Consider the following 115,343-nt stretch of genomic DNA (forward strand, 5'->3'; position numbering starts at 1 on the left):
GGATCTTGTTCGCCAGAATGAAGTAGAAATGTTATTTAACAAAGTAACGATGCGGCCAGGAAGTGTAACGACGGCAGCATATATTCAGAATAAACTGCTTTTTGCTTTATCGGGTAATCCGGGAGCTTGTTTTGTTGGATTTGAACTTTTTGTTCGTCCAGCACTGCAATTGATGCAAGCCGCAGAACACCCTTATCTCCAGCGGTGGACTGCGTTTTTAGGTTCAGATTATAGCAAAGTAAATAACTTTACGCGTTTTGTTCGGGGAAAATTGGAAGTGAAGAATGGACAAGTGTTTGCTTTCCCGGCCAGAGTAGATGAATCAAGTGTCATGGTAACAATTAAAGACAGTGATTGCCTAATTATCATTCCTCCTGACAAGAAAGGTTTACAAGCAGGAGAGGCAGTGGAAATCTTAAAGCTCGGCAGATGATGATCGAATAGAATCTGTGATGATATCCCTGTAATATAATACCGAATGTGTAATGTGAATAATAAAAGCTGCCCGAAGGGCAGCCTAAAATACGATATATGAAGATGTATCAAGTGAGGGTAGAAAAGTTTAATCAACTCTTCGCTCAATCGCTTCAGACATCGTTTTATCGGTGAGATGCGCGTAAACCTCCGTTGTTTCCGTAGAAGCATGTCCGAGTTGTTCCTTTGTTTTGTAAATATCATTTTGCAGATAATAATCGGTGGCAAAAGAATGCCGTAATTTATGGACTGTTAAATATGGCTTGCCAAAGCCTTTTGCATACTTGATAATCATCGCTTGGATCGCACGTTTTGTCATTCGTTTCCCTTCTTTTTGACCATTGGGGACGGTGACAAAAAGTGCTTTTTCTTTTTTGGGAGTGCGATACCGTAATGTGCGAAGTTCCATATAGTTAAGAAGATCATCTTTAGCCTGTTCCCTATAATAGACGGGATTCTTGAATGTTTCATCGTTATTCCCTTTTCGGTATACGTAGAGGACTTTATTATTCAAATCAAGATCGTCGATGTTCAGATTAACAATCTCTGAGACGCGAAGTCCTGAGTTTAGAATTAAACTGGCAATACAAGCATCACGCTCTTTGTTCATCTCATGGGAATATAGAGCTTGCTTATTTTTCTCCATATCTTTCGCATACCCTTCTAAAATATATCCTATGAACTCGAGAAGTTCATCTTCCTCTAGTATTTTGCCTTTCAACTTTGCTGCCGTATCTTTTGGTTTGTGAACTCGTTTGATTTCGACTTTAGCCATAATATTTCGTTTTAGAAGGGGGTAAAATTCTTCATCTTCAGCAATTTGGCTCAGATAGTGGAACAAAGACCGGAGCGAAGATAATTTACGGGACACGGTGATGCGGGAGTTTGCCCCTTCTCTTTTGGTCGTCAGATAAATACGATATCCCGTTATACTGTCCATGCGCAGCATCTCAAGTTCTTTTAATGTGACTCCGGCATTTGATTCGGCTTCAGACAGACCTTCAGCCCGGAGCCAAGTGAAGAACGTATCATAATCTCGGACATACTCCAGCAGCGTGGAAGGAGATAGGTCTGGTAGTTTGTAATCAATGAATTGCTGAACATACCAGGGCATGGTGACTACACGTTCATCCAGTTTACGACGATCGGTTTCCTTTTGAATATTCATATTTCGTACGCCCCTTATATTTCTATTGTCTTCTTTAGGAGTAAGAACAAGTGTCCTTATTTTACCACATTCGCTAGGGTTATGACTTGCTCGGTCTGAGTCAAAGCTTTATAGTTATTTTATATGAAGAAAATAGAGGTGATATGATATGGAACTAAGCCTCATTATGGTACCACGCGAACAAAAACAAGTCATTCGTCATCTTATGCAATTCTATCTATATGATTTTACGAAGTATCTTGATATTGATGTTGATCGTTATGGTGTTTTTCCTGACTATCCGAATCTTGATGATTACTGGAGTCAGACGGACAAGTATCCTTTTCTCATTAAAAATGGCTCTTCTCCCGCAGGTTTTGCACTTGTGGACAAGCTTTCTGGTAAAAAGGATGGCGACTTTTATATGACTGAGTTTTTTGTCATGCAAAAATATCGCCGCAGCGGAGTAGGAACTTGGGCAGCAAATGAACTATTCAGCCGCTTTCAAGGGGAATGGAAGGTTTCACAGGTTAGAACGAATATGGTAGCCCAAGCCTTCTGGCGTAAAGTGATTGGCGGTTATACCAATGGGCAGTTTCGGGAGAAATTTCATCCAGAATCGGGCAACCCAAGTCAACACTTTGTAACCTAAAGATGAGTATAAAATAAGGAGATTTTCTTTGACAGATAGGCTGTTAAAGGAAATCTCTTTTTTTGGTTCAAAACGGTAATATTTATTGACACCTGTTTAAATATCTGGAATGATATGTATTATTTTCAGGTATTGCATATAGCGAGTAACCGTACGTTTCAAAGACACAGGAGGCAGCATGAATAAACATTTGAAAGAGATTCACCCGCTTGCTTGGACAATCATCATCGGCACGATTTTTGGTAGAATGGCTACGTCGATGAGTATTCCTTTTTTATCGATTTATTTAATTAAGACAATGGGGGCTTCACCAGTTGAAACCGGTATGGTGGTCGCGGTAAGTTCACTGATCGGCGTGTTTGCGAGTTTCTATGGAGGCTACATATCTGACCGAATTGGACGAAGAAAAGTACTTATTTTTTCTATTTTCAGCTGGGCAATTGTGTTTATCGGATTTGCAGCAGCGAATCAAATTTGGATGTTTTTTGTAATGAATGCGTTAAACGGTTTATGCCGTGCTGTTTTTGAACCTACATCAAGAGCCATGTTATCTGATATTACAAAACCGGAAAATAAACTCCTCGTATTTAATCTGCGGTATGCTGCGATTAATCTCGGTGTTGTCATTGGACCGCTGATTGGATTACAGATGGGTTCAGCTGAATCGGGAGTTCCTTTTCTCATTGCTGGCGCAGTTTATATTTTGTATGGAATCGTACTTATCATTCAATTTGCATTACAATCTGAGCAAGTGAAGTTACCATCCGAGGACGGTGGATCCAAGGTATCTTTAAGAGAGGCGTTTACCGTTACAAGCAGGGATCGAACTTTCATCTATGTACTTATCGGTTCTATGTTCTGTGTACTTGGATTTGGGCATTTCAGTTCCACATTAGCACAGTACCTCGAACTCAGCCCACAATTTGAAGACGGAGCGAAGTTGTTTACTTACATGCTGTCATTGAATGCCGTAGTCGTTCTAATCGTTCAATATCCTCTCGTTCGAACGTTCCGTAAACTGCCTCCTGCTGTGTCACTTATGGTAGGTAATGTTTTCGTTGCAGGAAGTTTTATATTGTTCGGAATGTGGGATTCTTGGTGGGCAATGTTAGCTGGTGTCGTTATATTTACCATTGGTGAAGTGTTGATGTTCACTTTGATGGACTTATTGGTCGATCGCATTGCAAAACCGGAGCTCAAGGGCACATATTTCGGAATGATGGGGTTCAATAATTTAGGAAATGTACTAGCACCGCTGATTGGCGGAGCGTTACTTACTCATTTTACAGCGGAACAGCCGTTATACATATTTATCCCTATAGTACTTATGACAGTATGCGGCATTCCTTTTTTACTATTAGCTCATGTCAGGCTCGAACATCAGGACAAGCACAAGGTTAATCATACCGTAAAGGAGGCTACATAGATGACATCTCAAATCATTGCAATGGGCGGTGGAGGTTTCTCCATGGAACCAGATAATCCACTGCTAGATAAATATATTTTAGACCAATCTGTTTCTGATAAGCCAAAAATATGTTTTCTACCTACGGCCAGCGGAGATGCAGCGGGGTATGTGAAGAGATTCTATGAGGCTTTTGATCAACATTGCTGTATCCCATCCCTTTTATCCTTATCCTCTCCGCCATGCCGGAATCTAGAGGATTTTGTTCTGGACAAGGATATTATCTATGTAGGGGGAGGGAGTACTAATAATTTACTTACTTTATGGAAAGAGTGGGGGCTTGATCAGATTCTCACAACCGCTTGGAAACAAGGTATTGTCCTTGCAGGTCTTAGTGCTGGATCTCTCTGTTGGTATGAAGAAGGAATTACAGACTCCAATCAGGGAGGTTACTCTTCTATTCGTTGTCTTGGGTTACTTCCAGGAAGTCATAGCCCGCATTATGATGACATGGATAGCGGAGAGTATACTTATAAACCGGCTTATCGCAAGTTAGTGGAGGCAGGAGAACTGAAACAGGGCGTAGCTGCGGATAATGGGACAGCGCTTCATTACATAGGAACGGATCTGTATAAAGTAGTAAGCTCTAGACGGAATGCATTTGCCTATCAAGTATCGCGAACAGAGGATGGTTTATTAGAGAAAAAAATAGAACCTCATTTTCTTGGAAATGAAAAGAAAATCTGAAAATATGCGCAGCCTTCAGCATCGCGGATTTTGGATTTCATTAGTAACAAGAGCACCTTAAACGGGAAAGAATAACCTCTTAAGGTGCTCTTTGAATCTGTTCCTTTTGAAGACACGTTACCATGAGATACTTGTGATGTATTTTTCATCTTTCTGATCATATTCTTGCTGGTATCCAGAGTACTCTCTAGTTCATTTAGTAATTATCCGTTTTTTAAGAATAACCGACTTACTTGGGGATGTAACAGCTATAGCGTACCCTCCATTAAAGGAAGAAGATTCTGCTCTATACTCAAGTTTAGTTAATAAGTTGCCATAACGATCAATATAACCGAACTTACCATCTGAGTTTGTTCCGATTCCCACTAAAGCGATTCCTTCTTTGAAATTAGATGCGTTGTTGTATTCTTGGTAACCAATGACCAACTTCCCTTTTTTATTGATAAACCCGACTTTACCACTTGAGTTGTATACGACCGCTAGTCCCTCGCTAAAATCACTTGCATTGTCATATCGAAAAGGGATGATGACCTTACCCTTCTTATTAATAAATCCCCATTTACCTTTGTTGTTCTGCACGGATGCTAATCCTTCAGAGAAACTACCACCTGATTTATATTGAAAAGGAATAATAACTTTGCCAGAAGTATCAATATACCCGTACTGTCCTTTATTATTTTGAACAAGGGAGAAACCTTCGGAAAACCCTCGAGCATAAGTGTAATCAATTGGAATTGTCAATTCACCGAGTGTATTAATGAATCCATTTTTATTACTTTTCGGATCAGTTACCATAGCAAGACCATTGCTAAAATAAAAATCGGAATCATATTTTTTTGGGAAATGAGAAATGATTTTTCCTGTTCTGTCTATAAGTTCTTGTTGATTCGTATTTGCTAAGGTTACATGAGATACGCCCTCAGAAAAATAGCCAGCTTCGGTAAACTGACAAGGAATCGCTAATTTCCCCTTTGTATTAATATAGCCATAGAGTTTTGTTTCTTTATTTTGTACCAAAGCTCGTTGTTCGTAAAAATCACTCATCGGTTTTACATTATCTGGGAGATGGAAAGCTTTATTTCCTTTAGTATTGTTGTATATTAGAGTTCCATCTGATTGTTCGGATAGTAACAAACCATTATGAAAGCTTCCATCACTTTGAGGCCTAGCGATATTGTGATCCAAGAATGTCTTTGAAACTTCGATTTTTGTTTTTATGATCTTGGTAGCTGCTGAACTCGGTTCTGAAAATGTGACATTCGTGAAGCTTAAGAGCAGTAATGCTAAGCATAATTTTCTAATCATTTTGATAGCTCCTTCGTTTTATTTTAATAATATATAGATTTCAAAAATCACTTGCTGTAATACAAACACATCAAATGTAAAAAAGTTTATTTATTTGTAGGATTCATCACAGTTAAGTACAAGGGCGAAAAGGATAACCAAATTAGAATATATAACCTAGTTATATTCGACTCCTGAGTTTATTAAAAGAAAGTAAAAGAGCTGTAGAGATACAGTTCTTTTTTTATGTTTATTTTTACTTTTATTGACATTATATGGTTCGTATTTTATTATAGATACCAACGGTCGGTATTAAAAAGAGGGAGGCTAATATGGCTAGAAATAAATATCCAGAACAGACATTGGAGCAAATCCTTGCAGTCTCATCCAAACTGTTTACGGAAAAAGGATTCGAGAAAACAAGCATACAAGATATTATTGATGAACTTGGAATGTCCAAAGGGGCTATTTATCATCATTTCAAATCGAAAGAAGACATCCTTGATGCGGTAATGAACAAACAATTCAGTTATGCTGCAAAGATGCTGGATGATCTAATTCAAAATACACAAGCCTCAAATGCGCGCGAGAAATTAGTTGAGATTTTAGAACATATTGTAGCTGATCCAGACGCCCATTCCATGGACGGAGTACTAAGTACACAGATTAAGAATCCGCAATTTGTAGTGACAGGTATTCAGGAAGGTGTGAAAAAAGATGCCCCGATTATTGCAAGGATCATGATGGAGGGAAAAGAGGATGGATCCATCACCACGGATTTTCCAATAGAGTGTGCTGAGGTCTTTATGTTACTCGTGAATATCTGGATAAATCCGCTATTGTTTGGACGGGGGCATGAGGAAACAGTGGATCGACTACATTTTTTACAACACATGATGAGGGTTCTGGGCGCAGATATTGTCAGTGATCAATTGCTTCATAAAATTACGGAACGTCATTCGGATATTGCAGGGTACAGTTCGGATGAGTAGTAACTTTGCAGTAAAAACAGAGGGTTTATCGAAGTTTTTTTTAGATAAGGAAGTGATTCAATCCTGCAGAATGTCTGTTCCTGAAGGAGTTATCTATGGATTTTTAGGACCAAATGGTGCTGGAAAAACAACGGTAATGAAGATTTTACTTGGATTACTTACCCCAACGGCTGGAAAAGTAGAAGTGTTAGGCATGGACGTAACGGAAGAGAGAAATAAAATCTTAACGCAAGTTGGCAGCCTAATTGAAGTTCCCGTTTTTTTTGAACATCTCTCTGCTGAGGAGAACTTAAGCTTGCATCTTGCTTATATGAATGTGGAAGAGGCAGACATATCCAAGGCGTTGCAAATGGTAGGTCTCGTGGGGACCGGTTCTAAGCCTGTATCTAAATTTTCTTTAGGGATGCGCCAGCGACTTGCAATTGCAAGATCATTCATTCATCATCCTAAACTTCTCATTCTTGACGAACCTATTAATGGGCTTGATCCTGTCGCTGTTCGAGAGATGAGAAACCTGTTTCTTACTCTAGTGCACGACCATGGTATGACCATTCTTTTATCCAGTCATATCATTTCAGAGATCGAACATATTGCAGATATCGTAGGGATTATTACAGAAGGAAGAGTAGAGAGGGAAATGCCTCTAGCGGACATCAAGACTCAGTTTGAAAATGGCCTGGAAGACTACTTTTTTGATATCGTGAGCGGAGGTAACCAGTTTGCTTAGGATGATGAAATTGGAGATGAAAAGAAATCATCTTGGCTCTTATGTTACGGCTAGTATCATTTTTGGAATTGTACTTATTGGTTTTATGTATTTTGTTGCCTATGTTGCGCAGGTGGAGAATGAACCGGATTTTCAGACTTACCCCAATATTTTTTTATTCACTACCATCGTCAGTATGATTGTGTTTTCCGTTTTGTCTTCTGTAATGTATTCACGATTTGTAATTGAGGAATATAGCGGTACAAGATTAGTGCTTTTGTTCTCATATCCAGTCAATCGGAAAAAAGTACTTCTGGCTAAAGTGGGAATAGTGGTCTTATTTACTACGGTTGCCATGATCATCTGTAATATTCCAGCAGTTCTGATTTTTAGTCTAACGGAGTCATTTATACCTATCGTAAGTGACACACTTTCAATTGAACTATTGATGTCCATAATTAAAATGATCCTTGTACTGTCTATCAGCGTAAATGGTATTTGCATCATCGCCATGAGAATTGGTTTTGTAAAAAAGTCTATACCCACAACAATGGTTACCTCTTTCATTCTATCTGCAGTATATGCAAATGCCATGATAGGAAGTTTTGGAAATGATGCTATCCTGTTTTCCCTGTTAACCCTCGTCGTTGCAGTGAGTACCTTTATACTTTGGGAATTGATGAACAAGGTGAACAGCATGGAGATCGATTGATAAAACAAAAACGTTTTATTATAGGAGTGATCGTGTGTCTTTAATGAGTGAATTTGAGATACGAAAAGAACAAACGATCCATTATTCAGTTAGCCATTTGATGATAGATTGGCTCTCAGATGATATTCGAATTTTACCCACAGAGTTAAACGATATTCGGATTGTTCAAAAAGCTAGTAACAAATTTCCTGAAAGCAGACTTTTTTATACTGACATCAGGTCTGATGAACTGCGGATTGTTGATGGTAGAAAAGAAGCGATAAGGATTGGGTTTCAATTTCGTCGTACGATACTGGAAGTATATCTTCCTGAGAAGGTATGGAACTCGGTGAACCTCACAACAGTTGGTGGCCGGGTGTATTTTAAAGAAGTGAGTGCTATGAATTGTAAGTGCCGAATCACATCTGGGAGAGCGGAGTTATCAGGGAATATACAAGAATTGGATCTAGGCATTGTAGGTTCTAGTGTTATTGGAGAGAAGTTAATCGTTGATAAGCTGCATATCAATTCAACTTCATCTAAATTGGAACTTACAGGTGAATTCTCAGAGATCGATTCGTCTAACAAGGGAAGAGGGATGACAATTCGATCCCGGATTGTACCCGAAAGAATCCGCTGTGTAGGAACGGGAGCAAGGGTTATCATCTCTATTCCTGAAAATGACGGCTTTGTTTTTAAGTTCAAAAAGGTTTCAGGCAATTTCAAAAGTGATTTTCCTTTAATTTCGGAGGGGAAATTATTTACCTATTTACAAGCAAGGAGGAGCTATAGCGCTGAGGTTAGAGGGGGAGAGTTTTTATTAAGGAAACATTGAAGGGGGATAAGGAAGATGGCGGGCTTTATTGTAGGAACAAGTTTAGCGGTAATTATATTGATTACGGGAATCGTAGGTCTACTGATCAGTAAGCAAAAGGGAAAGAAGAACAAGTGGGCATTTTGGTTCATCTTGTTTGGATGCTGTGCAATCATAAGTGCATTTATTAACGCAGGTGGTTTAACTTAATTGTCCAAATTAGAAATAATTCCATTATTTTGAAAATATTTTTACTTGTATTATACTAATGTGTAAAGGTGAGTTTATTGGGAGGTTTAATCTTGAAAAGAATATTCAAAATAATGTTAGCTTTCACATTAGTTTCTCCTGTTTTTCAATTCAATCAACACTTTAGCAATGAAGCTAAAGCACAAATGGTAACAAATGATAACTCTTCATATTTCATAACGAAAGAAAAGCCTAGTAAAAAAGAAACAAAAAACAAGATTGTATTTGAGCAGGATAACGTAAGTGTAATAGCTACTAAGAAGAAGTCGGCTAATCCTCCATCTGACACCCTGATAGATTCTGTAGAGATTATAAACGGGACTCAAAACTATACTATAAATTTTACAGATGAGTTTGATTCGATTAATTCAATTTCCATATCCCCAACCCAAAAATTTCTTGCGCTACAAGCAGGGAGTCTCGGCTACAACAAATTATATGTCATTAATCTCAAAGATGGTTCTTACGAACTGATTAATAGTATGGTGAAAAGTTCGAAACCAGTTGAAACCGTGACTGCTTACAAGTGGTCTCCTAATGGTCAAAAGCTTGCCTTCTCGTATGGAGATCCCTCATTAAGTAGAATCGCAGTCTATAATGTGTTTTATAATACATTTACTTATGTACCAAGAGAAACAAGAACGATTTCTACTGCATTTATACTTTGGGACAAAAAAGGTTCATTCATTGATTATGCAAGTAGTGAGTATCCATCTGATCTCTATAAGTTATTTAGATATTCTTTTGACACGAAGAAAAATAAAGTTGTAAAAAAACTAAATGCTAAGGAACTGGCACAAATGAATTCCTTAAATGAATAACTTAATAACAAGCAAGCTTAGGAAATAGGCACTAGATCTGAGGATGGATTTATTAATAATTTCCAATTGATTTTAAATGATCAGTAATAGATATCGTTAAACATAGCTGTGAGGCGAAGTAAAGAGACTGGTATAGTACACCAATATCAACGCATACATAAACGTAAACGTAAACGTATGTGTAATTTAAATAGGCGTAGTGCAAGGGACATCCCTCTGCACTACGCCTATCTTTTTTATATATCGATGTAGTTACCTTTTCAAATTATTGAAATCAGTTTATCCCAACGAACGGCTTCAACTTGTTCGGGAAAGTCTGGCTCACGCCCACATACGGCAAGAGCATACCCGGGGGCAATCCTATATTGTTTAAAATACCAGCTGGTATCCGGTTTACCCGAACGATAGAACTTTATTTTATTATGCTCCCGATTATGCTCCTGAAATTCAAACGAAAAAGAGTCAAGCGGAATCGAGAGCCCCGCACCTTCTGCTTTAATATAACTTTCCTTTAGCGTCCACAGATCGTAAAAAAGAGATTGCTGTTGTTGTTCCCCGTTTTGTTTCCGAAGCAGGCTGACTTCAGTAGGTGAAAAGAAGCGCTCGGCAATAGAGATCTCTGTGGGATTAGCGGCCGTCTCAATATCGATCCCAACCGGCTTATAATCAAAAGCGGCTACGACCCAATCTTCAGAATGAGAGATATTATAGTGACATGAAGGATACCCTGCAAGTTCTGGTTTACCATAAGCATTATATTTCTTAACAAGCCCAGAGGGGGGGATTCTCCACCGCTCTAAAGCATATCTTTGCAGAAGAAGTTCACCGCAAAGGGTGCGCAGCTGATCTTCAGGCTGACGAAACTTCTGAATCTTAGCTTGCAGCTGAGAGTTCATTAAGGGTATGATTCGCATCCAGTCTTTACCCGAATCTAATATTGGACGGAGATGCACTGACCAGATATCCATTTGTCACGTCCTATTCATTTTTTAACATGGGATTGTCCATGAGATCTACCCAAAGCGATGAACTTTCGAGTAAGGAAGCTAAGGTGAATAACTCATTCTCATGCCCCTTTGCGGCCATCACTTGTACGCCGATGGGAAGTCCTGACTCTGTTAGATGAATAGGAAGACTCATCGCTGGATTGCCTGTAAGATTAGCTAACTGTGTAAACGGGGTATAGGTCAAGCTTGGAAGGAACATTTCATAGATAAGTTCCTGTTGTTTAGCCTTTGGTAAATCGCTCACGGAAAGCAAGTGCTCGATCTTTTCTGGTCCAGGCGTAAGTTCTCCCACAAGCGGTGCTGGATAGGCATTGGTTGGTGTAATGTAAAAATCATAACGATCATAAATCGTACCCATCTGAGCAGCAGCGACATCCCATTCCGCTAAACTGTGGACAAATTCGGCAGCAGATAACTTACGGCCTGCTTCAAGCAGAACCCATCCTTCGATTTCGATATCTTCTGCAGTAATGGATCTGCCAAGTCCGCGTTCCATGCCAAGAACCATAGCCGCCATTTCACCGCTGTTCATCATGTAATAGTTCTCCATCAGACGGACCCCATTCACAGGGCTCAGTTTTTCTTCAATAACATGTCCTTCAGATTCTAAAAAGCGAACCAGTTTGTGTACCGCTTCTATAGCATCTTCACTCACTGATGTACCAACAGGTGAAGTGGTAGTATATGCAATTCGGTATTTACGTTTAAGCGGCTCATACATATCTTCGAGATAACGTCCTGGATAAAGCGGAACTTGAAAAGCGGCTTCATTCTGAATGACTTGGAGTACATCGAGAAGAGCAGCACTGTCTCTGACCGTCTTGGATAATGCAAAATCAATGGAGGCTCCTTGCCATTGTCTACCCACACCAGGGCCAACCGGTGTACGTCCTCGGGTCGGTTTAAGTCCAAAGAGTCCGCTGAATGATGCAGGGATACGAATGGATCCTCCGCCATCACTAGCCCCAGCGATCGGAACCATTCCAGACGCCACGGCCGCTGCGGAACCTCCGCTGGAACCGCCAGGGGAGTGCATGGTGTTCCATGGATTCCGAGCGGGTCCATGCAGCTTTGGTTCGGTAATATTTTTGAGGCCAAATTCCGGTGTATTGGTATGCCCGATCGGAATAAAGCCGGCTTTTCTTAACTTGGCAACGAAATGAGAATCATATAAAGGTTTGTGCTGTTTAAACAGCTTAGAACCAGAGGTGAGCGGTTCACCGGCAATGGCTTGGGAAATATCTTTTAACAAAATAGGAACGCCTGCAAAAGGCTGCTCCATTATGCTCACCTGTTCAGCTTCTTTCAAAGCTTGTTCATATCGTGTATGTACTACGGCATTTACTTTTGTATTTTGGTTTTCTACTTTTTCTATTGCAGCTTGAATTAACTCGGCAGGTGAAGTTTCCCGGTCTCTGATGAGCTGAGCAAGTCCTACGGCATCATAGGAAGTGTACTGGTTTTTCATGTCAATCATCCCTTTCTGATTATGATTTTACCATACGCAAGAGCTTTGTCGTTATCTCGCACATGAAAAAAAGCCATGTCCAGAAGACATGGCAGGATCGGACCTTTATTAGTTTATAGAAAGTTGGTTCTGATTCGTCTGTTGCTGACGCGTTAGGATAAACAGAACGGACCATATAAAGATAAAGCCTACGAGCTGAGCTAGTGTAATCATTTCACCAAAAGCAAGCCAGTTTACAATAATACCTGTCATCGGAAAACTGAGTTCAGCGAGTGTAGCCATAGATGCTTTCGTTGAAGATAAACCTTTATAGTACAGAAGCAGACTAAGTAGTCCTGGCAGTAAAGCTTGCGCGAGTAAATTTATAATAATACTGGTAAGTGCAGGACCCGCTTGAGGAAGATTGGTTACTCCACCTTCGATCCATGTCATTCCAACAAGCAAAGGAATGGCGAATACATACCGGATGGAAGTAACGGTACTATACTGGATCTGTCCAAGGAGCAGACGGCCCATTACTGTGGATCCACCCCATAGAGCAGCTGCTAAAAGTGACAAGATGCTGCCAATTTTGAGCCATTGGGTTCCCTCACCAAAAGGTAAGTGAAATCCAAAGGTAAGTAGATACGTACCGATGATCGCTATGGTAAACAGAGCGCCAAACTTTTGTGGCAATGTTTCTTTAAGGATCAATTTTGCTAAAAGAATAGCAAAGATAGGCTGCATTTTTTGCAGCAAGATTACTGCATTTAAGTCACCGTTTGTCAGTGCCATCGTGAAGATAACAGACGCAAGTGCAGATCCACCCCATGAAATAAATAACATGGCAAGGTAGTGCTTTAGCTTCAAGTGTTTCAATTCATGACGATTCTTCCAAAGGATCGGACCTGCGACAAGACATACGAGTAAATGTTCTACGAGAACAACTTGCATCGAAGTCAGATGTTCTAACAAGTTGATACGAAACAGGGGACTTATTCCCCATAAAGCTGCCCCAAGGGCAACCAGCCAAAAACCAGTCGAACTTGAATTTCTTTTTGCGTGGGTAGTGTTTTCCATCATCAAACTCCTCCATCGAATTTGAAAATGGTATCTTCAGTTAACAAAACCCCTATCATCTCAGCATTTTGCATGCCAAAAACAATAGGGGTTGATCAAACAAACATGCGAAATAACACGGCACGTTGCGATATTTGATCTTCTCTCATCCGGACTGTACCGTCGGCTTTGGAATTTCACCAAATCAGTCAATCTTCTATAATAAGAAAATTGAGTCGCGGGCTTCGCTAAAAAGCGTCACCGCCGGTTGGGAATTTCACCCTACCCCGAAGATCCATTATTCAATTAGCTGATATATTTTAGTAAGTAAATGAGTTGTTGTAACTCTGTAGCTGTTATCATAATACAGGAAGCGCTATCACAGCAAGTACTTTTTTTATAGACACTTATACTTACTAATATCTTCTATTCATATAAGTTAAGCGCTCATCAAAATCGGTCGCATCATCAGATGACATCATCCTGAATTTCATTATACACAGGAATTGATAATTTTGTGATTGATATGTACCTTTTACGGACCTATACAGCGTCTTTTTTATGCTGGAAATAGCGTAATACTAGTGGAAATGGAAGATTGAGTAAGAGAAGTGTAATGATTTGCTTAATCCTTTAAATATTCATTGACAGGGTCATTCCATATTTAGATAATAAAACAGCATTGCTATGAAACTTGCGAATAGTAGGGCAACTTACATCTAGGAGTGACTTTATGGATTTATTACGTAAGAAACATTTTGACCCCAATCAAAAAACGGATAACAATCTAAAGAAATCGCTGGGCCCTTTTGATCTGACCGTCCTTGGAATAGGGGCGATTATCGGAACGGGTGTCTTTGTCGTTACGGGAACTGCTGCCGCAGATAATGCCGGTCCAGCACTCGTTATTTCATTTGTTGTTGCTGCCCTGGTATGTATTCTTGCAGCACTTTGTTATTCTGAACTAGCTTCAACGGTAACGATATCCGGCAGTGCCTATGCATACAGTTACGCCGCTTTTGGTGAAGTGTTTGGCTGGTTAATGGGTTGGGCTCTTGTACTCGAGTACGGCTTAGCTGCCGCTTCTGTTGCGAGTGGGTGGTCTGCCTATGTGCAAGGACTATTAGCTGGTTTTAATATCCATTTGCCTGCTGCATTGTCTGGAGCATTTAATGCAGCCTCAGGACAAATTGTGGATTTACCGGCCGTTATTATTATCTTGCTAATTTGTTTGCTATTAACAAGAGGCGCGAAAGAAACGGCTAGATTTAATGCGTTTATGGTGTTTGTTAAAATAGCTGTCATTCTCATATTTGTCATCGTTGGAGCTTTTTACGTGAAACCGGATAACTGGACACCGTTTATTCCATTCGGATATTCAGGGATTCTGAGCGGTGCTGCGCTAGTGTTTTTTGCCTATATTGGTTTCGATGCTGTAGCAACCGCGGCGGAAGAAGTTAAGAACCCACAGCGAGATCTGCCGATCGGTATTATTGCTTCACTATTAGTGTGTACGTTACTCTATGTAATTGTTGTTGTAGTCCTGACAGGCATGGTACCTTATACAGAGCTTAGTGTAGCTGATCCGGTAGCCTTTGCACTTCGGTTCGTTGAGCAAGATTTTGCAGCAGGACTCATATCGCTTGGGGCGATTGCTGGAATAACAACCGTTTTACTTGTACTGTTATTCAGTCAAACAAGACTATTATTCGCCATTTCTCGTGATGGACTGCTTCCTAGATTTTTATCCAAAGTAGATGAAAAGAGACAGACTCCTGTTCGAAGTACTTGGATGGTTGGACTTGTTATTGCCTTGTTATGCGGATTCCTTCCACTTGATAAACTGGCAAGTCTGACAAATATGGGCGCATTATTCGCTTTTGCTATCGTATCTTTAGGTGTAATTGGATTGCGTAAAGCAAGACCGGACCTTAAGCGAGGCTTTACGGTTCCGTGGGTACCATTTCTTCCTTTGTTAAGTGCTGGTTGTTGTTTCCTGCTCATGTTCCAATTAGACATTTGGACCTGGATGGGATTCATCCTTTGGATGATCGTAGGACTTCTTATTTATTTATTCTACGGATACTCGCATAGTGAACTTGGTAAAAACAATCCTAAATAAACCATTTTTTCTAGATAAACATACTGATTTTAAGAAGCTTTCGGCTATTGCCGGAAGTTTTTTTATTTATCACAGACGAAACCATTTCAGTTGTGAAATGGATTCAGACAAGTAACAGATTTGACTCTCATTCAAAACAAATTATGCTATAATGACTAACTTAGAGAAAACGCTATGGTAGAAAGGTGATAACATGCGTAGAGCAATCGTATGGTCATTAGCATGTATGCTGGTATTGCTGCTTGCAGCCTGCAGTTCGAAAGAGTCCGAACAAGTGCAGCCGATCATAAAAGAAGAACCTGTAGAGACAGGGCAAACCCTTACATTAGTAGAACCAGAATATTATGAAGTACCGGATAGTAATAAATATCAAATTCAAACAAGATTGACTGATTTTCAACTCATCCATGGTTATGGAGGTCTTGCTTGGGGCGTTACTCGTAATGAATTAAGACTGTATTATACGCGAGATAACGGAGCAACCTGGGTTAATATTTCTCCTTCAGCCAATGTGAAGTTTTCATCTAACCCTGTTTACGGAAAAGATATTTTCTTTTTAGATGGAGAACATGGATGGATCGTTCGTTCAGGAACAGATGGAACCAATAATGTCGTTCTGCGTACGGATGACAGCGGAGAGAGCTGGAAGATCGCTTCACTTGAAGAATCACAAACCGTAACAGCCCTTCATTTCAATTCCAGTACACACGGTTATCTCATGACGAGTGAGAGTGTGGGGACAGTAAAAGAACAAAAAACATTATATATTACGACCGATGGCGGAGTTAACTGGACCCAAACATCAACGAATAATCCAATTCAGGCTACAGATGAAGCGATTCCACTACAAGGTTATGCGATGGGCATGATGTTTACAGACAACGGGAAAGGTTTTGTACCTGTACTAGAGCTGGGAACACCAAAAATGTACGTAACTAGCGATGACGGTGAGACTTGGAGCATGGACAAGTCATTTTTTAATCGTACTTCATCACTTCATACGAAATGCTCTTCGTTTACAATGGGAGAAATGGAGTCATTAAGCGTTAATCATCATAAACTTTACATACCGCTAGGATGTTCTGAAGGAGACCAAGTTAAGTACAGCGGATTATTCACAGATGATAGCGGCGATACATGGAATCATGTCCAATTTGAGCTGCCGGCAGAAAGCGGGACAGATAAACGGCTGTATCCTACTTTTGTCTCTGATCATATAGGGTGGATGTTACAAGGAAAAACAATATACCAGACAACTGATCAAGGGAAAACTTGGTCTAAACTTGCAGGCAGCAAGAATCTGTCTGATTTATTGGATAAGTACCCTGAGGTTGTGAAAATGCAGTTCGTTACGACAAAAGTCGGCTGGATCTTACTTGAAAATGCAACGGAGAAGAAATCAATATTGATGCAAACGACGGATGGCGGGCTGAACTGGGAAGTGTTATAACAAAGAAAATTTGTATTATTCTGCTAAAGAGATGACAAGTTCCTTTCCATAGTGGCATATACTTGAACAGAATGACGGTTTGTCAGAAGCCAGAACTTGGACGGGAGGAGACGGCGTGGGATTTGAATCTTTCTGGATGTTTGATTTTTTCGGAACGGTATTCCCTGTAGTGTTTGTCGTGATTCTCGGTATTATTGCTCTTTCTATTGGAAAAGAAGCTCTTCAGTGGGGGAAAAACAAAAAACAGCCTGTCCTCACGGTGCATTCTCGGATTACGGGTAGACGTATTTCTGTACAGCAGCAGACAAATCAGAGCGAAGGCAACCATACGAGAACCATGTATTATGTCACGTTTGAAGTAGAGAGTGGCGATCGATTGGAGTTTAAAGTCGCCGGTAAAGAGTATGGTCTATGCTCTGAAGGAGATGAGGGAAGACTCACTTTTCAAGGAACGCGTTACATAGGCTTTGAACGTCTTGCTAGAGTATATGCCGAGCCGGTTCACGGGTCTTAGGGAAAGATACGGAGCTGATGCATGAGTGAAGTTGTTTTCTATTCATTTCTCTTGCCATAATAATGTATAGGTCGTCCCTGACAAGGGCGGCTTTTTTTGATGTTTATTCGAAATGAATAGAGTAACTTGGTAGAACTAGGGTAATGAGTAGGAAAGGAATTCAGAAGGGAAGGGTGATGAGAAAATGAGATTTGAAAATAGGGTAGTCATCGTAACGGGAGCCGGCAGCGGGATCGGTAAAGAAGTGGCAGGTGCTTATGCCATGCAAGGAGCAAAGGTCGTTCTTGCGGATCGCCATGAGGAGAAGGGAGCAGCGGCGGCTGCATCGCTGCGTCAAGATGGATACGAAGCGATGTTTGTCCACTGTGACGTTAGGTCAGAAGAAGCAATTCTAACACTCATGGAAGCTGCGGTAACTGAATATGGACAGATTGATGTTCTAATTAATAATGCAGGATACGGGATTTGGAAATCACCTTATGAACTCACTGTAGATGAATGGGATGATGTGATGAACACAAATGTCCGCAGCTGTTTTCTTGGGACAAGGATCGCAGCCAAATACATGAAAAACAACAAAAATGGCGGCTCTGTAGTCAATATTTCTTCTACCCGGGCTACCATGTCAGAGCCAAATTCAGAAGCTTATGCTGCTTCTAAAGGAGCTATTATTTCGCTTAGCCATGCGATGGCTTTATCCTTGTCATCTGAACACATCCGGGTCAATAGTATCAGTCCGGGATGGATTGAGACTGGTGAATATGAACAATTGCGCCCAGAGGACCATTCGCAGCATCCAAGCGGAAGAGTGGGGAAACCATCGGATATCGCGCGTGCCTGCTTATACTTGACCGACCCTGAGAACGATTTTATTACAGCAGAGAATCTAGTTGTTGATGGTGGAATGTCACGAAAAATGATATATCAGCCCTAGCCTAGGACTCCTATCAAAATTGTATAATATTTCTGGATGAGCCCAACATGAGCACGAGGGCTCATTTTTTTTGCTCTATTCCACTGTTATAATAGCGTTGGCTTAAAAAAAGAGAAAAGAAGTGGAGGTAAGATATGTACGGGAAACTTTCCCGCATGCTCTTGTGGGTTGTACTTCTTGCTAGTGTAACATGGTTGACAGCTTTTGATTCTTCAAAAGAAACTACTCGGGCAATGTGGCTTTGGCAAGCTGAATCGATTCAGGACGGCGGCCAAGATATACTAGATTACGCAGACAATCATCGGATTAATCATATTTATTTACGAATTGATATGGAGCAACCTGCCGCAGTATACCAACGTTTTATCCTTCGTGCACATGAGAATGGAATAAAAGTGGATGCGCTGGGAGGTCACCCAAAGTGGGCGGCGGAAGGCGGAGAAGTTCCGTTATTGCGTTTTGCTAACTGGGTTGTTGACTTTAATAGAGAATCAGAAGAAAATGAAAAATTTAGTGGAATTCATCTGGACATAGAGCCCTATGTTCTAGGGGAGTGGGAGATCGATAGCGATGAGGTCACTCGGACTTATCTTGCGAATATTGAAAAGTTCCTGTCTGTCATTGAGCAAGAACCTAGCCTGGATTCAGCTATAGATCTTCCCTTCTGGTATGATCACTATTATAACCCAGACTCACAAGAACCGCTGATTCAGTGGTTTATGGGCAGGTTTGATCAAATTGCTTTAATGGCTTATCGTGATAAAGCAAGTGGGGTGGGCGGGATTGTCCAAGTTATTCAAGAAGAGATGGAGTGGTCAAGCAATTACTCTGCAAAAATCATTGTTGGAGTTAATGCGAAACCAATGCCGGGAGAAGAATTCACCACATTTGCTGGAAAGTCGAAAGAGAAGATGGAACAAGCTCTTCAGGAAGTGACAGCATCCTATGCAGGTTATTCCAGTTTTGCAGGGGTTGCCATTCATGATTATGTATATTGGAGTCAGATGACACAAGATACAGTAAATCCAGAGCCGACACCAGAACCAGAGCCGACACCGGACCCAGAACCAGAACTGCCGACTGACTCTATTCGTGGAACTTATATATGGAAAGCAGAACAGATTATTAATGAAAGTGACCAAGTGCTCGAGTTCTTACAAGAGAAAAAGGTAAATTTTTTATATGTAAGACTTGATCTTGACCAGCCGTATTCACTGTATCGCAATTTTGTGGGTCAAGCTGCAGCGATGGGAATTGAAGTTCATGCGATGGGCGGTCATCCAAGTTGGGGACTTGAAGAAAACAGATCACGTCTAACGAGGCTCATTAATTATGTGAAACAATATAACCTACGTGCAGCAGAGGATGAAAAATTCCACGGCATTCATTTAGATATTGAGCCTTATACTAACTCAGAATGGGATAATAATCGAGAACGTGTGCTTAAAGAGTGGGCATCTAATATAGAGTATTTCGCTCGTGAGACCAAAAAAGATTCCGATCTCAAAACAAGTGCTGATTTAGCTGTATGGCTTGATCGTCATGAATTACCAGGAAAAGATATGAGTGTAACGGAATGGATGATTCGTACATTGGATCATATCTCACTTATGGCTTTCCGAGATACAGCAGAAGGATCTAACGGAATTGCGACCGTTGTAGCTCAAGAAATGGAAATTGCTGATCAATTAGGCAAGCCGCTGCTGATTTCGGTGGAAATGAAAGAAAGTCATGAGGGAAATCATATTACTTTTTATGAAGAAGGCGAAGCTTATATGGAATCAGAACTAGCGAAGTTGCCAGGTCTGCTTGCGGAATATAATGCTTATCAGGGGTATTTAATTCATTCTTACGATTATTGGATTAATGCGAAGCCATAAAGAATTATTTAATAATCTCATATAGAGATGAGAAGAGCGGACTAAAGAAACTTTTAGTTTGCTCTTTTTTCATATGTTCATTTCTCTATCCGTTATATATTTCCAATTAGAGATTTGTTAAACTGGAAAAAAAGATATAATCTCGGAGGAGTCTATGTATCTGATTAACTTTTTTGAAGGCAAGCATATGTTACATGCAGAGGTTGAGCCTAGAACGAGTTTTGGTCCTCTATCTTCAGGTGAAGACACGTACGATCCTATTCTTGTGATAACTAGTGTCGTTGTCTTGCTTGTTTTTCTCGTTGTAGGTTATTATGTGTCTCGCTATTTTCGTAATCATCGGAATAAAAAATGAGTAAGAAATAAGAAGAATGTTGGGCTCTTGTGAAAAGAAAACCCAAGATTCTTTTTTTATTCAAAAAAATAATTGAAATAAATTGTCACGATCTGGGCGAATGCACAATAAGATATAAAGTATAGCCATGAGAACAGATAATACGGGAAGGAGGAAGACTTCCATTGGCAGTGATTAAAGCGAATTCCGAAGATGTGAAATTACTGGCGAGACTTATGCGTGCGGAAGCGGAAGAAGACGGTGATACAGGGATGCTCCTTGTAGGGAATGTAGGGGTCAATCGAGTGCTCGGAGGATGTCTGGATTTCCGGAATATCCGCTCTGTGAGTGAGATGGTATTCCAGAATCCGGGAGGATTTGAAGCAACCCAAAAGGGATATTTCTACCAGGCAGCAAGGGAATCAGAGATCAGACTCGCTCAGCGGGTAATCAACGGGGAAAAGATATGGCCGGCAAGTAACGCACTTTGGTTCTTTAGACCATCTGGGGATTGTCCGCCGACTTGGTACAATCAAGCAAATACAGGGAGATACCGAGCACATTGTTTCTTTAGTCCTTCAGGAGAGGATTGTCCTGCTGTTTATTAGTTTTTTGAAAAAAGTATCCATCTAAAATCAGGGAGGTTTTTAATTATGTTTAACCAGCCTTACCAACCGGTCACATATAAGATTGGAAATGGGGGACCTGGATACGATCCAAGAAATATGGGAATGCCTTCGATGCCAATGATGCCTATGATGCCAAATACAACCGTTGTTCCTCCAGAAGTGAGCAGTGGAAGCGTGATGACTCCAGGGGGGGCAGTTATTCAGCAGACTCTCCCTTTTACCGAACAATCTTTTATCGAGAATATTCTTAGGTTAAATCTAGGAAAGATTGGGACTTTCTACGCTACTTATGAAGGAAACAGAGAGTGGAATGCTAAGATCTTCAAAGGAATTCTGGAAGCAGCTGGACGTGATCATATTATCATAAGTGACCCAAACACAGGCCAACGTACGATAATTTTAATGGTGAACTTTGATTACGCTACGTTTGATGAACCGCTGAATTATGAATATCCATATGCACCGCCTACTGCTCGGCGGTAAAACTTAGGATTATGGACGTTTTCTCATAATCCCTAATAAAACACATAATGCATTAGTAAGCCGCCGGGTACACAATTTATCTTTTTTTGTGTACCCGGCGGTTTTTTATAGCACTTATTTTGGGCTCTGCCTCATATATATTATCAAGATCACAGACATAGAGGGATAAAAGGAGGTGAACCTATTCACTGAATTTTCACGGTGGATAGGACAATCATTTGGCTGATCCTTTACCGGCTATAGAGCTATTCATGATGATGACAGGTCTTTCACTGATCAGTGCCATGTTTGGTTTTTTTCAGAATCAGTTAGTTCTTCTTGCTCCAGACTCGGAACCGCCCAGACTCATAAATAATAAGTTTCCATCTGCCTTTGATAAGGCCGGACTGCATCTGCGAGCACATGTGCGAATCTATATCTATTTATGCAGAGCAGGAATGATTTTACCGCTAATTGCAGCTGGAATGATGGCTGTAGGAAGTATATCGCGCATCGTTACTGCTATTTTTGTGGTTCTTTTTGTTATTGAATATATGGTTTGCGGCAGTATAATTTCCAAACTGTGGTTAAAAAGAAGTGAAAAAGGGTCCTCTTCTCCTGTAAGTATTTCTACACTAGATCATAAGGAAAGTGTTTTACTTAACCAAAATCTTCTGGAATTCTCTTCAAGGACAGCAAGGGAAATCATGATTCCACGTACAGAAATGATATGCCTCAACACAGAATGGAGTGTCCATGAAAATCTGAAGCTGGCAAGTATAGAGATGCGTACTCGCTATCCAGTATGCCAGGGAGATAAGGATCATATTATTGGATTCGTTCATATCAAAGATTTATTTATGTCGGGAATGGAGGATTATATAAGGGCAATCAGACCTGTTTTGAGTATCCCGGAATCCACTTCGATTGACTTTTTACTGAAACAAATGAAGGAATCGAAGACGCAAATTTCCATTGTGATTGACGAATATGGCGGAACATCTGGACTCGTAACCTTAGAAGATATCGTTGAAGAAATTGTTGGTGAAATTCAGGATGAGTTCGATAATGAACGGCCGCTTGTGGAATATTTGGGTGATGGCTTCTATTCTATTGATGGATTAATGTTAATTGAAGATGTAAACGAGCATTTTGAACTGTGTCTGGACGACAATCAATATGATACGATTGGGGGCTGGCTGTTTTCTGAATTAAGATCTTCCTCTCCTCAAAAAGGGGAATATATTATCAAAGCGGGCTTTAAGTATGTTATAGAAGAGATCGAACATCTGCGAATTTCCCGAATACTTTTGTTCCCTAAGCAGGATACAAATGAGCAAACGGGTACGTAACTCGCTGCCTTATATAAAGAAATCTTATAAATCGCTTACTATTCCATCCTTCCTTCGAACGTTATAATATAGGGTACGAAGGAGTGTGAAGCTATGAGTTATGATATTACCTTTCGGTTTAAACCCGTATATGAATTTATGAACAGTCTTCATACTTTTATTTGTCGCAAATCACATAAAAAGATTGAACTCACACCGAGGTGGGTCAAAGAGACTCAAAGTATGCTGACTACAGAGTACAGTTCTTTATTGCGCGAATGGCAAATGGATGAAGAATGGAAGTACGCCTATCTGTTGTTAGAACAAGAAGACATATATACTGCTGAAGATTACATAACCTTTTTAGAAAATACATCAGACAAAGATCTGCTTGACCATTTCGTTACTCTTTGCAAAGATTGGAATTTTAAAGTTCCCGATTTTGAAATGAAGAAATTTAAAGAGAGGTATAAGGAACTATTTTACGAATGGAATGAACAATATTTCAAACAGCTTAGTCCTGAGGTGTGTAAAGCCCTTCAAGCAGAATATGCAGTTCGACTTGCTGAAAAAGAATATAAATCGGTAGATTCATTAGTCGATGAAACGACTCGAGGGCTCGTGTTTGGCAGAACGGAGAGTCTAGTCCGAATTGTGCTCATTCCGCAGTACCATTTTCAGCCGCTGCATATATTTTGGCATTATGGAAATACGATTGTTTGCCACTATGCAGCGCCTGTTTACCTTGGGGATGATGCCGTTATTCCTCCGCATGATTTGCGAGTGATTCGTAGTCTGGGGGAGAAAAATCGTTTGAAAATACTTAAGTATCTGCACCAAGGACCGAGATCCTTTATAGAAATTGTCAGGCATTTAGAGCTCTCGAAGGGAATTACACATGATCATATTTCAAAACTGCGCAGCAGTGGACTCCTATATGCTCATTTTGATGGAGAGAATCTGATCGAATATAGCATCAGATCGCATGCGCTGCGTCAGGTGGAACAAAGTTTACTAAATTACATAGAAAGTTAAAAAATTAGAAAACCATCAAATTCCTTGTATGATAAGGGGTTTGATGGTTTTATTTCTCAGAAAAAGATAAAAATTTGAAAAAAATACATAAAATTAACTGGTTCTCTATTTACAGAACTGCAATTCGTTTCTATAATAATGACTAATCAATAAAAACACACCTAGTTTATCGGAATTATTACTCATGTGTTTTGTAAGGGCGTTACTAAAAAATATAAAGAGACGGAGAGATGTTTTATGAAAAAAAGGATCGTCTATGCTTCCTCGTTATTGCTTGCTGGCTCGCTTTTGTTATCTGCATGTTCAGGAGAAGGAGCTTCACCTGCCGATACGGGCACAGGTACACCAGTTGATGCTCCGTCAGGTGAAGCTCCTGCTGCCACAAACCTGTTAACGGAAAAGATACCTGCATCAGATATCAGCAAATTACCTCAAACGGCTGTACAAAGAACAGATACGGTTATTGTGGGACTCACCGATCCAAGCGGATCGTTCACTCCTTATTTCTCACAGAGCGGTTATGACGGTAACGTTGCTTCCCTTTTGTACACATCTCTTATTACTTCGGACGCTGAGGGACTCCCTGTAGCAGATTATGCAGAAAGTTATGATGTTTCTGAAGATGGATTAACATATACATTCCATTTACCTGAAAAAGGCTCGTTTAGTGATGGATCACCGCTCACTTCGGAAGATGTTGCATTTACTTGGACGCTTCTGCATGACAAAGCTTACGATGGCGATACCGATATTACACTGATGAAAGTGAAAGGCGGTCTTGCTTACAAAGAGGGGAAAGCAGACAGCATCGAAGGTATTAACATAGTTGATCCTTATACGATTTCAGTAACGCTTGAGGAACCCAATGCAACTGCTCTTCTAAATCTCGGCGGTAACGTGCTGTCTAAAGCTTATTACGGTAAGGATTATAAATTTGGGGAACTTACTTATTTGCAAAAACTACATGCTGCTCCGCTGGGTAATGGTCCCTACATATTAGAGAAATTCTTGCCAGGACAAGAGGTTCGTTTCACAGCAAATGAACATTATCTGAAAGGAAAACCAAGTGTAGAACGTTTTATCTATAAAACTTCTCAGGGCGATACATGGCAATTCCTTGAAACAGGCGAAGTGGATCTTGCTTCTTACACAGCAACACAGGAAAACATTGATAAATTAAAAGGTCTCGGCTATGTCGATATCCTGCCTTATACACCAAGCACTTATGGATACTTCCAATTGAATCTTGAGAATGAACAGATGAAAGAAAAAGAAGTGCGCCAAGCTATTACTCACGGATTAAATCGTCAAGCTATTTATGTAGATGCCAATCAAGGAGCCGGTGAAGTAGCTAATATTCCAGCAGCTCCCATCTCATGGTCTTATACCGAAGAAGGAATTAACCCATACGAGTATAATCCAGAAAAAGCGAAGGAACTTCTTGATGCTGCAGGCTGGACTGTAGGCGGAGATGGGATTCGTGAGAAAGACGGCAAAAAATTATCCATTCACTATCTTGGTTCCAAAAGCCCGGCAACTGATATTTTTATCGCGGTAGCCAAAGAGAATTTTGCCGAAATCGGTATTGATTTTCAGCCAGAAGTATTTGCAGACTTTAACGCTTTAGTGTCAAAAGTAGAAAGTAAAGATTACGATATGGCTGCATTCTCAACGCCAATGCTGACAGATCCTTCTGATGGGGTTATCCAATTTATCGATGGTTCATTGCCTGGTTACGACAATCCGAAAGTAAAAGAATTGTATGCAAAAGGTCTAGCTACGGTAGATACGGAAGAACGTAAAGCGGTGTATCAAGAATTGTATCAAATTCTGAACGATGAACTCCCGGTTATCTTTACTTCTTATCGGAAATCGGTATACGCAAACAATGGAAGACTTACGAACGTAAGTATCAGCCCTTACAAAGGCATTGCACAATCATTGCCTGAATGGAAAATAGAACAATAGCATTTGGTTAGAATTAAAAAGTTAGCTTATGTCCGTCCTAGATCCCTAGGCGGACATAAGCTTTAACAGATAAGGAGCATAACATGAGCACTTACCTTGTCAAAAGACTCACCTACATACTTGTTATTTTGCTGGCTGCGTCATTTCTTATTTTCAGTCTATATGCGCTTACGCCAGGAGATTATGTGTCGAGTAATATCAAGCTAAGCCCAGAACGTAAAGCGGAGCTGCGGGAGTTATATGGACTTGATAAACCGCTGCTTGATCGCTATGTGATTTGGATTAAAAACGCGCTTCAAGGCGACTTTGGTTATTCGCTAGCGCAACAAAAACCCGTGCTAACTCTTTTTAATGAATATATATGGAATTCATTCCTACTTGCCGCCGTGTCGACTTTTTTCACATGGCTCATTGCCGTTGTGATTGGAGTCATTTCCGCTTACAAACAGTATTCTTGGTTTGATACCGTAGTGATGCTGATTATTTTTGCAGCGATGTCCATTCCGTCCTTTTTTATTGGACTTTATTTAATCAAGATGTTTGCCGTAGACCTGAAATGGCTTCCGCCAGGCGGGATGACAACAACGGGTAGTAATGCAACCGGTCTTGCTTATGCCAAAGAAGTGATTCAGCATATGGCACTGCCTGTCGTTGTCATGACACTGCTTGGAATCGGCTCACTCACAAGATATATCCGCAGTAACATGATTGATGTAATCAAACAGGATTATATCCGAACAGCAAGAGCTAAAGGGCTTACTGAACGTAAAGTGCTCTTCACACATGCTCTCCGAAATGCTCTGCTTCCGGCGATCACTCTCATCGGTTTTGAGCTTCCCGGACTATTTGGCGGATCGTTAATTATTGAGAAGATTTTTAACTGGCCGGGTATAGGACAGCTTTATATGTCGTCTTTTTCTTTGCGTGATTATCCTCTGCTGATGAGTTTTACTGTATTTATTGCGATTTTAACTGTCCTTGGCACCTTGTTGTCGGACCTGCTGTATCGACTTGCAGATCCGCGTGTCAAGCTCGATTAAGGGGTGGATCGAATGTCATCAATTAGCGGAGCTACAAAAACAACTACAGGGCCTGGAGTGGACTATAGATCATCTTTATGGCGCCAATCCGTTCGAAAACTGCTGCGTAACAAACTAGCAATTTTTGGTCTTGTTGTGGTGATCCTGATGTTTCTTATCTGCTTCTTAGGTCCGCTATTCTCTCCTTACGCAGATAACAAAATCAATATGCTGGAGATGAAGAAAGCACCGAATGCAAAACACTGGCTCGGAACAGATAACTTAGGACGAGATGTACTTACTAGAGTGATGCAGGCAGGACGTATATCCCTGACAGTAGGGCTAGCCTCCATGATGTTATCTGTTCTCATTGGAGCGACGCTTGGGGCAGTAGCTGGATATTATAGAGGAGTTGTAGACCAACTCATTATGAGAATTGCAGATTTGCTGCTAACGATTCCGAGCCTTCCGCTGTTATTTATCGTTGGTGCGCTTTTATCAGAATGGAAAATACCCCCAGATTACCGAATGTACGTGGTTATGCTGATGCTTGGACTCGTCAATTGGCCGGGACTCGCCAGAATGGTGAGGGGACAGATGCTGAGCTTACGAGAAAGAGAATTTATGCATGCCGCAACTGTCCTCGGACTCAGGGATCGAAAAAAACTGTTCCATCATCTATTGCCGAATATTTATCCGCTTCTTATTGTTATGGCAACCTTAAGCATCGGCGGTGCGATTCTAAGTGAATCGGTGCTGAGCTTCTTTGGATTAGGTGTTATGCCGCCGACGCCAACATGGGGCAATATGATTGATGCTGCGAATAACTTAATTGATTTTCAACAGCATCCATGGCTTTGGATGCCGCCTGGTTTTTCTATTTTTATTACAGTCATTGCCATTAACATATTTGGGGACGGTTTACGTGATGTGCTTGATCCCAAACAGAAGAGGTAGGTGAACACCAAATGGAATCGTTACTGCAAATTAATCACCTGAAGACACATTTCTATACAGATGAAGGACCCGTAAGAGCAGTAGATGATGTGAGTATTACGGTACCTAAAGGACAAACCGTATGTATTGTTGGAGAATCGGGATGCGGTAAAAGTGTAACTGCCATGTCCATCATGGGTTTGATTGAGGAACCTGGGGGCAAAGTTGTAAATGGAGAAATTAATTTTATAGGCCAAGATCTGCTGAAAATGGACAAAAACGAATTTCGAACCATTCGTGGTAATGACATAACGATGATTTTTCAAGAGCCAATGTCGAGTTTAAACCCTGTAATGAAGATCGGTGAACAGATTATGGAGCCGCTTATCATTCATAAAAAAATGAAAAAAGACACCGCTAAAAAAAGAGCGATTGAACTCTTGAAAGAAGTTGGAATCTCTCGCTCCGAGCAAATCGCAGATTCTTATCCTCATGAACTGAGCGGAGGAATGCTGCAGCGTGTTATGATTGCAATCGCGATCTCATGTAATCCAAAACTCCTTATTGCTGATGAGCCAACAACAGCTCTTGATGTTACCATTCAAGCCCAAATTCTCGAAATGCTCCGTAAAATCAAAGAAGATTCTAACATGTCGATTCTGATGATTACACATGATTTGGGTGTGGTTGCCGAAATGGCCGACTACGTTGTTGTTATGTATTCCGGCAAAGTAGTGGAAGAGGGCGAAGTGGTTGAGCTTTTCCGTTCTCCCAAACACCCTTATACACAAGGACTTCTTAAGTCTAAGCCGGTTATTAATCAGCGGCAGGATGAACTTTACTCTATACCGGGACAAGTACCGAATCCGCTGACGCTCACGGAATCCTGTTACTTCAGTGATCGCTGTGAACACTGCATGCCGATCTGCAGAACGAATGAACCGGAATTGAAAGAAGTAGCTCCACTACAGAAAACGGCATGCTGGTTATACGAGGAGGTGGCTGCTCGTGTCTGAAGCACTACTTGAAGTGAAGTCACTAAAAAAGTATTTTCCCGTAAAAAAAGGGCTTATGGGCCGAACGGTAGGGTATGTAAAAGCAGTAGATGATATAAATATCACTTTGTATCCGGGCGAGACATTTGGTCTCGTAGGTGAGTCTGGGAGCGGAAAAAGTACGGTGGGACGTACCATTTTACGACTCCATGACAAGACGGCAGGAGAGATTCGGTTTCAAGGAAAAGACCTGTATGCTCTATCACCGCAAGAGTTAAGACAGCTTCGACCCAAAATGCAGCTTATCTTCCAAGATCCGTATAGCTCTCTGAATCCGAGGATCCGCGTGGGAGATGCCATTGGTGAAGCTCTCTTAGATCATCAGCTTGTACCTAAAGATAAGATCCGTGAAGTCGTTACAGAGGTGTTAACTTCATGCGGTTTATCTGCTTATCATTATGATCGATTTCCGCATGAATTTTCCGGGGGGCAGCGTCAACGGATCGGGATTGCGAGAGCCCTTGCCCTCAACCCAGAACTGATTATAGCGGACGAACCGGTATCTGCTCTTGATGTTTCTATTCAGGCACAGATCATTAATTTATTTAAAAAATTGCAAGTCTCAAGAGGCCTCACCTATCTATTCATCTCTCATGATCTAAGTGTTGTTGAACATTTGTGTGATCGCATCGGAGTGATGTATCTCGGCTCCATGGTGGAGATGGGTACAAGGGATGATCTATTTCTTCGCCCGCTGCATCCTTATACAAAGGCTTTGTTGTCTGCTGTACCTATTCCGATACCTAAACTGAAGAGGGAAAGAATTGTACTAAAAGGAGATATCCCATCTCCCATGAATCCACCTTCCGGTTGCAAGTTTCACACTCGTTGTCCTTTTGCAGTCGAACGTTGTTCTTCTGAAATACCGCTATTTAGAGAAATTGAACAGGGGCATCATGTGGCTTGCCATCTCGTGTAGCAGTGAGCTAATATGCTTAGATATCATAAAATAAGAAAACCACTAAGACCGTTTCCTAATGGAGACGGTCTTTTGTGTAAAATATTTACTTTATTTGAAACATAATCCATGTTAGCTGCGTTATATAATGAAACGTGATCCGATTCGCGTTAATATTATAAAGTGAGGCAGGGAGACTATGAAAAAGTATGTATGCGTTACCAAAATTCATGCTCTATGTTTACTTGTGTTGGTACTTTCTTTAGGATTTGCTGGTGCTGCTAGCGCCGATCCGGTAAAAGAAGAAGGTGCACTGACTACAAAACCGCCAACAGAAGATACGGCCCAGGTCAAAGCGACTTATAAGTATTTGAGTGCTTATACCAGTGATGTTTCGTATTCCAGTGGCGGGAAGGGTTCTGTTATTGGTAATACGGGGGCATCCGTTACTGCGGATTTTATCGGAATAGATGCTGCCATACAGCGCTGGACAGGGGAGGAATGGGTTGCAGTTACAAGTAAAACTTCTTCTAAGAACACATCAAAGACAGTGAGTCTCAATGAAAGTTTTGCAGCAAGTGCTGGTTATTACTATCGGGTGGTATCCACACATACCGTGAGAGTAGGTTCAGATATTGAAAAAGCGACATACACAAGTCCATCACGTCTGTTAAAATAACGTATTACTTGGCATTTGCAATTCTACATAAAAGAAAGAAGCTCAGTACATGTACTGGGCTTTTTTGAATAGTAACGTATGACTAAGGCTTCAGTTCAAAACGATTATTAGCTTGGATTGCATTCGCAGTGGCAATTAAATCTTCTTTTCCAAGGGTACCTGTAATAATGATAAATACAAGATTGTTCCGATAAGCCAGGTGATCGTATTCAGATAAAGTGGCAGCGTCATAGAATACAGCAGTAGTTCCATCCTCAAGCGTGATTTCTTCCGGTTCTCCATTAATGCCGATGTGGAAGGATGTATCATCGTTTTCTTTGAACCTTTGATACATTTCGATCGTCAGTGGATTTTCATTACCTTTGTAATATTCAAGCGTCAATTCTTCTGAATGATAGATATGATCAGGGTCAATCGGGTTATTCTGATCTATTAAAAGCTGGTACTCTTTCCGATCGGGAGTAAATGGAACCTCGAAATCACGGTAGACAAAAGTTGCTCCGTCTATAGCAGTTTCTCTTGAGACCGTAACTCGTTCTAGATCGTGTTTCTCGATCGTTGTGCCCATTGGCAGTCCCGTTCCTTCCACGATTGGGGGAGGATCAGAAATTTCGGGCGGAGGGGCTGTTAAGGCTCCTGTATTGGTCTCTTCTTTTTCCTTACCCGTGAAACTTAGTATAAAGTCGTCACCAATCTTCTCTAGCTTTTCAACAAACAGCGTGTTAGCTTGAAGTCCTGCAGGAACACTAAAAATCGTAGCACCAAGCATAATGGAAGCGGCAACGACTCCTCCAAGCTGCCATCGTTTTGACCTGCGTTTTCGTTTGCGGATCTTCTGAAGCTCACTTTGCATGTTATTCCAGGATGCCTCCATACTCTCTTTATCTACTGTGGTGGAGGCAGCAGCGGCGTTTTCGAAAGCAAGGTCAAAAACATCTTCAAATTCCCTGTCATAGATGTTAATTGAATCGTCAGCAGACTGATTACCGGACTTTTCGCTGCTCATTAGCCGCACCCCACTCTCTATACAGGAGTTTCTTAATTGCTTCTCTGGCTCTGAAAAGACGCTGCTTGATTACATCTTCCCGAAGATCAAGAAGTTCAGCCATCTCACGATAACTAAGGCCTTCTTTCCAGCGAAGCTCAATGAGAGATCTGTACTCTGGTTTCAGCGTCTCCATATAGCGCTCTATGGATTCCTGCATCAGTTTGGTCTCTACCATCGATTCGATGGATACAGAGGTTTGTTGTACGGTCTCTACATCTAAGAAAACACTGTCAGCATCCAAAAGGTTACGATATTTTTTGTTTTTTCTTAAATAATTTATTGCTGTATTTTTAGTTACTACTTTCAGCCAAGCTTTTAATTTGATTTCGTTCTCGAATTCGGGTTTATTTTTGATGATTTTGATGAATGCTTCCTGAATAATGTCTTCAGCTGCAGAGCGATCCTTTACAATGTATACGATAAATCCGTACATCATCTGATAGTATTCATAGTAGATTTCTCTCTGTAGGGATTCGCCAAGATCATTATAGTCCGCAGCCAACAACAGTTGGATCCGGGTAGACATGATTATCCCCTCTCTATTACATCTCTCTATTGTCAAACAAGTATTCCATTATTTTACTATAAATTGAAAATATTCTCCATAAATTTAAACTTCTTACTCATAACTTTTCAGACTCATCTTTCCATGTTTATGTGAAAACCTCTTAAATAAAGAACTGAAATGTCGCGAACTTCGATTTTTCGTTTCGTTTCAGCTGTGATGGTTACTATATAAGCACAAGGAATTATTGGAAAATTTAATTATGTATTAAGGAGCGTGAAGGAAGTGAAGGCACTAACTTATCAAGGAAAGAAAAAAGTGAAGGTAAAGGAAGTGGCAGATCCTACTTTGCAGGGCAACAAAGATATTCTAGTCCGAGTTACATCAACAGCGATCTGCGGATCTGATCTTCATATTTATAATGGACTTATTCCCGGTATGCACAAAGACTACGTTATTGGTCACGAACCAATGGGAATTGTAGAGGAAGTATCAAGCGATGTGACACATGTGAAAAAGGGAGATCGGGTAATTATTCCTTTTAATGTTTCGTGTGGAGAATGTTATTTTTGCAAACATGAGATGGAAAGTCAGTGTGATTATTCAAACGAGGCTAAAGATACCGGCGGCTTGTTAGGTTATTCGGATTCTTATGGGGGTTACCAAGGTGGACAGGCAGAACTGTTACGTGTCCCTTATGGAGACTTTATGCCTTTTGTAATTCCGGAAGATGCAGAGATGGAAGATGAGAAGCTGCTTTTTCTTTCGGATATTTTGCCGACCGCGTATTGGGGCGTGAAAAATGCAGGGGTTAAGCCGGGAGATACCGTGATCGTATTAGGTTGTGGTCCCGTTGGTTTGTTTACCCAAAAATTTGCTTGGCAGGCAGGCGCTAAGCGGGTTATCGCTGTAGATCATATTAACTATCGCTTAGAACATGCGAAACGGACAAATCATGTAGAAACTTTTAATTTCGAAGAGATCAAAGGCTTTGAAGGTTACATGAAGGAAATTACACATGGTGGTGCTGATGTAGTTATTGATTGTGTAGGAATGGATGCAAAACGAACGGCTGCCGAAAAAGTGGAAACAGCCCTTATGCTTCAGGGAGGTTCCTTAGGAGCGTTCCGAACAGCGACGGAAGTGGTTAGGAAGTTCGGTACCATTCAGTTGATCGGGGTGTACGGTGCTAATTATAATATGTTCCCGCTAGGGCATCTATTTGAACGTAATATCCAGCTGCGTACAGGACAGGCTCCTGTAATCCATTTTATTCCGGAAATTTATCAGCAAATTAAAGCAGGTAAGATCGATCCCACTGATATTATCACGCACCGGATGAACCTGGAAGATGCAGAGCGTGGATATGAAGTGTTTTCGGAAAAAGAAGAGAACTGTCTGAAAGTGATACTTAAACCATAACTTTGGTTTGAAAAATGAAAAGGTTGCCTTTGGTCTAATTATTAGACCCCGGGCAACCTTTTTAATAGAGTACATTTTGAATAAAGAATCTACACCCTGACTAATTAAAACGCCCAATTTCCTTTTAGGAAGATCGGTTCTTTTGTGCCGTCAGCGCTAATTCCGTAGATATCCATTTCTGCAGAACCAATCATAAAGTCAACATGTGTCAGACTTGTGTTGAGTCCCGCTGCTGCAAGCTGTTCTTGGTTCATGTTTTTGCCGCCTTCTAAGGTAAAGGCGTAGGCGCTTCCGATAGCCAAGTGGTTAGATGCATTTTCGTCAAACAGTGTATTATAGAACAAAATGTTGGTATCTGAGATTGGGGATTGATGAGGAACAAGGGCTACTTCACCCAGATAATGAGAGCCTTCATCAATCTCAACGAGATTTTGCAGGGCTTCTAAGCCTTCTTCAGCAGTCACCTTGATAATCCGTCCATTCTCGAAGGTAAGTGAAAATTTATCAATTAGATTTCCGCCATAGCTGAGAGGTTTCGTACTGCTTACTGTACCATTAACTCCCGTCTTCAGCGGTGCAGTAAACACTTCCTCTGTAGGCATGTTCGCTACAAAAGTATGCCCCTTTTCGTTGATACTGTCTCCTTGGGCCCACAAATGTCCTTCAGGAAGCTCAATTGTAAGGTCTGTACCAGGTGCGATGTAGTGTAATTTTTTATATTTCTTTTCATTGAGCACTTTTGATTTGTTCTCAAGTGTAGTAATATGCTTCTGCCATGCAGCAACAGGATCGGCTTCGCCAATACGTACCGTTTTAAAGATAGCTTCCCAAAGCAGAGATACTTGTTCATGTTCTGGGGCATCCGGGAATACTTTTGCAGCCCATTCTGGAGAAGGGACGGCAATCAGACACCAGCTGAATTTATCAGCTTGCTGATATGCACGATATTTGGCCATCGCTTTGCCGCGAGCTTTCTGGGCAGCAACAATTCGATTTTGATCCACACCTTTAAGTAAATCTGGATTTTCGGACAGGATATGTAGGACAGCAGCCCCTTCTTCCACCATTTCTGTCATCTCGCCGGCATACCATTTTGGCTCTTTTTCAAATATTTCATCGGAAGCTAGGTCATACTGCATACGAGTAATCTGTTCATCGTTCCACTGAACTTTTACGTAACTAGCGCCCGTATCGTATGCTTCTTTTACGATGAGACGTACAAATTCTCTTGCTTCAACAGGAGCATGAACAATAAGCGCTTGTCCAGGTTGGATATTTACCCCCACTTTAATGGTGAGTTCAGCATAAGCTTTTAGTTTTTGAGCAAAATCAGACATTGTAAAGTTCCTCCATTTCACACGCGATGATATATTTTATCTACCTTAGGTTAAAAAAGCGATGTGATTAGCATGCCCGGATGAGTGAATCCAGACTCTTTCGCAAAGCTATTTTATTATTGTACAATATAAGTGGTAAAAATGAACTATTGCAAATGGTTTTTAGGGAAAAAGAAATCAGGATTACAAGGAGAGAAAAAAGTGAGTCATAACATAATCAGCGCTTCCATGCACAGGGACGAAGAGAAACATTGGTTAGGGCATACCGTATTTACTATAGGAGAGAGCAAGACAGAATATGAGATCTCTTTCTTCAGCAAGAACGGTAAGGATTGGGATTATAGTCTGCATTTTGCGGGCGAACCGGGAGCAGAGGAAGAATTTTTACAGCTGGATGCAAGGCTTGAAGAAGATGATGATTTATATGATGATCTTCTAGACGCGGCGATTGATTCGATTCCTGAATAAAGCACAGGCAAAATCGCAGAGCTTGTCTAAACATGAATGGTTGTTCTATTTTTATGACATGCTGACTATAGATAGTAGGGTGAGATTTTTCTTGCGAAAGCACATATTTTCTGGGAACTTGGGAATTCTACAGATGATTGATTGCACATAGGGGGCATTCCAATAAGAATGGGAGGTATCCGTCGCATGGCATCTGATAATCTGATAACGGAAGGCAAGACGGCTCTAGAAGAGGTTGCACCCGATTTATTGTGTCTGCGAACATTGTTTGTTAATGTCCTTTTTGTCGGAACTCCAGGTTCTAGACAATGGATTCTAGTCGATACAGGGATGCCTGGCTTCGCGAAAGATATTATTCAAATTGCAGAAGAACGCTTTGATGGACCGCCTTTAGCGATTGTGTTAACCCATGGACATTTTGATCATGTGGGTAATGTGATTGAACTGGAGCAGCACTGGGGAACACCCGTATTTGCGCATACGTTAGAATTACCTTATCTAACCGGTCTAACGGATTACCCTCCAGCGGATCCTACGGTTGGCGGAGGATTACTAGCTCGTACATCCTTTATTTTTCCCAACGAAGCGATTCATCTGGATGATCGGGTTGATGCGCTTCCTTCCGATCATAGTGTACCGTACGCTCCAGATTGGCGATGGATTGCTACACCAGGTCATTCTCCAGGTCATATCTCTTTGTACCGGGAGAAAGATGGGGCACTCATTGCAGGTGATGCGTTCATCACCGTTCAGCAAGAATCGCTCTGGCATGTTATTTTCCAGGATAAAGAACTCCATGGACCTCCAATGTATTTCACTACCGACTGGGATGCTGCTAAAAATTCTGTTCAGACGCTTGCTGATCTTAAGCCAGAGCTTGCCATTACGGGACATGGTCATATGATGGCAAGTACAGAACTTAGAGGTCAATTGGATCGACTTGCTCGGGACTTTGACCGGCTTGCCCTACCGAGACAAGGGAAATACGTCTAATAGATCATGAAATGACGAATAAAGATATCCTATAAATTCGGGATATCTTTATTTTTGTTGTGATGAAATTAAAACTGTTCAATGGCAGCGAGCACAACATTGTTAAAGTGGTCTGTATACATATTTTTGAAAGGTTTCTCTAAATCTCGTTCGATCGTAAAATGAATCAATAGAATATCATATACCGGATCAACTGCGACAAATACACCGGCTGCTCCCCAGTGAGAGTAAGCCTCCTGCGAAAATAAATCTCCGCCATCTTTTTTGCTGCCATTAATACTCCAGCCATATCCCCAGCTCGCTTCTGGAAAAGTCTCATCTCTGTAGACGGAGGAAACTCCCGGGATATGATTTTTTGTCATTTCTTTTATGGAAATGGGAGAGAGGATTCGCTGATCACCATACGACCCTTTATTGAGAAACATCTGCGCAAAGATAGCAAGGTCCATGGCACTGCTGTAGATACCAGCTGAAGGGGAGACCGATTCTATCATCTCGTCTGTTTCGAGCCATTCTGCGCATGGATCTTCGGGCGATCTTTTCACAATGCGATGACGTTCTGCGTGGGGGACTTTGAAATAAGAGTCATTCATCCCAAGCGGTTCAAATACTTCTTGCTTCACGAAGTCTGGATAGGAAATTCCACTGACTCTCCGTATGATCTCTCCAAGTAAATCATATCCAAATCCAAGGTAAGACATGATTTCACCCGGCTTGCTGGATAAAGGAGCGCCGTATCTTCTATGGAGGTACTCATGAAAATAAGGTTCTTCTGATTCTTCGCAAGGAGGGATCTGAATCGTTGAACCATCCCCTCTTGCGTAAGTATATACATCTTCTGGATTGATTCCTGAAGTGTGAGTAAGCAGGTGATGAATTCGCACATTCTCTTTTCCGAGTCCTTGAAATTCAGGTATGTAGTCAGTCACGGAACGATTAAGACCGATGAGCCCTCGTTCGGCCAGGATCATAATACAAGCAGCAGTGAACACTTTAGTAATCGAGCACAAGGGAAATAAAGCATTCGTCGTTAACAGTGGGGAATCGGCAGCTGGTGTGAGAGTTCCGAAAGCTTGGTGTGAGACAATGATCCCATTTCTTGCGACAAATATGACCTCAGCAGGGGTAATGTTGTTGTCAACCATCTGCTTCGCATAGGTGTTAGCATAAGCTACTTTGGATGCGGATATCCCTGCTTCTTCTGGTGTTCCAATACGTAACATCGTATCTACCTTCCTTTTATAGAAATATAATCCAGATTATATAGTATATAGAACCATTAATTAATAGACAAGTAAAATAATTCATATATTTGTTAGCTTCTATTGGTAAATAGGGTTTCTTTGTTTTTATTTAATATATTGTATCATTGACGGATTTTGGTAAATGACGTTAGAATACAAATATTAACTAGTTAGGATATGTGTTAACAATACGATTAATGGGGCGTGGTTTATGGTCGGTATAGGTGGTGGATAAGGAAGAAGCCATTCAGTGGCTGGTTTATTGTATTCGTTTACAAAGTAAAGAGAAACATGCTTGCCATACTTTATAGGGAGGATTTTAATGTGAAAAGAACTTTATCGAAATATGTAGCTATGGTTCTCGCATTTGCTTTGCTTGTACCGGCTTTTGCCTATGCAGACAGTCAGGACACAAAGGGAAGCGGTAAACAAGAAAGTGCTTCACCGTCTGTAGATTTGAAAGGGCTTCCAGCAAGCAGTACTACGTCAAATAAAGAGGCATCTCCAACCTTTACGAATGTATCGGTCCACGATCCTTCCATCATTAAAGACGGGAAAGAATATTATGTATTCGGATCTCATATTGAGGCAGCTAAATCGACTGATCTGATGAACTGGACAACGTTTACGAATGGATATACAACCCCTAATAACGTTCTGTTTGGCAATCTTTCAGAAAATTTAAAGGGCTCATTCGCTTGGGCTGGTGAAAATGACTCGGATAGTAAAGGCGGTTTTTCCGTATGGGCACCGGACGTTTTCTGGAACGAAAATTACATCAATAAGGACAACACAAAGGGTGCCTATATGATGTATTACAGTGCATCATCCACCTATATTCGTTCCGCGATTGGTTATGCGGTATCTCAAAACATCGAAGGACCTTATGAATATGTAGACACGATTGTTTACTCTGGTTTCACCAAAAACGATGCGAAAGATACAGATAGTCAAGTCAATAAAAAATGGACAAATACCAATATCAAAACATTGGTTGACGAGAAGCTTTTGAGCGGTCCAAATGAACAATGGTTTAAAGCAGACGGATCATTCAATAACACCGTGTATCCTAACGCGATTGACTCCACCTTATTTTATGATACAGACGGTAAGCTGTGGATGACCTATGGTTCTTGGTCAGGCGGTATTTTCTTACTCGAACTGGACCCGCAAACAGGGAAAGCGATTTATCCAGGAGAAGATGGAAAAACGAAAGATGGACGAATCATTGATCGTTATTTTGGTACGAAAATTGCCGGCGGTTATACGAAATCCGGAGAAGGTCCGTTTATTGTCTATGATAAAGAGACAGGTTACTATTACTTAACGGTTACGTACGGCTGGCTTGGGGCTGACGGCGGATACAATATGAGACAGTTCAGATCGAAGAATCCAGACGGTCCGTATATGGATGCTGAAGGGAAAAATGCAGTATTGCCAAGTGGCGCGGAAAATGAAACTTATGGAATTAAGATGATCGGTAACTTCCTCTTCAAGAGAGAGATAGGTGATCCAGGAACAGGTACAGGTTATGGCTATGTATCTGCTGGTCACAACTCGGTGTATTACGATGAAGAGACAGGTAAACAATTCTTGTTCTTCCATGCTCGCTTCCCGCAAAAAGGTGAAGCCCACGAGCTTCGTGTTCACCAAATGTATAGGAATAAGGATGGTTGGCCGGTAGTAGCTGCTAATCGCTATGCGGGCGAGTCTCTTACGAAACTGAAGACAAAAGATATTCCAGGTGAATATAAATTTGTTAATCATGGCTTAGCCTATTCCGGAGAGATCACTAGTTCAGTTGATATTACGCTGAACAAAAATCACAAAATCACCGGAGGAGTAACCGGTACATGGAAACTAAAAAATAATTATTATGCAGAGCTAACAGTGGATGGTGTCAATTACGATGGAGTTTTCGTGAAACAATGGGACGAAACTTTACAGAAGGAAACGATGACATTTACGGCCATTTCAAGTGCGGGAGAAACGATCTGGGGGATCGGCCAGCCTGAGAAAACAGATCAAGAGGTTGTGAAGGATGTGGAGCAGGCGCTTACATTAGGGAATACATCCAATGTCTCTTCTAATCTTACCCTTCCTGTAAAGGGAGCACGCAACACTCAGATCTCTTGGAAAACATCGAATCCAAGCGTTGTATCTGCAACGGGAGAAGTGAATCCTCCAGAGGTCGGTGAACCTAACCTGACGGCAACATTGACGGCAACCATCTCGAAGGGCAACGCCGTAGTTACGAAAACATTTAATATTGTCGTGGCACCGGTTGATGTATCGTATGGTTTAAACGCACAGTATTCTTTTGAAAATGATCTAGCCGCTACAGTCGGTTCATTTGGTGAAGGATCGATAACGGGAGATCGCATCGATAATACAGGTGGTACAATTACTTTTGATAAAGGTGTCGTAGGAAACGGAGCTATATTTGACGGGAAATCGGGTATCAAACTTCCGAATGGTCTGATTGAGGGGAAAGAGTATTCTGTATCCATGTGGCTGAAGCCTACGCAGATCACACAGTATACGCCGACTTTCTTTGGTGGATCAAATAAAAGTTGGATCAGCTTTGTACCGCAAGCAGGAGATAATACAACAACACTATGGTCTGGTGAGAATTGGTATAACGCATCCATTGGATCAAGAATTCGTACAAATCAGTGGCAACATATTGCATTCTCTGTTGATAACGGATTTGTAAAAGTATTTGTGGGTGGAAAAGAAGCTTACTCAGGCTCAGGCTTCCCAGATGTGTTTACGACCAAAGATGGTGTGTTTAGTTTAGGTGTTAACTTCTGGGATACAGCATACAAAGGAATGTTGGATGAACTCCGCATCTACAATGTGGCTATTACTGCAGAAGTAGCTGCAAAATTAGCTGAGGAATTACCGAAGCAGGAACAAGGAGCAGCTGAACTTGCGGCCGAATTCTCTTTTGAGGATAAGCTAAACGATACCAAAGGCAGTTTTGGAACCGGAACAGTCATCGGAGATAAAATTGGGAACCCAGATGGGGGAACAATCACATATAAGGATGGGGTAAAAGGGAAAGCAGCCGCTTTTGACGGGAAGTCAGGGATACTTCTTCCAAACGGACTCATATCAAGTGACAGCTATTCGGTTGCGATGTGGGTATATGCAGATGAATTGAAGCCTTACACTCCCGTATTCTTCGGAGCACAGACAAACAAAAACTGGATTAGCATGCTGCCGATGGGACATGACGGAGCCAAAAATAACGCAATGTTGTGGTCAGGTGAAGCGTGGTACGATGCCATTACAGATGTGAAAACACCGCTTCAAAAGTGGACCCACTATGCATTTACGGTGAATGGTGACGCAGTTACTGTATATATTGATGGGGTAGCGAAATATACGGGTAAAGGCTTCCCTGATATTTTTACAGATAATAATGGAACCTTTAGTTTAGGTACAAACTGGTGGGATACTCCTTTCAAAGGCATGATTGACGAACTGCAGATCTATAAAGGAGTAATTACTCCAGAAAAAGCAGCAGAACTTGCTTCATAATATTCTTTGAGGTTAATAATCAATGAAGCACTTCTCAGGAGGAGTGCTTCATTGGATTTCTTTATGAGATGCCTTCTCTATTCATTGTTCCTATGAAGGCTCTATGATAGAATTTATTTGTAGAACATGATATATTCGTCAAGAGAACAACCTTGCTTCATACTAGATATGAAAGCGCTACATATAGGAGGCGTAAGAAACGATGGTACAAGAAACAAATAAGGCATATGAAGGAACTTACGGAAGTTATACTGCTATTATTTTGAAGTCAGGCCCTTATGAAGCTAAGATGATCCCGGAAATCGGGGGAAATCTAGTTTCTTTTCGTGATGTAGAGCGAGGTCATAGCTATCTGAGAGAACCGGGTGAAGATCACGCAGAGGAATTAAAAGAGAATCCAGGAGTATATGGAATTCCTGTACTATTTCCACCGAATCGATTCGAGGATGGTAAGTTTCCTTGGAATGGTAAGGTATATCAACTGCCAATTAATGAAGAAGCAACAGGCAATCATCTGCATGGATTTATGCACTACATACCATGGCAGGTCGTAAGTTTTGGTACAAATGAGCAGGAGAGCTATGTTGTTGTCGAACAGATTGTACGAGAAGGACATGAATTTTATAAATATCTCCCATTTGAATATACAATCCGTCTTCGTTATACACTCAGCGAGCTAGGACTTCAGCAGCAAGTTACCATTATAAATGAAGGTAAGGAGTCCATGCCTAATTTACTAGCTTTTCACACGGCAATTAAGGCGCCATTTGATGAGACAAGCGAAGCTGCTGACTACAAAGTCAAAGCGACGATTGGTCAGCGTTATGAGCTAAATGGTCGAAGTTTGCCAACAGGCAACATTCAGCCTTTATCTAATGAGGAAGAACTCTTAAAGACAGAAGGAGTGAATCCTTATTTTGAAGCGATGGATAATCACTATACATCTGAGCCTCAGAATGGACGTAACTACATGGAACTTACGAACACAAAAACAGGAGATACCCTTGTTTATGACGTAGGTACTTCATACAAGCACTGGATGATCTGGAACAACAATGCGAGTAATCAATTTTTCTGCCCAGAACCGCAGATGAATCTCGTCAATGCACCGAATGTAACAGGAAAATCAAACGAGGAAATCGGACTTATTGCACTAGAACCAGGCTTAGTCTTTGAACAATCCAGCCGGCTGTATGTGGTAAACAGATCACTATAGTTAGCCGGGCAGCAAAGATGATTGGCTAATCAAGCTTTTCTTCATAAAAATAACTTATGAACCCATAAGATTCGGTGAAGGAGGAATTGCAAATGGATTTCCGTATTGAGAAAGATACGCTAGGTGAGATGAAGGTTCCCGCTGATCGTTTATGGGGTGCGCAAACACAGCGCAGTAAAGAGAATTTTCCAATAGGTCAGGAAAAAATGCCGCTTGAAGTCATTCGTGCGTTTGCGATACTTAAAAAGAGCGCTGCTAAAAGCAATCTTCAGCTTGGCAAGCTCTCAGAGGATAAAGCAGCAGCCATTGTTTATGCAGCCGATGAAATTTTGTCTGGACGAGTAGATGATCATTTCCCGCTTGTTGTATGGCAGACCGGAAGCGGTACGCAGTCTAATATGAACACAAACGAAGTGATTGCGAATCTCGGTAATCAGTGGCTTGCTGAACAAGGCAAGGAAGAACGCCTTCATCCGAATGATCATGTGAATATGTCACAGAGTTCTAATGATACATTCCCTACAGCACTTCATGTAGCAGGTGTTATTGCGGTGGAAGATGAACTGCTGCCGGCTATCCAATTGCTAAAAGGAACACTCCATCAGAAATCAGAAGAATTTATGGATATCATTAAAATAGGTCGTACTCATCTGCAAGATGCAACTCCGATTACACTCGGCCAGGAGATCAGCGGCTGGGAAGCCATGCTTGCCAAAAGCGAGCGCATGATTGCAGCTAGTGTGGAGTCGATGAAAGAGCTTGCTATCGGAGGAACTGCAGTAGGAACGGGAATTAATGCTCATCCTAAGTTTGGCGAGATGACAGCAGAAGAGATTAGTAAAGCAACAGGCAAAAACTTTACTTCTGCTGTGAATAAGTTCCATGCCCTGACAAGTCATGATGAAGTGGTCTATACCCATGGTGCTGTCAAAGCACTCGCTGCCGATCTGATGAAGATTGCAAATGACGTACGCTGGCTGGCAAGTGGACCTCGCAGTGGTCTCGGAGAAATTTCAATTCCAGAGAACGAGCCGGGAAGCTCCATTATGCCAGGAAAGGTAAATCCTACACAGAGTGAAGCCCTCACGATGGTCGTTGCACAGGTGATGGGAAATGATGCTTCCATTGGTTTTGCGGCCAGCCAAGGTAACTTTGAACTGAATGTGTTTAAACCGGTTATTATCTATAATTTCTTACAATCGGTGCAGCTGCTTGCAGATTCCATTCGTGCCTTTAATGACAAATGTGCTGTTGGTATTGAGCCGAATAGAGAGGCAATTAAACAGAACTTGGATAATTCCCTCATGCTAGTTACGGCGCTCAATCCGCATATTGGTTATGAGAATGCAGCGAAGATTGCAAAACATGCACATAAGAATGGTTTAACACTTAAAGAAGCGGCACTTGCTTCTGGGCTTTTGACGGAAGAACAGTTCGCAGAGTATGTTGATCCATCGAAAATGATTGCTCCTAAAGCATAACCATGAATAAAAGCAATTAAAGTGTAGAGATCTAACTCTGTACATTAAAAATAGACCAGGAACCTTTTTAGGTTTCTGGTCCTTTTGTGGTGTGGTTGCCTTTTTTCCTAGGAAGCCTGTATGATTAGAAATGCTGCAAGATTTTTTGGACAGAAGGGAGAACGAAAATTGAAAGGGATTTTATTTGCCATTTTGGGTGGGGCATGTATTACACTGCAAGGGATAGCGAACACTCAAATTAGTGAAGATATGGGGACCTGGCAGGCTGCTGCGATTACACAAACTACCGGGTTTGTGATTGCATTAATCATTATGCTGCTTGTGCGTGAAAGAGATTTCGGTGCGATCAAAAAGGTGAAACCTTTATACATAACGGGTGGCCTGATGGGAGCAATCATTATTTTCAGTGAAGTGACTGCGATCCAAAAAATCGGGGTAACCCTCACCATATCTGCCTTATTAATTGCCCAGCTTAGTCTCACTTATCTAATAGATATCAATGGTTGGTTTGGAGTAATCAAGCGGAAAATTACCATTCCGCAGCTGTTTGGTATCGCGATGATGATTATTGGAGTTATTATTCTTAAGTTGTAATGTAATTAGACTTTGAAAGGACCCGTTATTATATGACACTAGGTATTATTATAGCTTTGATAGCAGGCTCGTTTGTAGCGATGCAGGTTGTTTTTAACAGTAGAATGGGTGAGTATACAGGCTCCTGGCTAACAACGACCATAGTGCTTGGACTTGGAGCAATCGCTTCTCTTGCGATAAGTCTACTGGTTGAAGGAACTGGTGGATATCATTTGGAGAATATGAAGGGATGGTACTGGATCAGCGGAGCGATCGGGGTAGGTGTGGTATTTAGTTTAATGCAGGGCATCAAGTTACTCGGACCTACGTTTTCGACATCTATTGTGCTCACCTCTCAGCTTAGTTTTGCGCTATTATGGGATTCGCTTGGTTTTTTTGGACTAGAGAAGATTGAATTTACGATGAATAAATTGATTGGAGTTCTCGTGATTATAGGAGGAATTCTTATCTTTAAATATGGAGAACGTCTAAGCCAAGTAAGGAATTCACCAAAACGGAGTAAATAAGGAAGCAGAATGTAGTGACTAAAAACGATCTGGTTCTCTAATACAATTACCAATTTCGGATAGGAGTTACGCTCAAAGCTGAAAACTCGTGTGCTAAGTTTGAAGTGACTCCTGGAGCATCGACGTGCATGTTTAATAGTTAAAACAAATAAGTGAATACTTGAACAAAACTGACCGGATTTTGGGTCAGTTTTTTTTGCGTTTGCTGACAGATATCATGAGGCTGCGAATGAAGCGAATTCAATAAACACCAGGCACAGCCAGACAGGGATTAAAAATATATTCTTTTTCTCATTTGCATTCTTATTTATGTTGCAAATGCAACAAAGTTAGGTTAAATTAATATATATTTATTTTTGTTGCAAATACAATAAAATATAAACTAAGGAGCTAAATATGAAGGAAATTCTTCGTGAAATAGGAATGATCGCGAGGGCTTTAGATTCCATAAGTAATATAGAATTTAAAGAGTATGACCTTACAAAAGGTCAATATTTGTACCTTGTACGAATATGTGAAAACCCAGGAATCATTCAAGAAAAACTAGCTGAGATGATAAAAGTAGATCGAACAACAGCTTCACGAGCTATTAAGAAACTAGAAATCAATGGCTTTATCGAAAAGAAAGAAGATGATCAGAACAAAAAAATCAAAAAGCTATTTCCCACGAAGAAAGGGAAAAATATATACCCTTTTATCATCAGAGAAAACGATTATTCCAATAAGGTTGCACTATCTGGATTTTCTGAAAATGAAATAGAGACGATTTATAATCTGCTGCAGAAGGTCAGAAAAAATGTAGAAAAAGACTGGGAGTTCGTTAAAAAAGGCAACAAGAGAGAGTATTAACAGATTGGCAGGAGGGAAATACAATGACAACGACAAACACAAGAAAATGTACGATTGAAGATCTAGATATACTTCGGGAAATAAGTGTGGAAACATTTAAAGATACATTTGAGGATCAAAATTCTCCAGAAAATATGAAAACCTATTTAGATAGAGCATTTAATTTGAAACAAATAGAAGAAGAATTAGTAAATGAATTTTCGGAATTCTATTTTCTTTATTTGAATGAGGATATCGTTGGATATTTAAAGTTAAACACGAATGACGCTCAATCTGAAACGATGGGACATGATTCACTTGAAGTTGAAAGAATTTATGTGAGAAGAAAATTCCATAAACAGGGGCTAGGTAAATTCCTCATAAATAAAGCGATCGAAATCGCAAGAGAACAGAACAAAGATAAAATCTGGTTAGGCGTTTGGGAAAAAAATGAGAACGCCATTTCCTTCTATAAAAAAATGGGGTTTGTTCAAACAGGAGCTCATTCTTTCTATATGGGGGATGAAGAACAAATAGATCTTATAATGACCAAAATACTTGATTAATCTAATCTAGTTATATGAGCAAGCCACAGTTGGTATTGCAGCTCCTCGTCCCTTACTGCGAGGGGCTTTTTGTATTCAATTAGATTTAATGTCTGAGACACAACTTTTCGCATAAAAGCGATAAATCGTGTTTTTTGTGTTTAAAAGCGTAGGAGTCATGTACAGCATCAAAAATGAGCAGTAGAACATAAATGCAAATAAACATCCGACTTCTCTATTCCATATGTCGCTGTAGACGTTATAATAATTAACAAATCAGGAGATAAATTTACATTAGATGTTAGGTATAGAAAGGGTGTCTTGAATGCAGCTTACTGTTAATGAAGCCTTGAGTATCTATCCTCTCTCTGGAGCTAAATTGGTCGCCGGAGCACAGGGGACCACGAGAATTATTAAATCAGTTAATGTGATGGACGCTCCCGATATTGCGGAATGGATTAAATCCGGCGAACTGTTATTTACGACCGCCTTTGTTATGAAAGACAGTGAAGATAATGCAGTCATGCTCCTTCGAAAGTTACATGAACGAGGATGCGCGGGCCTCGGTATAAAGCTCGGCAGATTCTGGGAGCACATACCAAATCAAATTGTGGAAGAAGCCAATCACCTCGGACTCCCCTTGATCGAATTACCTTTTCAATTTACGTTTTCTGACCAAATGAACGCCTTGTTTAAGGCTGAATATGAACGGAATACAAAAACACTGCAAACTGTGGTGGAGAGACAGAAAAAGCTAATGCAATTCGCCCTTAATCAGGATCATAAAAAAGATGTGTTTGCTAAATTGGTAAGTATTATAGGTCGCCCCATTGCTGTGATCGGTTCGAGGGGGCATTTATTATTTGCGAGTGAAGAGACGAAGGAGCTCAATGTACAGCAGGGCTGGCCATACAAACCGATGTTTCAGAGAGTGAAATGGGATCATGGTAGTTGCTATCGTGTACCTATCACGCAAAAAGATGAAGATTTCGGATTTTTACTTATATATACAGATGGGGCTTACGCTCTAAAAGAGGAAGAAGAGCTATTTCAGCAAGCAGCGGAAGTTCTTGCTTATGATATGGATATGACATACCGGGAACATATGAATCCAACCCAGCAAGATGAAATGTGCCTTGTGATGAAACAGTATCTGGAACGGAAGATAAACGGGGATGAACTCGTGAGACGTTCAGAAGGATATGGAATACAGCTGTTTCAAGGGAATTATCAATGTGTGCTGACAACGGTGGAACCCGGGATATTTGCTGATGGGAAACTTCTGAAGCAGATTCATCGAGAACTGCAATATAACCCGATGATGCAGCTGACAAACTCTTCACATATCAAAATAGACGGAGGCATTCTCTCAATATATACATGTCCTGCCGGAAAAGATTATGGCGAAGAATTGTCTCGTTTTCTTCTCAGTCGGTTTGAAGATATGATTGAGCCTGGTAAAACGGCAGGCGGTTCCATGCCAAGATTTTGGATCAGTAAAATGAAATATGAACCTAAGTCACTTCGTGAAGCTTATCAAGAATGCCTGGATACCCGCGCGCTTGCTGCTCGCTTTGAAATGAAAGAAGTTGCCCTTCAGTTTGAAACGCTTGAATTCGCTTATCTTTTTAGTCATGTCCCTGAATCTGTGATGGAAAATTACTGCAATAAAGTACTTGAGCCTTTACAGATGGAGGGCGGAGATCCAAGTCAAATTTTAATGAATACGCTTGAAGCATTTATCGAAAATGACGGACTTATTAATGAAGCAGCAAAACAATTGTTTGTACACCGTAACACAATCACTTACCGTATGGATAAAATCAGTACTCTCCTGCAAATGGACCTCAAAAAATCGAATGATCTTCTCAAACTCAAACTTGTATTTACCTTTCGGAACTACTTACAGGCTCATGAAACGAATGAATCCATCCCTAAACCACACTTCACAAAATAGGATACGTGCACAAAACACAAAACAAATCTTACATGTTAGTTTATATGACAAATGTGTAGACGATATATTGAAAACACAAATCCATATAACATAAAATGTAAATATAAAAGCGGATTTGGAGGTGGAATTCACTGAATCTAACATTAGAAGACATAAATTATTTCACTAAAGAAAGGTATATCGCTTCATTTGGTGATCTTTTTGAACATTCATCATGGATTGCTGAAGCAGCTTACCACAAACGGCCTTATGATTCTTTGGAACTAATGCATGCGTTCATGATCAAAGTGGTGGAACAATCAGATAACGAAAAGAAAATGACACTGCTTTGTCATCACCCGGATCTTGGATCGCGTCTAACGATGAGTGAACATTCTGTAAATGAACAAAAAGGAGCGGGACTAGGTACGCTGCCTGCTGCAGAGCAACAAGAACTTTCGAGAGACAACGACAGGTATAAAGGAAAGTTTGGATTTCCTTTTATCATTGCGGTGAAGGGTAAAACCCCCGAAGAAATCGGGAAAGCCTTGAAGGAACGATTAGAGCATACTCCGGAAGAGGAATTCCAAACCGCACTGGAAGAGGTTTATTTGATTAGTTGGTATCGTCTTACGTCTTGGATGGAACAAAACATGACAGAGGAGAGGGTATGAATGACTTACGAAGCGCCTAAAGAGAGAACGATGTACTACGGAAAAGGGGATGTATGGGTGTTTCGTTCCTATGCCAAACCGCTGACGGGTGTGAAGGTGATTCCTGAATCTTCTTTTAGCGGGAGAGGAAATGTTCTGTTCGGGATGAATATCAAGGTAGCTGTCAAAGGAGAGCGATTCATTACTTCTTTTACAGAAGGAGATAATTCTCTAGTTGTGGCAACAGACTCTATGAAAAATTTCATTTTACGTCATGCTGCTGATTATAAAGGAGCTACGGTGGAAGGTTTTCTAGAATATGCAAGCCGTGCTTTCCTTGAAACCTACCCGCAAATGACAGGGGTGCGAATGTCGGCAGAGCAGGTTCCTTTTGAAGAGATTGAGGTCGGAAATAAGAGTGGAATCGCTGCAAGTGATCTTGTATTTAAGTATTCACACAACGAAAGTGCGAGTGCTGCATATGTCCTTGAACGGGAAGGGGATAGCATAAATGTGGCAGAGCATCAAAGTGGTGTATCGAATCTTAGACTGATTAAAGTGAAAGGCAGCAGCTTTTCCGGTTTTGTAAGGGATGAATATACGACACTTCCGGAGACCTCTGACCGGCCATTGTTCATCTTTTTGAACATTCATTGGAAATACACAGAAATAGAAGACGCCCTTGATGACACCCGCGGTAATTATATCGATGCAGAACAAATACGTGATATTGCAGCTACCATATTCCACGAAAATAATTCTCCTTCCATTCAGTCTCTCATCTACCACATCGGACTACGAATGCTTCAAAACTTCAGCCAGCTGGCAGAGGTATCTTTTGAATCCAATAATCGTACCTGGGAAACGATTGTCGAAACAGTATCAGAAGGTCCGGGATCTGTTTTTACAGAACCGCGTCCACCCTATGGTTTTCAAGGTTTCTCCATGACAAGGAAAGATCTTACAGCAGCACAGCGAAATGAAGCACAGCAAGCAGGCAGGGTCTAGGATGGGCGGAAAACTCACGACGCATGTGCTGGATACGAGCCGAGGGATACCGGGAAGTGATATGAAGGTAGAACTTTACAAGGTTCTGGAAAAGCAGGGAGTAGAGCAGATTGTTCTGCTTGCTACCCGTTTCACAAATGCAGATGGACGCTTGGATCCTCCTTTTCTCGAAGATGAGCTGAGCGAAGGGGTGTATGAACTTCGTTTTCATGCCAGAGCGTACTTTGAGACTTTTCTATTGGAAAGTGGAATACATACCATCTGGGATGTAATTCCGCTCCGATGTAAGATCACGAGCATTAATGAGCATTACCATGTTCCCTTACTTGTTGCACCGGGGGGATATAGTACGTACCGGGGAACGTAATAGCAAGTATGCAGGTCATCTTATTGTAGAAGGAGGGCTCCTGATGCCGAAAAAATTTGATGTCATCATCCAAGGTGGCCGTGTTGTTTTACCCCATGGTGTGGAAAAAGTGGACATCGGCATCCAGGATGGAGTTATTACTGCGATCGCTCCTGAGTTAGATGCAGATGAAGCTGCTATCCTATACTCTGCTGAAGATCAGCTTGTATTTCCGGGTGTGGTCGATGCACATGTTCATTTTAATGAACCCGGATTAGCGGAGTGGGAAGGATTTGAGACCGGTTCTGCCGCACTTGCTGCAGGCGGAATAACTACATATATTGATATGCCGCTGAATGGTGTTCCACCGACGACCACGAGGCACGGCTGGGAATGTAAGCTGTCAGCTGCTAACGGAAAAAGTTATGTGGATTATGCTTTGTGGGGTGGGCTTGTGCCTACAAATGATTCAGAGCTAAGTTTTCTCGCCCGCGCAGGTGCAGCAGGATTTAAAGCATTTATGTCTGAACCTGGCGGAGAAGGAGATGAGATTTTCACTCGAACGGATGATAAGGCACTGATTCGCGGGATGTCTGTGATTGCGAGTCTTGGCGGGGTGCTTGCCCTTCATGCCGAGAGTAATGAAATGACAGATGCACTTGCCTTTGCGCGAATCTCCAAAGGAAGAGTAGGGGCAGAAGATTATTTGGCTTCCCGGCCACCGGAAGCGGAAGCAGAAGCGGTAACTCGCGCGCTCATGTACGCCAAAGAAACAGGATGCAGACTTCATTTTGTTCATATCAGCACGGCTAGGTCTGTAGAGCTTATTACAGAAGCAAAGCGCAGCGGTCTGGATGTTACGGTAGAGACTTGTCCTCATTACTTGGTGCTGACAGAGGAGGATGTGGTAAGCAAGGGTGCCGTTTATAAATGTGCGCCTCCTCTTCGTAGTAAGCAGGAACAGAATCTATTATGGGAGACACTCCTGTCTGGCAGTATTGATATGATCGCATCCGACCATTCCCCGTGCCCTCCCTCCATGAAAGATACGGATAATTTCTTTCAGGTGTGGGGCGGGATTGCAGGAGCGCAGAGTACGTTACTGCTGATGCTTGAAGAAGCTTACTTGAAGCGGAATACACCTCTTCCGCTGCTCGCTTCTTTACTCGCAGCAGGACCGGCTAGACGCTTTGGACTGGGTTCATGTAAAGGAGAGATCGCGCTAGGTAAAGATGCTGATTTTGCAATTGTAAGTTTGAACGAATCGTATACACTTACACAGAAAGAAATCAGGTACCGGCATCCGATATCACCCTATATAGATCGTACATTCTCATGCAAGATCAAGGCGACTTTTAGCAGGGGGATTCAAATTTATGACGACCTGCACGGATTGACCAATCAAAGACAGGGCCGATTTATTCCTTCCGTGCCGTCAAAAGTGGCCGCGGAGGAGGGGGATGTTTATGTCTGAACCTTCCCTCATTAAAAGTACCGAAGCAGACAGAGAAGCAGCATTTGCCGCTTCTTGTCAGCTCCTTCATGAATTACTGGAGGAACTTTCGAATATCGGAAAAGCCGAGGAAGGTGGAATGACTAGGCTCTTGTATTCCTCTTCCTGGCTGAAGGCGCAGCAGCATCTTCAACATGTTATGCAGGAAAAAGGCCTTATTACTTCCTTTGATCAATCCGGGAATTTATACGCACTGCTCGAAGGTACAGACGAGAACGGTCGCCATAAACCGCTGTTTACAGGGTCGCATATCGATACCGTGATTTCGGGAGGCAAGTTCGATGGTGCACTCGGTGTTGCAGCGGGAATGATTGCCCTTCTGTATCTGAATAAAGTATACGGGCCTCCGGTTCGATCACTTGCAGCGGTGTCCTTATGCGAGGAAGAAGGAAGTCGATTTCCGTTTGCTTTCTGGGGTTCGAGAAGTGTCACGGGAACAAATGATTGGGGTGCTGCAGGTAACCTGAAGGATGCGGAAGGAATCCGTATGCTCGAAGCGGCTGAAATCTGTGGATTCGGACCGAATTCATCTTACCCCGTGAGACCCTTCGAGCCGGATGGATATCTGGAACTTCATATTGAACAGGGGGCTGTGCTTGAGAGAACGGGGACATCCATCGGCATCGTCACCGATATTGTTGGACAGAAACGTTTTGATGTAATGATCGAAGGTGAAGCCAATCATGCCGGAACAACCCCTATGCATTACCGAAAAGATGCGCTTATCGGTGCAACCGAGATGATCGTTCGAATCCATGAGCTTGCGCTTTCTTATGGTGACCCGCTGGTAGCTACTGTCGGTACGATGGAGCTCCTGCCGGGGGCGGTTAATGTCGTTCCTGGAAAAGTGGTATTCACTTTGGATATCCGGCACACGGACAAAGGGATCATGGATCGTTTTATACAGGAGGCGCTTCTGATCATTTCCGAATCGGCGGTGCGAAATCAATTGCATGCGCAGTGGCAGGAGCATTTGTCGGTAGATCCTGTGGCTATGGATGAACGATGGATAGAACGGATTCAGAATGCTTGTGAAGCACTTGATTTCTCATACCGTAAAATGCCGAGCGGCGCAGGACATGATGCACAGATTTTTGCGGAGGTATGCAAGGCGGCAATGATATTTGTACCTAGTCAGAACGGTCTCAGTCATCATCCAGAGGAATTCACCTCAGTGGAAGAGATCAATCAAGGGTTCAGATTGCTTGTAGAAATGCTGTACCAATATGGCTACAGGGGGAAGACAGATGAATAAATATAAAGAGCTAAACCCATCACTTCGAACGATCATGACACCCGGGCCGGTGGAAGTTGATCCACGTGTGCTGCGGGCCATGTCATTTCCTATATTAGGACAGTTTGATCCTGAATTTACGATGCTGATGAACGAAACAATGGAGATGCTCAGAGATGTATTTCAAACCTCTAATGAGTGGAGCTTCCCTGTAGATGGAACTTCTAGATCCGGGATTGAAGCCGTTCTCGTCAGTATTATCCAGCCTGGTGATAAAGTGCTGGTACCTATTTTCGGAAGGTTCGGACATTTGCTTGTTGAAATCGCTCAGCGCTCCGGTGCGGAGGTTGTATTTATGGAAACGGAGTGGGGAAGTGTTTTTGATCCGCAGATCGTGATCGAAGCGATTCATACTCATAAGCCGGATATTGTTGCCTTGGTACACGGGGAAACGTCTACAGGTCAGATGCAGCCACTAGCTGAGATTGGCAAGATGTGCAGGCAACTGGATATTCTGTTTGTGGTTGATGCGGTCGCTACGATTGGCGGTGTACCTGTCAAGACGGATGATTGGAATATTGATGCGGTGATAGGCGGAACTCAAAAATGCATCTCCGTTCCATCTGGCATGGCGCCGATTACTTATAATGAGCGGATTGAAACAAAGCTTCAATCTCGAAAACGGATTGAACGTGGACTACGAGATCCGGCAAGTTTGGATAATGAGCCGTCTTTAGTACCCATCCGAAGTAATTATTTTGATCTAAGTCAGATTCAGGATTACTGGAGTTCAGCTAGACTGAACCATCATACAGAAGCAACCTCTATGCTATACGGTCTGCATGAAGGGCTGCGTATTTTACTTCAAGAAGGGCTTGAAGCCCGCTTCGCAAGACATGAGCTGAATGGAAAGGCGCTTGTACAGGGAATCAAAGGAATGGGTCTTTCGTTATATGGAAATGAAGACAGTAAACTTCCTTGTGTGACGTGTATAAATATCCCGGACGGGATTGATGGAGAGCTTGTACGAAATAAACTGCTTCATGATTTTGGGATTGAAATCGCCAGTTCCTTTGGACCGCTGAAAGGGAAGATCTGGAGAATTGGAACAATGGGATACAGCTGCAGTCGTAAAAATGTACTGCACGTGCTAGGTGCGCTAGAAGCGGTACTTATTCACGAAGGGTATAAACTTCCTGCCGGGGAAGCGGTGCAAGCAGCGCTTTTGGTATATGCGGAAAGCTGCAAGGAGGAAGTATCATGCTGAATCAAATGCCAATCGGAACGGAAGTGATGATCACTTCCCCCCACTATTTAGCTACAAGTGCGGGTGCAAGGATCTTAGCGCAAGGCGGAAATGCCTATGATGCTTCTATAGCGGTCAGTATTACACTAGGTGTTGTGTACCCTCATATGACAGGACCTGGAGGGGATGCTTTTTTTCTAATGTATGATGCCAAGTCAAGCGAGCTTTCCGGATATAACGGAACAGGGCGCTCACCTGCTTCGCTTACAAGAGAGTTGTTTGAGCAAATGAACATGACTTCGATCCCAAGGAGAGGTGTCCTAAGTGCAGTGACCGTGCCGGGTATGGTAGATGCCTGGTGGGAAATATCGCAGAAATATGGATGCCTGCCTTGGGAGAAGTTATTTGATTCAGCCATTCAGTATGCGGAAAAAGGGTGCCCGATCTCTCGTAATGTGCATACCTGGATGCTTCGGGATGAAGCGTATATTCGGGCGGATAAAGGATTATCCAGCGTCTATATCCGAGATGGAAAGCTGCTTGCTGAAGGGGAACTCTTTATTCAGCTTGATCTGGCAAATTCCCTGCGAATCTTGCAGAGCGGTGGAAAGGAAGCCTTTTACAAAGGAATCCTAGCAGATGCCATAACAAACGCCGTTATTCAAGATGGAGGATTTCTGCAAAAAGAAGATTTCGAAAATCATACAGGAGAATGGGTCACTCCGTTAAAGGTTGATTATCGTGAGTATGAAGTATACCAAATGCCCCCGAATTCTCAAGGATACTCTGTGCTCATGATGCTGAATATGCTGGAAAATACAAATGTAGCTTCTATAAATCGTCTATCTGCTCCGTATTATCACCTCATGACAGAAGTGATTAAAAAATCATTTCGGGACCGAGATCGTTACTTGACTGACCCTGAATTTCGTGAAATTCCAATCGGTGAATTGTTATCTAAACCCTATGCGAAACAGTTGTGGGAGGAGATTACTGACTCTCCTGAAAAAGCACAGCACTTCCTATCCCAAGCGATGGGTCAGGACACCGCTTATGCGGCTGTCGTAGATACAGAAGGGAATGCCGTTTCTTTTATTCAAAGCCTATATTATGATTTCGGTTCCGCTTATGTCCCTGAAAACACGGGGATTATCCTTCAAAATAGGGGCTCTTTTTTTTCACTTGATCCAGGTTCCCCAAACGTACTCGAACCGCGCAAACGAACCTTTCACACGTTGATGCCAGGCATGGTACTAAAAGATGGGAAACCTTATCTGCTCCTGGGTACGCAGGGCGGGGAAGGGCAGCCTCAGACGCAGTTGTCCATTCTGACCGCTGTGCTGGACTATGGCTATACGATTCAAGAAGCAATTTCACTTCCTCGCTGGGTATATGGGCGAACCTGGGATGTGGAAGGAGATGAACTGAAACTCGAGCAGCGATTCGGAATAGAGGTTATAGAAGGGCTACAGGCCATGGGTCATGAAGTAATTCCGCTTAGCGAATGGGATGACTTGATGGGGCAAGCGCAAGGGATTCTCATAGGTCCGAACGGATTACTTAGCGGAGCGGCGGATCCTCGTGGGGACGGCGCAGCTATTGGTTGGTGACTTCTATACGGGTAAGTTTGCAGTCTGGGGAGGTTCCTAAAAGATGAGTACACTATTAATTAAAGGTGCACAGATCGTGACGATGAATGGGAATGAAGATGTGTTTATAGGCGATTTACTCATTGAGGGGAACAAGATAAAAGAAATAGGGAAGAACATCGAGGTAGCTGCTGATCGGGTTATTGATGGCAAAGGCAAAGCGCTGCTTCCTGGATTCATTCAGACGCATATTCACTTATGCCAGACTCTTTTTCGGGGACGTGCAGATGATCTGGAACTCATGGATTGGCTGCGTAAGCGGATCTGGCCTCTTGAAGCAGCTCATGATGAGGAATCTGTATATTACTCTGCGCTTCTGGGGCTCGGAGAACTGATCGCGAGCGGTACAACGACCATTCTCGATATGGAGACGGTTCATTACACGGACGCTGCTTTTCAGGCAATGGCTCAAAGTGGTATGCGTGTGGTTTCTGGGAAGGTCATGATGGATCATGGAGATGAGGTGCCGCTTCCTTTACAGGAAACTACGTCAGATTCCATTCAGCAAAGTGTTGATTTACTTGAAAAATGGAATGGTTTTGGCGGTGGAAGAATTCAGTACGCTTTCTGTCCTAGGTTTGTTGTTTCCTGTACAGAACAGCTGCTTACAGAAGTGCGGGATTTGTCAGCACAATATCATGTGAAAGTACACACTCATGCTTCGGAGAATCGAGGAGAGATCGAGCTTGTCGAGAATGAGCGCGGTATGCGTAATGTGGTTTATCTGGATCACATTGGTCTGGCTACGCCGAGGCTGATTCTTGCCCACTGTGTATGGCTTAGTGAAGAAGAAAAAGAGATTATTCGTCTGCGCGGTGTAAAAGTGACACACTGCCCAGGTTCAAATATGAAGTTATCCTCGGGAATCGCGGAAATACCAGATTTGCTCAACCGGCAAATTCATGTCGGCATTGGTGCCGATGGCGCATCTTGTAACAACAATCTGGATATGTTTCAGGAAATGAGACTCACCGCTCTCATGCATAAAATACCGCACGGACCAACGGCTATGGATGCCAGGACGGTACTTCGAATGGCGACGATGGGCGGTGCGGAGGTACTCGGTATGGCGAAGGAGATCGGAAGTCTTGAAGCAGGCAAGAAAGCAGATGTGATTCTGCTGGATCTGGATGATTTTCATACCTATCCATCTTACGATGTGGATGTTTATTCTCGGGTTGTCTATTCGGCAACAAGAAGCAATGTGGATACTGTCATTATTGATGGGGAACTGGTGTTAGATCAGCGGGTAATGCGAACGATTGATCGTTCCATCGTACTGAGAGAGGCGGATCGCAGTATTGCAAGAATGGTGAACCGAATAAACGAAGTTTCCTAAAAGGTTGGAAAACCTTCTTTTATCTATCGTATGGGCATCGTTTACGTCTCGTATTTCTACATTGGTTATCTATGTCAGGTTGAAAGCTGAGAAGAGAAAGGAGGAAACTCGAATGGAGATGCATGATATTTGCGAAGCAGCTTTGATGGAAGGGAGCCAACTCGTTTTGGCTACGGCTGTATATGTAGAAGGTCATGCATATCGTAAGCAAGGAGTTTCCATGCTCTTCACGAAAGATGGCAGCATGATCGGAAGTCTTAGCCCGGGCTGTATTGAAACGGATCTGGCTTTGCGGGCGGAAGATGTGAGACGGTCTGGCAAACCTCAGCTCATCCTTTACGATATGAGACCTGAAGATGATTTATCTTGGGGTGAAAATATCGGCTGCGGCGGGTTGCTTCATATTTTGCTGGAGCCTATAGTAGGAGATTTGAAATGGAAGTTAACTCAGATGAAACTATATTTGGATCAAGGGCATTCCGTTACCATCCGCCGCAAGTGGAACGCGCAGAAACAGGAGGTTCACCACTGTATTGAGAAAAGCGGAAATTCGGTTAGTACCAAAGACGATCGAATCGAAGGATTATACATTCATACTTATCACCCTAAACCAAGACTTCTCATTATAGGGGCAGGTGATGATTCGATTACCCTCGTTAAACTTGCGGCGAGCACAGGATTTCGTGTCACAGTAGCGGATTGGCGGGAAGCCTTATGTACAAAGAAAAGATTTCCAAATGTAGCACTTCTTGTTGGTTTTCCTGAGGAAATCTTACGTGCTTTTCAGGTTAGGGAGCAGGATTATCTTCTCCTCATGAGTCATCAATTCCCCAAGGAACGAGCATTACTCGAACAATTACAACATTCCTCTTACCGATACCTAGGTATTTTAGGTTCCCGAACACGGACTTCGAGACTTCTTGAAGGACTTCCTCCATTCCCTCATTTGCATACACCTGTTGGACTTACCATAGGATCGGAAGGTCCCGAAGAAATAGCGGTTGCGATTGCCGCTGAACTCATTGCTGTTAAACGTAATAAAACAGCAGTTCATGATTATGCGAAGGGGGCGTACAGCGATGCGGACAGCAGGAATTGTGCTCGCGGCGGGCCAAAGTCGGCGCATGGGTAAGGATAAAATAAATCTTGCGCTGAGCGGTGCTCCCCTCGGCTCCTATGCGGTTAATGCGGCACTCCATTCTAATCTTGATTTGGTGATCTTGGTCGTCAGAGCAGACGATCCGCTTCGCTGGCTCGTAAACCCGCCGAATGACAGGCTAATCATTACTAGATGTACGGATTCAAAGCTTGGAATGAGCCATTCTCTTCGCTGCGGATGGAATGAAGCGGTAGATAGGGGTGCGGACTGTGTTCTGATTTTATTAGCGGATCAGCCGCTGGTTCAGACCGAACATATCAATGCTCTGCTATCTGTATTCTCATTATCACCTGAACTTCACTATGTCTCAGCGAAAGATGGGGATGTAGTTAAACCGCCGCTGCTTCTATCGAGCAAGGTCTATTCTGTAATTTCTAAGCTCGAAGGGGATACAGGAGCTAGATCGATCATTCGAAACCCAGCTTATGTAGGAGAACAAATCTCATTTGAAAAAGAAGTCTTCTATGATGCAGACACGCCTGATGCATTACTTTACCTTGGTGAGCTGATGGACTCGTGTAAGAAAGTTGATTTTTCTTGATTTTTCCAAGTTGAAAAATGAACGAATCGTGTTACAGCTTTTGTGTGAAGTAAGGGGTGTGAATATGGGAATTGGATCTGAACGAGTCGTGTATCCCGAGTTATGGCAACCGGAAAGTATGGAAGAAGCAAGAAAGATCGCGAATAATGTATCGCCTCATTACCAGTGGGCGGCAGGGACCACCTTATTACGAACCCAGTGGGAAATGGGAACGGCACCTGTACCAAAGCACCTGATTAGTCTTGCGAATATACGAGAGCTGAATGCGTGTACTGCAGAAGAGGACGGATTACGTATCGGTGCATTAATGAGGCTGAATGCCTGTGCTACCTTTGAGAGGATTCAATCTCATTTTCCTTTACTAAGTCAGGCTATTGACGTGATATCCGCACCATCGATCCGAAATCTGGCTACGCTTGGCGGTAATATCGTATCTGGAGTGGGAGATTCCATTCCTGTGCTGCTCGTATATGAAGCAAGTTTACGATGGATGACAGACAAGGGACTTATGGAGAAAAAACTAACGGAATGGTTGGAAGAATGGCGCAGGGGACAGCGAAGTGCGGACCATTTTCTCACTGAAATCTGGATTCCACTACCTGAGCCCAAATCCGAGGAGGAGAGCCACACCGTCTCGTTTTTCAAAAAAATCGGAAGAAGAGAAGCTTTTACACCTGCGCTTGTCACGATCGCCTTTCATGGAACTTTGAACTCTCAAGGAGAATGGTCTTCACTAGCTATGGCGGCAGGAGGAGGTTCAGGAACAGCGATGAGGCTCATTGAAACTGAAAAATGGATTCGAGAGTTTCCTGTGAGCGGGCTGCCTTTGTCTGAACTAATGAAGCAAGTACAAGATGAATTTGTCACGATTAGCGATGTGTTTGCTACCGATTCTTATCGTAAACAAGCGGTTGCCGGTTTATTTGCCTCTGAATTATGGAAGAGTATGAGAACCGTAAGGAACTCCGTATAACCGCGTCCATAGGAGAAGGGAATGGGGAATATGCTGCTAAACAAAGAGACCAGTGGGGGTAAGTGGCACAGACGTCCAGATGGAAGAGAAAAAGTAACGGGTACCCTGCAGTATCTGACAGATAAGTCACTGCCAGGTATGCTTTATGGCCGGGTAAAACGAAGCGATCATCCGTATGCCCGAATTAGAAGCGTGGATACCTCCGCTGCAGAGGTTTTACCAGGGGTCCATCAGGTGTTGACTCATAAGGATGTGCCTGGGCTAAATGGATTTGGCATTGCTACTCCGGATCAACCTGTATTTTGTGATGATTTCGTAAGGTATACGGGGGATGCGATTGCCGCGGTTGCTGCGGATACGCCTGAGATTGCAGAACAGGCACTTCATCTGATTCGTATCGACTATGAAGTGTTGTCTCCTATAAGTTCTCCTGAGGCTGCTCTTATAGAAGGGGCGCCTTCTTTGCATCCCGCCGGAAATATACTGCACCGAACAGAGGTAAAGCGGGGCGATGCAAAGACTCATCTTCAAAAAAGCGACTTCGTTATCAAAGAAGTGTATTATACGCCCCGGCAAATGCACACCTATATGGAGACAGAAGGTGGTTTATTTGTCCCGGAAGACAATGGTAGATTAACCGTTTATGCGCCGACACAGCACGGGTATAAAGACCGGATGCAGTTATCACGCATTCTGAATATGCCCGAAGAGTCTATTCGTGTGGTATCAAGCCCGATCGGCGGTTCTTTCGGCGGGAAGGATGAACTGAATGTTCAGCCATATGGTTCACTTTTGGCGTTAAAGACAGGACGCCCGGTTAAATTTCATAATTCCCGTAAGGAATCGGTACGTGCTGGACTCAAGCGCCATCCGATGAAAATAGAGATGGAGACGGGTTTTACTAGAGAAGGGATGATGACTTCCCATCTTGTCCGCATTTTATCGGATACAGGAGCTTATGCGACACTTGGAGCGCCTGTACTTAACTTTGCAACAGAGCATTCGATGGGACCGTACCAAATTCCGAGTGTGGATGTAGAAGGGTTGTCTGTCTATACGAATAATGGGGTTTCTGGAGAATTTCGTGGATTTGGAGGCAATCAGGCGATCTTTGCGATGGAGGGACAAATGGACCGGGCGGCGGCGTTACTTGGAATAAATCCCTGGGAGATTCGGCGGCGTAATTTGCGAAGCAGCACAGATCCAGGACCGCTTGGGCAGCAGATTCTTGCCACAAATGGACTATACGAAGTATGGGAAGCTGTAGATCATTCCGAACTGTGGAAGAAAAGGAATGGACAAATGGATACAGAAGGAACAGAGGTTGTCCCTTTCATCGATTTTTCGTCAGAATCACTGTCACACTCTTCAGCAGCGCCTTGGATAAAAAAAGGAATAGGCGCTTCTCTTGCGATGCATGGTGCCGGCCTTGGTTACGGGATTCCAGACCCGGCCGGGGGAAGACTAAAGCTGAATGCTTCAGGTAAAATCGAAGTTGCTTTTAGTTATGAAGAGTTCGGGCAAGGACTTGTAGCTACGCTAGAGATCATGTTATGCGATATTTTCCGTTGCACCCCGGCAGATCTAGAGATTGTAATTGGAGATACAGACCGGGTTCCGCACAGTGGTTCAAGCACCGCTTCACGGTCCACAACGATGGCTTGGATGGCTTTACAGCGCTTGAAGACCCCTTTTTCCGACACTTTAATAGAACTTTGTGCGAAGATAGCCGGGCTGCCTGCATCTGAGTTAGTTACAGGAGCGGGAGGGATTTGGCACAGAAGCCATAATTCGGATTTAAATGAACAAGAGAAGAAAGTGTTATCTTATTTGGAAATTGCGAACCTTGCTTCTGAAGAGGACCTCACCTTTGATACGAAATTTCAGTATCCAACAACACCCGATGAAGTGATGGGCGGACATTTTCTCTATACCTATGCTGCGGTAATTGCGGAAGTGGAAGTCAACACGCTGACAGGTGAGGTAAAAGTAGAAGAGATTAAACATATCGTTGCTGCGGGTCCTGTCATGAATCCAATGGGTTATATAGGCCAGATTGAGGGAGGAAGCGGGATGGCACTCGGCTTTACCTTAATGGAGGATGCGATAATGGATCATAGCATGTATGTAACGACCAATCTGGATACGTATTTGATTCCTACCTTTCAGGATATGCAGCAAAAAATCACGGTGGAAGCAATTGAAGATTTGCCTGAAAATGATCCTTTTGGACCTAGAGGCATCGGTGAGATCGGTTCCGTGGCGCTCGCTCCGGCCATTGTATCGGCGATTCACCAAGCAACGGGGATTTGGCTGAATAAATTGCCGATTAATAGAGAACAGCTTACTATTCCGCTGCATTCTGAATGGAAAGAAGGGGTTAATCCATGAGAGAGGGCACAACATACATGAACTGGAATGGCACAATTAACGGGAAGCAGTTGGAGATGGAGGTGCCTGCGACGGAGCGGATGGTGACGATTCTCAGAGACCGTCTACTGCTGACGGGCACCAAAATCTCCTGTGAAATCGGCAGATGTGGGGCTTGTATGATATTACTTGGTGGGGAACCGGTGAATTCCTGTCTGCTCATGGCTTATCAATGTGCCGGGCAGGAGATTCAGACCATTGAAGGGCTTGCTCCTTCTAACGAGACGGATCTGCATCCGGTTCAGCAAGCTTTTATTGATGAAGGCGGATTTCAGTGCGGTTATTGTACACCCGGAATGATTCTATGTACGACCAAGTTACTCGAACAGCATCCTAATCCATCTACGGAGCAGATTGAAAAGGCACTTTGCGGCAATCTTTGTCGCTGTACTGGGTATAGCGGGATCATCCGTGCGGTACAGCAAGCGGCAGCTACATCTAGAGCTGAACATGAATAAACGAGAACAGAAAAGAGAATAGATAAAAATGATCCCAAAAGAATAAAGGAGCCCCGAATCCATAAGGAGACGGGGCTTTATCGTTTATGTGAGATCCAAATGTAAATGATGATCGTGATATCTTATTTATCGATTTGTGTAGTGATCCAGAAGGTAATGAGTGTAACTGCACTCAGTGCAGAGATGAGAAACAACACGTAACCTATTTTCGTGCGGGTAGTAGCGTGCTGATCGTAAAAGTCCGTTTTTTTACGGAAACATCCTGTCCGCAGCTCGGCGACCATGCTCATGACTACCAAACTAAATGAAATGATGAATTTCACTACGAAACCACCTCACCATCTATATATGTAAATATAATCCAATATAACGCATTTAGAATGTCAAAATCAATTTTTAATAAGTTATTTATAAAACAATGTGTAATGTTCTCTTTTGTTGACATTATATGTTAAGTAACATGGGGTATTATCTTATACTCATAGAAAAAGGATAACTCTTATGTCTATTTTCACAAAAAGTGTAGTGGTTCTTATTCATCATACCGAATGTGTGTTAGATTAATTGACGCAGAAAATGGATATAGCTAAAATCGAACTATAGCAGAGAGACAAGGAGCGATGAACATGGGGAGTCAAGACAATCAGAAAGAACACCTTACTTTTTTACAAAGAGCGATTGAAATTTCACGGATGGCTCGCGAAAGCGGGAACACGCCGTTTGGCGCTTTGCTAGTTGACAAAGACGGCCGCATCTTAATGGAGCAAGGCAATGTGGAGATCACAGAACATCGCTGCACAGGTCATGCAGAGACGGCTTTAATGGAAAGGGCATCGCATACATATACTCCAGACTTTTTATGGAATTGTACCTTATATACGACGGCAGAACCTTGCGCGATGTGTGCGGGAGCCATGTACTGGGGCAATCTCGGCAGAGTGGTATATGGGATATCCGAGAAGGAGCTCCTTGCACTTACTGGGGATGATCCGCAGAATCCAACCTTTGATCTGCCCTGCCGAGAAATCTTCGCAAGAGGTCAGAAGAGAATTGAGGTCATTGGACCTTTTCCTGAACTTGCAGATGAGATTGCTGCCGTACATGAAGGCTTTTGGAACAGCAGTAAGGCGAAAGCCTGAATGAAAGCCCATCTCTTCTTAAGAAGAATTAGACTATTTTAAATAGAGAAGAAGGAAGAAAAATAGGGGAAGCGGAGAGTGATGGGGATGAAGAAATCAGGGGAACGCCACAAAAAGTCGGTTAAGATTGGAGCATTATTGATTGTTTTGAGTATGGCTTTAACTGCCTGCGGAGGAGGAACCAGCTCAGACAACCCTGATCAGGCCGCAGGTACCCCAGAGCAAACAACGAAAACAAATGTGAAAGTAGTACTCAACTGGTTTGCTAAATCGGAGCACGGTGGTTTTTACGCAGCGGAAGAAGAGGGTATCTATGATGCCAAAAATCTTGATGTGACGATTGAACCTGGTGGTCCGCAGGTATCTTCTATTCAGATTGTAGCTTCCGGAAAAGCGGAGTTTGGGGTAGCGCATGCGGACCAAATTTTGCTCGCACGTAAAGAAGGAATTCCCATTGTAGCCCTGGCTACTACGTTCCAAATCAGCCCGCAAGCACTGATGTACCATGAAGAATCAGGTATTACTGATTTTGGAGACTTGAATGGACGGACGGTATTTATCCAACAAGGTCAGCCTTATTGGGAATTTCTCAAACATAAATATAAACTGGATACCGTCAAAGAAGTAGCGTATACCGGACAACATGGTAATTTTATTGAAGATCCACAGTCTGCCAGTCAATCTTTCGTTAATGGAGAGCCTTATGTAGTTGAGAAACAAGGCGTGAAAGTGAAGACAAAATTAATTGCTGATTCTGACTATAAACCGTATGCGGCCGTTATTTATACGACGGAGAAATACCTGAAAGAAAATCCAGAAACCGTGAAAGCTTTTATCGGCGGGACGGTGGAAGGCTGGAATGATTACAAAGAGAACTACGAAAAAATCAACAAAAAAATAAATGAAGTGAACACAAACTTATCTGAAGATGAAATCGCATTTGGTGAAGAAGCTCAGCGTGAATATGTGTATGGTTATGATGCTGAAGAATATGGAGTTGGCTACATGACGGAGGAGCGCTGGACGGAACTCATGAAGCAGCTTATAGAAATCGGTCTTCTCGATAAAGAGATGGATGTAAAAACTGTGTTCACCACGGATTATTTACCTGAACATTAGAGAGATAGACGAGACGACAGCGCACATCATTTAAATAGGAACCTTGCTCATTCAAGTGGAGCAGGGTTTTTCTTATAATGAGAACTTTAATTTATGAAACAGGATATCTCTTCCGTCCGTTACCATCGCTTATTCTGCTATAATCACTAACATTGAGACAATACCAGGCTGGCAAAAGGAGAAAGTAAGAAATGATATCTATATTTATATTCATGATCGCGGGACTTGCGGAAATCGGAGGTGGATATTTAGTCTGGTTATGGCTTCGCGAGGGAAGACCGTATTGGTATGGTATTGTGGGTAGTCTGGTTCTTGTCTTATATGGGATTATTCCAACACTGCAGCAGTTCCCTTCATTTGGGAGAGTATACGCAGCCTATGGAGGAGTATTTGTCATTATGGCTGTACTTTGGGGCTGGGGGGTTGATAAAAAGACACCCGATGTATACGACTGGATCGGTGCATTGTTATGTCTGGCAGGGGTAGCAGTCATGTTATGGGCTCCGAGGAACGGGTGAGGTATAAGAAGTCTTTTTCATAGATCAGGACAATCACCATATACATAAATAGATAAATGAAATGTAGGGTTGAATCATTAGGATTAGTCATTAAGATGTTTGAAATTGTGGTGTTGTAAGACACGCTTTTCAAGCGTCTTATTTTACTTTTATTATTGACAGTAATGGAAAGACATGAGAAAATGTACGCGCGTACATTAAATGGAAATGAGTGGATATCTTATCGCTACACGAAAGGAAGTTGCCGAATTTGCCGGGGTATCGGAAGCTACCGTATCCAGAGTCTTAAATGGGGTTGGCCCCATGAAAGAAGAAACGCGCTCCAAGGTACTTCGTGCAGCAGAGAAACTGGGATATGTGCCGAGTGCGCTTGCACGCAGTTTTGCGAGAAATCGGAGTGGTAATCTTGGTGTCGTTCTGCCGTATATCCCCAAAGCACGATTATTCTCAAGCTATTATTTCTCAGAAATGCTAAGCGGTATCGGCAGTGCCGTTCGTGAGCAAGGTTATGATCTGCTTCTGTTATTTCGAAGTGAGCAGGAACCGCAGGAATATGAATCTTTTTTTCTGGCTCAGAAGGTAGATGCTATTATTATTCTGGGCTCTAGGGATGAGCCGGGTGAGCGGGAAGCCATACGCAAATTGAAAGATGCAAAACATCCTTTTCTTGTGGTGAACCAGCATTTTAAAGGAGAATCATTTCCTGAAGTTGATGTGGATCATGAGGAAGGCAGCAGGCAGGCTGTCTCACATTTGATTCAGCAAGGATGCAAACATATTGGATTTTTAAATGGACCTTTAACGTATTCCAACAGTGCAGATCGTCTGTCAGGTTATCAAAAGGCTCTGGCCGAAGGAGATCTTCATCTCGATTCAAGTTATTTGTTCGAAGGTAATTTTAGCCGCCGAAGCGGATATGAGGCAGCAGAGAAAATGAGGGAGCTGCTTCCAGAGATGGATGGCTTGTTTGTCTCAAACGATCGTATGGCAATCGGTGTGCTGCAAAAGTTCAGAGAATGGCAAATTCCTGAAGAGAAATACCCGAAAATAGTCGCATATGATGATTCGGATGCAGCTGAAATTACTGTGCCTCCGCTTAGCAGTGTAAGCGTTCCTTTTTATGAAATGGGAATGATCGCAGCTAATAAATTACTCCAAATAGGTAATGATGCAGAGCTCTTCCGTACATGGTTTGACGAACCTGTAAGAGAATTGCTGCAAGCTGAGCTTATTGTTCGGGCTTCTTCTAGAAGGAATACCCATGTAAATAACTAACGAGGAGGATGTAAGGATGAGTTCAATTCGTGTTGGAATGGTAGGATATAAATTTATGGGAAAGGCGCACAGTAATGCCTACCGAAGTGTCCCTATGTTCTTCCCAAAAGTAAAAAAACCAGAGATGGCCGTCATCTGCGGACGGGATGAAGCAGCCGTAAGAGAAGCGCAAGAGCAGTTTGGCTGGCAGGAAAGTGTGACCGATTGGAAAGAACTTGTACAGCGCGAAGATATAGATCTAATTGATATCAATGCACCAAGCAACGCACATAAAGAGATTGCACTTGCTGCTGCAAAAGCGGGCAAACATATTTTTTGCGAAAAACCGTTAGCGCTTTCACTTGCCGATTCTCGTGAGATGCAAGCTGCGGCGGAAGCAGCAGGGATTAAGCATATGATCGGTTTTAATTATCGTTTCTCACCTGCGGTACAGCTTGCTAAGGATCTGATTGAAAGCGGAAGACTCGGTAAAATCTATCATTTTCGCGCGACATTTTTACAGGACTGGATCTTGGACCCTGAATTCCCGCTCGTATGGCGTTTGCAAAAAGAGATCGCTGGTTCCGGTTCGCATGGTGATCTTGGCGCTCATCTTATTGATATGGCTCGTTTTCTGGTAGGAGAATTTAAGGAAGTCGTCGGTATGAGCGAGACCTTTATCAAAGAGCGTCCCATTGCATCAGCAATGACTGGGCTTACGGCTACAAAAGGAAATGCGGATACGGAAAAAGGGCCTGTCACTGTAGATGATGCGACGCTGTTTCTAGCTAGATTTGAAAACGGTACCATTGGAAGCTTTGAGGCAACGAGGTTTGCCGCTGGTCATCGCAGCACGAACTCTTTTGAGGTGAATGGCAGTAAAGGCAGTGTCAGATTTGATTTTGAACGGATGAATGAGCTGGAAGTTTATTTTACAAGTGATGAGGAAGATGTACAAGGTTTCCGCCGGGTACTCGCAACCGATGGGGCTCACAAATACGCAGAGGCGTGGTGGCCTGCAGGACATCCAATTGGATTCGATCAGACGTTTACTCACGAGATGGTAGAGTTTATGAACGCAATCGAAGAAGATCGCCAGCCGGTTCCTAATTTTTCAGATGGAGTAGCTTGTCAGGCCGTATTAGAAGCAGTGGAGAAGTCAGTACAGGAACGTCGCTGGGTTGAACTTACTGAAATGGAGGACATAAACCAATGAAAAAAGCACTGATTGTATGGGGTGGATGGAATGGTCATGAACCTGAGTTGGTATCGGCATTATTTGATGAGTGGCTTACCGAGGCTGGTTTTGAAGTAGAACGGGCAAATACACTGGATGCTTATGCTGATGCAGAAAAACTTCGCGAACTGGATCTGATTGTACCGATGTGGACAATGGGCACGATCGAACAGAAATATGTGGAGAATGTGTCAGCTGCAGTCATTGGCGGAGTAGGCCTTGCTGGGTGCCATGGAGGAATGTGTGATTCCTTCCGAACGAATGTGGATTGGCAGTTTATGACGGGCGGGCAATGGGTAGCTCATCCAGGCAATGACGGAGTCGAGTATACGGTGGAGATCAAGAATAGTTCAAGTCCGCTGCTTGCAGGGATAGACAATTTTCAGGTGAAAAGTGAGCAGTATTATCTTCATGTTGATCCAGCAGTAGAGGTTCTTGCTACGACCAGATTCCCGCAAGTAGAGGGGCCTCACAGTGCAAATGGTGCTGTCGATATGCCCGTAGTATGGACGAAAAAATGGGGGCAAGGCCGGGTGTTCTATAATTCGCTGGGCCATCATGCGGATATTATGGAGCAGCCTTCTGTCAGAGAAATCATGACTCGCGGTCTCTTATGGGCTGCAGAAGGAAAGAATTTAGTCGATTCAAGAAATACTGCCGCGAGTGCTTATACAGGCATGGCCGATAACCAGCTGTAAAAGAATATGAACTTGGTGAAGGGAGATTTTACGCTTGGAAAAAGTGAAGGTAGGTATTATTGGCTGCGGTAAAATCAGCGGAATTTATATGGAGAATTGCAGTAAGTTTGAAATCCTCGAACTTGTTGCCTGCGCCGATCTGGATTTGGATCGAGCCAAGGAACAAGCAGCAACGTATCAGATTCCTAGAGCGCTTACGGTTCCCGAATTGTTAGCCGATCCTGAGATTGAGCTTGTTATCAACCTGACGATTCCAGCGGTCCATGCGAGTGTATGTTTAGAGGCGCTTGAGGCAGGGAAACATGTCTACGTGGAAAAACCGCTGGCCGTGACTCGGGAAGAAGGAAAACAAGTACTAGACCGCGCGGCTGAGCTTGGTTTACTAGTGGGCTGCGCACCAGAGACTTTCTTTGGAACAGGAATTCAGACCGCTCTGAAAATGATTGAAGAGGGACGTATTGGGACTCCAGTTAGTGCAGCTGCTTTTATGATGAGCCGTGGACATGAACATTGGCATCCCGATCCCGAATTCTATTATGCTGCAGGCGGAGGCCCGATGTTTGATATGGGACCTTATTATTTAACAGCGCTGATACAGCTGCTTGGCCCGATTGCAAGCATTACCGGTATGACAAGTGCCGCGCTTGAAGAACGGGAGATTACTAGTGAAAAGAAACGTGGGCAGAAGGTTAAGGTCGATATTCCCACACATGTCACGGGTCTTATCAGATTTCAAGGTGGAGCAGTAGCAAGTATAATTACAAGCTTTGATATCTTTGGCGGAAGTACTCTTCCAAACATGGAGATCCACGGTACGAAAGGAACACTTCTCGTTCCAGATCCGAACACCTTTGGTGGTCCAGTAAAATGGAGAGGGGTGGGAGATTCAGAGTGGACCGAGGTTCCGCTTATCCCAGGATATGATAGAAATACACGGGGAATTGGACCTGCAGACATGGCTTACGCCATTCGTAGTGGGCGCAGCCATAGAGCAAGCGGTGAACTTGCGTACCATGTACTTGAAGCGATGTGGGCATTTCATGATGCATCAAGCGAAGGCAAACATTATACGATGCAAAGTACATGCGAAACTCCAAAACCGCTTCCTACGGATCTTCCTTTATATACGCTTGATCAGTAATGATCCTTACACTAGCCCCTTGCGTTTGCAAAGCGGGCTTTTTTTATCTCCCTTATCTTATCGAATTCTCTTAAAAGTTGTAGGGCAACCGTAGAAAAACATCAGAAAACATAAAAAAGTGTTGTAAATCTTATAATACCTAGTATAATACTCGGTAAAAGAGAGCGAAGGAGATGCAGGTTGACTATGAACATACAAAATCAAACAAAGTCTTTACAAATGGATGATTATTTAGACCTCTTGAATTATGCAACCCAACTGAAGGATGAAGCATGGAGACAGTCGATTATGGAGCAAATCCGTAGTTGTGCAGCGAAATCTGTTCAGCAAGAAGAGTTGCCTGCCCGGAGCGATCTATGGGTTCGATTCGATGCACTTAATGATGAATTACTTGAACTTTTTAAACAATTAAAAGAAGAGACAGATTTGAAAGTGAAGAAAAAAGTGACTGAACAAATCTGGCAATTAAAATATGAACGCGTCACCATTTCGAGACAGCTTGAATCGATTGTGAATGCTAAACCTAGTTCTACCTAATTAATATATCTTTAAAATAAATCAACTAACCATATAGTTTATTGTTGCAGAAAAGCCGACATCATCAAAAAGGAGACCCTCTATGGGTCTCCTTTTTGATGATGAAACGGTTTAATGATTAATTAACAGACCAAAGGGCTGGTGTTGTAACAGGTTCCCATCCGGTTAAAGCGGTATGAGGTTGAATGCATTTATAGACAACCCCGTTATAAGTAACAAGGTCATTCGCTTTGTAGGTGGTTCCAGAAGACCATTCCGGTGCTGACGTTGACGGAGCAGAAGTCGTGACGGTTAATGCATTGCTAGCAGCGGAAACATTCCCTGCAGCGTCCTTCGCTTTCACAGTAAAGGTATAATTCGTGCTGCCTGTAAGACCAGTGACTGTGTACTCAAGTGTTGATCCAGACACACTACCTACTCGTGTATTGCCATTATAGATATCATAACCGGTTACAGCTACGTTATCAGTGGAGGCAGACCACATAAGAGAAACGGAATTGGCATTTACGGTCATAGAATGAAGTCCGCTCGGAGCTGAAGGAGCTGTAGTATCAGGTGTAGCAACAGCAGCTGTTTGTACGGTCAGTACATTACTAGCAGCAGATACGTTTCCAGCAGCATCCTTTGCTTTCACTGTAAAAGTATAACTTGTGTTTGCTGTTAAACCAGTAGCTGTATAAGTCAGAGTCGATCCTGAAACGGTGCCAATGAGCGTAGTTCCACGGTAAACATCGTAGCCAGTTACACCTACATTATCCGTAGCTGCATTCCAAGCCAGGGATACCGCCGTAGGTGCTACGTTAGAAGAACGCAGGCTCGCTGGTGCTGTTGGTGCAGCTGTGTCCGCTGCTCCGCCGCCACTGCCTGCAATATTTGCATCAATTGTATTGTAGAAAGCGTTTCCAGTATCGGAGATTTCCCATACTGCGAGAATAATATGATACCCGCTGCGGTCCGAAGGAATGTCGCAAGTATGCGTTACAGTAAAGTCAGGTCTTTTTCCTCCGTCATCAATTTTACAAAAGAGTTCAATGTTGGAACGAGTAATCGGTTTACTTTGATCCCAGCCTGGTTTAGTAATGTAATATTTCCATTCTTTTGTTGCGTGGGCTGCTGTTAACGTCCAGTTAAAAGTATTGCTACCCGAATTCATATCAACTTTTTTCCATCTTGTTGGAGATTGTTCATTCATTTCTGGGAAGATGCCAGCTCCAGAAATTTGACCATCAGCAGGGCCTGCTGCAGGAAAGTTACCTTTTGCTTCAAGCGATTGAGGTTCATATTGTACATTACCACAGCCTGTATTCTGTCCTTGTTTACACAAGAAAGCACGGCTTTGCGGGGAGTTTAGGTACCCGTGTGCTGAAGCGATTCCTGCGGTTACTAAACCTAATACAAGAGCAAATGCTAAGCCAAGCAAAATACGAAAACGGAAATTTTTTCTTTCAAGCAAGCTTTGTTCTGTCAAAATTAGTTGCCTCCTTCAAAATGGGATGACTGGTATTTAATTACCAGTTGCACTCTTATTTTTATTGATTTCAAATGATTTGTTAAGGGTAAATAATTATAAAAGTGGGATAAAAATTTCGTATTATGTCACTTTTAATACCATTTGTGTAGTAAAAACGCTTGATAATTTTCTTGTGTGAATATTGTGTTACCTAATTTGAGAAGATTTGACCCGTTTTCTTTCTTGAATGAGACGTTTCATTACCTATTCAATTCAGAGAACATCATACTTATCGAAAGAGATGAATACAGATAGTTAATACAATAGGGTTAACGAAAGAACGGTTATTCCTGAACCCAATGAACGAAATTCGTTTAATTCAATGAGGAGGTAAAAGATGACACAAAATTCACAATTCACTGGCATTTCTATATTAGGCATGGGTACCGCACTGCCTTCACATCCCATCCCTCAAGCAGATATATCGGAACTGATCACCTCTTCCCTCCAGGACCGGCCCGACCTGGCCCGGTTTGCACGAAGGATATTTAGATCATGTGGAGTAGAGATGCGCTATACAGTTGAGCCGGAATTCACAAAAAAATCTTCAGCCGAGTGCAGATATTTGCCATCAAATGATTTATCCCGGGTGCCTACTACGGAAGAACGAATGAATACATACAAAAGGGAATCTGTTCCCCTTGGGCTTACGGCTGCGGAAGCAGCATTACTTGACAGCGGTGTAGATAAAAGTGAAATTACGCATCTGATTACAGTGAGCTGTACGGGTCAGTTTCTTCCTGGGCTTGATGTGATGTTAATGAGAGAGCTTGGTTTATCACCACGCGTGAACCGGCTTCCGTTGATTTTCCAAGGATGCGCGGCGGGTCTCAAAGCGATCCAAATGGCAAGAGATGTAGTTCAAGGTTCTCCGGAATCAAAAGTTCTCGTTGTTTGTGTAGAACTGAGTAGTTTACATTTTCAACCTGCTATGGATCGAGAGGCATTATTTGCAGCTTCCTTCTTTGGAGACGGGGCCGCTGGGTGCGTGATTGGAGAAGCTGACAAGAATCATAGTTCCTATTTCGAACTTGGAAAAGGGTACTCCGTTCTTCTACCCGATTCAACGGAAGATATGACGTGGGAAGTGGGCAATGCGGGATTTGATCTCTACCTTTCTCCTCGAATTCCAAAACTTTTAGGTGAATATCTTGCTCCAGAGTTAGAACTACTCTTAAGAGGGGACAAGCATCCTGAATTATGGGCAATCCATCCGGGCGGAAAAGGTATTGTCGATTCGGTGCAAAATGTGCTTGGACTTCGTGACGATCAGACGAAATACAGCAGGGATATTCTTAAGAACGCAGGGAACCTGTCATCTGTCACGATTATGTTTGTACTTGCTGCCATGCGTCAGGATATGAGAGATCAAAATCAGGACATAACGAAGGGGATTGCTATGGCCTTTGGTCCTGGACTTACCGCAGAACTGATGCAGTTTACTTATGTCCCTGCCTATCAAGCAGCTGAAACGGAGCCTTCCCATGTCTATCTTTAGAAATCTTTCAACAAGAGCAAAAGAAGATGAGCTTATGGATGATTTCTCCCTTGGTGGAGAAGAACTGAGCGAAGCACTCAAGCATTTGCGAAGATTGAACAAGATTTTTGGAGCAGCTGGTCCTACTTGTTATGGAGTGGAGAAGCTATGGACGGAGATGGGTAGACCCAGTGAGCTGACACTGCTTGATGTTGGTGCCGGATCAGGAGACGTGAATCGCAAACTTCTTACATGGGCAGACAGCAGAGGAATTGGGATGAAGATTACCCTTGTCGATCTGACGGAAGAAGCCTGTGAAGAAGCCCGGCTATATTTTCGGGATGAAAAGCGGGTAAATGTGATTAGGGCTGATGTAAAGTCTCTGCCGGAAGGATATGCAGATATTGTTACGGGTTCTCAGTTCGTACATCATTTCGAGGGACAGGAGCTCGTTGAAATCGTGAGTCACATGTTGAAGTCTTCCAAATATGGTGTGGTTATTAACGATATTCACAGGCATCCGGTACCTTACACGGCGGTATGGTTAACGACACGAATCATATCACGGAACAGGTATATTCGGCACGATGGTCCGCTTTCTGTCGCCAAAGGATTTACACACAAAGACTGGAGCGACCTAAAATCAAAACTGAATCATAAGACGATGACCTATTCATGGAAACCTTTATTCCGCTATGCGGTTGTCATACCTAGAGAGTGAAAATAGAAGAAGAAGGGAGGATGGAAAAATGGACAACGTGGATAACATGGATAACATGATCGATGTGGTTATTATGGGGGCCGGTATTGGAGGCAGCGCGGCTGCCATCCAGCTAGCTGAAAAAGGGCATCAGGTTCTGCTTATTGATCGGCAAGCATTCCCAAGACATAAAACATGCGGCGAATTTATGTCTCCAGAGACCAAGGAGATGCTGGCTTATCTTGGAGTGAATCCACTAGAGCATGGAGTTAAACCGACAACGATGAAACAAGCCAGGATTATTTTGCCGAGTGGCAAAGAAATGGAAGCGCGTCTGCCAGGTGAGGCATGGGGCATCAGCAGGTATGAACTTGACCTTATGCTTCATAAAAAAACGCTGGAACTCGGCGTCAAGATCAAGACTAAAGCGATGGTTACAAATGTTCAGCAACAAGAAGATCACACTTATCTCATAGAGACAAAGCAAGGGCAATTGAGGGAAACTTATCATGCCAAAGCAGTCATTGGAGCTTACGGTATTCGAAAGCCTCGAGGGGTTCCAACGGATCAGGAGGCAGAACGAAGGGACCTGGAAGTGTTCGTTGGCGTGAAGTCACACTATACAGGGATACAAGCAGCAGATGAGGTGGAACTGTATTTTTGCGATGGGGGATATGTGGGGATCTCACCTGTGAATGAGGGTGTAGTTAACATAGCCGCATTATTGTCCTTTGATATGGTGCAGCGCAGTGGTAAATCGATCGAGGAGATTCTAAGCGAAGCAGCCTCTTCGAATTCTCGGTTATCAGACCGGTTGTCGAAGGGAACGCCAGTACAAGGTACTCAGGTATCTATATCCCCTGTAAGATTATCCGAAGAACCGGAACCCTGGTCTTTTTTTCCACATATAGGTGATGCTATGCTCATGATTCCGCCGCTCTGCGGAGATGGAATGTCGATTGCGCTTCGTTCTTCGATGATCTGTTCGATTGCTACAGACCAGTATCTGAAAGGGAAGCTGACTTATTTGGAGTGGGAGAGTAATTACACCTTGGAAGCGAATCGGGAGTTTTCCGATTTACTGCGCAGAGCCAGAAGGATTCAAAAGATGGCTTTTTCGAAAGCAAATCAAATTTTCCCCATCATCGGCCAATTATTTCCGAGCCTTTCTTCCTATCTGGTGAAATCAACACGGTTATCTGAACTTGGTGTAACTAGGTCATAGGCATAGTGCTCGTGAGGTTACTTATAAAATAACGACGAACTGTACTCTTTTTAAGAGTACAGTCAGACTGTAGACAAACTGGTTTAAACTAGTTTGCCTGCAGTTTTTTTTATTTCTCGGGAAATCGCATCGTTTTACAAAAACTACGTGATGCTTCTAACAATGTAAAATTAACACTTCCTTGTTACTCTACATACTTCTAGTTAACAATAACCCCTTACAATGGAAACAGGTCATGTTTTGTGTGAGCGGGAAACTATCATATGAAGGGATGGAGTGAGATGGAAAAAGGGGATTATTCATTTTCGACATGTTGGAACATTAAACGTTATATGGATGATGGACGAGGTATGGTTGAGGAGATAAAGGAGCTTGGATTTCAGCAGGTTGAGCTTAACTATAATGTAACGGACGTTCATTTGAGTGCAATCGAGCCGATGATTGAACGTGGAGAGATCGGGATCTCAAGTGTACATAACGTATTTCCTCATACCCCTGATCCGGATTATGGTACGGATTCGGTGCTTCTAGGTTTTGAGGATGAGATGAAACGTAAACGGGCCGTGGAGACCTTAATTGGATCGATGGAATATGCACATCGGTATGGGGCAAAGGCGGTTGTTGTTCATCCTGGTGAAGTTCCATTTGAGAATGAAATTGATTCGAGGCTAAAAAAGATCTATAGGGAAGAAGGTCGTAATTCAGCTCTTTATGAGCGTGTTTTTCAAGAAATGTTGAACAAGCGGGACCAGGCGGCACCTAAGTACCTGAACACGATCGTGCAAAGTCTTACAGAAGCTTGTGAATATGCAGCGAAAAAGCAATGGAACATCGCGATTGGTATCGAAACACGTTCACGCTGCAATCAAATGCCTACACTAAAGGAAGCGAAGATGATATTGATATGTGATGAACTAGCAGGAGCTGGTGTTTACTTATGGTATGACATCGGGCATGCCACCATGATGGAACGTATGGGTCTCTATGATAATAAGGAGCAGCTGCAAGAAGTGCTTCCTTATATATATGGTGTTCATATTCATGAAACGGTCGGCTTGTCAGACCATTATTGTCCTTATATCCACAGTCAGGATCGAGATGATTTTGATCGTTTCCTTCCGGCCATAAATCAGGCAAAAGTAAAAGTTTATGAGCTGAAGTCAATCTGTACGCCAGAAGAAATTCATGCTAGTCACAATCTGTTGCTTGAGAAACTAAAAGTAGGAACGGAGGAATGGATGCGATGAACACCTCTCACTCGAAGGATGTATGGCTAAAATATGCACCGTATCTCATGTTTGATTTACATGAACCATTTTATCCAGAAGCAGTGGGGGTTTCTATACTGGAGATGCCAGCAGTATCTCCTTCGTTTCGCAGGTCGTTTCCAGGTTCAGAGTCACAGGTGAAGCAGGTCATTGAATATGCCATCTGGTGGGATTACGAGATTGGGCATTTGTACGAGATGGAGCATGTATGGGTCTACGTGGGTAACGATGGCCAAGTAGTGGATTGTGAGGCGAGTTTTCATGGCAGAGTGCTGAAAGGTCTGCTGAAAGATCGCAGTAATTTGATTGAAGATACGCATGTACGTTTGTATTCTCAGCCGGGCAAGCATGCTTTTTCGCCAATTCCTACCCTGTTTGAACTGCTTCCTAATTTATATCAGGCTGCAGGAAGCCAAGCGGGGATAGATGGTCTGCTTGTGACTGATCTGTTCTGTGAATACTTCTCTACGAATGATGAGATCGATGCGAAGGTAAGGGAGTATCTTCAGACCTTTGCCTTTGTTCCTACCATGGAGTTTACCGAATATAAGTTTACGGGGGAGCTTATGATGCCCTGGAATGATTTATTTCATATGGTTCCAAGAAGAATTGAGAACCAGGTAAGAGAACTCGGATTGCAATTACCTTAGTGAATCTAATCTATAAAAATCTCGGTACCGGAAGGACGGTGTGATGATTGGGACAACTCTATCAGAAAGAAGGGATCATTGCGAGAAAAGGATATAAGCGTATGCTGCTGTCCTATTTACCGCTTGTACTCATATCCATTTCTGCGGTTGTCTTTATTTCTTTTATCATCGTTACCGACTTGATGACCCAAGAAGCGAAGAGGGCCGACACGCTAACCGCTAAACGTGTTGTCGATACGATCGAAGGAGCGGCTCGTGATATGGAAAGCACTGTTCTTCGTGAACTGGCGGTGAATCGACCCTTATACAATTTTATGAATACCTCCCCTAATGACAACATGAGGCTCATTCAATATGAGCTGTCTACAGATTTAAATAAACTGGCGGAGAGTTATCCTGCAATTCAGTCACTTTATGTATATCGATCGGAAGATGCAATGGTTTTAACTTTACAGGAGATTATGCCGCTCTCTGAGTTCTCAGATAAGGAATTTATAGCGGCTCATTTTCCTTTGACAGAAACCGGGAATTGGCTGAGCGCAAGGTTATTTACAGATCAGCGTTCTACAAAGTCAACACAGGTTCTTTCATTAATTCAACGTTTCCCCCTGCCGCTTGGAACGGAGGGGATTGTTGTGGTCAATGTGAATGTAGAGAAACTGATTGCACTGTCAACCGATATGCGCAGTGATGATTTATCGGTGATGAAGATTAGTGATATGAAAACCGGTAATTTGCTCTATTCCACAAATGAGATGGAAACAGAAAGACGACACGATGACTTACAGGTGGATAATAGATATACCTTTCAGTATCGCTCGGATTATCTTGGCTGGACATTCTACAGCGGTATAAAAGAAGGTTCGTTGTTTGCATGGGTTTCCTTCCTATCTTATATTTGGATCGCTATTGGTATTTTAGTGCTGCTTTCTTGCGTATTTGCGAGTATCTATATTATTAAGCGTAACTATCGACCGGTAGAGCTACTGATAAGCAGGATTCAACAATTTCCTCTTCAAGATCTTCCCAAGCAGAAAGCAGCGGATGAGTTTGCTTATATTGAGAAGGCACTGGAGAATTTGGTCGAGACAAATAAACGATATGAACAAAGGCACCAGGAAGATTGGATGCTGGGGAAGCGGCAATTTATCCGAGATTGGTTGGAGGGAGAAGCAGCTATTTCAGAATGGGAAGAAAAAGCACGACAATTCGAAATTCCAGTCGATGTTCATTTATGTACCGTGGCTCTTATCGAATTAGAGCTTGATTTAGATTTTCAGAGACAGAATCAGGATCTGGACCAAAAGGTTTTGAAGTTTTCTCTAGCGAACGTTGTTCGAGAGCAGTGGCAGCAAGAAGGACATTTGGAATTGGAATGGGTGGCTTCGGATCGGCTTGTTGTTGTGTGGCTGCACGAAGTGGATTATGTCCCGGAGAATATTCAGGATCAGGTGAAGCAACTTGAAGAACTGGTGAGTTGGATAAAAAAACATCTAGGAATCATCGTTCGAATTGGAGCCGGACGCCTGGTTTCACACCACTTAGAAGCAGCTATCTCCTATCATCAGGCGCGTCATGCACTGAGGTATAAGCTAATTAGCGGGAACGTCATGATGTACGCTCACATGGAGAGGACATCTCCCTATTCAGCATATACTTATTACCGCCATGTGGCGGAATGTATAAGACATTTACATACGATGAACGATGTTTGGCGGGAAGAGACCGAAACTATTTTCGAGCAAATGGAGAGAGAGCGGCTGGCGGATGAAGAAATCTATGCAATCATTGACTACGCAGCGATGCTGCTGCTGGAAGAGGTAGAAGGGATAGCCGCTTTTGATGTGAAGAATAAACTTCGAGACCAAGTGGCAATGATGCAAGAAAAGGTGGGGAAGGAAGCTTTTTTTCCAGGATTATATAGTGTGTTTAGTGAACATCTGGAACGTTTCTACGTGCGGTATTGTACCTACAAAAAATCAAATAAATATCAGGAAACGATTAATCGGGTTAAACAGTACATTGAGCAAAATTACACAGATCCAGATCTATCCCTCACACAAATCAGCGATAAATTCGCCTTGAAACCCAAGTATGCAAGTCAACTTTTCAAAGAAGAATTCGGTATGAAATTCGTCGATTTTCTACTGAGACTGCGAATGGAAGAAGCGAAGAAAAAACTGAATGAAACAGAGGATTCGGTACAAGATATCGCTTTACAGATTGGATATGCGACCTCTATCTCATTTGGGCGAATGTTTAAGAAAATGGAGGGAATAACCCCTGGAGAGTATCGTAAAATGAAAAGTCCTCATCTCGAATCTTCGCGATTGGAACAAGCTGTGAAATGAGGGAATGGTATTTCAAGAAGAAAATATTTACATGTCTCTTGACGAGAGGAGTACAGCCAAACGGCTGTTTCCGATCATTTGCGTCAAGGGGCATTTTTTATTACGAAGGAAAAGGAATGAATGAACCATTATCCGGGGTACGTTGAGGAATTCTATTATTGTAAGCCCATACTTGTACGTAAACAGTACATTATTGCCCGATTCGCACAATATCTGCAGATATAAGTTGATCATCGGAATCTGGTTTATCAAGAAACGGAGAACCCTTGCTGGATAAGGGATTTAGACTAATGAACGGCATAGGGAAATGGTCTATTTCGTCTTAGGTCAAATTCAAGTTATAACAAAGATGCGAACCTTAGCCGATACGGATTTCGGTTAAGGAAACGCTTATCCATGGAGAAGATGGAAGGGGATTGAAAGGGAAATGGTAAACCGTGATGTAGCAGCTAAGTTTTGGATGAAGAAGCGATGGGGAAGAGGGATATCAGTTATATTAACTTCGGCATTTGTCGTCGGTTTATTGTCAGGCTGTGGCAGTACCGCGATGACAGCTGAAAGTGAGAAAGTGCAAGAGGGCGCGAAATCTTCTTCAAGTAACGTAACCTTAGAAATTGAAGTGTATGAGCGGGGAGAAGCGCCAACAGGTACTTCGGTAACAGACAATTATTTGACACAGTTCGCACAGACAAATTTCGGAGATCCTAATGGAATTACATTAGAATACGTACCGGTTCCACGCTCAGAGGATGTTCAGAAGCTGAATGTCATGATGGCCTCGGGTGAAGTACCTGACATTATTTTTACTTATGACGAGAATCTTGTATATAACTATGCAAAGCAAGGTGGATTAACAGAACTAGATTCTTTACTGGATGAGCATGGATCTAACTTAAAAAGTTTCCTAGGTGAAGAAACACTTGAATATGGAGTCTTTGAAGGAACTCAATATGCGGTTCCAGCAAAAAGGGTCAATATTGGTAAATACGCTTCTTATATTCGTCAAGATTGGCTGGATGAGTTAAGTCTACCTGCGCCACAAACGACGGATGAAGTGTATGAAACGTTAAAAGCTTTTAAAGAAAAGAAACCAGGAGGTGCGGATCAGGTGATTCCCCTCGGATTTTCTTTGACACCGGCTTCTTATGAACCTATCATATGGGGACTCACAGAAAAACTGACGGAAGAGCAAAGTATTACGCTGACACATCAGTTAGGTTCACGTGACTATCCAACGCTGCTGCCTGGTCATAAAGAAGCACTACGCTTTCTGAATAAGTTGTATTTAGAAGGGTTGATGAGTCCGGATTTTGCACTGGATAAGGATAAGAAGAAACTGAACCAAGATATTCAGACAGGTAAAGTGGGAATGTTCGGAGCTGACAGCATCGAACCGCTGCATGAGACATACAAGAACTTGAAGACCAATGTTTCTGGAGCAAAGCTTACCGCGATTGATCCTTATACCAACAGCACAGGTGATCATTTCAAACCACTGTACAAACCGGCAGGCTTGTACATCATTATTCCAAAAGCAAGCAAGCATGCTGCTGAGGCGATTCAATACCTCGATTGGATGGCACAGGAAGATACACTATTTTTGATGCAAAATGGAGAGGAAACGAAACATTATAGTCTAGAGGAAGGTATTCCTGTTCGTCTAGATACGGAAGATGCCAAGAAAGATCTATTTAACACAGGGGATATGGCGATTATCAGCAATGGACAGGACTTCGGTGATGCAGAGAAGAACAAAATGGCTGACTTAATGTCCTTATCTGAAGAAGATCGCGAATTAGGCAAACAAGTTAGAGACATTACACTTGTAGATGGTGTGAAACCGGTACGCTTTGACAAACCACTTGAATCACAGATTAAATATGGAACCTTACTTCAGGAAAAATATGATGAGCTGGTAGCTAGGTCGATACTGGCAAAAGCGAATGAATTCGATGCAACTTACGATATGCTGCTGGGCGACATGATGAAAAGTGGCGGAGAAGCGATATTAAAAGAACGTCATGAACTTTACCAGGCGATGAAAAAGCAATAATCATTTCATCCACACACCTAAGAAAGGAGAAGTGGGATGAAGACAGAGACCAACCTAGAGTCTGGAGCTGTTGCAAAACGTCTTCCGAGTTTACACGGAGGTACGGTGAGAAAACGGAAATGGAAAAATTTCATCCGCAACTGGCAGTTATATGTACTTATTTCTTTACCGCTGATCTTCTTTTTATTATTTAAGTATGGTCCCATCTATGGGATTACCATCGCATTCAAAGATTACAACTTGTTCACTGGGATTGCAGGCAGTGAATGGATCGGTTTAGATACGTTTCGTGAAATATTTGCAAATCGGGAGTTTTATGTTGCACTGCGCAATACGCTTATGCTGAATTTTCTCGATCTGCTCGTATCTTTTCCTGCACCGATCATTTTGGCGATCATGCTGAATGAATTGACGTCTGCAAAAATCAGAAAAGTATCTCAGACGGTATTGTATCTGCCGCATTTTATTTCCTGGGTTATCATCGGTGGTGTGTTCTATCAGGTATTTGCTACAAATTCAGGTATTGTCAATGAATTGCTCGGACGAATAGGAATAGGATCTATTCCATTTTTGTCCGACCCTGCCTATTGGGTAGTAACCTATCTATTAACGGGGGTATGGCAAAGTGCAGGCTGGGGAACGATCATATATCTTGCTGCGATCGTGGGCATCAACAAAGAATTATATGAAGCAGCCAAGATAGATGGAGCTGGCAGGTTCGCTGCTATTCGTCATATTACTTTGCCGGGCATACGAACAACTATGGTGACCTTACTCATATTAAATTTAGGGCAGATGGTACAGATCGGGTTCGAACGTCCTTATATCATGGGCAATGTGATGGTTAAAGATGTTTCGGAAGTACTCAGTACGTTCACCTATACCATAGGCCTGCAATCGGGACAATTCTCTTTCGCTACGGGAGTAGGTCTTTTTCAAGGCTTGGTAGGACTCTTATTTATTCTCGGAGCTAATAAGTTAGCGAAACGTTTGACAGGTAACGGCATTATCTAAGCTGGATAGCTCCTTTTAAGGAATTGAGGACATGAAAGGAAGATAGATCATGAGTTTGCTTTTCAAGGATCGGCTGTTCAGAGGCGTCAACACGGTATTGATTATCCTATTCTCGCTCATGTGTCTGGCGCCGTTCCTGCACGTGCTCGCCGTATCGCTGAGTTCTAATAATTCAATTTTGTCAGGAAAAGTGATGCTCTGGCCGGTGGAATGGAACTGGGAAGCACATAAAAGAGTAATCGGCGATATAAGTATGTTAAGATCCCTTATTTTTACTATCGGACTTACGGTGCTTTACACGATACTGTGCATGGCAATGACCATTGCTGCAGCATATCCGCTTACTAAATCCCAGTTGCAGGGTCGAAAGATGATGATGTACCTTATCGTATTTACGATGTTTTTTAGCGGGGGGATTATTCCAGAATACATCCTCATTAAGGAGCTGCATTTGGTTAATTCGATGTGGTCCCTCATTTTGCCTCATTTAATTAATCCTTTTAACTTGATCATAATGATCAGCTTCTTGCGAGCAATACCGAAAAGTTTGGAAGAAGCAGCGGAAATTGATGGATGCAGTCATTTTGGTGTCATGTTTCGTATTGTTTTACCTCTATCTATGCCGGTTATTGCTGCACTAAGTCTTTTTTATGCGGTTAGTCGTTGGAACGGGTTTATGGATAGCTTGTTTTACATCACAGATCCAAATATGTATCCTCTGCAGCTGAAGCTATATCAGCTCGTAATGAACAATATGGCCAATGATACGACGCAGATGGAGGGAATTCGCATGGTAGAGGTTTTGCCGGAAAGTCTGAAGGCTGCCAGTATCATATTTACGACGGTTCCAATCTTACTCGTGTATCCGTGGCTGCAGCGTTACTTTGTGACGGGTGTCATGCTGGGCGCCGTGAAGGAGTAGGGACGGGATTATTAATCTAAGAAATGGGGACTGAGGATGAATCAGAAATGGGGATTAGGTAAAAGGGTGTTGGCAAGCGCTATCGTAGTGGGAACTTTACTTACAGGACCAATAGTAGAAAAACCGGTTAGTAAGGCGGAAGCATCGGTAGCTCTCAGCTTAAATGCACAGGAACAAGCTGAACTTGCAAGTTTTTGGTCACCCATTTTGTATCAGGATGTAGGCTCTGCTCCTCAGGAGGATATTCCGGTCCCCGTAAATTTTGACGGTGACTGGTCGGCACTAAACAGCTGGAATAACATCGGGAAATATGCAAAAGGCAGCAGCCTTCCCCTGAATCCAGCCACATATTGGTCTGTAGTTGAGAGTGAGACACACTATTTTATCAGCTATAACTTATTCTACGCAGCACATAATCCGCAAGGGACAATAGGTGATCATGAGAATGATATGGAAGGAATGATGTTTACCATTCGGAAGCCTGGAACAGCTAAAGAAAATGGCAGTGTCGTAACGAACCCCAAGGGGGAGCTTGAACTAGCACTCATGCCGCGGCACGCTAAGCTTGGAATGTACTCTCCTGCAACAGGGGGAGGTTATACTCCGGGTCTCAGTACCGTTTATTATGATGGAACATTTACAACGGAAACGAATGCAACAGGTACACATGTACTTGTATACAGTGCTCAAAATGACGAGAAATACACAGAATCAGACGGCGATTTCGGGCATGCGCTCAAACCTTACAGTGGAAATGGAGCCAAAGGGAAGACGGGTTACGTATTCGAGTGGGGCGGGAATGGTGTTTCAAACACCAATATGAATGCGGCTGGTCAGGATATTTGGACACAAAAGTTAGGAAATTTCGATAACACAAAACGGTTGTATAGTTCTCTAATTCCTCTTGAAACATCCCTATGGCCATTACGTAATGATTTCACACTTGATCTGTGGAGCAGTTATGGCACCTTCAGAGGAGATGAAGGTCGTGCAAATGCAGCTAATACCCCTTGGGGATGGAGTTTTGAAGGTTACCGTGATCTAGGTGGAGGCCGTATGCTTTATGATCCAGCTGGATTTGTAGATGCATTATTCGATGGTTTGGGTTCGTTCTCACATACCTATATTACGAATGCATATGAATCATAAAAGTGGAATGTGAGAATTTCATAAAGGTAAATGTCTTACAGACTGGATAAATGTCTGTAAGGCATTTTTTTGTCTTTATAACCTGATACAATAGGGATATGAGAAATGAAATGAGGGATACCATGAATATTGAAATAAACAAGGATCTAATTGAAGATGAACGTGGTAATTTATACCGCGCCGTTCAGCTAGAAGGGAATACACTTATCGTAGTCAATGCGTTTGTAGAAGCCTCTTTCCGAGAGGTACTGAATTTTAACAAAAGCAAGAATGAACAGCTTGCGGCTTACGAAGGAGAGTATGTCGGAAAACAAGCAATGGATATCGTAAGACATGATTATGTTTATGCCCTCAAAGAGATGGATGGCAGACTGTATACATTGCAGGATGTAGAGAAGGTATATGACGTGAACTTTATTAAGATGATTGAATTCTTTAGACCCAAAGGTATGAATCCTCATAACGATTGAGATAAGGGGGAAGCGTATATGGAACTCTATTTCAGGATCGCTTTTTTAGTTCAGGGACATCTGAAATTATGGATGCTTCAGGCAGTGAACTGGGCCACATCGATTTGAAAAGTGCCTTCGGGTCTTCGCTGGATATCTATGATTCTTCGCGTAACCTGATCTATTCAGCTAAATTTAGAGTGTTCTCTAATAAATGGAATGTACTTGACCCGCAAGGAGAGACGATCGGTATCGTTCGATCTAGAATGAGTTTTCTAGAGAAGAAGTTTGAATATCAAGCAGGATCGAGAGGAATATTTACGATTACCTCACCCGCATTCTCTAGAGATTTTACCATCGTGGATGAGCAAGGAGAGGTGGTAGCAGGATTTGAGAAAGTCTCTGGTTTTTTCAGCTCAGGAGCCTATCGCCTGCATAATAACTCCTCCGAAATAGACAGCTATGAACTGATTGCCGTGATTATGGGGGTTCATTCCATTCGTAAAAGACAGAGTCAGGCGGCAAATTCAGCGCCCTAAAATGAACCTGATATAAAAAGAAAGGGACACAAATAGGTGTCTCTTTTTCTTGTTGAGCTTTCAGCTGGGACTAAATGATTCTAAATTAAACATTACTTCAGAAGTAGATGGTTTAGCTGATAATATAATAGGAAAGCGATAGAAGAGAGTAGGAGAAGAGAATCTATGGATTGTTTAACACAGGCAGTTCAGTTAAGAGAGAGTGGACAAAACGAAATGGCACTTGAGGAACTACTTACGCTTGAAGAACTTTTACGTGAAGGGAAACTTCTGATCGATTCTGCACAGTTACATTATCAGCTTGCCTGGACGTACGATACATTAGGGCTCGAAAAGGAAGCAGTGCCTTACTATGAAGCTGCTCTTTCAGGCGAACTATCCAAGGAAGACAGAGCGGGAGCATTGCTTGGACTAGGCAGTACATATCGAACACTTGGCCAGTATGAGACAGCGGAGAAGATTTTTGAGACCGCCTTATTTGAGTTTCCAGAGAGACGGGAATTCCAGGTTTTTATGGCGATGGTTCAGTATAATCTCAAAGAACATAAGCGAGCGATGAAATTGCTCTTGCAGGAAATTGCCGAACATTCGGCTAATGCCGGTATACAGAAATACAAACGAGCGATTACTTTTTATGCAGATAAATTGGATGAACGCTGGGACTAACAAATACAACGTAGGATTGTCGAATAAGCTCCTCAAAGGGAGATACATAGTGTAATAAAATGGTCTGAAACCTCGTGTCAGTATACTGTGGTTCAGGCCTTTTTATCTATTAAAGAGAGAGGTAGTTCTCTTGGTACGGATTGTTTACTCTGTAATGGAAAAAGAAGTGTAAACGATGTGCAAGACACTAGGTCTAGCTTAATCGGGATCAGTGATCAAGGGGGTAGCTCTAAATTCCTATCTTTTAAAATACGAGGAAAAATAATGACTTATGAAGACAAAATAACAACAGAATATACATATTTCAACCATTGGATGATTAATCGTGTGTAATGTTATCTGACCTATACTAGAACCAATTGATAGATTTCTACATCAATATGACTATATTTTTATAGAAAAAACATGAAAATGATAAGAAATCTATCATTAAAAAGGTAGAACAGGGAATTCTACAAAGTTTTTACCTCTGTTACATTAAAATAGTTTTGAAAGAATTGAACAAGGAGGAATACCATGCAGTCTAAGCCTATATTGCGTAAAGTGATGTCGCTCTCCGTCGTTTCTGCCCTTTTTATATCCGCTCTTTTTCCTGCTATCGTCTCTGGTGCTGAAGCTAGAAAATTTCATTCCGAGGCGTTTCAAGTCGATTCAAGCAAATTATCTTCGGTCACATCTAAAACACTGAATGTAGGTAAGAAAAAAGAAGCCATGAAAAACAGGAATGGTGGTACAAAAACAAACTCATCTATTCAGAAAGTGGACTCTCTAGATTCTGCTAACATCGATAAAAAGAGTAAAGAGGTAACGCCTCAAAACTACGTTCCTGCTTCTGATAGTACGGATCTTATCAGTGTAATTGTCGAACTAACCGAAAACCCGGTGGTTGTAGAAGAGGCGAATCGTGAACAAGGAGTAAGTAAATCAGGAGTAAACCAGCGAAGCATCATTAAGAGACAGCAGTCCACATTTGCTGCTGCAGCTGCGAAACTGAATGCAAAACTCAAAACAAATTACACAGATGTATTCAATGGTTACGCGCTTGAGATCACTGCAGATCAAGTGGATTCTTTACTGGGTCTTCCTGGTGTGAAGGCAATTTATCCCGATGCAGAAATGAAAGCAACACCAGTGAGCAGTGTAACGCCGAATATGGATGACAGTGCTCCTTTTATCGGTTCGGATACGTTCTGGGATACCGGTTATGATGGTTCTGGAATTAAAGTAGGTGTCTTGGATACGGGAATAGACTATGACCATCCGAGTTTGAAAGATGCCTACAAAGGTGGTTATGACTTTATCGATAATGATAACGATCCATATGAAACGCGGCCTGATCCAAACGATCCCGAAGCAGCAACGGAACATGGTACACATGTGGCGGGAACGATAGCCGGACGCGGAAACCCGCTTGAGCCAGATGGCAGTACAGGGTGGGTACGCGGCGTTGCCTATGGTGCTGATCTCTATGCATATCGTGTGCTTGGACCAGGCGGATCTGGTGCCACATCAGGAGTGATCGCTGCGATTGAGCGTTCCGTACAAGATGAACTCGATGTTATTAATCTCTCACTAGGCAGTGCGATTAACAATGAGTATGATCCTTCTTCCGTTGCTCTTAATAATGCAGCTCTTGCAGGAGTTGTAGCGGTCGTTGCGAATGGTAATGACGGTCCAGATGGTTATACGCTCGGTTCACCAGGATCAGCAGAGATTCCTATTTCTGTAGGAGCTTCTACACCGCCTCTTAACGTTCCAACAATTGAGGCAGACGGTCTGATTAAAACTTTCGGCAGTTTGATGACTTTCTCGCCTGATCTATCATCCCTTCAAGATAAGCCCATAGAAGTTGTTGCTGCGGGGCTTGGAAGAATGGAGGATTTTGCAGGTAAAGATTTGACAGGTAAAGTGGCTCTCATTCAGAGAGGAACCATCTCTTTCACCGAAAAATCACGAAATGCACAGGCGGCAGGAGCAGCAGTGGCTGTTATTTATAACAACGCACCTGGTAATTTTGGGGGTACTTTAGGTGAGCCAGGAGAATATATTCCTACTTTAAGTATCTCTTTAGAGGATGGTACGGCACTTAAAACCAAAATAGATGCAAATCCAGGTTACATAATCAATTTTGGTGTGGAAATGAAGCAGGATTTGATGGGCGACTTCAGTTCAAGAGGACCTGGCCTTCCTAAATACGGCATTAAGCCGGATATTTCGGCTCCAGGGGTAGGTATTCGTTCTTCCGTTCCAGCATATGGCGGAGATTATACGGATGCATATGCGGATCTGCAAGGTACAAGTATGGCTGCGCCGCATATTGCGGGAGCTGCAGCACTTTTACTTGATAAAGATTCATCCCTGAACCCTTATGAGATCAAGGGACTGATGACGAATAATGCGCTCAAGATTAGCGATCTAAAAGGAAATCGTTATACCCATAATGAACAAGGTGCAGGGCGTATTGATTTAACGAGTAGTCTGAAAGCCAAAGCAGTAGCTCTTGTGGAAGAAGCAACGACGGCGGTAGAATCGGGCACCGCTACACCGTATGAAACAGGTCTGCTTTCTTACGGAATTCTCTCAGGGGGACAAACTGCAACGAAGACCATTAAGGTCAGCGATATTGTGTCTGAGAGTTCGGCTTATACCATTACAACCGAGTGGTATGGAACTGCTCCAGGTACGCTTACGGCAAGCGAGTCTTCTGTAGAAGTTTCTGCAGGAGGAGATACGGAATTTACGGTAAGCCTTACGATGAATGCAGACATACCTAATGGAAATTATGATGGAGAAGTGATTTTGACCGAAACTTCGGGTCATCAGCTCAAGATTCCTGTATATGTATATGTCGGTGAACCGAAGAAGATTGATATCGTATCTGATCTTGAACTTATACCTCAGTTTTTCTCTCCGAATGGAGATGGCATCGCCGATACAGCGGATGTTTATTTCTCGGTAAATGTGGCGAATAACTATTTCTCACTTGATGTATTTGATGCTTATACAGGGGATTGGATTGGGGTTGTCGCTGAGGTTCTAACGGGTCTAAAACCAGGAGATTATAACTTAACAGGTTGGGATGGCATCGTATCAAATTATAAAACGGAGTTTGCGCTTGATTCAGATGTTTACGTTCTAGCTCCTTATGTAGGCATTGATGACAAGAGATTAGAAATTGTAAGGGATGCTTTGTATGATTTTGTTATCGATAAAGAAGCCCCTGTCAGTTCTCTTCATGATCCTGCGATTCAAGTGAAAGATAACACGGGGGTAATTACAGGGCAAATAGAAGATGACCTCGTAGTTGAACTGCTTGAAAATTATTCGGGTATTGCCGTGGATGCGGTATACGAAGTAGACGGCGAAATGGAATATGTTCCCGGTATGATCGACTCAGACGGAAAGTTTACCATCGAAGTACCCGTAACAAAAGGGGAAAACCAATATCAAATCTACGTATATGATTTTGTTGGTAATGGTTTCTTGGAGCCTGCTCATGTAGTGAAATATAATTCAGATGGCGAAGAAGAGCCGGAAGAGCCAGGAGAGCCAGTACCAGGCGCCATCTCACTTTCGGCAAACCTCTCTAAAAAGCAAGTATCTGTCAATGAAACGTTCCATGTAGACATTGATTTTACCGACACAAAAGATCTTTATACCGCTCAGTTCAGCTTAACATACGATAAAGATCTTGTGAAAGGGTCGGTAACACCAAGCGTGGCGCTTGCTACTTATCAAGAAGAAATGAACCCAGGAGTGTCACCGATTATTAAAGAGGAAACAGTAGATCTTGGTAACGGAAAAGCAAAAACGGACTACGTCATTTCTCTTGCCGGGATCCCGGATGGATATACGGGTAAAGGAGCACTTGCCTCCTTTCATTTTGCAAGTCCAGAAACAGGAGACTTTACGTTCTCTCTGTCCAATGTGCGAGTCTTAAATAGTGAGTCAGAAGATATCACCCTTGGGAAAGTTTCGAGTGGTACGGTTAAAGTGACGCAGGTTCCAACCCCTGATCCGGATCAATTCAAGATCACAGGCAGTATTGATGCAGAGGCTTTCCAAGATGTGAATTACAGTGATACTTGGTACCAAGGAGCGGACGGTGTTCACAAAGTAGTCGTGGAAGCACTGAATGCAAGTGGACAAGTAGCGGGTTCAGGTGTTGTAACTGCGGATGGTACGTATACCATCGAAGTTCCAAAAGGAGCCTACACCGTGCGTGTGGTTGTACCAGGTCATATCTCTGAATCGGGTTCAGTCACCGTAGATGGCAATGAATCCGTGAACTTTGGACCACTTACGGCAGGGGATCTGAATCAGGATGGTCATGTAAATCTCGTTGATCTGCAGCTTGCAGCTAAAGTATTTGGCGCTGTAAAGGGAGCAAGCTGGCCGAATGCAAAAACTTCAGCCGCTGATTTAAATCGTGATAATAGCGTTGATCTACTGGATATATCCTACATTATTAACAATTATGAAATCGAGTAATGAAGTAGACTTGCCAGGGTAGGTTTAACTGAAGAGAGGATGGGAATTGACGTCCTCTCTTCCTACATATTGAAGACGACAGGAGATGCGGGAGAATGAAACTATTGAAGACAAAGAACAAATGGATCGCTTTCACAGCTGCATTGGGGATAATGTTCTGCGTTATTCCAGCGGGTTCACTGTCAGCAGCTTCAGAGGTAAAGAATACGAATAAGGTCGCAGGTGATAATCTGCCAATTGTTCGTCTGGTACCTTCGGAATATCAGGCTAAGGTGGGGGATACGATAGAGGTTGCTATATGGCTGCAAGGATTTACAGGTGACTACAGCCATGTTCAAGGGTACGAAATTCATATGGATTATGACGCAGCACTTCTAGCACCAGATTCAGGTACTAAGAAACTATCTCCGCAGGTCTTCAAGAAAACAAGCAATCCGATGAGTCTTGTTAATAAAATTGATCCCGGCGGGAGCGTTCAGATCTCAGAAGCGATTACTTCGCAGGATGCTAAACTTTTTACCGGATATGGAAAAGTAGGAACGATTTCATTTCATGCATTAAAAGCAGGGACGGTCACATTAAAACAAGCGAAGTCTATTATTATTCAGCCGAACAACCCAGGTCTAAACATGAAACACCAAATAAGTGAGCCAACGATTACGATTCGTGAGAGCGGTACAGCACCGGATAAAGTGAGCGAAAAGACACAAACCGTAGGGGACTTACCTGTAAAAAAAATAAGTCAGCCTACCTCTGCCCAAACACTTGCAGGCTTTAAAGATCAAGGAGCAATAACGAAACTAAAGTGGGCACAGGATTCGATTATCAAGCTTGCGTCAAGCGAGGTTCTGCAAGGCACAAATGAAGGCAATTTTGAACCGCTTCGAGATATGACAAGAGCTGAATTTGCCAAATCAGCTGTAGTGGCACTCGGGCTGGATATGAAACAGCAGACAACTCCTACTTTTTCAGATGTCAAAACCTCAGACTGGTACTATGACTATGTGGAAACGGCAGGAGCATATGGGCTGATTCAAGGTAGAGAAGATAAACAAGGGGAGCTCCATTTTCATCCAAATGCACCGATTACAAGAGCAGAGCTTGCTGCTATTTTAGCCAGACAATTAAAGAATAGTGGTAAAGGAATGACGAGTGACAATAAGAATCCATTCACTGATATTCCGTCCCATTGGGCAAAAGAAGACATCATTTATCTACATGGAAACAAGCTGATTCAAGGCAAGACAGCAACCGCGTTTAAACCAGGGGAAAAGGCCAGCCGTGCCGAAGTAAGTGTACTGCTTGAACGTGTTATACAAACCGTAAAATAAGAGAAAAAACCGTTTCATTCCTGACAAGGAGCGAAACGGTTTTGTTTTGTAACCTAGCAATTTCCATGTTACCATAGTAAAGAATAGACATATGACTTGGAGGGTTTCGCTAGTGAATTATTCATCTTCTGGATTCGATCCTATCTATCATTTTATAGAGCAAAATGTAATCAATAAGAAATGGCCTTCCGCTGTATTTGGCATTACGAATCGCGATGAGATTCTGGATCTTCGCTCCTATGGCACTTATGAAGATGGAAGAGAAATTAACAGTAAGACGATATTTCCTGTATTCTCTATAACAAAGCCGATGATTGGACTTGCCATTATGCAACTCTGGGAGAAAGGCTTGCTTCATCCAGGACAATTAGTAAGCAAAATTCTACCGGATTTTGCGGAACACGGGAAAGATAAGCTTGCGTTATGGCATCTGCTTACTCATACAGGTGGACTTGATCAACGTTATTTGATGGAATGTGCTCAGGGCAAACATGCTCCTGATGGCTTACTCCATCCTCATCTATATAAAGCACTTGCGGAGAGTCACTTAGAATCTGCTCTCGGGCAGAAAGTCAGCTATAACAATGCGGCATTTACGGTACTCGCTGAGATTATAGAACGGATAAGCGGCATGACGTATGAAGAATATCTACACAGGCATATTTTTGAACCGCTTGGAATGAGAGATACCGATTTTGGCGGGGTTCATCAGGATCAATCGAGAATAGCACCTATAGCGGGAGCGGAAGCGATGGCAAGTCATATGGATTCATTTGTAGCGGCTAAAATTCCATTTGGTGGTCTATTCAGCACAGCAGACGACCTGCTGCTTTTCGCTAAATCCATGTTAAGACAAACGGAAACCCAAGAAGGCAGTTTCTTAATTAAGCCTGCGACTTTTAAACAAATGATCACACCTCAAACGCTGCATATCGAAGAGGTCGATTCCGATTATGGTTTCGTATGGAAGACTCCAGTCCGCCATAAAGGATTTATAGAGCGTGAAATTTATGGTCATAATGGAATGGGTGGATGTATGGTTTGGATGTATCCAAAACAAGATGTTGCTTTTGTACTGATGACAGCTGCATTAGGCAAGCCGGTTGACAATATACACGTCCATAATGTATTCACTTCCAGTTTACAAGGTTAATGCGGATGACCTTTACACGAATTGGACAAAAAGCGACATTTACCATTTCTTGAATTTGAATTAGAATAGATTTACGAAAACATGTGAGCAATAACTTAAAGTAGATTCGAAAAGGAAGTGGCGAATGTGAGAGTTCATGAATTCACAGTTCATTCGAATATTGATCGGTTTGAATTAATTCAAATCTCGAACTTGGCTTCCCGATTTATATCTCAGATTGTTCTCTCCTATGTAGATAAAGATGAGCACGAACATATCATAGATGTGAAAAGCTTGCTCGGAATGATTTTTCAACCGATTATACCTGGAACCCGTCTTCGCCTGTCCGCAAAAGGAAAAGATGAACTGGAAGCACTCGAAGCCATGCTAGAACAGTTCAGCAAAATACAATCATAAGTGAAAATAGGAACCTTGAGTTCACATTCTGTTGTATACAGAAGGATCTCAAGGTTTTTTTCTATCTTTTTATATAAAAAGCAATTAATTTCCATTACAATAAGGGATAACTTATAGAAAGAAGGAATGAATATGAACCATATATCACGTAACCGGGCATCGATGCCGACAGGGACTTCCGTTATTGTTAATCAGCGATCGCTTGAAGCATCAAACCGGAGACTTGCAGCACTCCTGCAGTCGGGCATGTCTGTACTTGATGTAGGCTGTGCCAGCGGTGCTATTACAAGGGGGATTGCGGAAAGGGTAGGAACAGATGGGAAGGTCACCGGAATCGATGTAAGCGAACGTTTGATACAAGAAGCAAAAGAACATTCAGATTACCTAACGAATCTTGAATTTGAAGTGGCTGATATTTACAATCTGCCTTATGAAAATACATATGATGTGATTACGGCCGCGCGTGTCCTGCAGTGGCTGTCGGAACCACAGAAAGCATTAGAGCAAATGGTCGATGCTGTGAAACCAGGCGGTACGCTGCTTGTTCTGGATTATAATCATGAAAAAATAGAATGGTCTCCCGCACCGCCGGATGCCTTTTTACACTTTTATTCCGCGTTTCTGAAGTGGAGACAGGACAGCGGTATGTCAAATGAAATCGCAGATCAGCTGGTTTCCCGTTTTGAAGAAGCAGGACTTGAGCATGTAATAGAGTATGAACAGCATGAAAAAACATCAAGAGGAGATCTTGATTTTGAGAACAGAATCGCAATTTGGGCCGAAGTAGCAGAAAGTCGCGGAAAACAACTGGTATCTGATGGTTATCTTACGGAAGAGGAACGGGTTGAGGCTGCCGTTTCTTATCGCACTTGGGCTGCGCAAAATGCGACGGGAATGAAGATGTATTTGCTTGCCATCCAAGGTAAGAAACCTGAGCAGAGGTAACAGAAGAGAAGGTATGAGAGGGATACAAGAACAAAAAATCCCCTCAGGTAGCAGAAGAGAGATGAGTCTTGATGGGATCTCTCTTTTTGCTGTTAATCTCCTAAGGGGATAGATTGATGTCCTTCTAAGCCGCGATTACCCGATTACTAAATGTTAGGAAGTGCTTTTCTTGCGGCAAGAAATAGCCAAGTGGATAGAACAAAAGGCATTGTCAGAGTTGGAAGGCCGTACGGCATCATCCAAGTGGTTACACTTGCGGTAACAGGTACGGATACAATAGCCGCAATAATACCGGTTATGGGTGCGAAGCGGCTTTTTGCATCAAAAACAACCCCAACTGCTAACATCGTTAATACAGCATTAAATCCATAAAGTCCTGAATTGAGCATAGAGACTTCTGCCCCTAAAAAGTAGGCGGTTAACATGGCAACAACGGAACCAAGGACAGCATAAAGTCCAAGTTTCCACCCAGCCCAAAATATCCCAATTAAAATCAAAATTCCTGACCAGAAGGTGTCTTGGAAGAAAACTTGTCCAACACCGGAGACCGTTCCCTCTATCCAATTCATCGTACCCTCGAAATGGAGATCCAGATGAGACAGATCCTGAGGAGTAAGGTTAGGATTCAACCGGAACACACCAAGGCGATAGGACGCAAGCAGTAGAAACCAAGTCATAATAATGTAAGGAAACGTAAGTGCAGGTACGTTCAGATGCTCCATTAATTGCATGATCGCGACAGTGAATAGAGCGGCCACGACAGCTCCAGCCATCGCAATAACAAAACGAATGCCGCCTTGTAGATTGAGAGAGATGGCTATGCCGGCTAACACGGAGTTATATCCAAGCAGTCCCTGGTTTATGAGCGTTCGATTCGCTCCTCCGAGTCTTCCAATCAACACAGCAATGAGAGAAGATAGTAAGGCAATGATACCAAGCGATACGGAAGAAAACATAATTGCAATGGTAATAAGGAGTCCTGTAAATGCATTTTCAATAAATATAACTTGGGATACTCCTTTGAAAACGGCAGAAATTAGCGGAGAAATCGTTTCCTTATAAACTGACTTCTGAATATCTAAATGCATTGTAGTCTCCTTTTTAACCTTTGTTATGTGAGTAGCTGGGAAAGGGTTGTGAAAAATTTGACATATCGTGTCGAATTTCGTGTATAATAAGTATATGCAATTTGTGGTATATATAAATTATGATATAGTAAGTATACTAGGTTAGCAATCTTAATCTCGAATAAGAGTGGTATATTCTCTTTGATAGGTCCTAACCCACAGGTTTTTCGACAATTTTTAAAAATAATGATGGATTTTGGAGGCTGAACTATGCACTTATTGCCGCGTGAGATTGACAAACTATTAATTGTGGTGGCTGCTGATCTTGCCAAACGTAGAAAAGAAAGAGGACTCAAATTAAATCATCCGGAAGCCATCGCTTATATCACTTATGAAGTGCTCGAAGGTGCACGTGATGGAAAAACAGTTGCTGAACTGATGGAATTCGGAGCAACGATTTTAACACGTGAAGATGTGATGGAAGGAATTCCAGAGATGATTCACGATATTCAAGTGGAAGCTACTTTCCCTGATGGAACAAAATTGGTAACAATACACAGTCCAATTCGCTAGTACGAATTGATAGGAGGAATACAGAAATGATACCGGGACAAATTTTCCTGAAAGAAGAAGAGATTATCTGTAACGCTGATAAAACACCTTCTAAAATCAAAGTGAAAAATACAGGAGACCGTCCTGTTCAAGTTGGATCTCATTTTCATTTTTACGAAGTAAATGGTGCACTTGAGTTTAATCGTGAAGAAGGTTTTGGCATGCATCTGAACATTCCAGCAGGTGCGGCGGTTCGTTTTGAACCAGGGGACGAAAAAATAGTTGAAGTGGTTCCTTATGGCGGAGAACGCCGTGTGTATGGGTTTAATAATAAAACGGATGGATCCGTGGAAGGTGGAGTTAAATAATGAGTTTTCGTATGCCAAGAACTCAGTATTCTCAAATGTATGGACCAACAACAGGGGATTCAATACGTTTGGCGGATACAGATTTAATTATTCAGATTGAAAAAGATTATACATCGTATGGTGATGAAGTCGTATTTGGCGGCGGTAAAGTCATCCGTGATGGAATGGGTCAGCATCCGCTCGTAACACGTGGAGAAGGAATACCTGACGTTGTTATTACCAATGCAATTATTTTGGATTACACTGGTATTTATAAAGCAGATATCGGAATCAGAGATGGAAAAATTTCCGGAATCGGGAATGCAGGGAATCCATTAGTTATGGATAATGTGGACATCGTGATCGGAGCTTCTACCGAGATTATTGCCGGAGAAGGAATGATTGTGACGGCTGGGGGAATCGATACGCATGTTCACTTTATTAACCCTGCACAGATCGAAACTGCTTTATCATCTGGTCTGACTACACTGATTGGCGGAGGTACGGGACCAGCTGCAGGTTCAAAAGCTACGACAGTTACTCCAGGGGAATGGAACATGCATCGTATGCTGGAAGCAGCGGAAGGCATGCCTATCAATGTAGGTTTCACGGGTAAAGGACAAGCTGCTGCGGAAGAGCCTCTAGCAGAACAAGTACGTGCCGGGGCGATTGGTCTGAAAGTACATGAAGACTGGGGTGCTACGGCATCGGCTCTTGATAATGCACTGACGGTAGCAGATAAATATGATGTCCAAGTGGCAGTTCATGCGGATACCTTAAATGAAGGTGGCTTCATGGAAAATACGATGGCTGCCATTAAAGACCGCGTTATTCATATGTATCATACGGAAGGTGCAGGCGGAGGACATGCTCCCGATTTGATTAAGTCGGCCAGTTACATGAATGTTCTTCCATCATCTACGAATCCAACCTTACCTTATACAGTCAATACAATTGACGAACATCTAGATATGCTTATGGTATGTCACCATTTGAATCCATCGATCCCTGAGGATCTTGCTTTTGCAGATTCCCGGATTCGCCGTGAAACCATTGCTGCTGAAGATATCCTGCAAGACATGGGCGTGTTCAGTATGGTCAGCTCCGATGCTCAAGCTATGGGCCGTATTGGCGAAGTTATCCTTCGTACATGGCAGACGGCTGACAAAATGAAAAAACAACGTGGTTCTTTGCAAGGCGACAGCGCAATGTCGGATAATAACCGTGCAAAACGATTTGTTGCTAAATATACCATTAACCCAGCGATTACTCATGGGATCTCAGAATATGTAGGTTCTATTGAAGTAGGGAAAATGGCCGACCTTGTTATTTGGTCTCCAGCCTTCTTCGGTGTAAAACCGGAAATGATCATCAAAAATGGTATGGTTGTTCAGAGCTTGATGGGTGACGCGAATGCTTCGATCCCTACACCGCAGCCGGTCATTTATCGTCCGATGTATGCACAGTATGGAAAAGCACTTTCCAGCACATCTGCAACCTTTATCTCACAATCCGCTTACGACCTGAAGGTTCACGAGAAATTAGGATTGGAAAAAATCATTCTTCCTGTACACGGCATTCGCAATCTAACAAAGAAAGATATGAAATTAAATTCCGAAACGCCAGAGATTACGGTTGACCCGCAAACGTACGAGGTAAGAGTTAATGGAGAATTAATTACATGTGAACCTGTTGATCGCGTGTCTATGGGTCAGCGCTATTTCTTATTCTGAGGTGAGAGAACATTGATTATTGAAAAAGTCGTAACAAATATAGAAAACCTATCTAAAGAAGAAATAGAGAAACACCATATTGAAAAGGTGTATCTTGAAAGTTCTGATCTAGTAAAACGAATCCAACGTGTCAAAACAGACCATGGTAAAGAAATTGGTATTCGCCTGAAAGAACAGCGTGATCTGATCGCCGGAGATATTCTGTATATGGATGATAAAGACATCATTATGATTGATGTCACTTCCGATGATCTCATCGTCATTCGTCCGCGCAGCCTTAATGAAATGGGGACCATTGCCCATCAATTAGGAAATCGCCATCTTCCAGCCCAATTTGAAGGTGATGAAATGCTTGTTCAGTATGATTATCTTGTTGAAGAATTATTGAATCAACTGGAAATCCCTTATGAGCGGGAAGAAAGAAAAGTGAAACAAGCATTCCGCCATATCGGCCACAGTCATGGATAAGAACACGCTTTCCTTATTTCAACTGTGTGATTCCAATTTTCCAACAGGGGCTTTCAGTCATTCCTATGGTCTGGAGAGCTATATTCAGGAAGATCTTGTGTATAATGAGCAAACTTTCTCTGAATGGTTACATGTGTACTTATATGAACAGCTTGTCCATACGGATGGACTTGCTTCTCGTATGGTGTATGAAGCTTTAGAGGAAGAGAACTTGGAAGCTGTGTGGAAAATGGATCGGCTGCTATCTGTACAAAACTTACCGCGTGAGACAAGAGAAGGCACGAAAAAGATGGGCGATCGTATGTTAAATCTTGTTGGATCCATGTATGAAGTACCGGTTCTTAAGCAGTATCGGGAGCAGATCAAGACGAAGAAATGCTTCGGACACCCTGCCATCGTCTTTACGATGATTGGGCATCATCTCGGTGTTTCCAAATCAACAACCATTTTATATTATTTGTATTCGATTCTATCAAGTCTTGTTCAAAATGCTGTGCGTGCGATTCCTTTGGGTCAGACGGCTGGCCAAAAAGTCATACAGCAATTTCAAGGAGATTTGATAAAAGCAACGGAGAAAATTATGGTAATGGATGAACATGATTTTGGAATTATTTCACCAGGACTTGAGTTATCACAAATGAAGCATGAACGTGTAAATATTCGTATTTTTATGTCATAAATCTAATCAAAGAAAGAAGTGTTTATATAATGGAACCAATTAAAATTGGAGTTGGCGGACCTGTTGGGGCAGGTAAAACGATGCTTGTTGAGAAATTGACTCGTCATCTGGAAGGCGAAATCAGTATGGCGGTCGTAACAAACGACATCTATACCAAGGAAGATGCTAAATTTTTGATGCAAAATGGAGTTCTTCCAGCAGATCGTATCATCGGTGTTGAAACAGGTGGATGTCCGCATACGGCGATCCGAGAAGATGCTTCTATGAACTTCGCTGCGATCGATGAACTGAAAGAAAAACATCCTGATGTTGAGCTTATTTTCGTAGAAAGCGGTGGCGATAATCTAGCTGCGACATTCAGCCCTGAGCTAGTTGATTTCTCCATCTACATCATCGACGTAGCACAAGGTGAAAAAATTCCGCGTAAAGGCGGACAAGGGATGATTAAATCTGATTTGTTTATTATTAACAAAACCGATTTGGCACCTTATGTGGGCGCAAGCCTTGAAGTTATGGAATCTGATACTAAGGTTTTCCGTGGCAACAAACCATTTGTATTTACGAACCTGAAGGATAACAAAGGACTTGATGATGTCATTGACTGGATTAAAAATAATGCATTCTTAAAGGGATTAGAATAGAATGGAAGACTGGACAGGGATTCTGCGATTAGATGCGGAAGAAAGACACGGAAAAACTGTCGCAAAAAATGTGTATTTCCAAGGTGCTTTCAAAGTAATGCGTCCGATTTACCATGATCATTCGGGACAGCCATGCTATTACATTCTGAACCCAGGCGGCGGATTCCTAGACGGTGACCGCTATCAGATGAAAGTATCGCTGGCGGAAAAAGCCCGGATGACTCTAACTACCCAATCGGCTACTAAAATATACAAAACTCCGAATAAACCTGCCTATCAGGAGACAGAATTCACGCTTAAAAAGGGCAGCTATCTTGAATATATTACGGATCCGCTTATTGGTTATCAGGATGCTAAATATGTTCAAAAAACAGTAGTGCGAATGGAGAAAGGTTCTACTTTTCTCTATTCAGATATCATTACTTCGGGGTGGTCTCCAGAAGGAACTAAGTTTAGTTATGATCTGCTTCAATTAATGACTGAGATCTATATTGACGATGAACTCGCTGTATATGATCATATTAAATTGAATCCTTCTTCACAGAATATTGCTTCTCTTGGTTACATGGAAGGATATACGCATCTTGGTTCCATGATGTTGATCGGAGAACAAGCGGACAATGAACTTTTGGACCGGCTATATCATGCAATACACGAAGATACAAAAGAATACAATATTGGATTGTCGTTATTGCCAGTCACAGGGATCTTGATTCGTATCTTAGCTAATTCAACACAGACGATAGAAAGAATTCAAACCGAGTGTCATCGTGTAATTAGCCAAGAGCTTTTTAACAGCTCACCTTCATTTTTAAGAAAATACTAATACTCACAAAACCCTGCAATCATAAATGGTTGCGGGGTTTTTTAATGAAAAACAGGTTAGAATAGAATGTAGTTCAGGATAAAGTTCAAGATAAAGTGAGGTCAAGGATTTTTAAAAAAAACTCAATTAATATAAGGAATGAGGCATATGAATACTCTTGGTTATGCAATTCTGAGCGTATTAAGTAAAAGACCTAGCTCAGGTTATGAATTGGCTTCTTGTCTGGATTTGTTATGGCCAGCGAAACACAGCCAGATTTATCCTCTTCTCACCAAAATGGAACAGAAGGGTTTCCTGTCCTATGAATATATCGAACAAATCGGGAAGCCAAACAAAAAAATATATTCGATAACTGAAAAAGGAAGAATAACCTTAGAATCTTGGATCAAGGAACCGGCCAGCAATCAAATTATTCGAGATGATTTTTTGATTAAAGTATATGCAATTTGGCTTAAGGATGAGGAAAGTGCTAAAAAATTGATCGAAGATCGATTGGTAAAATTAAACCAACAAGTATCTTTGCAAGTGAAAGAAATAGAAGAAATAAATCAAGAACAGATCAAGACCACATCGAAGAAATTCGGTAAATATATTCTTCTCCGCAGAAGTCATTTTTTAAATAAAGAAGAAGTTTCGTGGTGTCACTGGGTGCTCAGTTTATTTAAGGGATCTAATCTTAGTAAGCTACAATGAGGATTATTCAGTAGGGATGCGCTTTATAAAATAATGCATCAGAATCTCACACTTATTACTTAATTCCGTGAATTTCAATCATGGACTAAAAACAACAAAAATTTCTATTTAGAGAAGAAAAAAATCAGCTCAAGTATAAGTAACCTGTTGATAAGAGAAGACTGCGGTCAGATTCTTTTACGTCAGGAATGCTTTACTTGGGCTTTTAGTGTTTAAATTTAGTGTATCGTTTAAAAGTGTATTGACAACATGTATATACAGGTTTATTATGAAACCATAACAACCTGTATATACAAGTTTAAATGAAAAATAAGGAGGAGTTATTCAAGTGAACATACTAAATAAGAACGCTTCTTCTGAATGGTGGAAGACCGGGGCCATTTATCAGGTCTATCCGAAGAGCTTTTGTGATACTACCGGTAAGGGAACAGGAGATATTCAAGGTTTAATTAAGAAGCTAGATTATATCAAAGGTCTTGGAATTGATATGGTTTGGCTGCAACCTGTATATGTATCGCCGCAAAATGATAACGGTTACGATGTGGCAGATTATTATAGTATTGATCCTGCTTTCGGCACAATGGAAGATATGGACGAGTTAATTCACGAAATGAAAAAAAGAGATATGCATCTCATGATCGATATCGTTGTTAATCATTCCTCAACGGAACATCAGTGGTTTAAGGAAGCACGTTCCTCACGTGATAATCCTTACCGAGATTATTATATTTGGAAAGACCCAGCGCCAAATGGTGGACCACCTAACAACTGGCAATCAAAGTTTGGCGGACCTGCATGGCAATATGATGAAGGGACAAAGCAGTATTACTTGACTCTATTTGACAAGACGCAGGCGGACCTAAACTGGGAGAATGAAAGAGTAAGACAGGAAGTCATCGACATATTGACGTTCTGGGCTGAGAAGGGAGTAAGCGGTTTCAGAATGGATGTCATTAATCTGATATCCAAAGACCAACGCTTCCCTGATGACGATGGTTCTGTGGCTCCGGGAGATGGACGCAAATTTTATACAGATGGTCCACGAGTACACGAGTACATTAAGGAACTGAATGAGAAGGTATTTAGACCTTATAATATTGTAACGGTCGGAGAGATGTCTTCGACAACACTCGAACAGTGTATTCGATATTCGAATCCAGAAGAGAATGAGTTCTCGATGACATTTAATTTTCATCATTTGAAAGTTGATTATCCGAATGGTCAGAAATGGGAACTGAAGCCGTACGACTTTGAAGAATTAAAAAGTGTACTGTCGCATTGGCAGATCGGTATGCAGCAAGGCGGCGGATGGAATGCTTTATTCTGGAATAACCATGATCAGCCGCGGGCTCTTACCCGGTTTACGAATGATGGTGAATACCGGAACGAGAGCGCTAAAATGTTAGCGACAACTCTCCATGGTATGCAGGGTACACCGTACATTTATCAGGGAGAAGAGATTGGTATGCCAGATCCGGTATGGAATGACATGTCGGAATTCCGGGATATTGAATCACTTAATATGTATCAAATTCTAATGGATCGCGGTAAAACGCCGGAGGAAGCATCCCATATTGTTAAAGTTCGATCTCGTGATAACTCGCGGATTCCGATGTTATGGGATGACAGCGATCAGGCAGGATTCACGAGCGGAACGCCTTGGATTAAGATCGATGAGCGATATAAAGAAATCAATGCGAAACAGCAAGTGGAAGATCCCAATTCTATCTATCATCATTACCGCAAGCTAATTCAGCTTCGTAAAGAAGTTAAGGTGATTACAGACGGCACGTTTACTCGTCTTGACAATACTCATCCTGAAGTTTTTGCTTACGCAAGAATGAATGAAGAAGAGACACTGGTTGTGATTTCGAATTTTAGTGACAAGACGGTTCAATTTGAATTGCCGGAAACGTTTGTAGAGAAGCATCTGATGGAAAAGGATGCAACACTCCTCCTGTCAAATACAGCAGGCGATAAGAAGCTGACATCAAGTGTTGAATTATCACCTTATGCATCCCATATGTGGTTAATTTCAAATGCTGGAGATTCTACTAATAAATAAGGGAGAACAAACGCTATGTCTAAAATAGATCAAAAACAGGTTGAACGAATCGTTCAAGCTGTGGGTGGTAAAGAGAATATTGAAGCAGCTACCCACTGTGTGACTAGACTTCGCTTTGCGCTCGCAGATGAGAGCAAAGTAGATGCACAAGCTTTGGAAGAGAATGCCCTAGTCAAAGGGCACTTCTCTTCACAAGGTCAGTTCCAAGTGATCATCGGTCCTGGTCTCGTAGATCAGGTCTATGATGAAATGATGAAACTAACGGGCGGGTCCAGAGCATCAAAAGATGATGTGAAGACACTTGCTAGTAAGAAACAAAATCCGCTCCAGCGTGCAATTAAAATGCTCGCGGATATTTTTATCCCGATCCTTCCAGCGATCGTTATGGCAGGTTTGCTTCTCGGGTTAAACAATATATTGGCTGGTCCTGATATTTTTTATGAAGGACAATCTCTCATTGAAGTGTATCCTCAGTGGGCAGACGTAGCTTCGATCATTAACCTAATCGCAAGTACAGCTTTCTCATTCCTGCCTGTACTGATTGGTTGGTCAGCCGTTAAACAATTTGGCGGAAGTCCGCTACTAGGTATTGTTTTGGGCCTCATTTTGGTAAATCCAGAACTATTAAGTGCCTACAATTATGCAAATGCAACACTTGAAGGGACCGTTCCGGTATGGAACCTATTTGGATTTGAAGTAGAGAAAATTGGATACCAGGGTCAAGTTCTTCCTGTTCTTGTCTCTGCCTACATCTTGGCTAAAATTGAAGGATTCCTTAATAAAAGAGTACGCGATTCGATTAAGCTGCTCGTCGTAGCGCCTGTAGCTCTTCTAGTAACCGGATTCCTGGCATTTACAGTCGTTGGTCCTGTTACATTTTCTATCGGAAATCTGATTACTAATGGTCTGGTTGGTATTTTTGATTCTTTCTCTGCACTTGGCGGATTAATCTATGGCGGTTTGTATGCATTGCTAGTTATTACGGGGTTCCATCACACATTTTTGGCTGTAGATATTCAGCTGATTGGAAGTCAAGGAGGAACCTTCCTATGGCCGATGCTTGCTCTATCTAATATTGCTCAAGGGGCAGCTGCTCTGGCGATGATGTTTATTCTTAAAGATCAAAAAGCAAAAGGACTTGCTGCAACTTCATCGGTATCCGCTTTTCTTGGTGTAACGGAACCTGCAATCTTCGGCGTTAACATTCGCTATCGTTACCCATTTATTTTCGGTATGATCGGTTCTGGTATTGCCGGAGTACTGCTGGCCATGAATAATGTATTGGCTTCTTCGATCGGAGTAGGCGGTATTCCTGGATTCCTTTCGATCTTCCCTAATCAATGGGGTATCTTTTTCCTTGGTATGTTAATCGTTATTGTCGTTTCTTTTACGGGTACGTTGCTGTATGGAAAACTGCGTATGTCGAGGGTACAGACGAAGTCTGAAAACGAACCATCTGGTGTGGTTGTGAATAATGAGCAGGCCGCAGCAGATGAAGCTATGGATGTTCGCGCTGAAAATAATATGGATGTTGAACAGAATGCTGTAAACTCCAATACACAAAAAAGAAGCGAAATGACCATTGCTGCTCCACTCAGCGGTAAGGTAGTTCCGTTATCTGAAGTACCTGACCCTGCATTTGCACAGAAACAGATGGGCGATGGGGTTGCCATTATTCCGGCGGAAGGTAAGGTTTACGCTCCATTTAAAGGAACGGTAGAACATGTGACTAAGACGAAACACGCGATGATTCTAAGTGATACGGAAGGGTTCCAAGTGTTAATCCATGTGGGAATTGATACCGTCTCACTTAAAGGAAATGGATTTACTACACATGTCGAATCAGGTATGAGTGTGAGTGAGGGACAGTTATTACTTGAGTTTGATAAAGAAGCGATCGAAAAAGCTGGGTTGCCTGTTATTACACCGATTATTATTCCGGATGGACAGGAGCCGTCTCCAAAAATTGAAGAATTAGCAAGCGGTATTATTGAATTGTCCGCTCCGCTCCTCAAGGTAACTTTTGACTAAAGTAAGTAATGCGTCATCTGAGTTGTAATCATTTTCATAAAAACGTGATACAATACGATTGGTGATATGATGATGAATAATATTTTTGTAACTCTGTATAAAGATTTCGCGGAAAAGATCGACTCAGGAATTCTTGCACCAGGCAGTAAGCTGCCATCTGAACATGAACTGGCACAACATTATGAAATCACGCGAGAAACGGTGCGCAAAGGCTTAAACTTACTTGCTCAGAATGGTTACATCCATAAAGTTAAAGGAAAAGGCTCATTCGTTCTCGAAAGAGATCGTTATAATTTTCCTGTGAGCGGGCTGGTCAGTTATAAAGAAATGTCAGAACGAATGGGTAAGCTGAGTAATACCCTTGTGTATGTTACGGAATGTATCGAGGCTGGAGAGTTTATTTCGAAGCAACTTCAGGTATCTGCGGATACAAAAGTATGGAGGGTCGTTCGAGCCAGGGAAATAGACGGTGAACGAATTATACTGGATATTGATTTCTTACGGGCTTCGATTGTACCTCATCTGTCTAAGGATATTACAGGACAGTCCATATATGAGTATCTGGAAAAAGAACTGAATCTGAAAATCAGCTATGCTAAAAAAGTGATTTCGGTTGAACGTGCCACAAGCATGGACCACGAGTATATGGATATTGGTGAAGATACACATGTCGTAGTCGTTCGCGGCTATGTTCATCTTGAAGATACTACGTTGTTTCAATATTCAGAATCCAGGCATCGTTTGGATAAATTTCAATTTGTTGATTTTGCAAGAAGAGAAAACACGCTATCATTCTAAAAAAGCCAGCACGCATTTCTTAGATTGAACTGTACCCCCAGTTGTTAGATTGTTTCTAACAATCGGGGTGCAGTTCAGATCAGGTTTGCGTGCCGGCTTTTTTTAAAGTTTGAGAACCTACTTATGACTTTCTTTTCGAGTGTTTTTTCAGAATTAAATTCGTTAATAACCCTGAAATCAAAGGGATAAGGTCAAGGATAGATTTACAAACATGCTATAATGATGGATAAGAAAATCTCTTTAAGAGAACCAGGTGACCTAGAGGAGGTTAGTTGTTGCGTCTTTATTCAACCATTCATTCTTTCATCTCTGCTTGGCGTGACGATCCTCGTGAGAAAGGAGTCTGCTTAGGACAACGTTACGAAGTGCAAGAGGTTCTTGGTGAAGGAAGTTACGGGATTACATATAAGTGTCTAGATGGTACGACAGGTAAAGAAGTAGCCGTGAAACAAGCAAGACCTAGCAAAGGTGATTACGCAGTGAAACTTCTCAATCAGGAAGCAGAGATCATTAGTGCCCTTCAGCATCCGGATATTCCCGCTTTTATCGATTTGTTTCAAGAGAAGGGAAGAAGTTATCTTGTCATGTCCTACATGGAAGGGGATACGCTGGAAGATCTGATCTTTGGACAGGGAATAAAGTATGATGAAAAACAAACGATTCTCATCACACTTCAGCTGCTTCATCTCATCGAATACGTTCATAATCAAGGTTACGTCCATCTTGATCTGCGAATTCCTAATGTGCTTTTTCATGATGGAAGATTAACGCTGATTGATTTTGGTCTGGCACGTAAAATAGGAGCAGCTCCATTGCTGCCTAAATCTTCTTTTTTTATGAAGCTTTCCGCTCAGAGTAGAAGCAATACTGGAAAGGTAGCGAGCGAACAAGCAGATCTGTATGATATCGGTCACTTTATGTTATTTATGCTGTATTCTACGTATGAGGTGCCGGTGAGGGAAACGGAGATGAATCTTCATACTCCTCATAAGGAGCAGAGCTGGCAGGAGGAACTTCGTCTTAGTTCAGAGGTGAAACTTATTATTGAGCGGCTTCTTGGGATTAAGCAGCCGTTTCATTGTTCTGATGAACTGAAAACAGCGTTAACAGCAATAATTTCCACATAAAAAAATCCCTCTAATATAGAGGGAGTAAGATTTCTAGCTTGAACTGTATTTTCTACTCTTATAATAACCATGTCCTTGTTTTCCATGTTTGTATTGATGATCGGAGGACGATCCGCGGTATCTAGGTGCGCGGTGAGAGCTACTGTACCGTCTAGAATATTTCTTTGCTGAGCTGCTATAGTACCTTTTCCCTTTACTGCGGTCAGTAGATCGAAGAAATTTGTCAATAAGCTTCCTTAACATATGTGAGCACCCTTTCGTTACCACTTTTTAATCATTACCCAATCTATACGCTGAAAAAAACGATAGCGTTTCATATTTTATTATGACCCTTACTTTTCCCATTCTTAGGTTTTTCATCTGGAGGTTTATACAGTTATGAATTTGTTCTTTTCCATCCTGCTTAATAACGTTATCCCTCTATTTTTAGTCATGACGATTGGATTCATTGTCCAGCGAACCAGAGGACTCGATATCAAGACACTATCGAATATCAATTTTTATATTTTATCACCTGCCGTTGTTTTTAATCTCCTATACTCAACGGATATTTCGATGTCATTGTTTGGACAAGTGATGGGCTTTTTTATTCTGTTTATGCTCATGCAATATATCCTTTGTTCTCTTGTTATTAAACTCCTCAGACTCGAAGGCGGTATGCCGGCGGCGATGAGGAACAGCGTATTGTTTGCCAATAGTGCTAACTATGGACTCCCTATTAATGAGCTTGCTTTTTCGGGTAATCCTTTAACACTCGGAGTTCAGGTGATTATCCTGATGCTGCAGTCGTTTTTACCCAATACCTATGGAATCTACAGCGTAAACGCACACCAGGTGAATAGAAAGAGAATCTGGCGAACCATTGCCGGCCAACCTGTTATTTATGCGATCCCACTCGCATTTTTACTCCGTTTACTCGGTGTTGAGCTCCCAAGTACGATTCAAATCCCTCTTAATTATTTGTATGCTGCCTTTATCGGGATGGCTCTTCTAACACTTGGTGTGCAGCTGGGAGCTATGAAATGGACGTTTGCGAAAAAGGGGAGTCTGAGCGTAGCCATCTCGGTCGCCATGAGACTTATTGGGGGCCCGCTATTAGCAGCACTCACCGTGCTGCTTCTCGGTATCGATGGACTGGTTGCAAAAGCGCTTATCGTATCATCCTCTGTACCGACGTCGCTCAGCAGCATGATTCTGGCTGTTCAGTTCGACAATGAACCAGAATTTTCATCTCAGACGGTCTTTTTTTCGACGATTCTGAGTACGCTGACAGTAACAGGGACGATTGCGCTTTTAAACATCTAATGGAGTTTGAAAAATAAGGACTTGAGACATTTACCTTATTTATCCATACCATATATAATCGAAGGAAACCGCGAATACCCAGTACATCTGCTATGCTGTCAAGTCATTAGCCTTATCTTTATATTTTAAAGATGGGAAGGAGTGAAGCGAGATGCAAAAGATTGGGCTTATCGTTATTCATGGTCTCGGCCTCCAGAATAAGGAGTTTGCATTCAAGTTCATAAAAAAACTAGATCATGCCTTTGCCGGTATGATGAATGTATCTTCTTCCAAACCTTACATTGATATTGAACCTGTGTACTGGGGAGATGTTTTTGGTGATCATGAGGATCGGATTTATCGTGACTTGGTTGTAAATAAAAAACTGCGATACAAAAAACTTAGACGATATTTACTGTATTATCTAGCCGATGCGGTTGCTTATCAACCTGTAGATACGAACGGACATAATTATGATGCGGTCCATCAATCCATAAGTAATGCACTCCACCGTTTATCCCAGCGTATAGGTAATACTGCTCCCCTTTTTGTTGTTTCCCATAGTTTAGGCACCGTGATTGCTAGTAATTTTTTCTATGATCTGCAGTTTATTTCAAGACACTCTCCAGGAGTTATTGATACCTCTTCTCCGCTGGAGCGGGGGGAAACATTGACTCATTTTTATTCACTCGGGACTACACTGCCTCTGTGGAGCCTTCGTTATCGTGACTTTAGTAAACCGATTCGGATTCCTGCATTAGAAGGAAAAGATTTATATCCTGGCCTTGAAGGAGAATGGGTTAACTTTTATGACAAAGATGATATATTAGGTTATCCTCTCCGTGAGATTGATCCCGCTTATGAGAGGGCTGTTAAAGCCGATGTGAGTATTAATGTCGGAAACTTACTGACTTCTTGGAATCCATTCTGTCACACGAGTTATATGAGAGATAAAAAAGTCGTGAATCACATTGCTGATCGGCTGGCAGTCGCCTATCGTTACATGAATACTGAGTTTCCTCAGCGGTAAATGATAAAAGAAAAAGCAATGACAAGGCTTCTCGAAAGGTAGAAGTCCTAGCCATTGCTTTTTTATATGCTGGTGTTTTTGTTTATTTTACTCAGCCGCACCTTGGTTTAACGAAGCCTTATACGGCATCGATCTACGTTTATCACGTAACATAAGATAGAAGAAAGCAGAAGCGCTCACATAGAGGAGACCTGTAATCGTGAAAGTAATAGCATATCCTTGATAGCTGCCAAAGGTAGTCACAAGATAAGATTGAACAGGTCCCATCGTAGCCCATCCGATCATAAAAGCGGTCTGCATGAGAGAATTGGCAATCCCTCTCCTTTTTTCAGACACGTGATCAATTAATAGAGAAGAAAAAATAGGATTTGCTGCATTCATTAAAGCTTGTCTAAACAGGAAACTAACAGACGCCATAACAAGCGAATAGGTGTATCCGGTTAATAATAGAAACGGAAGAGAGAGAATTTGGAATATAACAACTGCTTTAACGGGTCCGACTTTGTTTGCGAGCGAAGGACCAATCATCATCGATACGATGGTCATGATTTGCCCAAGCGAGATCAGGATACTCATCAGACTAAGGCTGATACTGAATCTGTCGGTAAAGTAAAGGTTTAAATAAGGGACGACAAGACCTGAACCGGTTCCGATTAACAGTTGGGTAAAGAAAAACAGACGGATGAATTTCCAATCGGAAGCAGAAGATTTTTGATTATGTATTTCTATTTTTGGTGCGGTGTCAAGATCAAGCTGTTTAGGAAATAGGGCAGGCTGCTTATTATGTATAGCTGATTCTCTAACAAAAAATAAAGGTAACGTGCCAAGAACAGTAGCCATTCCGCCAATAAGAAGTACATACTGCAAGCTTAATACACTGCTCATTCCTGCTGATTTCAGTACATCGGCGAGAATGCCTCCGCCAAGACTTCCGATGACTTGTGCTGCAAGTACAAGCGAGGCATGAATACTGAACAATCTTAGTCTGTTGTCTTTCGTTACATTGGCTGCAAGGAAAGGAATAGCTAGAACTTGAAAGAAGGAAGCAAATATACCAGAAGAAGCAGCAAGAAAGAGGATACTGGTATCACCTTCTACAAAAGAGCGTCCCATAAACGTCATTCCACTAAACAACGCCCCTATAATGAGAATAGGTTTGCGGCTCATCTTGTCTCCCATCAGCCCGATGGGAATAAATAGGAGTGCAGTAGCAATAGACTGAATACTAATGACTCTGCCGTTCATCGAGACATCAAACCCGAGATCTTGAATGTACAGATTATACAGAACGGAAAACATCCCACCACCCATCTGATAAAGTATATTAGCAAGAAAAAAAAGCTGGATATTACGAGGCCAGCTTGTAATCTCTGCTTTGATATTGCGCCAAAGTGTCATGTAGAAGCCTCCTGTCTTTTCTATTAAGAACTGGAAAAGAAGGAAAGTCAAGGTTATGAGAGGGTGAGGAATATGGATATCGTCTATCCAGCGAAACTTAGTCCTGGAGATCTGATAGGAATTACCGCACTAGCCAGTTATGCAGATCCAGTAGAAATGCTAAGGAGCACAGAATATTTTACTCAAATGGGTCTAAGAGTGGAGATCGGTCAAAGCATATTTCGTGAGTATGGTTACTTAGCAGGAACGGATGAAGAAAGGGCCAAGGAATTAAACGATATGTTTCAGAATCCGGAGATTAAGGCCATTATTTGTGCGCGCGGGGGATACGGAACAGCTCGAATTGCGGATTTGCTTGATTATGATTGTATTAAGCACAACCCGAAAATTTTCTGGGGATTCAGTGACATTACTTTTTTACATCAGGCGATATATAAGAATACGGGGCTCATTACTTTTCATGGTCCGATGCTGTCATCCTTAAGCGATCGTTCGCTTCATCCTCTTACCCTAGCGGGATATCAACAGTTGTTCACACCCACGGCGATGGAGTATACCGAAGAGATCTCTACACTGACTTCGATTGTGGAGGGGACAGCAAGCGGAGTCGTTGTTGGCGGGAACTTGTCGCTCATCGTATCTAGTCTCAGTACACCTTATGAAATTGATACTCGAAATAAACTGCTTCTCATTGAAGAGATTTGTGAGGAACCTTACCGAATAGACCGAATGCTGAGGCAATTACTGCAAGCTGGAAAACTGACAGAGGCTTCAGGCATCATTGTGGGGAATTTTCATGATTGTGTCCCGGATACCAATAAATCATCCTTTACTTGTGAGGAAGTTATTATCGAGTACTTAAAAAAAGCAGATCGTCCTGCGATGGCAGGTTTTGATATAGGACATTGTTCGCCAAACATTGCAATCCCGCTGGGTCTCGAAGCAGAACTCTCTACAGCAAAGAAATCGCTTATATGGAAGAAACCAGCTGTTATTTGATCATATCTGGGCTTTTTTGCTCATGAAGAAGGAAAAAGAAGTGTCCATAGCGTAGCTATTATAGATAAATAGCTAATGTCAGTTAGAGATTCACTTAGATCTCTGCACGAAAAGGGGGAGAGTAGAGTTAAAGATCAATTTGCAAATGAAGTGAAGTTAATGAAGCCCTATGAACTGGAACAGTTTGTAGGGTTTGTATTGCAAGAGTGTAAAACAGAGCAAGAGGAAGACGGAACCCATCGTACGATGCTTGCTGAGAAAATAACAAGTGAGTGGAATGATGCGCTTGTGAAATCGCAGATTCATTCTTTTTCAGAAGAAGGGGCTCCAGAGTATATTCATATTGCTCCGAGCTCGTCAGCTGAAGGACTGCTCAAAGTTTCTTTATCAAAATCAGGGGTGCCACGGAACTTTGTGGTGTTTAGTATAGAGGATAATCTCTCAATTGGACCTCTCTCGGATCTCATGGGACGTCGAGAGGAAATGGAAAGAATGAGGTGGCTAACAAACGAGCTGGGTCACGAGTATTTCCTTTTCCACCGCCATAATTATATTTCTTCCATTCAGCCTGTTCTAGAGCAAATTACTGCTGATAAAGTGATCACCATTTGGATAGGAAACACGGCTCATGAACAGATTTTTCTAAGACTTATGCTCTATATCCTGCAAGACGTACAGGCAGAAATTAGAGTAATCAATGCGGTAGATTCGTTTCATATGTTAGAGAGTGAAGATGCGAAGGGAAAGAGTTCTGCAGAAGGAGAAGAACTGCCGCTCGTGGCATTCGGACAGTTGGACACCACTAACGTAGTGCCACTTATTCTTGATGAGCGTCCTTATTTGCTATCAGATAAAGAGAAAAAAGAATATGCTAGAGAATGGCTTCAGCTTTCAAGAAGAGAAGAGAAACTTCGGATTTGGCGGCAGGGCGAATTTCAGTTTCTGCCGATCGATGCTTATGATGAACGAATCATGAGCGTAATTAATGAGATTTATAACAGTATAGATACCATCGATGAAGACGACAAGAAAGGGGACTATATCAAAGCAGGATATTTCGCAGGAATGTTAATGAATCAATATCCTGAGTTAACGAGTGATATGTTCTTCGAATACCGAATAAGGGAACTCATTGGTAAGAGAAGACTTGATTTTATAGGAGCACCTACTGCTCTCTATCGCTTTTATATCAAACCGACAAAATGAAATGAAAAAGAGGTGGACAGCCCTTGACCAATCAGCATGTACATATCATGTTCGGGATGGAAGAACAAGGAATTTTGAAAGCGGCTCTTCACAAGGCAGAGATAAGACATAACCACAAAGTGATTTCATTTAATGACTGGTTTGCTTATGGACCGCTAAAGCAGCTTCATCTTGAAGAAGGAGAGAAGACACGGACTCGCTGGCTATCCGCTCGGTTATCTAATTATGAGCCATTGTATACTTATAATCCAGATCATCAGACGGGAAGAGTAGTAGAGACGATTCAATCACTGTCAGAGGAGACGAATGTAACCCTATGGCATGGGAATCATGCACACGATCAAATCGGTCTTAGGTTTGTACTATCGCTGCTTAGAGATCGGAAGATGAATATGAAGCTTGTGAATCCGATCCAGAAGGGATCAAACATTGTAAGTAATGTTCATACGAATCCCGTAAATTTGTCGCAACTGAAAGCTACTGATTATATTCCGTTTCTACATAAAATGGATGAGTTCAATTTACTTACACAAGAAGAAATAGATGCTTTTGTATTAGACTGGGAGCAGATTTCAAATGATCCTGCTCTTTTTCGGATATGGGAGAATGACCATGTAAGATTATGTTCAGAAGATGCACTGGATCAAGATCTGCGGAATGTAATCATAGAACAGTCTTCTTTGTATCCAGATCAGTATGTACCTGCTTCTAAAGTAGTAAGTGAAGTAGTAAGAAAAAAAGAAGGTTACTCTCTTCGCAAAGATTTTTTAGAGTATCGCCTGCGTTCACTTATTCAAGAGAAACAGCTTCTTTTTAAAGGAGCACCAGGGCAACTCCATCGGTATCGTGTGAAATGGCAAATGGAGGAAGTGATATAAAGATCACATTTGCATACACTTGTATTGGTAAGCTTCATTTAATGAGGTGGTGACGCATAATGGAATGTAGGACAGGCTGTGGTGCATGTTGTATTGTGATCTCCATTACCTCTCCAATTCCCGGAATGCCAGATGGTAAACCAGCAGGTGTGAGGTGTATCCAACTTACGGATGACCATCATTGCAAACTCTATGGACATCCAGACAGACCGAAGGTCTGCGGTAATCTGCAGCCTGAACGGGACATGTGCGGCACTCGTGATGAAGATGCATTTCGAACATTGGCAGAGTGGGAACGGATGACTTCTCCTCATTGACGTAAATGGGAGTCGAGTCTTACCTATATAAAATGAATGAAAAGCGCTGGATGCCGTTAGGCTGATTCAGTGTTTTTTTTGTAATGCAGAAAAGATAAAATAAACAATTCTCACATCATGAACCATCGTTTGTTTATTTACATATATATTATGTATCTGTTATACTACAAATATAACGGATACATAAAGAGAAATGGAGGTGCGAACCGTTCATGATCATTGAACTTGATATGCAATCAGATATACCCATCTACACACAGCTGACGAATCAAATTATTGAGGGAATTGCCAGCGGCAGTCTAAAGCCTGGAGA

The 115,343-nt window shown here is 42.2% G+C and carries 108 protein-coding genes and 1 riboswitch (2 of these 109 only partly in view); of the genes, 95 read left to right on the forward strand and 13 right to left on the reverse strand.

Translation table 11 applies throughout. The features are described from left to right. On the forward strand, positions 1 to 433 hold the 3' end of the coding sequence (locus tag PV403_RS06255) for a molybdopterin molybdotransferase MoeA (RefSeq protein ID WP_332083890.1). The gene continues 830 nt to the left of window position 1, outside the view; only the last 433 of its 1,263 coding nucleotides appear in the window; the start codon falls outside the window, past its left edge; it ends in the stop codon at positions 431 to 433. Positions 434 to 562: 129 nt separating this feature from the next. On the opposite strand, the gene xerS is transcribed toward PV403_RS06255, so the two are convergent. After that, positions 563 to 1,642: a tyrosine recombinase XerS gene (gene xerS, locus PV403_RS06260; protein WP_213531181.1), complete on the reverse strand. Its 1,080-nt coding sequence runs from the start codon at positions 1,640 to 1,642 to the stop codon at positions 563 to 565. Positions 1,643 to 1,790: 148 nt separating this feature from the next. Between xerS and PV403_RS06265 the strand changes: the two genes are divergently transcribed. The 3 genes from PV403_RS06265 to PV403_RS06275 all read left to right on the forward strand — a co-directional run bounded on the left by PV403_RS06265 (position 1,791) and on the right by PV403_RS06275 (position 4,425). Further along, positions 1,791 to 2,273: a GNAT family N-acetyltransferase gene (locus tag PV403_RS06265; RefSeq protein ID WP_332083891.1), complete on the forward strand. Its 483-nt coding sequence runs from the start codon at positions 1,791 to 1,793 to the stop codon at positions 2,271 to 2,273. Positions 2,274 to 2,451: 178 nt separating this feature from the next. Then, a complete protein-coding gene (locus tag PV403_RS06270; protein WP_332083892.1) occupies positions 2,452 to 3,699 on the forward strand; it encodes an MDR family MFS transporter in 1,248 nt (415 codons plus the stop codon). Then, positions 3,700 to 4,425: a peptidase E gene (locus tag PV403_RS06275; RefSeq protein ID WP_332083893.1), complete on the forward strand. Its 726-nt coding sequence runs from the start codon at positions 3,700 to 3,702 to the stop codon at positions 4,423 to 4,425. 192 nt (positions 4,426 to 4,617) lie between these two features. On the opposite strand, the gene PV403_RS06280 is transcribed toward PV403_RS06275, so the two are convergent. Further along, entirely contained in the window at positions 4,618 to 5,730 is a 1,113-nt protein-coding gene (locus tag PV403_RS06280) for a WG repeat-containing protein (protein ID WP_332083894.1), read from the reverse strand. A 311-nt stretch (positions 5,731 to 6,041) separates the two neighbouring features. Here PV403_RS06280 and PV403_RS06285 point away from each other — a divergent pair, with 311 nt between their 5' ends. The 6 genes from PV403_RS06285 to PV403_RS06310 all read left to right on the forward strand — a co-directional run bounded on the left by PV403_RS06285 (position 6,042) and on the right by PV403_RS06310 (position 9,982). Continuing rightward, positions 6,042 to 6,701: a TetR/AcrR family transcriptional regulator gene (locus PV403_RS06285; RefSeq protein ID WP_332083895.1), complete on the forward strand. Its 660-nt coding sequence runs from the start codon at positions 6,042 to 6,044 to the stop codon at positions 6,699 to 6,701. Next, positions 6,694 to 7,428, forward strand: a complete 735-nt coding sequence (locus PV403_RS06290; protein ID WP_332083896.1) for an ABC transporter ATP-binding protein — start codon at positions 6,694 to 6,696, stop codon at positions 7,426 to 7,428. Before PV403_RS06285 ends, PV403_RS06290 begins: the two co-directional genes overlap by 8 nt. A gap of 16 nt (positions 7,429 to 7,444) precedes the next feature. After that, complete coding sequence (locus PV403_RS06295) at positions 7,445 to 8,119, forward strand: ABC transporter permease (protein ID WP_332083897.1); 675 nt, start codon at positions 7,445 to 7,447, stop codon at positions 8,117 to 8,119. 43 nt (positions 8,120 to 8,162) lie between these two features. Further along, positions 8,163 to 8,933, forward strand: coding sequence for a DUF4097 family beta strand repeat-containing protein (locus PV403_RS06300; RefSeq protein ID WP_332084278.1), 771 nt, complete (start codon positions 8,163 to 8,165; stop codon positions 8,931 to 8,933). Positions 8,934 to 8,948: 15 nt separating this feature from the next. Continuing rightward, positions 8,949 to 9,122, forward strand: coding sequence for a hypothetical protein (locus tag PV403_RS06305; RefSeq protein ID WP_332083898.1), 174 nt, complete (start codon positions 8,949 to 8,951; stop codon positions 9,120 to 9,122). A 92-nt stretch (positions 9,123 to 9,214) separates the two neighbouring features. After that, on the forward strand, positions 9,215 to 9,982 hold the full coding sequence (locus tag PV403_RS06310) for a hypothetical protein (protein ID WP_332083899.1): 768 nt from the start codon (positions 9,215 to 9,217) through the stop codon (positions 9,980 to 9,982). A 260-nt stretch (positions 9,983 to 10,242) separates the two neighbouring features. On the opposite strand, the gene PV403_RS06315 is transcribed toward PV403_RS06310, so the two are convergent. The 3 genes from PV403_RS06315 to PV403_RS06325 form a co-directional block, all read right to left on the reverse strand. Beyond that, on the reverse strand, positions 10,243 to 10,950 hold the full coding sequence (locus PV403_RS06315) for a 4'-phosphopantetheinyl transferase family protein (protein ID WP_332083900.1): 708 nt from the start codon (positions 10,948 to 10,950) through the stop codon (positions 10,243 to 10,245). A gap of 10 nt (positions 10,951 to 10,960) precedes the next feature. Beyond that, a complete protein-coding gene (locus PV403_RS06320) occupies positions 10,961 to 12,457 on the reverse strand; it encodes an amidase (RefSeq protein ID WP_332083901.1) in 1,497 nt (498 codons plus the stop codon). A gap of 108 nt (positions 12,458 to 12,565) precedes the next feature. Next, positions 12,566 to 13,516, reverse strand: coding sequence for a DMT family transporter (locus PV403_RS06325; protein ID WP_332084279.1), 951 nt, complete (start codon positions 13,514 to 13,516; stop codon positions 12,566 to 12,568). 133 nt (positions 13,517 to 13,649) lie between these two features. Continuing rightward, positions 13,650 to 13,794, reverse strand: a riboswitch (FMN riboswitch). 434 nt (positions 13,795 to 14,228) lie between these two features. Here PV403_RS06325 and PV403_RS06330 point away from each other — a divergent pair. The 16 genes from PV403_RS06330 to PV403_RS06405 all read left to right on the forward strand — a co-directional run bounded on the left by PV403_RS06330 (position 14,229) and on the right by PV403_RS06405 (position 30,741). Then, positions 14,229 to 15,617, forward strand: a complete 1,389-nt coding sequence (locus PV403_RS06330) for an amino acid permease (RefSeq protein WP_332083902.1) — start codon at positions 14,229 to 14,231, stop codon at positions 15,615 to 15,617. 193 nt (positions 15,618 to 15,810) lie between these two features. Beyond that, positions 15,811 to 17,067 (forward strand): VPS10 domain-containing protein, encoded by a 1,257-nt coding sequence (locus PV403_RS06335; RefSeq protein ID WP_332083903.1) that lies wholly within the window; start codon positions 15,811 to 15,813, stop codon positions 17,065 to 17,067. Between the two features lie 115 nt (positions 17,068 to 17,182). Beyond that, positions 17,183 to 17,581, forward strand: a complete 399-nt coding sequence (locus PV403_RS06340) for a DUF2500 domain-containing protein (protein ID WP_332083905.1) — start codon at positions 17,183 to 17,185, stop codon at positions 17,579 to 17,581. Between the two features lie 184 nt (positions 17,582 to 17,765). Then, a complete protein-coding gene (locus tag PV403_RS06345) occupies positions 17,766 to 18,515 on the forward strand; it encodes an SDR family NAD(P)-dependent oxidoreductase (RefSeq protein WP_213531226.1) in 750 nt (249 codons plus the stop codon). Positions 18,516 to 18,649: 134 nt separating this feature from the next. Next, positions 18,650 to 20,395, forward strand: a complete 1,746-nt coding sequence (locus tag PV403_RS06350; RefSeq protein ID WP_332083906.1) for a hypothetical protein — start codon at positions 18,650 to 18,652, stop codon at positions 20,393 to 20,395. A 154-nt stretch (positions 20,396 to 20,549) separates the two neighbouring features. Further along, complete coding sequence (locus PV403_RS06355; protein ID WP_213531230.1) at positions 20,550 to 20,750, forward strand: hypothetical protein; 201 nt, start codon at positions 20,550 to 20,552, stop codon at positions 20,748 to 20,750. 164 nt (positions 20,751 to 20,914) lie between these two features. Beyond that, entirely contained in the window at positions 20,915 to 21,337 is a 423-nt protein-coding gene (locus PV403_RS06360) for a cell wall hydrolase (protein ID WP_332083907.1), read from the forward strand. 42 nt (positions 21,338 to 21,379) lie between these two features. Next, positions 21,380 to 21,841, forward strand: coding sequence for a spore coat protein GerQ (gene gerQ, locus PV403_RS06365; protein WP_332084280.1), 462 nt, complete (start codon positions 21,380 to 21,382; stop codon positions 21,839 to 21,841). A gap of 218 nt (positions 21,842 to 22,059) precedes the next feature. Then, positions 22,060 to 23,172 carry a hemolysin family protein gene (locus PV403_RS06370; RefSeq protein ID WP_332083908.1) on the forward strand — a complete coding sequence of 371 codons (1,113 nt, stop codon included), beginning with the start codon at positions 22,060 to 22,062 and terminating at the stop codon, positions 23,170 to 23,172. A gap of 93 nt (positions 23,173 to 23,265) precedes the next feature. Continuing rightward, a complete protein-coding gene (locus tag PV403_RS06375; RefSeq protein WP_332083909.1) occupies positions 23,266 to 24,186 on the forward strand; it encodes an ArsR/SmtB family transcription factor in 921 nt (306 codons plus the stop codon). 237 nt (positions 24,187 to 24,423) lie between these two features. After that, positions 24,424 to 26,154, forward strand: a complete 1,731-nt coding sequence (locus tag PV403_RS06380; protein WP_332083910.1) for an ABC transporter substrate-binding protein — start codon at positions 24,424 to 24,426, stop codon at positions 26,152 to 26,154. An 83-nt stretch (positions 26,155 to 26,237) separates the two neighbouring features. Further along, on the forward strand, positions 26,238 to 27,194 hold the full coding sequence (locus PV403_RS06385) for an ABC transporter permease (RefSeq protein WP_213531240.1): 957 nt from the start codon (positions 26,238 to 26,240) through the stop codon (positions 27,192 to 27,194). A gap of 12 nt (positions 27,195 to 27,206) precedes the next feature. Continuing rightward, the gene (gene opp4C / locus PV403_RS06390; RefSeq protein ID WP_332083912.1) at positions 27,207 to 28,130 is read left to right on the forward strand and encodes an oligopeptide ABC transporter permease; all 924 of its coding nucleotides are present in this window, start codon (positions 27,207 to 27,209) and stop codon (positions 28,128 to 28,130) included. Positions 28,131 to 28,141: 11 nt separating this feature from the next. Beyond that, complete coding sequence (locus PV403_RS06395; RefSeq protein WP_332083913.1) at positions 28,142 to 29,125, forward strand: ABC transporter ATP-binding protein; 984 nt, start codon at positions 28,142 to 28,144, stop codon at positions 29,123 to 29,125. Continuing rightward, the gene (locus PV403_RS06400; protein ID WP_213531246.1) at positions 29,118 to 30,083 is read left to right on the forward strand and encodes an ABC transporter ATP-binding protein; all 966 of its coding nucleotides are present in this window, start codon (positions 29,118 to 29,120) and stop codon (positions 30,081 to 30,083) included. The genes PV403_RS06395 and PV403_RS06400 overlap by 8 nt, the downstream gene beginning before the upstream one ends. 178 nt (positions 30,084 to 30,261) lie before the next feature. Then, on the forward strand, positions 30,262 to 30,741 hold the full coding sequence (locus tag PV403_RS06405) for a hypothetical protein (RefSeq protein ID WP_332083914.1): 480 nt from the start codon (positions 30,262 to 30,264) through the stop codon (positions 30,739 to 30,741). Positions 30,742 to 30,823: 82 nt separating this feature from the next. Here PV403_RS06405 and PV403_RS06410 read toward each other — a convergent pair whose 3' ends face one another. Continuing rightward, positions 30,824 to 31,747, reverse strand: coding sequence for a hypothetical protein (locus tag PV403_RS06410; RefSeq protein ID WP_332083915.1), 924 nt, complete (start codon positions 31,745 to 31,747; stop codon positions 30,824 to 30,826). After that, a complete protein-coding gene (locus PV403_RS06415; RefSeq protein WP_160031861.1) occupies positions 31,725 to 32,315 on the reverse strand; it encodes an RNA polymerase sigma factor in 591 nt (196 codons plus the stop codon). The genes PV403_RS06410 and PV403_RS06415 overlap by 23 nt, the downstream gene beginning before the upstream one ends. A gap of 264 nt (positions 32,316 to 32,579) precedes the next feature. Here PV403_RS06415 and PV403_RS06420 point away from each other — a divergent pair, with 264 nt between their 5' ends. Then, positions 32,580 to 33,716, forward strand: coding sequence for a zinc-dependent alcohol dehydrogenase (locus PV403_RS06420; RefSeq protein WP_213531768.1), 1,137 nt, complete (start codon positions 32,580 to 32,582; stop codon positions 33,714 to 33,716). A gap of 104 nt (positions 33,717 to 33,820) precedes the next feature. Here PV403_RS06420 and PV403_RS06425 read toward each other — a convergent pair whose 3' ends face one another. After that, entirely contained in the window at positions 33,821 to 35,053 is a 1,233-nt protein-coding gene (locus PV403_RS06425; protein ID WP_213531254.1) for an aminopeptidase, read from the reverse strand. A 201-nt stretch (positions 35,054 to 35,254) separates the two neighbouring features. Here PV403_RS06425 and PV403_RS06430 point away from each other — a divergent pair, with 201 nt between their 5' ends. Both PV403_RS06430 and PV403_RS06435 read left to right on the forward strand, forming a co-directional pair. Then, the gene (locus PV403_RS06430) at positions 35,255 to 35,521 is read left to right on the forward strand and encodes a hypothetical protein (RefSeq protein WP_249716938.1); all 267 of its coding nucleotides are present in this window, start codon (positions 35,255 to 35,257) and stop codon (positions 35,519 to 35,521) included. Positions 35,522 to 35,707: 186 nt separating this feature from the next. Beyond that, on the forward strand, positions 35,708 to 36,514 hold the full coding sequence (locus PV403_RS06435; protein ID WP_332083916.1) for an MBL fold metallo-hydrolase: 807 nt from the start codon (positions 35,708 to 35,710) through the stop codon (positions 36,512 to 36,514). Between the two features lie 68 nt (positions 36,515 to 36,582). Here the strand turns inward: PV403_RS06435 and PV403_RS06440 are convergent, their stop codons facing one another. Continuing rightward, complete coding sequence (locus PV403_RS06440) at positions 36,583 to 37,737, reverse strand: serine hydrolase domain-containing protein (RefSeq protein WP_332083917.1); 1,155 nt, start codon at positions 37,735 to 37,737, stop codon at positions 36,583 to 36,585. Between the two features lie 345 nt (positions 37,738 to 38,082). On the opposite strand from PV403_RS06440, the gene PV403_RS06445 reads away from it, so the two are divergent. The 21 genes from PV403_RS06445 (at position 38,083) to PV403_RS06550 (ending at position 62,959) form a co-directional block, all read left to right on the forward strand. Beyond that, on the forward strand, positions 38,083 to 41,304 hold the full coding sequence (locus PV403_RS06445) for a LamG-like jellyroll fold domain-containing protein (protein WP_442951738.1): 3,222 nt from the start codon (positions 38,083 to 38,085) through the stop codon (positions 41,302 to 41,304). A 202-nt stretch (positions 41,305 to 41,506) separates the two neighbouring features. After that, positions 41,507 to 42,520, forward strand: coding sequence for an aldose 1-epimerase (locus tag PV403_RS06455; RefSeq protein ID WP_332083918.1), 1,014 nt, complete (start codon positions 41,507 to 41,509; stop codon positions 42,518 to 42,520). Between the two features lie 92 nt (positions 42,521 to 42,612). Further along, positions 42,613 to 44,001, forward strand: coding sequence for a class II fumarate hydratase (fumC, locus tag PV403_RS06460; protein WP_213531264.1), 1,389 nt, complete (start codon positions 42,613 to 42,615; stop codon positions 43,999 to 44,001). Positions 44,002 to 44,169: 168 nt separating this feature from the next. Further along, positions 44,170 to 44,595 carry a DMT family transporter gene (locus PV403_RS06465; RefSeq protein WP_213531772.1) on the forward strand — a complete coding sequence of 142 codons (426 nt, stop codon included), beginning with the start codon at positions 44,170 to 44,172 and terminating at the stop codon, positions 44,593 to 44,595. A gap of 32 nt (positions 44,596 to 44,627) precedes the next feature. Beyond that, positions 44,628 to 45,101, forward strand: a complete 474-nt coding sequence (locus PV403_RS06470) for a DMT family transporter (RefSeq protein ID WP_213531266.1) — start codon at positions 44,628 to 44,630, stop codon at positions 45,099 to 45,101. Positions 45,102 to 45,497: 396 nt separating this feature from the next. Then, positions 45,498 to 45,950: a MarR family winged helix-turn-helix transcriptional regulator gene (locus tag PV403_RS06475; protein WP_332083919.1), complete on the forward strand. Its 453-nt coding sequence runs from the start codon at positions 45,498 to 45,500 to the stop codon at positions 45,948 to 45,950. Positions 45,951 to 45,973: 23 nt separating this feature from the next. After that, positions 45,974 to 46,495 (forward strand): GNAT family N-acetyltransferase, encoded by a 522-nt coding sequence (locus tag PV403_RS06480; protein ID WP_332083920.1) that lies wholly within the window; start codon positions 45,974 to 45,976, stop codon positions 46,493 to 46,495. A gap of 304 nt (positions 46,496 to 46,799) precedes the next feature. Continuing rightward, complete coding sequence (locus PV403_RS06485) at positions 46,800 to 48,431, forward strand: PucR family transcriptional regulator (protein WP_332083921.1); 1,632 nt, start codon at positions 46,800 to 46,802, stop codon at positions 48,429 to 48,431. Between the two features lie 152 nt (positions 48,432 to 48,583). Further along, complete coding sequence (gene uraD, locus PV403_RS06490) at positions 48,584 to 49,084, forward strand: 2-oxo-4-hydroxy-4-carboxy-5-ureidoimidazoline decarboxylase (protein ID WP_332084282.1); 501 nt, start codon at positions 48,584 to 48,586, stop codon at positions 49,082 to 49,084. Beyond that, positions 49,085 to 50,071: a factor-independent urate hydroxylase gene (gene pucL, locus PV403_RS06495; protein WP_332083922.1), complete on the forward strand. Its 987-nt coding sequence runs from the start codon at positions 49,085 to 49,087 to the stop codon at positions 50,069 to 50,071. 1 nt (position 50,072) lies between these two features. Further along, a complete protein-coding gene (uraH, locus tag PV403_RS06500) occupies positions 50,073 to 50,438 on the forward strand; it encodes a hydroxyisourate hydrolase (RefSeq protein WP_332083923.1) in 366 nt (121 codons plus the stop codon). 43 nt (positions 50,439 to 50,481) lie between these two features. Then, positions 50,482 to 51,891, forward strand: coding sequence for an allantoinase AllB (gene allB / locus PV403_RS06505; RefSeq protein ID WP_332083924.1), 1,410 nt, complete (start codon positions 50,482 to 50,484; stop codon positions 51,889 to 51,891). Next, positions 51,884 to 53,185 carry a M20 family metallo-hydrolase gene (locus PV403_RS06510; protein WP_332083925.1) on the forward strand — a complete coding sequence of 434 codons (1,302 nt, stop codon included), beginning with the start codon at positions 51,884 to 51,886 and terminating at the stop codon, positions 53,183 to 53,185. The genes allB and PV403_RS06510 overlap by 8 nt, the downstream gene beginning before the upstream one ends. Further along, complete coding sequence (locus PV403_RS06515; RefSeq protein WP_332083926.1) at positions 53,178 to 54,431, forward strand: pyridoxal-phosphate-dependent aminotransferase family protein; 1,254 nt, start codon at positions 53,178 to 53,180, stop codon at positions 54,429 to 54,431. Before PV403_RS06510 ends, PV403_RS06515 begins: the two co-directional genes overlap by 8 nt. Beyond that, positions 54,425 to 56,020 carry a gamma-glutamyltransferase gene (gene ggt, locus PV403_RS06520; protein WP_332083927.1) on the forward strand — a complete coding sequence of 532 codons (1,596 nt, stop codon included), beginning with the start codon at positions 54,425 to 54,427 and terminating at the stop codon, positions 56,018 to 56,020. Before PV403_RS06515 ends, ggt begins: the two co-directional genes overlap by 7 nt. A gap of 43 nt (positions 56,021 to 56,063) precedes the next feature. Next, positions 56,064 to 57,398 (forward strand): 5'-deoxyadenosine deaminase, encoded by a 1,335-nt coding sequence (locus PV403_RS06525; protein WP_332083928.1) that lies wholly within the window; start codon positions 56,064 to 56,066, stop codon positions 57,396 to 57,398. Between the two features lie 112 nt (positions 57,399 to 57,510). Further along, positions 57,511 to 58,530 (forward strand): XdhC family protein, encoded by a 1,020-nt coding sequence (locus PV403_RS06530; protein WP_332083929.1) that lies wholly within the window; start codon positions 57,511 to 57,513, stop codon positions 58,528 to 58,530. Next, the gene (locus PV403_RS06535) at positions 58,478 to 59,098 is read left to right on the forward strand and encodes a nucleotidyltransferase family protein (RefSeq protein ID WP_332083930.1); all 621 of its coding nucleotides are present in this window, start codon (positions 58,478 to 58,480) and stop codon (positions 59,096 to 59,098) included. Before PV403_RS06530 ends, PV403_RS06535 begins: the two co-directional genes overlap by 53 nt. Positions 59,099 to 59,162: 64 nt before the next feature. Beyond that, entirely contained in the window at positions 59,163 to 60,071 is a 909-nt protein-coding gene (locus PV403_RS06540; protein WP_332083931.1) for an FAD binding domain-containing protein, read from the forward strand. Between the two features lie 30 nt (positions 60,072 to 60,101). Beyond that, on the forward strand, positions 60,102 to 62,462 hold the full coding sequence (gene pucD / locus PV403_RS06545; protein ID WP_332084283.1) for a xanthine dehydrogenase subunit D: 2,361 nt from the start codon (positions 60,102 to 60,104) through the stop codon (positions 62,460 to 62,462). After that, positions 62,459 to 62,959 (forward strand): (2Fe-2S)-binding protein, encoded by a 501-nt coding sequence (locus tag PV403_RS06550; protein ID WP_332083932.1) that lies wholly within the window; start codon positions 62,459 to 62,461, stop codon positions 62,957 to 62,959. Before pucD ends, PV403_RS06550 begins: the two co-directional genes overlap by 4 nt. A 122-nt stretch (positions 62,960 to 63,081) precedes the next feature. Here PV403_RS06550 and PV403_RS06555 read toward each other — a convergent pair whose 3' ends face one another. Continuing rightward, entirely contained in the window at positions 63,082 to 63,282 is a 201-nt protein-coding gene (locus tag PV403_RS06555; RefSeq protein WP_332083933.1) for a hypothetical protein, read from the reverse strand. Between the two features lie 303 nt (positions 63,283 to 63,585). Between PV403_RS06555 and PV403_RS06560 the strand changes: the two genes are divergently transcribed. The 8 genes from PV403_RS06560 to PV403_RS06595 all read left to right on the forward strand — a co-directional run bounded on the left by PV403_RS06560 (position 63,586) and on the right by PV403_RS06595 (position 70,602). After that, positions 63,586 to 64,098: a nucleoside deaminase gene (locus tag PV403_RS06560; RefSeq protein ID WP_332083934.1), complete on the forward strand. Its 513-nt coding sequence runs from the start codon at positions 63,586 to 63,588 to the stop codon at positions 64,096 to 64,098. An 87-nt stretch (positions 64,099 to 64,185) separates the two neighbouring features. Continuing rightward, entirely contained in the window at positions 64,186 to 65,217 is a 1,032-nt protein-coding gene (locus PV403_RS06565; protein WP_332083935.1) for an ABC transporter substrate-binding protein, read from the forward strand. A gap of 191 nt (positions 65,218 to 65,408) precedes the next feature. After that, positions 65,409 to 65,735 carry a YnfA family protein gene (locus PV403_RS06570; protein WP_332083936.1) on the forward strand — a complete coding sequence of 109 codons (327 nt, stop codon included), beginning with the start codon at positions 65,409 to 65,411 and terminating at the stop codon, positions 65,733 to 65,735. A gap of 207 nt (positions 65,736 to 65,942) precedes the next feature. Further along, positions 65,943 to 67,010 (forward strand): LacI family DNA-binding transcriptional regulator, encoded by a 1,068-nt coding sequence (locus PV403_RS06575; RefSeq protein ID WP_442951749.1) that lies wholly within the window; start codon positions 65,943 to 65,945, stop codon positions 67,008 to 67,010. Positions 67,011 to 67,026: 16 nt separating this feature from the next. After that, complete coding sequence (locus PV403_RS06580) at positions 67,027 to 68,205, forward strand: Gfo/Idh/MocA family protein (protein WP_332083938.1); 1,179 nt, start codon at positions 67,027 to 67,029, stop codon at positions 68,203 to 68,205. After that, entirely contained in the window at positions 68,202 to 68,924 is a 723-nt protein-coding gene (locus tag PV403_RS06585) for a ThuA domain-containing protein (protein WP_332083939.1), read from the forward strand. The genes PV403_RS06580 and PV403_RS06585 overlap by 4 nt, the downstream gene beginning before the upstream one ends. 34 nt (positions 68,925 to 68,958) lie before the next feature. Beyond that, positions 68,959 to 70,065 (forward strand): Gfo/Idh/MocA family protein, encoded by a 1,107-nt coding sequence (locus tag PV403_RS06590; RefSeq protein ID WP_332083940.1) that lies wholly within the window; start codon positions 68,959 to 68,961, stop codon positions 70,063 to 70,065. Positions 70,066 to 70,251: 186 nt separating this feature from the next. Beyond that, complete coding sequence (locus PV403_RS06595; protein WP_213531307.1) at positions 70,252 to 70,602, forward strand: hypothetical protein; 351 nt, start codon at positions 70,252 to 70,254, stop codon at positions 70,600 to 70,602. 118 nt (positions 70,603 to 70,720) lie between these two features. Here the strand turns inward: PV403_RS06595 and PV403_RS06600 are convergent, their stop codons facing one another. Beyond that, complete coding sequence (locus tag PV403_RS06600) at positions 70,721 to 72,070, reverse strand: lytic polysaccharide monooxygenase (RefSeq protein WP_332083941.1); 1,350 nt, start codon at positions 72,068 to 72,070, stop codon at positions 70,721 to 70,723. Positions 72,071 to 72,449: 379 nt separating this feature from the next. Here PV403_RS06600 and PV403_RS06605 point away from each other — a divergent pair, with 379 nt between their 5' ends. From PV403_RS06605 to PV403_RS06690, 18 genes are all read left to right on the forward strand, one after another. Beyond that, positions 72,450 to 73,610 (forward strand): type III polyketide synthase, encoded by a 1,161-nt coding sequence (locus PV403_RS06605; RefSeq protein ID WP_332083942.1) that lies wholly within the window; start codon positions 72,450 to 72,452, stop codon positions 73,608 to 73,610. Beyond that, the gene (locus PV403_RS06610; RefSeq protein ID WP_213531311.1) at positions 73,597 to 74,310 is read left to right on the forward strand and encodes a methyltransferase domain-containing protein; all 714 of its coding nucleotides are present in this window, start codon (positions 73,597 to 73,599) and stop codon (positions 74,308 to 74,310) included. Before PV403_RS06605 ends, PV403_RS06610 begins: the two co-directional genes overlap by 14 nt. Positions 74,311 to 74,338: 28 nt before the next feature. Further along, on the forward strand, positions 74,339 to 75,514 hold the full coding sequence (locus PV403_RS06615; RefSeq protein ID WP_249716944.1) for an NAD(P)/FAD-dependent oxidoreductase: 1,176 nt from the start codon (positions 74,339 to 74,341) through the stop codon (positions 75,512 to 75,514). A gap of 263 nt (positions 75,515 to 75,777) precedes the next feature. Then, entirely contained in the window at positions 75,778 to 76,761 is a 984-nt protein-coding gene (locus tag PV403_RS06620; RefSeq protein ID WP_249716945.1) for a sugar phosphate isomerase/epimerase family protein, read from the forward strand. Then, a complete protein-coding gene (locus PV403_RS06625; protein ID WP_249716947.1) occupies positions 76,758 to 77,432 on the forward strand; it encodes a hypothetical protein in 675 nt (224 codons plus the stop codon). The genes PV403_RS06620 and PV403_RS06625 overlap by 4 nt, the downstream gene beginning before the upstream one ends. 47 nt (positions 77,433 to 77,479) lie before the next feature. Continuing rightward, positions 77,480 to 79,783: a helix-turn-helix domain-containing protein gene (locus PV403_RS06630; RefSeq protein ID WP_249716949.1), complete on the forward strand. Its 2,304-nt coding sequence runs from the start codon at positions 77,480 to 77,482 to the stop codon at positions 79,781 to 79,783. 427 nt (positions 79,784 to 80,210) lie between these two features. Continuing rightward, positions 80,211 to 81,836 carry an extracellular solute-binding protein gene (locus PV403_RS06635; RefSeq protein WP_249716951.1) on the forward strand — a complete coding sequence of 542 codons (1,626 nt, stop codon included), beginning with the start codon at positions 80,211 to 80,213 and terminating at the stop codon, positions 81,834 to 81,836. Between the two features lie 36 nt (positions 81,837 to 81,872). After that, the gene (locus PV403_RS06640; RefSeq protein ID WP_213531315.1) at positions 81,873 to 82,850 is read left to right on the forward strand and encodes an ABC transporter permease; all 978 of its coding nucleotides are present in this window, start codon (positions 81,873 to 81,875) and stop codon (positions 82,848 to 82,850) included. Between the two features lie 49 nt (positions 82,851 to 82,899). Further along, positions 82,900 to 83,772, forward strand: a complete 873-nt coding sequence (locus tag PV403_RS06645) for a carbohydrate ABC transporter permease (RefSeq protein WP_213531317.1) — start codon at positions 82,900 to 82,902, stop codon at positions 83,770 to 83,772. Positions 83,773 to 83,808: 36 nt separating this feature from the next. Then, on the forward strand, positions 83,809 to 84,921 hold the full coding sequence (locus tag PV403_RS06650) for a hypothetical protein (RefSeq protein WP_213531319.1): 1,113 nt from the start codon (positions 83,809 to 83,811) through the stop codon (positions 84,919 to 84,921). Positions 84,922 to 85,043: 122 nt separating this feature from the next. Continuing rightward, complete coding sequence (locus tag PV403_RS06655; RefSeq protein ID WP_332083943.1) at positions 85,044 to 85,391, forward strand: hypothetical protein; 348 nt, start codon at positions 85,044 to 85,046, stop codon at positions 85,389 to 85,391. A gap of 68 nt (positions 85,392 to 85,459) precedes the next feature. Beyond that, entirely contained in the window at positions 85,460 to 85,909 is a 450-nt protein-coding gene (locus tag PV403_RS06660; protein WP_332083944.1) for a hypothetical protein, read from the forward strand. Positions 85,910 to 86,074: 165 nt separating this feature from the next. After that, positions 86,075 to 86,575, forward strand: coding sequence for a tetratricopeptide repeat protein (locus PV403_RS06665; RefSeq protein ID WP_332083945.1), 501 nt, complete (start codon positions 86,075 to 86,077; stop codon positions 86,573 to 86,575). Between the two features lie 516 nt (positions 86,576 to 87,091). Next, positions 87,092 to 91,066 carry a S8 family serine peptidase gene (locus PV403_RS06670; protein WP_332083946.1) on the forward strand — a complete coding sequence of 1,325 codons (3,975 nt, stop codon included), beginning with the start codon at positions 87,092 to 87,094 and terminating at the stop codon, positions 91,064 to 91,066. A gap of 95 nt (positions 91,067 to 91,161) precedes the next feature. After that, complete coding sequence (locus tag PV403_RS06675; protein ID WP_332083947.1) at positions 91,162 to 92,397, forward strand: S-layer homology domain-containing protein; 1,236 nt, start codon at positions 91,162 to 91,164, stop codon at positions 92,395 to 92,397. Positions 92,398 to 92,509: 112 nt separating this feature from the next. Further along, a complete protein-coding gene (locus PV403_RS06680; RefSeq protein WP_332083948.1) occupies positions 92,510 to 93,550 on the forward strand; it encodes a serine hydrolase domain-containing protein in 1,041 nt (346 codons plus the stop codon). A 126-nt stretch (positions 93,551 to 93,676) separates the two neighbouring features. Continuing rightward, positions 93,677 to 93,946, forward strand: a complete 270-nt coding sequence (locus PV403_RS06685; RefSeq protein ID WP_213531333.1) for an HPr family phosphocarrier protein — start codon at positions 93,677 to 93,679, stop codon at positions 93,944 to 93,946. Between the two features lie 132 nt (positions 93,947 to 94,078). Continuing rightward, a complete protein-coding gene (locus PV403_RS06690) occupies positions 94,079 to 94,891 on the forward strand; it encodes a class I SAM-dependent methyltransferase (RefSeq protein WP_332083949.1) in 813 nt (270 codons plus the stop codon). A gap of 146 nt (positions 94,892 to 95,037) precedes the next feature. On the opposite strand, the gene PV403_RS06695 is transcribed toward PV403_RS06690, so the two are convergent. Next, on the reverse strand, positions 95,038 to 95,979 hold the full coding sequence (locus tag PV403_RS06695) for an urea transporter (protein WP_213531336.1): 942 nt from the start codon (positions 95,977 to 95,979) through the stop codon (positions 95,038 to 95,040). A gap of 249 nt (positions 95,980 to 96,228) precedes the next feature. On the opposite strand from PV403_RS06695, the gene PV403_RS06700 reads away from it, so the two are divergent. From PV403_RS06700 to PV403_RS06765, 14 genes are all read left to right on the forward strand, one after another. Then, positions 96,229 to 96,531, forward strand: a complete 303-nt coding sequence (locus tag PV403_RS06700; protein ID WP_332083950.1) for an urease subunit gamma — start codon at positions 96,229 to 96,231, stop codon at positions 96,529 to 96,531. Between the two features lie 26 nt (positions 96,532 to 96,557). Beyond that, positions 96,558 to 96,878 carry an urease subunit beta gene (locus PV403_RS06705; RefSeq protein WP_213531340.1) on the forward strand — a complete coding sequence of 107 codons (321 nt, stop codon included), beginning with the start codon at positions 96,558 to 96,560 and terminating at the stop codon, positions 96,876 to 96,878. Then, positions 96,878 to 98,590: an urease subunit alpha gene (ureC, locus tag PV403_RS06710; protein ID WP_332083951.1), complete on the forward strand. Its 1,713-nt coding sequence runs from the start codon at positions 96,878 to 96,880 to the stop codon at positions 98,588 to 98,590. Before PV403_RS06705 ends, ureC begins: the two co-directional genes overlap by 1 nt. A gap of 12 nt (positions 98,591 to 98,602) precedes the next feature. Continuing rightward, positions 98,603 to 99,058, forward strand: coding sequence for an urease accessory protein UreE (ureE, locus tag PV403_RS06715; protein ID WP_213531343.1), 456 nt, complete (start codon positions 98,603 to 98,605; stop codon positions 99,056 to 99,058). Continuing rightward, positions 99,051 to 99,737 (forward strand): urease accessory protein UreF, encoded by a 687-nt coding sequence (locus PV403_RS06720; RefSeq protein WP_332083952.1) that lies wholly within the window; start codon positions 99,051 to 99,053, stop codon positions 99,735 to 99,737. Before ureE ends, PV403_RS06720 begins: the two co-directional genes overlap by 8 nt. Positions 99,738 to 99,766: 29 nt before the next feature. After that, positions 99,767 to 100,378: an urease accessory protein UreG gene (gene ureG / locus PV403_RS06725; RefSeq protein ID WP_213531345.1), complete on the forward strand. Its 612-nt coding sequence runs from the start codon at positions 99,767 to 99,769 to the stop codon at positions 100,376 to 100,378. A gap of 1 nt (position 100,379) precedes the next feature. Next, positions 100,380 to 101,204, forward strand: coding sequence for an urease accessory protein UreD (locus tag PV403_RS06730; protein ID WP_332083954.1), 825 nt, complete (start codon positions 100,380 to 100,382; stop codon positions 101,202 to 101,204). A gap of 147 nt (positions 101,205 to 101,351) precedes the next feature. Next, a complete protein-coding gene (locus tag PV403_RS06735) occupies positions 101,352 to 101,897 on the forward strand; it encodes a PadR family transcriptional regulator (protein ID WP_332083955.1) in 546 nt (181 codons plus the stop codon). A 328-nt stretch (positions 101,898 to 102,225) separates the two neighbouring features. Beyond that, positions 102,226 to 103,962, forward strand: a complete 1,737-nt coding sequence (treC, locus tag PV403_RS06740) for an alpha,alpha-phosphotrehalase (RefSeq protein ID WP_332083956.1) — start codon at positions 102,226 to 102,228, stop codon at positions 103,960 to 103,962. 15 nt (positions 103,963 to 103,977) lie between these two features. Then, positions 103,978 to 105,993 (forward strand): PTS system trehalose-specific EIIBC component, encoded by a 2,016-nt coding sequence (gene treP, locus PV403_RS06745; RefSeq protein WP_332083957.1) that lies wholly within the window; start codon positions 103,978 to 103,980, stop codon positions 105,991 to 105,993. Positions 105,994 to 106,062: 69 nt separating this feature from the next. Beyond that, positions 106,063 to 106,791 carry a trehalose operon repressor gene (treR, locus tag PV403_RS06750; RefSeq protein ID WP_332083958.1) on the forward strand — a complete coding sequence of 243 codons (729 nt, stop codon included), beginning with the start codon at positions 106,063 to 106,065 and terminating at the stop codon, positions 106,789 to 106,791. A gap of 275 nt (positions 106,792 to 107,066) precedes the next feature. Next, complete coding sequence (locus PV403_RS06755) at positions 107,067 to 107,918, forward strand: serine/threonine protein kinase (RefSeq protein WP_332083959.1); 852 nt, start codon at positions 107,067 to 107,069, stop codon at positions 107,916 to 107,918. A gap of 378 nt (positions 107,919 to 108,296) precedes the next feature. Further along, a complete protein-coding gene (locus PV403_RS06760; protein ID WP_332083960.1) occupies positions 108,297 to 109,223 on the forward strand; it encodes an AEC family transporter in 927 nt (308 codons plus the stop codon). 151 nt (positions 109,224 to 109,374) lie between these two features. Further along, on the forward strand, positions 109,375 to 110,232 hold the full coding sequence (locus PV403_RS06765; RefSeq protein ID WP_332083961.1) for a chemotaxis protein: 858 nt from the start codon (positions 109,375 to 109,377) through the stop codon (positions 110,230 to 110,232). An 87-nt stretch (positions 110,233 to 110,319) separates the two neighbouring features. Here PV403_RS06765 and PV403_RS06770 read toward each other — a convergent pair whose 3' ends face one another. After that, positions 110,320 to 111,630 carry an MFS transporter gene (locus PV403_RS06770; RefSeq protein ID WP_332083962.1) on the reverse strand — a complete coding sequence of 437 codons (1,311 nt, stop codon included), beginning with the start codon at positions 111,628 to 111,630 and terminating at the stop codon, positions 110,320 to 110,322. Between the two features lie 72 nt (positions 111,631 to 111,702). On the opposite strand from PV403_RS06770, the gene PV403_RS06775 reads away from it, so the two are divergent. The 5 genes from PV403_RS06775 to PV403_RS06795 all read left to right on the forward strand — a co-directional run. Next, positions 111,703 to 112,629, forward strand: coding sequence for a S66 peptidase family protein (locus tag PV403_RS06775; protein WP_332083963.1), 927 nt, complete (start codon positions 111,703 to 111,705; stop codon positions 112,627 to 112,629). Between the two features lie 75 nt (positions 112,630 to 112,704). Further along, positions 112,705 to 113,835 carry a DUF1835 domain-containing protein gene (locus PV403_RS06780; RefSeq protein ID WP_332083964.1) on the forward strand — a complete coding sequence of 377 codons (1,131 nt, stop codon included), beginning with the start codon at positions 112,705 to 112,707 and terminating at the stop codon, positions 113,833 to 113,835. Between the two features lie 23 nt (positions 113,836 to 113,858). Beyond that, positions 113,859 to 114,713: a DUF1835 domain-containing protein gene (locus PV403_RS06785; protein ID WP_332083965.1), complete on the forward strand. Its 855-nt coding sequence runs from the start codon at positions 113,859 to 113,861 to the stop codon at positions 114,711 to 114,713. A 59-nt stretch (positions 114,714 to 114,772) separates the two neighbouring features. Next, positions 114,773 to 115,030, forward strand: a complete 258-nt coding sequence (locus PV403_RS06790; RefSeq protein WP_213531356.1) for a YkgJ family cysteine cluster protein — start codon at positions 114,773 to 114,775, stop codon at positions 115,028 to 115,030. 212 nt (positions 115,031 to 115,242) lie between these two features. After that, a protein-coding gene (locus PV403_RS06795) for a GntR family transcriptional regulator (RefSeq protein WP_332083966.1) crosses the window boundary here: on the forward strand, positions 115,243 to 115,343 show its beginning. The gene runs 310 nt beyond the window's last position; only the first 101 of its 411 coding nucleotides appear in the window; the start codon lies at positions 115,243 to 115,245; its stop codon lies off the right edge, out of view.

This window comes from Paenibacillus sp. GYB006, assembly GCF_036577645.1.
GTDB lineage: Bacteria > Bacillota > Bacilli > Paenibacillales > Paenibacillaceae > Paenibacillus.

Excerpts from the sequence above, each read along its gene's own strand:
- xerS (WP_213531181.1), bottom strand. The coding sequence starts at position 1,642 with ATGAATATTCAAAAGGAAACCGATCGTCGTAAACTGGATGAACGTGTA.
- PV403_RS06265 (WP_332083891.1), top strand. The coding sequence starts at position 1,791 with ATGGAACTAAGCCTCATTATGGTACCACGCGAACAAAAACAAGTCATT.
- PV403_RS06270 (WP_332083892.1), top strand. The coding sequence starts at position 2,452 with ATGAATAAACATTTGAAAGAGATTCACCCGCTTGCTTGGACAATCATC.
- PV403_RS06275 (WP_332083893.1), top strand. The coding sequence starts at position 3,700 with ATGACATCTCAAATCATTGCAATGGGCGGTGGAGGTTTCTCCATGGAA.
- PV403_RS06280 (WP_332083894.1), bottom strand. The coding sequence starts at position 5,730 with ATGATTAGAAAATTATGCTTAGCATTACTGCTCTTAAGCTTCACGAAT.
- PV403_RS06285 (WP_332083895.1), top strand. The coding sequence starts at position 6,042 with ATGGCTAGAAATAAATATCCAGAACAGACATTGGAGCAAATCCTTGCA.
- PV403_RS06290 (WP_332083896.1), top strand. The coding sequence starts at position 6,694 with ATGAGTAGTAACTTTGCAGTAAAAACAGAGGGTTTATCGAAGTTTTTT.
- PV403_RS06295 (WP_332083897.1), top strand. The coding sequence starts at position 7,445 with ATGAAAAGAAATCATCTTGGCTCTTATGTTACGGCTAGTATCATTTTT.
- PV403_RS06300 (WP_332084278.1), top strand. The coding sequence starts at position 8,163 with ATGAGTGAATTTGAGATACGAAAAGAACAAACGATCCATTATTCAGTT.
- PV403_RS06305 (WP_332083898.1), top strand. The coding sequence starts at position 8,949 with ATGGCGGGCTTTATTGTAGGAACAAGTTTAGCGGTAATTATATTGATT.
- PV403_RS06315 (WP_332083900.1), bottom strand. The coding sequence starts at position 10,950 with ATGGATATCTGGTCAGTGCATCTCCGTCCAATATTAGATTCGGGTAAA.
- PV403_RS06320 (WP_332083901.1), bottom strand. The coding sequence starts at position 12,457 with ATGAAAAACCAGTACACTTCCTATGATGCCGTAGGACTTGCTCAGCTC.
- PV403_RS06325 (WP_332084279.1), bottom strand. The coding sequence starts at position 13,516 with ATGGAAAACACTACCCACGCAAAAAGAAATTCAAGTTCGACTGGTTTT.
- PV403_RS06330 (WP_332083902.1), top strand. The coding sequence starts at position 14,229 with ATGGATTTATTACGTAAGAAACATTTTGACCCCAATCAAAAAACGGAT.
- PV403_RS06335 (WP_332083903.1), top strand. The coding sequence starts at position 15,811 with ATGCGTAGAGCAATCGTATGGTCATTAGCATGTATGCTGGTATTGCTG.
- PV403_RS06345 (WP_213531226.1), top strand. The coding sequence starts at position 17,766 with ATGAGATTTGAAAATAGGGTAGTCATCGTAACGGGAGCCGGCAGCGGG.
- PV403_RS06350 (WP_332083906.1), top strand. The coding sequence starts at position 18,650 with ATGTACGGGAAACTTTCCCGCATGCTCTTGTGGGTTGTACTTCTTGCT.
- PV403_RS06355 (WP_213531230.1), top strand. The coding sequence starts at position 20,550 with ATGTATCTGATTAACTTTTTTGAAGGCAAGCATATGTTACATGCAGAG.
- PV403_RS06375 (WP_332083909.1), top strand. The coding sequence starts at position 23,266 with ATGAGTTATGATATTACCTTTCGGTTTAAACCCGTATATGAATTTATG.
- PV403_RS06380 (WP_332083910.1), top strand. The coding sequence starts at position 24,424 with ATGAAAAAAAGGATCGTCTATGCTTCCTCGTTATTGCTTGCTGGCTCG.
- PV403_RS06385 (WP_213531240.1), top strand. The coding sequence starts at position 26,238 with ATGAGCACTTACCTTGTCAAAAGACTCACCTACATACTTGTTATTTTG.
- opp4C (WP_332083912.1), top strand. The coding sequence starts at position 27,207 with ATGTCATCAATTAGCGGAGCTACAAAAACAACTACAGGGCCTGGAGTG.
- PV403_RS06395 (WP_332083913.1), top strand. The coding sequence starts at position 28,142 with ATGGAATCGTTACTGCAAATTAATCACCTGAAGACACATTTCTATACA.
- PV403_RS06405 (WP_332083914.1), top strand. The coding sequence starts at position 30,262 with ATGAAAAAGTATGTATGCGTTACCAAAATTCATGCTCTATGTTTACTT.
- PV403_RS06410 (WP_332083915.1), bottom strand. The coding sequence starts at position 31,747 with ATGAGCAGCGAAAAGTCCGGTAATCAGTCTGCTGACGATTCAATTAAC.
- PV403_RS06415 (WP_160031861.1), bottom strand. The coding sequence starts at position 32,315 with ATGTCTACCCGGATCCAACTGTTGTTGGCTGCGGACTATAATGATCTT.
- PV403_RS06425 (WP_213531254.1), bottom strand. The coding sequence starts at position 35,053 with ATGTCTGATTTTGCTCAAAAACTAAAAGCTTATGCTGAACTCACCATT.
- PV403_RS06435 (WP_332083916.1), top strand. The coding sequence starts at position 35,708 with ATGGCATCTGATAATCTGATAACGGAAGGCAAGACGGCTCTAGAAGAG.
- PV403_RS06440 (WP_332083917.1), bottom strand. The coding sequence starts at position 37,737 with ATGTTACGTATTGGAACACCAGAAGAAGCAGGGATATCCGCATCCAAA.
- PV403_RS06455 (WP_332083918.1), top strand. The coding sequence starts at position 41,507 with ATGGTACAAGAAACAAATAAGGCATATGAAGGAACTTACGGAAGTTAT.
- fumC (WP_213531264.1), top strand. The coding sequence starts at position 42,613 with ATGGATTTCCGTATTGAGAAAGATACGCTAGGTGAGATGAAGGTTCCC.
- PV403_RS06470 (WP_213531266.1), top strand. The coding sequence starts at position 44,628 with ATGACACTAGGTATTATTATAGCTTTGATAGCAGGCTCGTTTGTAGCG.
- PV403_RS06475 (WP_332083919.1), top strand. The coding sequence starts at position 45,498 with ATGAAGGAAATTCTTCGTGAAATAGGAATGATCGCGAGGGCTTTAGAT.
- PV403_RS06480 (WP_332083920.1), top strand. The coding sequence starts at position 45,974 with ATGACAACGACAAACACAAGAAAATGTACGATTGAAGATCTAGATATA.
- PV403_RS06485 (WP_332083921.1), top strand. The coding sequence starts at position 46,800 with ATGCAGCTTACTGTTAATGAAGCCTTGAGTATCTATCCTCTCTCTGGA.
- pucL (WP_332083922.1), top strand. The coding sequence starts at position 49,085 with ATGACTTACGAAGCGCCTAAAGAGAGAACGATGTACTACGGAAAAGGG.
- uraH (WP_332083923.1), top strand. The coding sequence starts at position 50,073 with ATGGGCGGAAAACTCACGACGCATGTGCTGGATACGAGCCGAGGGATA.
- allB (WP_332083924.1), top strand. The coding sequence starts at position 50,482 with ATGCCGAAAAAATTTGATGTCATCATCCAAGGTGGCCGTGTTGTTTTA.
- PV403_RS06510 (WP_332083925.1), top strand. The coding sequence starts at position 51,884 with ATGTCTGAACCTTCCCTCATTAAAAGTACCGAAGCAGACAGAGAAGCA.
- PV403_RS06515 (WP_332083926.1), top strand. The coding sequence starts at position 53,178 with ATGAATAAATATAAAGAGCTAAACCCATCACTTCGAACGATCATGACA.
- ggt (WP_332083927.1), top strand. The coding sequence starts at position 54,425 with ATGCTGAATCAAATGCCAATCGGAACGGAAGTGATGATCACTTCCCCC.
- PV403_RS06525 (WP_332083928.1), top strand. The coding sequence starts at position 56,064 with ATGAGTACACTATTAATTAAAGGTGCACAGATCGTGACGATGAATGGG.
- PV403_RS06530 (WP_332083929.1), top strand. The coding sequence starts at position 57,511 with ATGGAGATGCATGATATTTGCGAAGCAGCTTTGATGGAAGGGAGCCAA.
- PV403_RS06535 (WP_332083930.1), top strand. The coding sequence starts at position 58,478 with ATGCGGACAGCAGGAATTGTGCTCGCGGCGGGCCAAAGTCGGCGCATG.
- PV403_RS06540 (WP_332083931.1), top strand. The coding sequence starts at position 59,163 with ATGGGAATTGGATCTGAACGAGTCGTGTATCCCGAGTTATGGCAACCG.
- pucD (WP_332084283.1), top strand. The coding sequence starts at position 60,102 with ATGCTGCTAAACAAAGAGACCAGTGGGGGTAAGTGGCACAGACGTCCA.
- PV403_RS06550 (WP_332083932.1), top strand. The coding sequence starts at position 62,459 with ATGAGAGAGGGCACAACATACATGAACTGGAATGGCACAATTAACGGG.
- PV403_RS06560 (WP_332083934.1), top strand. The coding sequence starts at position 63,586 with ATGGGGAGTCAAGACAATCAGAAAGAACACCTTACTTTTTTACAAAGA.
- PV403_RS06565 (WP_332083935.1), top strand. The coding sequence starts at position 64,186 with ATGAAGAAATCAGGGGAACGCCACAAAAAGTCGGTTAAGATTGGAGCA.
- PV403_RS06570 (WP_332083936.1), top strand. The coding sequence starts at position 65,409 with ATGATATCTATATTTATATTCATGATCGCGGGACTTGCGGAAATCGGA.
- PV403_RS06575 (WP_442951749.1), top strand. The coding sequence starts at position 65,943 with ATGAGTGGATATCTTATCGCTACACGAAAGGAAGTTGCCGAATTTGCC.
- PV403_RS06580 (WP_332083938.1), top strand. The coding sequence starts at position 67,027 with ATGAGTTCAATTCGTGTTGGAATGGTAGGATATAAATTTATGGGAAAG.
- PV403_RS06585 (WP_332083939.1), top strand. The coding sequence starts at position 68,202 with ATGAAAAAAGCACTGATTGTATGGGGTGGATGGAATGGTCATGAACCT.
- PV403_RS06595 (WP_213531307.1), top strand. The coding sequence starts at position 70,252 with ATGAACATACAAAATCAAACAAAGTCTTTACAAATGGATGATTATTTA.
- PV403_RS06605 (WP_332083942.1), top strand. The coding sequence starts at position 72,450 with ATGACACAAAATTCACAATTCACTGGCATTTCTATATTAGGCATGGGT.
- PV403_RS06610 (WP_213531311.1), top strand. The coding sequence starts at position 73,597 with ATGTCTATCTTTAGAAATCTTTCAACAAGAGCAAAAGAAGATGAGCTT.
- PV403_RS06615 (WP_249716944.1), top strand. The coding sequence starts at position 74,339 with ATGGACAACGTGGATAACATGGATAACATGATCGATGTGGTTATTATG.
- PV403_RS06620 (WP_249716945.1), top strand. The coding sequence starts at position 75,778 with ATGAAGGGATGGAGTGAGATGGAAAAAGGGGATTATTCATTTTCGACA.
- PV403_RS06625 (WP_249716947.1), top strand. The coding sequence starts at position 76,758 with ATGAACACCTCTCACTCGAAGGATGTATGGCTAAAATATGCACCGTAT.
- PV403_RS06635 (WP_249716951.1), top strand. The coding sequence starts at position 80,211 with ATGGTAAACCGTGATGTAGCAGCTAAGTTTTGGATGAAGAAGCGATGG.
- PV403_RS06640 (WP_213531315.1), top strand. The coding sequence starts at position 81,873 with ATGAAGACAGAGACCAACCTAGAGTCTGGAGCTGTTGCAAAACGTCTT.
- PV403_RS06645 (WP_213531317.1), top strand. The coding sequence starts at position 82,900 with ATGAGTTTGCTTTTCAAGGATCGGCTGTTCAGAGGCGTCAACACGGTA.
- PV403_RS06650 (WP_213531319.1), top strand. The coding sequence starts at position 83,809 with ATGAATCAGAAATGGGGATTAGGTAAAAGGGTGTTGGCAAGCGCTATC.
- PV403_RS06655 (WP_332083943.1), top strand. The coding sequence starts at position 85,044 with ATGAATATTGAAATAAACAAGGATCTAATTGAAGATGAACGTGGTAAT.
- PV403_RS06660 (WP_332083944.1), top strand. The coding sequence starts at position 85,460 with ATGGATGCTTCAGGCAGTGAACTGGGCCACATCGATTTGAAAAGTGCC.
- PV403_RS06665 (WP_332083945.1), top strand. The coding sequence starts at position 86,075 with ATGGATTGTTTAACACAGGCAGTTCAGTTAAGAGAGAGTGGACAAAAC.
- PV403_RS06670 (WP_332083946.1), top strand. The coding sequence starts at position 87,092 with ATGCAGTCTAAGCCTATATTGCGTAAAGTGATGTCGCTCTCCGTCGTT.
- PV403_RS06675 (WP_332083947.1), top strand. The coding sequence starts at position 91,162 with ATGAAACTATTGAAGACAAAGAACAAATGGATCGCTTTCACAGCTGCA.
- PV403_RS06690 (WP_332083949.1), top strand. The coding sequence starts at position 94,079 with ATGAACCATATATCACGTAACCGGGCATCGATGCCGACAGGGACTTCC.
- PV403_RS06695 (WP_213531336.1), bottom strand. The coding sequence starts at position 95,979 with ATGCATTTAGATATTCAGAAGTCAGTTTATAAGGAAACGATTTCTCCG.
- PV403_RS06700 (WP_332083950.1), top strand. The coding sequence starts at position 96,229 with ATGCACTTATTGCCGCGTGAGATTGACAAACTATTAATTGTGGTGGCT.
- PV403_RS06705 (WP_213531340.1), top strand. The coding sequence starts at position 96,558 with ATGATACCGGGACAAATTTTCCTGAAAGAAGAAGAGATTATCTGTAAC.
- ureC (WP_332083951.1), top strand. The coding sequence starts at position 96,878 with ATGAGTTTTCGTATGCCAAGAACTCAGTATTCTCAAATGTATGGACCA.
- PV403_RS06720 (WP_332083952.1), top strand. The coding sequence starts at position 99,051 with ATGGATAAGAACACGCTTTCCTTATTTCAACTGTGTGATTCCAATTTT.
- ureG (WP_213531345.1), top strand. The coding sequence starts at position 99,767 with ATGGAACCAATTAAAATTGGAGTTGGCGGACCTGTTGGGGCAGGTAAA.
- PV403_RS06730 (WP_332083954.1), top strand. The coding sequence starts at position 100,380 with ATGGAAGACTGGACAGGGATTCTGCGATTAGATGCGGAAGAAAGACAC.
- PV403_RS06735 (WP_332083955.1), top strand. The coding sequence starts at position 101,352 with ATGAATACTCTTGGTTATGCAATTCTGAGCGTATTAAGTAAAAGACCT.
- treP (WP_332083957.1), top strand. The coding sequence starts at position 103,978 with ATGTCTAAAATAGATCAAAAACAGGTTGAACGAATCGTTCAAGCTGTG.
- treR (WP_332083958.1), top strand. The coding sequence starts at position 106,063 with ATGATGAATAATATTTTTGTAACTCTGTATAAAGATTTCGCGGAAAAG.
- PV403_RS06760 (WP_332083960.1), top strand. The coding sequence starts at position 108,297 with ATGAATTTGTTCTTTTCCATCCTGCTTAATAACGTTATCCCTCTATTT.
- PV403_RS06765 (WP_332083961.1), top strand. The coding sequence starts at position 109,375 with ATGCAAAAGATTGGGCTTATCGTTATTCATGGTCTCGGCCTCCAGAAT.
- PV403_RS06770 (WP_332083962.1), bottom strand. The coding sequence starts at position 111,630 with ATGACACTTTGGCGCAATATCAAAGCAGAGATTACAAGCTGGCCTCGT.
- PV403_RS06775 (WP_332083963.1), top strand. The coding sequence starts at position 111,703 with ATGGATATCGTCTATCCAGCGAAACTTAGTCCTGGAGATCTGATAGGA.
- PV403_RS06780 (WP_332083964.1), top strand. The coding sequence starts at position 112,705 with ATGTCAGTTAGAGATTCACTTAGATCTCTGCACGAAAAGGGGGAGAGT.
- PV403_RS06790 (WP_213531356.1), top strand. The coding sequence starts at position 114,773 with ATGGAATGTAGGACAGGCTGTGGTGCATGTTGTATTGTGATCTCCATT.